104 protein-coding genes (2 of these 104 running past the window's edge) are annotated in these 115,343 nt (G+C 57.8%); 73 read left to right on the top strand and 31 right to left on the bottom strand.

The window, feature by feature from the left end; genetic code table 11:
- Window positions 1-573: the beginning of an L-aspartate oxidase gene (gene nadB / locus AC0TOY_RS14125; protein ID WP_473721968.1), read on the bottom strand. 1,047 nt of this gene lie to the left of the window's left edge; the window shows 573 of its 1,620 coding nt (coding positions 1-573); it begins with the start codon at window positions 571-573; its stop codon lies beyond the left edge, outside the window.
- A gap of 343 nt (window positions 574-916) precedes the next feature.
- Here nadB and rseD point away from each other — a divergent pair, with 343 nt between their 5' ends.
- From rseD to acpS, 12 genes are all read left to right on the top strand, one after another.
- The gene (gene rseD / locus AC0TOY_RS14120; RefSeq protein WP_223605340.1) at window positions 917-1,000 is read left to right on the top strand and encodes a rpoE leader peptide RseD; all 84 of its coding nucleotides are present in this window, start codon (window positions 917-919) and stop codon (window positions 998-1,000) included.
- Window positions 997-1,572, top strand: a complete 576-nt coding sequence (rpoE, locus tag AC0TOY_RS14115; RefSeq protein WP_006176728.1) for an RNA polymerase sigma factor RpoE — start codon at window positions 997-999, stop codon at window positions 1,570-1,572. The genes rseD and rpoE overlap by 4 nt, the downstream gene beginning before the upstream one ends.
- A 31-nt stretch (window positions 1,573-1,603) precedes the next feature.
- Entirely contained in the window at window positions 1,604-2,254 is a 651-nt protein-coding gene (gene rseA / locus AC0TOY_RS14110) for an anti-sigma-E factor RseA (RefSeq protein ID WP_008502186.1), read from the top strand.
- Entirely contained in the window at window positions 2,254-3,207 is a 954-nt protein-coding gene (rseB, locus tag AC0TOY_RS14105; protein ID WP_023308851.1) for a sigma-E factor regulatory protein RseB, read from the top strand. The genes rseA and rseB overlap by 1 nt, the downstream gene beginning before the upstream one ends.
- Window positions 3,204-3,680 carry a SoxR-reducing system protein RseC gene (gene rseC, locus AC0TOY_RS14100; protein ID WP_061714620.1) on the top strand — a complete coding sequence of 159 codons (477 nt, stop codon included), beginning with the start codon at window positions 3,204-3,206 and terminating at the stop codon, window positions 3,678-3,680. Before rseB ends, rseC begins: the two co-directional genes overlap by 4 nt.
- A gap of 185 nt (window positions 3,681-3,865) precedes the next feature.
- Window positions 3,866-5,665, top strand: coding sequence for a translation elongation factor 4 (gene lepA / locus AC0TOY_RS14095; protein WP_024908619.1), 1,800 nt, complete (start codon window positions 3,866-3,868; stop codon window positions 5,663-5,665).
- Between the two features lie 15 nt (window positions 5,666-5,680).
- A complete protein-coding gene (lepB, locus tag AC0TOY_RS14090) occupies window positions 5,681-6,655 on the top strand; it encodes a signal peptidase I (RefSeq protein ID WP_473721967.1) in 975 nt (324 codons plus the stop codon).
- A 222-nt stretch (window positions 6,656-6,877) separates the two neighbouring features.
- Window positions 6,878-7,558, top strand: a complete 681-nt coding sequence (gene rnc, locus AC0TOY_RS14085; protein ID WP_003860711.1) for a ribonuclease III — start codon at window positions 6,878-6,880, stop codon at window positions 7,556-7,558.
- Entirely contained in the window at window positions 7,555-8,460 is a 906-nt protein-coding gene (gene era / locus AC0TOY_RS14080; RefSeq protein ID WP_024908621.1) for a GTPase Era, read from the top strand. Before rnc ends, era begins: the two co-directional genes overlap by 4 nt.
- 17 nt (window positions 8,461-8,477) lie before the next feature.
- A complete protein-coding gene (recO, locus tag AC0TOY_RS14075) occupies window positions 8,478-9,185 on the top strand; it encodes a DNA repair protein RecO (protein ID WP_048991368.1) in 708 nt (235 codons plus the stop codon).
- Window positions 9,186-9,218: 33 nt separating this feature from the next.
- Entirely contained in the window at window positions 9,219-9,950 is a 732-nt protein-coding gene (gene pdxJ / locus AC0TOY_RS14070) for a pyridoxine 5'-phosphate synthase (RefSeq protein ID WP_473721966.1), read from the top strand.
- Window positions 9,950-10,330: a holo-ACP synthase gene (acpS, locus tag AC0TOY_RS14065; protein ID WP_008502178.1), complete on the top strand. Its 381-nt coding sequence runs from the start codon at window positions 9,950-9,952 to the stop codon at window positions 10,328-10,330. Before pdxJ ends, acpS begins: the two co-directional genes overlap by 1 nt.
- On the opposite strand, the gene AC0TOY_RS14060 is transcribed toward acpS, so the two are convergent.
- Complete coding sequence (locus tag AC0TOY_RS14060) at window positions 10,327-10,587, bottom strand: YfhL family 4Fe-4S dicluster ferredoxin (protein ID WP_008502177.1); 261 nt, start codon at window positions 10,585-10,587, stop codon at window positions 10,327-10,329. The two genes, acpS and AC0TOY_RS14060, sit on opposite strands and share 4 nt — an antisense overlap.
- Window positions 10,588-10,633: 46 nt before the next feature.
- Complete coding sequence (locus AC0TOY_RS14055; RefSeq protein WP_023333056.1) at window positions 10,634-11,482, bottom strand: MurR/RpiR family transcriptional regulator; 849 nt, start codon at window positions 11,480-11,482, stop codon at window positions 10,634-10,636.
- Window positions 11,483-11,599: 117 nt separating this feature from the next.
- On the opposite strand from AC0TOY_RS14055, the gene murQ reads away from it, so the two are divergent.
- The 4 genes from murQ to tadA are packed head-to-tail and all read left to right on the top strand — an operon-like array spanning window position 11,600 to window position 15,069.
- Entirely contained in the window at window positions 11,600-12,493 is an 894-nt protein-coding gene (gene murQ / locus AC0TOY_RS14050) for an N-acetylmuramic acid 6-phosphate etherase (RefSeq protein WP_090420236.1), read from the top strand.
- 11 nt (window positions 12,494-12,504) lie between these two features.
- Complete coding sequence (locus AC0TOY_RS14045) at window positions 12,505-13,866, top strand: PTS transporter subunit EIIC (protein ID WP_473721965.1); 1,362 nt, start codon at window positions 12,505-12,507, stop codon at window positions 13,864-13,866.
- A gap of 3 nt (window positions 13,867-13,869) precedes the next feature.
- Entirely contained in the window at window positions 13,870-14,505 is a 636-nt protein-coding gene (gene yfhb, locus AC0TOY_RS14040) for a phosphatidylglycerophosphatase C (RefSeq protein ID WP_248165405.1), read from the top strand.
- 24 nt (window positions 14,506-14,529) lie between these two features.
- Window positions 14,530-15,069: a tRNA adenosine(34) deaminase TadA gene (tadA, locus tag AC0TOY_RS14035; protein WP_032645359.1), complete on the top strand. Its 540-nt coding sequence runs from the start codon at window positions 14,530-14,532 to the stop codon at window positions 15,067-15,069.
- On the opposite strand, the gene mltF is transcribed toward tadA, so the two are convergent.
- The gene (mltF, locus tag AC0TOY_RS14030; RefSeq protein ID WP_032648672.1) at window positions 14,957-16,507 is read right to left on the bottom strand and encodes a membrane-bound lytic murein transglycosylase MltF; all 1,551 of its coding nucleotides are present in this window, start codon (window positions 16,505-16,507) and stop codon (window positions 14,957-14,959) included. The two genes, tadA and mltF, sit on opposite strands and share 113 nt — an antisense overlap.
- 267 nt (window positions 16,508-16,774) lie before the next feature.
- Here mltF and purL point away from each other — a divergent pair, with 267 nt between their 5' ends.
- From purL to glnB, 5 genes are all read left to right on the top strand, one after another.
- Window positions 16,775-20,662: a phosphoribosylformylglycinamidine synthase gene (gene purL, locus AC0TOY_RS14025; protein WP_473721964.1), complete on the top strand. Its 3,888-nt coding sequence runs from the start codon at window positions 16,775-16,777 to the stop codon at window positions 20,660-20,662.
- A 531-nt stretch (window positions 20,663-21,193) separates the two neighbouring features.
- Window positions 21,194-22,621 (top strand): two component system sensor histidine kinase QseE/GlrK, encoded by a 1,428-nt coding sequence (qseE, locus tag AC0TOY_RS14020; protein WP_024908630.1) that lies wholly within the window; start codon window positions 21,194-21,196, stop codon window positions 22,619-22,621.
- 1 nt (window position 22,622) lies between these two features.
- Window positions 22,623-23,360, top strand: coding sequence for a two-component system QseEF-associated lipoprotein QseG (gene qseG, locus AC0TOY_RS14015; RefSeq protein WP_024908631.1), 738 nt, complete (start codon window positions 22,623-22,625; stop codon window positions 23,358-23,360).
- A complete protein-coding gene (gene glrR / locus AC0TOY_RS14010) occupies window positions 23,347-24,684 on the top strand; it encodes a two-component system response regulator GlrR (RefSeq protein WP_267215171.1) in 1,338 nt (445 codons plus the stop codon). The genes qseG and glrR overlap by 14 nt, the downstream gene beginning before the upstream one ends.
- Before the next feature lie 65 nt (window positions 24,685-24,749).
- Window positions 24,750-25,088, top strand: a complete 339-nt coding sequence (gene glnB / locus AC0TOY_RS14005) for a nitrogen regulatory protein P-II (RefSeq protein WP_003860685.1) — start codon at window positions 24,750-24,752, stop codon at window positions 25,086-25,088.
- Between the two features lie 81 nt (window positions 25,089-25,169).
- Here the strand turns inward: glnB and hmpA are convergent, their stop codons facing one another.
- Window positions 25,170-26,360 carry an NO-inducible flavohemoprotein gene (hmpA, locus tag AC0TOY_RS14000; RefSeq protein ID WP_473721963.1) on the bottom strand — a complete coding sequence of 397 codons (1,191 nt, stop codon included), beginning with the start codon at window positions 26,358-26,360 and terminating at the stop codon, window positions 25,170-25,172.
- A gap of 304 nt (window positions 26,361-26,664) precedes the next feature.
- Here hmpA and glyA point away from each other — a divergent pair, with 304 nt between their 5' ends.
- The gene (gene glyA / locus AC0TOY_RS13995; protein ID WP_008502165.1) at window positions 26,665-27,918 is read left to right on the top strand and encodes a serine hydroxymethyltransferase; all 1,254 of its coding nucleotides are present in this window, start codon (window positions 26,665-26,667) and stop codon (window positions 27,916-27,918) included.
- 54 nt (window positions 27,919-27,972) lie between these two features.
- Here the strand turns inward: glyA and AC0TOY_RS13990 are convergent, their stop codons facing one another.
- A complete protein-coding gene (locus tag AC0TOY_RS13990) occupies window positions 27,973-28,395 on the bottom strand; it encodes a DoxX family protein (protein ID WP_024908634.1) in 423 nt (140 codons plus the stop codon).
- A gap of 172 nt (window positions 28,396-28,567) precedes the next feature.
- Here AC0TOY_RS13990 and AC0TOY_RS13985 point away from each other — a divergent pair, with 172 nt between their 5' ends.
- Window positions 28,568-29,713 carry a 3-phenylpropionate MFS transporter gene (locus AC0TOY_RS13985; protein WP_008502163.1) on the top strand — a complete coding sequence of 382 codons (1,146 nt, stop codon included), beginning with the start codon at window positions 28,568-28,570 and terminating at the stop codon, window positions 29,711-29,713.
- Here AC0TOY_RS13985 and csiE read toward each other — a convergent pair.
- Complete coding sequence (csiE, locus tag AC0TOY_RS13980) at window positions 29,708-30,985, bottom strand: stationary phase inducible protein CsiE (RefSeq protein WP_473721962.1); 1,278 nt, start codon at window positions 30,983-30,985, stop codon at window positions 29,708-29,710. The genes AC0TOY_RS13985 and csiE overlap by 6 nt on opposite strands.
- A gap of 125 nt (window positions 30,986-31,110) precedes the next feature.
- Between csiE and AC0TOY_RS13975 the strand changes: the two genes are divergently transcribed.
- On the top strand, window positions 31,111-31,749 hold the full coding sequence (locus AC0TOY_RS13975; RefSeq protein WP_148769408.1) for a DUF1007 family protein: 639 nt from the start codon (window positions 31,111-31,113) through the stop codon (window positions 31,747-31,749).
- Window positions 31,740-32,720: a nickel/cobalt transporter gene (locus tag AC0TOY_RS13970; protein WP_048991346.1), complete on the top strand. Its 981-nt coding sequence runs from the start codon at window positions 31,740-31,742 to the stop codon at window positions 32,718-32,720. The genes AC0TOY_RS13975 and AC0TOY_RS13970 overlap by 10 nt, the downstream gene beginning before the upstream one ends.
- 40 nt (window positions 32,721-32,760) lie before the next feature.
- On the opposite strand, the gene suhB is transcribed toward AC0TOY_RS13970, so the two are convergent.
- Window positions 32,761-33,564 (bottom strand): inositol-1-monophosphatase, encoded by an 804-nt coding sequence (suhB, locus tag AC0TOY_RS13965; RefSeq protein ID WP_024908639.1) that lies wholly within the window; start codon window positions 33,562-33,564, stop codon window positions 32,761-32,763.
- A gap of 131 nt (window positions 33,565-33,695) precedes the next feature.
- On the opposite strand from suhB, the gene trmJ reads away from it, so the two are divergent.
- The 11 genes from trmJ (at window position 33,696) to sseB (ending at window position 42,480) form a co-directional block, all read left to right on the top strand.
- Entirely contained in the window at window positions 33,696-34,421 is a 726-nt protein-coding gene (gene trmJ, locus AC0TOY_RS13960) for a tRNA (cytosine(32)/uridine(32)-2'-O)-methyltransferase TrmJ (protein WP_024908640.1), read from the top strand.
- Window positions 34,422-34,641: 220 nt separating this feature from the next.
- Entirely contained in the window at window positions 34,642-35,133 is a 492-nt protein-coding gene (gene iscR / locus AC0TOY_RS13955) for a Fe-S cluster assembly transcriptional regulator IscR (RefSeq protein WP_024908641.1), read from the top strand.
- Between the two features lie 119 nt (window positions 35,134-35,252).
- A complete protein-coding gene (gene iscS / locus AC0TOY_RS13950; RefSeq protein ID WP_008502157.1) occupies window positions 35,253-36,467 on the top strand; it encodes a cysteine desulfurase in 1,215 nt (404 codons plus the stop codon).
- Window positions 36,468-36,491: 24 nt separating this feature from the next.
- The gene (gene iscU, locus AC0TOY_RS13945; protein WP_003860661.1) at window positions 36,492-36,878 is read left to right on the top strand and encodes a Fe-S cluster assembly scaffold IscU; all 387 of its coding nucleotides are present in this window, start codon (window positions 36,492-36,494) and stop codon (window positions 36,876-36,878) included.
- Between the two features lie 13 nt (window positions 36,879-36,891).
- Window positions 36,892-37,215 (top strand): iron-sulfur cluster assembly protein IscA, encoded by a 324-nt coding sequence (gene iscA, locus AC0TOY_RS13940; protein ID WP_003860659.1) that lies wholly within the window; start codon window positions 36,892-36,894, stop codon window positions 37,213-37,215.
- 80 nt (window positions 37,216-37,295) lie between these two features.
- The gene (gene hscB, locus AC0TOY_RS13935; protein ID WP_024908642.1) at window positions 37,296-37,811 is read left to right on the top strand and encodes a co-chaperone HscB; all 516 of its coding nucleotides are present in this window, start codon (window positions 37,296-37,298) and stop codon (window positions 37,809-37,811) included.
- A gap of 14 nt (window positions 37,812-37,825) precedes the next feature.
- Window positions 37,826-39,676, top strand: coding sequence for a Fe-S protein assembly chaperone HscA (gene hscA, locus AC0TOY_RS13930; protein WP_024908643.1), 1,851 nt, complete (start codon window positions 37,826-37,828; stop codon window positions 39,674-39,676).
- Between the two features lies 1 nt (window position 39,677).
- Window positions 39,678-40,013, top strand: a complete 336-nt coding sequence (fdx, locus tag AC0TOY_RS13925; RefSeq protein ID WP_003860652.1) for an ISC system 2Fe-2S type ferredoxin — start codon at window positions 39,678-39,680, stop codon at window positions 40,011-40,013.
- Window position 40,014: 1 nt separating this feature from the next.
- Window positions 40,015-40,215, top strand: coding sequence for a Fe-S cluster assembly protein IscX (gene iscX / locus AC0TOY_RS13920; protein WP_003860650.1), 201 nt, complete (start codon window positions 40,015-40,017; stop codon window positions 40,213-40,215).
- Between the two features lie 60 nt (window positions 40,216-40,275).
- The gene (gene pepB, locus AC0TOY_RS13915) at window positions 40,276-41,562 is read left to right on the top strand and encodes an aminopeptidase PepB (protein ID WP_157189590.1); all 1,287 of its coding nucleotides are present in this window, start codon (window positions 40,276-40,278) and stop codon (window positions 41,560-41,562) included.
- Between the two features lie 141 nt (window positions 41,563-41,703).
- Entirely contained in the window at window positions 41,704-42,480 is a 777-nt protein-coding gene (gene sseB / locus AC0TOY_RS13910; protein ID WP_407821044.1) for an enhanced serine sensitivity protein SseB, read from the top strand.
- A gap of 17 nt (window positions 42,481-42,497) precedes the next feature.
- Here the strand turns inward: sseB and AC0TOY_RS13905 are convergent, their stop codons facing one another.
- The 4 genes from AC0TOY_RS13905 to AC0TOY_RS13890 all read right to left on the bottom strand — a co-directional run bounded on the left by AC0TOY_RS13905 (window position 42,498) and on the right by AC0TOY_RS13890 (window position 47,128).
- Window positions 42,498-43,268 (bottom strand): MurR/RpiR family transcriptional regulator, encoded by a 771-nt coding sequence (locus tag AC0TOY_RS13905; RefSeq protein ID WP_061714628.1) that lies wholly within the window; start codon window positions 43,266-43,268, stop codon window positions 42,498-42,500.
- A complete protein-coding gene (sseA, locus tag AC0TOY_RS13900; protein WP_473721961.1) occupies window positions 43,268-44,113 on the bottom strand; it encodes a 3-mercaptopyruvate sulfurtransferase in 846 nt (281 codons plus the stop codon). Before sseA ends, AC0TOY_RS13905 begins: the two co-directional genes overlap by 1 nt.
- A 90-nt stretch (window positions 44,114-44,203) precedes the next feature.
- The gene (locus AC0TOY_RS13895) at window positions 44,204-45,571 is read right to left on the bottom strand and encodes a 6-phospho-alpha-glucosidase (protein WP_473721960.1); all 1,368 of its coding nucleotides are present in this window, start codon (window positions 45,569-45,571) and stop codon (window positions 44,204-44,206) included.
- Between the two features lie 12 nt (window positions 45,572-45,583).
- Window positions 45,584-47,128 (bottom strand): PTS transporter subunit EIIC, encoded by a 1,545-nt coding sequence (locus AC0TOY_RS13890; RefSeq protein ID WP_473721959.1) that lies wholly within the window; start codon window positions 47,126-47,128, stop codon window positions 45,584-45,586.
- A gap of 286 nt (window positions 47,129-47,414) precedes the next feature.
- On the opposite strand from AC0TOY_RS13890, the gene AC0TOY_RS13885 reads away from it, so the two are divergent.
- From AC0TOY_RS13885 to AC0TOY_RS13825, 13 genes are all read left to right on the top strand, one after another.
- A complete protein-coding gene (locus AC0TOY_RS13885) occupies window positions 47,415-52,367 on the top strand; it encodes an alpha-2-macroglobulin family protein (RefSeq protein ID WP_473721958.1) in 4,953 nt (1,650 codons plus the stop codon).
- A 1-nt stretch (window position 52,368) separates the two neighbouring features.
- Window positions 52,369-54,693 carry a peptidoglycan glycosyltransferase PbpC gene (pbpC, locus tag AC0TOY_RS13880; protein ID WP_473721957.1) on the top strand — a complete coding sequence of 775 codons (2,325 nt, stop codon included), beginning with the start codon at window positions 52,369-52,371 and terminating at the stop codon, window positions 54,691-54,693.
- Between the two features lie 156 nt (window positions 54,694-54,849).
- The gene (ndk, locus tag AC0TOY_RS13875) at window positions 54,850-55,281 is read left to right on the top strand and encodes a nucleoside-diphosphate kinase (RefSeq protein WP_003860625.1); all 432 of its coding nucleotides are present in this window, start codon (window positions 54,850-54,852) and stop codon (window positions 55,279-55,281) included.
- 169 nt (window positions 55,282-55,450) lie between these two features.
- Window positions 55,451-56,617: a dual-specificity RNA methyltransferase RlmN gene (gene rlmN, locus AC0TOY_RS13870; protein WP_014171168.1), complete on the top strand. Its 1,167-nt coding sequence runs from the start codon at window positions 55,451-55,453 to the stop codon at window positions 56,615-56,617.
- 293 nt (window positions 56,618-56,910) lie between these two features.
- Window positions 56,911-57,924 (top strand): cytoskeleton protein RodZ, encoded by a 1,014-nt coding sequence (gene rodZ, locus AC0TOY_RS13865; RefSeq protein ID WP_370883384.1) that lies wholly within the window; start codon window positions 56,911-56,913, stop codon window positions 57,922-57,924.
- Window positions 57,925-57,950: 26 nt separating this feature from the next.
- Window positions 57,951-59,069: a flavodoxin-dependent (E)-4-hydroxy-3-methylbut-2-enyl-diphosphate synthase gene (gene ispG, locus AC0TOY_RS13860; RefSeq protein ID WP_023308814.1), complete on the top strand. Its 1,119-nt coding sequence runs from the start codon at window positions 57,951-57,953 to the stop codon at window positions 59,067-59,069.
- Window positions 59,070-59,149: 80 nt separating this feature from the next.
- Window positions 59,150-60,424 (top strand): histidine--tRNA ligase, encoded by a 1,275-nt coding sequence (gene hisS / locus AC0TOY_RS13855; protein WP_473721956.1) that lies wholly within the window; start codon window positions 59,150-59,152, stop codon window positions 60,422-60,424.
- Between the two features lie 13 nt (window positions 60,425-60,437).
- Window positions 60,438-61,058: a YfgM family protein gene (locus AC0TOY_RS13850; protein WP_024908653.1), complete on the top strand. Its 621-nt coding sequence runs from the start codon at window positions 60,438-60,440 to the stop codon at window positions 61,056-61,058.
- Between the two features lie 10 nt (window positions 61,059-61,068).
- On the top strand, window positions 61,069-62,247 hold the full coding sequence (bamB, locus tag AC0TOY_RS13845) for an outer membrane protein assembly factor BamB (RefSeq protein ID WP_024908654.1): 1,179 nt from the start codon (window positions 61,069-61,071) through the stop codon (window positions 62,245-62,247).
- A 112-nt stretch (window positions 62,248-62,359) separates the two neighbouring features.
- Window positions 62,360-63,835 (top strand): ribosome biogenesis GTPase Der, encoded by a 1,476-nt coding sequence (der, locus tag AC0TOY_RS13840; protein ID WP_024908655.1) that lies wholly within the window; start codon window positions 62,360-62,362, stop codon window positions 63,833-63,835.
- Window positions 63,836-64,136: 301 nt separating this feature from the next.
- Complete coding sequence (locus tag AC0TOY_RS13835; protein WP_024908656.1) at window positions 64,137-65,681, top strand: peptide MFS transporter; 1,545 nt, start codon at window positions 64,137-64,139, stop codon at window positions 65,679-65,681.
- 58 nt (window positions 65,682-65,739) lie between these two features.
- Window positions 65,740-66,774: a Gfo/Idh/MocA family oxidoreductase gene (locus AC0TOY_RS13830; RefSeq protein ID WP_473721955.1), complete on the top strand. Its 1,035-nt coding sequence runs from the start codon at window positions 65,740-65,742 to the stop codon at window positions 66,772-66,774.
- Window positions 66,775-66,824: 50 nt separating this feature from the next.
- Window positions 66,825-67,046 (top strand): zinc ribbon domain-containing protein, encoded by a 222-nt coding sequence (locus AC0TOY_RS13825; RefSeq protein ID WP_148768817.1) that lies wholly within the window; start codon window positions 66,825-66,827, stop codon window positions 67,044-67,046.
- Here the strand turns inward: AC0TOY_RS13825 and AC0TOY_RS13820 are convergent.
- From AC0TOY_RS13820 to xseA, 3 genes are read right to left on the bottom strand one after another with little or no spacing between them, the layout of a single operon-like run.
- Window positions 67,043-67,393, bottom strand: coding sequence for a protealysin inhibitor emfourin (locus tag AC0TOY_RS13820; RefSeq protein WP_473721954.1), 351 nt, complete (start codon window positions 67,391-67,393; stop codon window positions 67,043-67,045). The genes AC0TOY_RS13825 and AC0TOY_RS13820 overlap by 4 nt on opposite strands.
- Window positions 67,394-68,413 (bottom strand): M4 family metallopeptidase, encoded by a 1,020-nt coding sequence (locus tag AC0TOY_RS13815; RefSeq protein WP_370883386.1) that lies wholly within the window; start codon window positions 68,411-68,413, stop codon window positions 67,394-67,396.
- A gap of 58 nt (window positions 68,414-68,471) precedes the next feature.
- Complete coding sequence (xseA, locus tag AC0TOY_RS13810; protein ID WP_473721953.1) at window positions 68,472-69,845, bottom strand: exodeoxyribonuclease VII large subunit; 1,374 nt, start codon at window positions 69,843-69,845, stop codon at window positions 68,472-68,474.
- A gap of 159 nt (window positions 69,846-70,004) precedes the next feature.
- Between xseA and guaB the strand changes: the two genes are divergently transcribed.
- Window positions 70,005-71,471, top strand: coding sequence for an IMP dehydrogenase (gene guaB / locus AC0TOY_RS13805; RefSeq protein ID WP_008502128.1), 1,467 nt, complete (start codon window positions 70,005-70,007; stop codon window positions 71,469-71,471).
- Between the two features lie 67 nt (window positions 71,472-71,538).
- Window positions 71,539-73,116, top strand: coding sequence for a glutamine-hydrolyzing GMP synthase (gene guaA, locus AC0TOY_RS13800; RefSeq protein WP_045416207.1), 1,578 nt, complete (start codon window positions 71,539-71,541; stop codon window positions 73,114-73,116).
- A 146-nt stretch (window positions 73,117-73,262) separates the two neighbouring features.
- Here the strand turns inward: guaA and AC0TOY_RS13795 are convergent, their stop codons facing one another.
- Entirely contained in the window at window positions 73,263-73,481 is a 219-nt protein-coding gene (locus AC0TOY_RS13795) for a DUF7661 family protein (RefSeq protein WP_024908662.1), read from the bottom strand.
- A 234-nt stretch (window positions 73,482-73,715) separates the two neighbouring features.
- Here AC0TOY_RS13795 and AC0TOY_RS13790 point away from each other — a divergent pair, with 234 nt between their 5' ends.
- From AC0TOY_RS13790 to AC0TOY_RS13775, 4 genes are all read left to right on the top strand, one after another.
- Window positions 73,716-74,201, top strand: coding sequence for a GNAT family N-acetyltransferase (locus AC0TOY_RS13790; RefSeq protein ID WP_024908663.1), 486 nt, complete (start codon window positions 73,716-73,718; stop codon window positions 74,199-74,201).
- A 284-nt stretch (window positions 74,202-74,485) separates the two neighbouring features.
- Window positions 74,486-74,821 carry a YcgJ family protein gene (locus AC0TOY_RS13785; protein WP_323138570.1) on the top strand — a complete coding sequence of 112 codons (336 nt, stop codon included), beginning with the start codon at window positions 74,486-74,488 and terminating at the stop codon, window positions 74,819-74,821.
- Between the two features lie 204 nt (window positions 74,822-75,025).
- Entirely contained in the window at window positions 75,026-76,222 is a 1,197-nt protein-coding gene (locus tag AC0TOY_RS13780; RefSeq protein WP_090420171.1) for an NAD(P)/FAD-dependent oxidoreductase, read from the top strand.
- Window positions 76,222-76,602, top strand: coding sequence for a DUF1641 domain-containing protein (locus tag AC0TOY_RS13775; protein WP_061714647.1), 381 nt, complete (start codon window positions 76,222-76,224; stop codon window positions 76,600-76,602). The genes AC0TOY_RS13780 and AC0TOY_RS13775 overlap by 1 nt, the downstream gene beginning before the upstream one ends.
- A gap of 71 nt (window positions 76,603-76,673) precedes the next feature.
- Here the strand turns inward: AC0TOY_RS13775 and AC0TOY_RS13770 are convergent, their stop codons facing one another.
- Window positions 76,674-77,507 carry a MurR/RpiR family transcriptional regulator gene (locus AC0TOY_RS13770; protein ID WP_024908667.1) on the bottom strand — a complete coding sequence of 278 codons (834 nt, stop codon included), beginning with the start codon at window positions 77,505-77,507 and terminating at the stop codon, window positions 76,674-76,676.
- 292 nt (window positions 77,508-77,799) lie between these two features.
- On the opposite strand from AC0TOY_RS13770, the gene AC0TOY_RS13765 reads away from it, so the two are divergent.
- From AC0TOY_RS13765 to iolB, 10 genes are all read left to right on the top strand, one after another.
- The gene (locus AC0TOY_RS13765; protein WP_234084892.1) at window positions 77,800-79,305 is read left to right on the top strand and encodes a CoA-acylating methylmalonate-semialdehyde dehydrogenase; all 1,506 of its coding nucleotides are present in this window, start codon (window positions 77,800-77,802) and stop codon (window positions 79,303-79,305) included.
- Between the two features lie 11 nt (window positions 79,306-79,316).
- Window positions 79,317-81,242, top strand: coding sequence for a 3D-(3,5/4)-trihydroxycyclohexane-1,2-dione acylhydrolase (decyclizing) (gene iolD, locus AC0TOY_RS13760; protein ID WP_473721952.1), 1,926 nt, complete (start codon window positions 79,317-79,319; stop codon window positions 81,240-81,242).
- A 301-nt stretch (window positions 81,243-81,543) separates the two neighbouring features.
- A complete protein-coding gene (iolG, locus tag AC0TOY_RS13755; protein ID WP_047652665.1) occupies window positions 81,544-82,530 on the top strand; it encodes an inositol 2-dehydrogenase in 987 nt (328 codons plus the stop codon).
- A gap of 31 nt (window positions 82,531-82,561) precedes the next feature.
- Window positions 82,562-83,491, top strand: a complete 930-nt coding sequence (locus tag AC0TOY_RS13750) for a sugar ABC transporter substrate-binding protein (RefSeq protein ID WP_008502118.1) — start codon at window positions 82,562-82,564, stop codon at window positions 83,489-83,491.
- 48 nt (window positions 83,492-83,539) lie between these two features.
- Window positions 83,540-85,087 (top strand): sugar ABC transporter ATP-binding protein, encoded by a 1,548-nt coding sequence (locus AC0TOY_RS13745; protein WP_024907543.1) that lies wholly within the window; start codon window positions 83,540-83,542, stop codon window positions 85,085-85,087.
- 11 nt (window positions 85,088-85,098) lie between these two features.
- On the top strand, window positions 85,099-86,127 hold the full coding sequence (locus AC0TOY_RS13740) for an ABC transporter permease (protein WP_008502116.1): 1,029 nt from the start codon (window positions 85,099-85,101) through the stop codon (window positions 86,125-86,127).
- An 8-nt stretch (window positions 86,128-86,135) separates the two neighbouring features.
- Window positions 86,136-87,269: a Gfo/Idh/MocA family protein gene (locus AC0TOY_RS13735; RefSeq protein WP_032646810.1), complete on the top strand. Its 1,134-nt coding sequence runs from the start codon at window positions 86,136-86,138 to the stop codon at window positions 87,267-87,269.
- Between the two features lie 12 nt (window positions 87,270-87,281).
- On the top strand, window positions 87,282-89,186 hold the full coding sequence (locus tag AC0TOY_RS13730; RefSeq protein WP_048991301.1) for a bifunctional 5-dehydro-2-deoxygluconokinase/5-dehydro-2-deoxyphosphogluconate aldolase: 1,905 nt from the start codon (window positions 87,282-87,284) through the stop codon (window positions 89,184-89,186).
- Window positions 89,187-89,197: 11 nt separating this feature from the next.
- Entirely contained in the window at window positions 89,198-90,088 is an 891-nt protein-coding gene (gene iolE / locus AC0TOY_RS13725; protein ID WP_024907546.1) for a myo-inosose-2 dehydratase, read from the top strand.
- A 9-nt stretch (window positions 90,089-90,097) separates the two neighbouring features.
- Entirely contained in the window at window positions 90,098-90,922 is an 825-nt protein-coding gene (iolB, locus tag AC0TOY_RS13720; protein WP_473721951.1) for a 5-deoxy-glucuronate isomerase, read from the top strand.
- Here iolB and AC0TOY_RS13715 read toward each other — a convergent pair.
- Complete coding sequence (locus AC0TOY_RS13715) at window positions 90,888-92,102, bottom strand: MFS transporter (RefSeq protein WP_473721950.1); 1,215 nt, start codon at window positions 92,100-92,102, stop codon at window positions 90,888-90,890. The two genes, iolB and AC0TOY_RS13715, sit on opposite strands and share 35 nt — an antisense overlap.
- Before the next feature lie 116 nt (window positions 92,103-92,218).
- On the opposite strand from AC0TOY_RS13715, the gene AC0TOY_RS13710 reads away from it, so the two are divergent.
- Entirely contained in the window at window positions 92,219-92,662 is a 444-nt protein-coding gene (locus AC0TOY_RS13710) for a winged helix-turn-helix transcriptional regulator (RefSeq protein WP_032646804.1), read from the top strand.
- Between the two features lie 15 nt (window positions 92,663-92,677).
- Here the strand turns inward: AC0TOY_RS13710 and AC0TOY_RS13705 are convergent, their stop codons facing one another.
- The 3 genes from AC0TOY_RS13705 to AC0TOY_RS13695 are packed head-to-tail and all read right to left on the bottom strand — an operon-like array spanning window position 92,678 to window position 95,181.
- The gene (locus AC0TOY_RS13705; RefSeq protein ID WP_248165354.1) at window positions 92,678-93,421 is read right to left on the bottom strand and encodes an alpha/beta hydrolase; all 744 of its coding nucleotides are present in this window, start codon (window positions 93,419-93,421) and stop codon (window positions 92,678-92,680) included.
- Window positions 93,422-93,432: 11 nt separating this feature from the next.
- Window positions 93,433-93,900, bottom strand: a complete 468-nt coding sequence (locus AC0TOY_RS13700; RefSeq protein ID WP_337280919.1) for a DUF6130 family protein — start codon at window positions 93,898-93,900, stop codon at window positions 93,433-93,435.
- A gap of 51 nt (window positions 93,901-93,951) precedes the next feature.
- On the bottom strand, window positions 93,952-95,181 hold the full coding sequence (locus AC0TOY_RS13695) for an MFS transporter (RefSeq protein WP_473721949.1): 1,230 nt from the start codon (window positions 95,179-95,181) through the stop codon (window positions 93,952-93,954).
- A gap of 97 nt (window positions 95,182-95,278) precedes the next feature.
- On the opposite strand from AC0TOY_RS13695, the gene AC0TOY_RS13690 reads away from it, so the two are divergent.
- Window positions 95,279-96,169 carry a LysR family transcriptional regulator gene (locus AC0TOY_RS13690; protein WP_048991291.1) on the top strand — a complete coding sequence of 297 codons (891 nt, stop codon included), beginning with the start codon at window positions 95,279-95,281 and terminating at the stop codon, window positions 96,167-96,169.
- On the opposite strand, the gene AC0TOY_RS13685 is transcribed toward AC0TOY_RS13690, so the two are convergent.
- Window positions 96,166-96,354: a YfgG family protein gene (locus AC0TOY_RS13685; RefSeq protein ID WP_021241815.1), complete on the bottom strand. Its 189-nt coding sequence runs from the start codon at window positions 96,352-96,354 to the stop codon at window positions 96,166-96,168. The two genes, AC0TOY_RS13690 and AC0TOY_RS13685, sit on opposite strands and share 4 nt — an antisense overlap.
- A gap of 351 nt (window positions 96,355-96,705) precedes the next feature.
- Here AC0TOY_RS13685 and AC0TOY_RS13680 point away from each other — a divergent pair, with 351 nt between their 5' ends.
- Complete coding sequence (locus AC0TOY_RS13680; protein ID WP_048991289.1) at window positions 96,706-98,946, top strand: bifunctional diguanylate cyclase/phosphodiesterase; 2,241 nt, start codon at window positions 96,706-96,708, stop codon at window positions 98,944-98,946.
- A 4-nt stretch (window positions 98,947-98,950) separates the two neighbouring features.
- On the opposite strand, the gene ppx is transcribed toward AC0TOY_RS13680, so the two are convergent.
- From ppx to purM, 4 genes are all read right to left on the bottom strand, one after another.
- On the bottom strand, window positions 98,951-100,489 hold the full coding sequence (ppx, locus tag AC0TOY_RS13675; protein ID WP_024907553.1) for an exopolyphosphatase: 1,539 nt from the start codon (window positions 100,487-100,489) through the stop codon (window positions 98,951-98,953).
- A 3-nt stretch (window positions 100,490-100,492) separates the two neighbouring features.
- A complete protein-coding gene (gene ppk1 / locus AC0TOY_RS13670) occupies window positions 100,493-102,553 on the bottom strand; it encodes a polyphosphate kinase 1 (RefSeq protein ID WP_024907554.1) in 2,061 nt (686 codons plus the stop codon).
- A 220-nt stretch (window positions 102,554-102,773) separates the two neighbouring features.
- Window positions 102,774-103,415: a phosphoribosylglycinamide formyltransferase gene (gene purN / locus AC0TOY_RS13665; RefSeq protein WP_021241814.1), complete on the bottom strand. Its 642-nt coding sequence runs from the start codon at window positions 103,413-103,415 to the stop codon at window positions 102,774-102,776.
- The gene (gene purM / locus AC0TOY_RS13660) at window positions 103,412-104,449 is read right to left on the bottom strand and encodes a phosphoribosylformylglycinamidine cyclo-ligase (protein ID WP_024907556.1); all 1,038 of its coding nucleotides are present in this window, start codon (window positions 104,447-104,449) and stop codon (window positions 103,412-103,414) included. The genes purN and purM overlap by 4 nt, the downstream gene beginning before the upstream one ends.
- A 266-nt stretch (window positions 104,450-104,715) precedes the next feature.
- Here purM and AC0TOY_RS13655 point away from each other — a divergent pair, with 266 nt between their 5' ends.
- From AC0TOY_RS13655 to AC0TOY_RS13640, 4 genes are all read left to right on the top strand, one after another.
- Complete coding sequence (locus AC0TOY_RS13655) at window positions 104,716-106,146, top strand: 6-phospho-beta-glucosidase (RefSeq protein WP_370883401.1); 1,431 nt, start codon at window positions 104,716-104,718, stop codon at window positions 106,144-106,146.
- 215 nt (window positions 106,147-106,361) lie between these two features.
- Window positions 106,362-106,988 carry a uracil phosphoribosyltransferase gene (gene upp / locus AC0TOY_RS13650; protein WP_008501641.1) on the top strand — a complete coding sequence of 209 codons (627 nt, stop codon included), beginning with the start codon at window positions 106,362-106,364 and terminating at the stop codon, window positions 106,986-106,988.
- Window positions 106,989-107,074: 86 nt separating this feature from the next.
- Window positions 107,075-108,364 carry a uracil permease gene (gene uraA, locus AC0TOY_RS13645; RefSeq protein ID WP_024907558.1) on the top strand — a complete coding sequence of 430 codons (1,290 nt, stop codon included), beginning with the start codon at window positions 107,075-107,077 and terminating at the stop codon, window positions 108,362-108,364.
- Window positions 108,365-108,459: 95 nt separating this feature from the next.
- The gene (locus AC0TOY_RS13640) at window positions 108,460-109,161 is read left to right on the top strand and encodes a DnaA inactivator Hda (protein ID WP_166792068.1); all 702 of its coding nucleotides are present in this window, start codon (window positions 108,460-108,462) and stop codon (window positions 109,159-109,161) included.
- Window positions 109,162-109,238: 77 nt separating this feature from the next.
- Here AC0TOY_RS13640 and AC0TOY_RS13635 read toward each other — a convergent pair whose 3' ends face one another.
- Genes AC0TOY_RS13635 through celB form a run of 3 tightly spaced genes read right to left on the bottom strand, consistent with a single transcriptional unit; the run spans window position 109,239 to window position 112,936 of the window.
- Window positions 109,239-110,657: a leucyl aminopeptidase family protein gene (locus tag AC0TOY_RS13635; RefSeq protein ID WP_267215215.1), complete on the bottom strand. Its 1,419-nt coding sequence runs from the start codon at window positions 110,655-110,657 to the stop codon at window positions 109,239-109,241.
- On the bottom strand, window positions 110,657-111,613 hold the full coding sequence (locus AC0TOY_RS13630; RefSeq protein ID WP_024907561.1) for a glycosylasparaginase: 957 nt from the start codon (window positions 111,611-111,613) through the stop codon (window positions 110,657-110,659). Before AC0TOY_RS13630 ends, AC0TOY_RS13635 begins: the two co-directional genes overlap by 1 nt.
- A gap of 3 nt (window positions 111,614-111,616) precedes the next feature.
- The gene (celB, locus tag AC0TOY_RS13625) at window positions 111,617-112,936 is read right to left on the bottom strand and encodes a PTS cellobiose transporter subunit IIC (protein WP_208763151.1); all 1,320 of its coding nucleotides are present in this window, start codon (window positions 112,934-112,936) and stop codon (window positions 111,617-111,619) included.
- Between the two features lie 146 nt (window positions 112,937-113,082).
- Between celB and AC0TOY_RS13620 the strand changes: the two genes are divergently transcribed.
- Window positions 113,083-113,907, top strand: coding sequence for an XRE family transcriptional regulator (locus AC0TOY_RS13620; protein ID WP_208763150.1), 825 nt, complete (start codon window positions 113,083-113,085; stop codon window positions 113,905-113,907).
- Here AC0TOY_RS13620 and arsC read toward each other — a convergent pair.
- Both arsC and bepA read right to left on the bottom strand, forming a co-directional pair.
- Window positions 113,904-114,260 (bottom strand): arsenate reductase (glutaredoxin), encoded by a 357-nt coding sequence (gene arsC, locus AC0TOY_RS13615; protein ID WP_024907564.1) that lies wholly within the window; start codon window positions 114,258-114,260, stop codon window positions 113,904-113,906. The genes AC0TOY_RS13620 and arsC overlap by 4 nt on opposite strands.
- Before the next feature lie 18 nt (window positions 114,261-114,278).
- Window positions 114,279-115,343: the 3' portion of a beta-barrel assembly-enhancing protease gene (bepA, locus tag AC0TOY_RS13610; protein WP_048991275.1), read on the bottom strand. 399 nt of this gene lie beyond the right edge of the window; the window shows 1,065 of its 1,464 coding nt (coding positions 400-1,464); the start codon falls outside the window, past its right edge; it ends in the stop codon at window positions 114,279-114,281.

Here is a 115,343-nt window from a genome sequence, read left to right as displayed (position 1 = left end):
CTTCTCTTTATTGCGGTTCCAGACCCAGGCGCCCACCACGCGACGCGTGCCCGGCAGGCCAATCTTGTCGGAGATAATCAGGTCAACGGCGTTACTTCGTTCAAGTACCCGAATATTAGGATGGCTCAGCGCCTTGCCGACCAGCGTGGTCTCCACTTCTTTCCCGGTGGCATCCGCTGCGTGCAGGATGCGGCGGTGGCTATGGCCGCCTTCGCGCGTCAGGTGGTAGCTCTCTTCACCGTTGGGTTGAACCTGCGTATCGAATAAGACGCCCTGGTCGATGAGCCACTGCACGCAATGGCGGGCATTGCTGGCGACAAACTCTGCGGCGTGCGCATCCACGATCCCGGCCCCGGCAATCAGCGTATCGTCGACGTGGGAGGCAATGCTGTCTGTCTCATCAAACACGGCGGCAATTCCGCCCTGGGCATAAAACGTGGAACCCTCGCTTATCGGCCCTTTACTCAGAACGATAACGTTTTGATGCTCGGCCAGGCGTAGCGCCAGAGAGAGACCGGCAGCGCCGCTGCCGATGATCAGTACATCACAATGGAGTTCAGGTGTTGTGTTCATGATTGTTGTTTAATTTACTAAACAGTGTTAGGCCAGAATAGCACCTGAATGCGATTTATCGCACGTTTTTTTTGATGGCTGTTGCAATGACTAAACGCGTAAGCAGAGGTAAACGGAGGGTAAATGAGTGAAATTATTTTGCGAAGCAGATCGTTAGCGTCAGATTTTGTGATGAAATAAAGACTGGGTTGCGTTACTCTTCTGGCGGGAAAAAGATGTTTCTTGTCAGAAAGTGGTGCGTATCGTGAACAGACTTATAATGAGAGAAAATGAACAGTCTGCGGCGCGATGAACAAAAACAAAGGCGTTACGGAACTTATTGAAGATCAGACACTCTAATTCGGTGCTTGCTCAAAGTGCGGTATTTTTAGAGTGGCGTTTCGATAACGCGTGGAATTTAGGTTTGGGGAGACATTACCTCGGATGAGCGAGCAGTTAACGGACCAGGTCCTGGTTGAGCGGGTCCAGAAGGGAGATCAGAAAGCCTTTAACTTACTGGTGGTGCGCTACCAGCATAAGGTGGCGAGCCTGGTTTCCCGCTATGTACCGTCAGGCGATGTGCCTGATGTGGTGCAAGAGTCTTTTATTAAGGCCTATCGCGCGCTGGATTCGTTCCGGGGAGATAGTGCTTTTTATACCTGGCTGTACCGTATTGCGGTCAATACGGCAAAGAATTATCTGGTCGCTCAGGGCCGTCGTCCGCCTTCTAGTGATGTGGACGCAATCGACGCCGAAAACTTCGAAAGTGGCGGCGCATTGAAAGAAATTTCGAACCCTGAGAACTTAATGTTGTCAGAAGAACTGAGACAAATCGTTTTTCGCACGATCGAGTCGCTCCCGGAAGATTTACGCATGGCAATTACGTTACGGGAGCTTGATGGTCTGAGCTATGAAGAGATAGCCGCTATCATGGATTGTCCGGTCGGCACGGTACGTTCACGAATTTTCCGTGCGCGAGAAGCTATTGATAATAAAGTTCAACCGCTTATCAGGCGTTGACGATAGCGGGATACTGGAAAAGGTATTAGGCATGCAGAAAGAAAAACTTTCCGCTTTAATGGATGGTGAAACGGTTGATAGTGAGCTGCTCAACGAGCTGTCTCATTCTCCCGAAATGCAAGAGACCTGGGAGAGTTACCATCTCATCCGTGACACCCTTCGCGGTGACACCGGCGAGGTTCTCCATTTCGATATCTCAGCCCGCGTCATGGCGGCGATTGAGAATGAGCCTGTTCATCAGACCACTCCGCTGATTCCTGAAGCTCAACCCGCACCTCACCAGTGGCAGAAAATGCCGTTCTGGCAAAAGGTGCGTCCGTGGGCCAGCCAGCTTACCCAAATGGGTGTGGCTGCATGCGTATCGCTTGCAGTTATCGTTGGCGTCCAGCACTATAATACTCAGTCTGAAACTAATCAGCAGCCAGAAGCGCCAGTGTTTAACACACTGCCGATGATGGGCAAAGCCAGCCCGGTAAGCCTGGGCGTACCGGCTGATGCTTCCGCCAGCGGCGGTCAGCAGCAGCAGGTTCAGGAGCAGCGCCGTCGCATTAATGCGATGTTGCAGGATTACGAGTTGCAGCGTCGTCTGCACTCTGAACAGCTTCAGTTTGAGCAGGCCCAGACACAGCAAGCTGCTGTGCAGGTGCCCGGAAACCAAACTTTAGGAACGCAATCGCAGTAATGAAGCAACTTTGGTTCGCCATGTCTCTGATGGCGGGTAGCCTGTTCTTCTCTGCCAACGCCTCGGCTGATGTATCATCCGGGGCGTTGTTGCAGCAAATGAATCTGGCCAGCCAGTCACTCAATTACGAGTTGGCATTTATCAGCATCAATAAGCAGGGCGTCGAGTCGTTACGCTATCGTCATGCCCGTCTTGATAACCAGCCGCTCGCCCAGCTTTTACAGATGGATGGCCCGCGTCGGGAAGTTGTCCAGCGTGGTAATGAAATCAGCTATTTCGAGCCAGGCCTGGAACCTTTCACGCTGAATGGCGATTATATCGTTGATTCTCTGCCGTCACTCATTTACACCGATTTCAAACGGCTTGCCCCTTACTACGATTTTATTTCGGTAGGGCGTACCCGCATCGCGGACAGACTGTGCGAGGTGATTCGGGTTGTTGCCCGGGACGGAACGCGCTACAGCTATATTGTCTGGATTGATGCGGAAACCAAACTCCCCATGCGTGTTGACCTCCTCGACCGTGACGGTGAAACGCTGGAACAGTTCCGCGTTATCTCCTTCAGCGTGAACAATCAGGTTGGTAACAGCATGCAGAACCTGGCTAAGGCCAGCCTGCCGCCGCTGCTTTCTGTTCCGGCAGGAGACTCCGTTAATTTCAACTGGGTACCTGCCTGGATCCCGCAAGGGTTTAGCGAAGTGTCCAGCAGCCGTCGTCAGCTGCCAACGATTGAAACGCCGGTGGAATCGCGCCTCTATTCCGATGGTTTGTTCAGTTTCTCGGTGAATATTAATCGCGCAACGGCAAACAGCGCCGAACAAATGCTGCGTACCGGTCGTCGTACGGTAAGTACAACGGTACGCGATAACGCGGAGATCACCATTGTGGGTGAACTTCCTCCGCAAACGGCGAAGCGCATCTCCGACAGCATTAAATTCAGGGCCGCACAATGATCAAAGAGTGGGCGACGGTTGTCTCGTGGCAGAACGGCATTGCGCTGGTGAGCTGCGATGTAAAAGCCTCATGTAATAGCTGTGCATCCCGCGCCGGCTGCGGCAGCCGCGTGCTGAATAAGCTCGGGCCGCAAACATCGCACACGATTTCTGTGCCAAGCGAACAGCCTCTTATGGCGGGGCAAAAGGTAGAGCTGGGCATCGCGGAAGGCAGTCTGCTCAGCTCCGCCATGCTGGTGTATCTCTCTCCGCTGGTCGGTCTGTTTATTATGGGCGGCGTTTTCCAGATGCTGTTTGGCACCGACGGAGCCGCCATGTGCGGTGCCGCATTAGGTGGTCTGGGGGGATTCTGGCTCGCCAAAGGCCTCTCCCCGACGCTCGCCGCACGCGAGGAGTGGCAGCCTGTCATTCTCAGCGTTGGGCTGGCGCCAGACCAGCTTCGTGTTGAAACGCTCTCTTCTGAGGCCCGGTGATCCATCGGGCTTTATCATTTTTTACGTTCCAAAACAGAAAACGTCCTTTCTTCACGCTATAGCTGCCTCTAAGTGCATTTCCAGGTAGCGAGGATGTAGTGTAGAATGCTGCGTTTTCGCACTGAAAAACGTCAGGCTAAGAACAGCGGCCTCCAGGAATTCGTAAGGCATAATTATTTAACTATATGAAGAACATACGTAACTTTTCGATCATTGCTCACATTGACCACGGTAAGTCGACGCTGTCTGACCGTATTATCCAGATTTGCGGTGGCCTGTCTGATCGTGAAATGGAAGCCCAGGTTCTGGACTCCATGGACCTGGAACGCGAACGCGGTATCACCATTAAAGCGCAGAGCGTTACGCTTGATTACAAAGCGGCTGATGGTGAAACCTATCAACTGAACTTTATCGACACCCCAGGCCACGTTGACTTCTCCTATGAGGTTTCACGTTCGCTCGCGGCCTGTGAAGGCGCGCTGCTGGTGGTGGATGCCGGGCAGGGCGTAGAAGCCCAGACCCTGGCAAACTGCTACACCGCGATGGAAATGGATCTCGAAGTTGTGCCGGTTTTGAACAAGATCGACCTGCCAGCCGCCGATCCTGAGCGCGTTGCGGAAGAGATTGAAGATATTGTCGGCATTGATGCGACCGATGCCGTGCGCTGCTCCGCGAAAACCGGTGTGGGCGTGACCGACGTGCTGGAACGCCTGGTGCGTGACATTCCGGCCCCGGAAGGCGATCCGGATGCGCCGCTGCAGGCGTTGATTATCGACTCCTGGTTCGATAACTATCTGGGCGTTGTCTCCCTGGTGCGTATTAAAAACGGCACCATGCGCAAAGGCGACAAAATCAAGGTGATGAGCACCGGACAGGTCTACAACGCCGACCGTCTGGGCATCTTCACGCCAAAACAGGTTGACCGTACCGAGCTGACATGCGGCGAGGTAGGCTGGCTGGTATGCGCCATCAAAGACATCCTCGGTGCGCCAGTGGGCGATACCCTGACCGGTGCGCGTAACCCGGCAGATAAAGCGCTGCCAGGCTTTAAAAAGGTAAAACCGCAGGTTTACGCGGGTCTGTTCCCGGTTAGCTCTGACGACTACGAAAACTTCCGTGATGCGCTCGGTAAACTGAGCCTGAACGATGCGTCCCTGTTCTACGAGCCAGAAAGCTCAACGGCGCTGGGCTTCGGCTTCCGCTGTGGCTTCCTCGGTCTGCTGCACATGGAGATCATTCAGGAGCGTCTGGAGCGTGAATACGATCTGGACCTGATCACCACGGCACCGACCGTAGTCTATGAAGTTGAAACCACCTCGAAAGAAGTGATCTACGTCGATAGCCCGTCCAAGCTGCCGCCGCTGAACAACATTCAGGAACTGCGTGAGCCTATTGCAGAGTGTCACATGCTGCTGCCGCAGGAATTCCTGGGTAACGTTATTACACTGTGTATTGAGAAGCGTGGCGTGCAGACCAACATGGTTTACCACGGTAACCAGGTCGCATTGACCTACGAAATCCCGATGGCGGAAGTGGTACTCGACTTCTTCGACCGTCTGAAGTCCACCTCCCGTGGCTATGCGTCGCTGGATTACAACTTCAAACGCTTCCAGGCCTCCAACATGGTGCGTGTGGACGTGCTGATCAACGGCGAGCGTGTGGATGCGCTGGCGCTGATCACCCACAACGACAATGCGCCGTACCGTGGCCGCGAGCTGGTTGAGAAGATGAAAGATCTGATCCCGCGTCAGCAGTTCGATATCGCGATTCAGGCGGCCATTGGCAACCATATTATCGCACGTTCCACCGTGAAACAGCTGCGTAAAAACGTTCTGGCGAAGTGCTATGGCGGTGACGTCAGCCGTAAGAAAAAGCTGCTGCAGAAGCAGAAAGAAGGTAAGAAGCGTATGAAGCAGGTCGGTAACGTCGAGCTGCCGCAGGAAGCATTCCTTGCCATCCTTCATGTTGGTAAAGACGGCAAATAACCCTAAGGAGTTGGCATGGCGAACATGTTTGCCCTGATCCTGGTCATTGCTACCCTGGTGACAGGTCTGCTGTGGTGTCTGGATAAGTTTATCTTCGCCCCAAAACGTCGTGAACGTCAGGCTGCCGCACAGGCAGCCACTGGCGATGGGATTGACGCGAAAACCCTGAAGAAAGTCGGCCCGAAACCGGGCTGGCTGGAAACGGGTGCCTCGGTATTTCCGGTGCTGGCGATTGTGCTGGTGGTACGTTCGTTTATTTACGAGCCGTTCCAGATCCCATCAGGTTCAATGATGCCAACGCTGCTGATTGGTGATTTTATTCTGGTAGAGAAGTTTGCCTACGGCATTAAAGACCCGATCTACCAGAAAACGCTGATCGAAACCGGTCATCCGAAACGTGGCGACATCGTGGTGTTCAAATATCCGGAAGATCCGCGCCTGGTCTACATCAAGCGCGCGGTAGGTCTGCCGGGTGATAAAGTGACTTACGATCCGGTTGCGAAAGAAGTCACCGTTCAGCCGGGCTGCAGCTCCGGTACCGCATGTGAAAACGCGCTGCCAATCACCTACTCAAACGTTGAGCCAAGTGATTTTGTGCAGACCTTCGCCCGTCGTAACGGCGGTGAAGCGACCAGCGGATTCTTCCAGGTACCGAAAGGTGAAACCAAAGAGGACGGCATCCGTCTGGTTGAGCGCAAAGAGACGCTGGGCGATGTGACGCACCGGATCCTCACCGTGCCAATCGCGCAGGATCAGCTGGGTATGTACTATCGTCAGCCGGGCCAGCAGCTGGCGAGCTGGATTGTACCGCCAGGACATTACTTCATGATGGGTGACAACCGCGATAACTCTGCGGACAGCCGTTACTGGGGCTTTGTGCCGGAAGCGAATCTGGTCGGTAAAGCCACCGCCATCTGGATGAGTTTTGAGAAACAGGAAGGCGAATGGCCGACCGGTGTTCGCCTGAGTCGTATCGGCGGAATCCATTAATTCTCACTAAATGAACGTGTAGCCGCTAATTAAAGCGGCTACACGAATTATTTCACCGATAAATCTCTTCGAACTAACGACATCCCCTGTCGTTGTGTATAGAATATTCCCCCGAAGTTTAAGGTTGGCCCTGCAAGGGTGCCACGGCACACGAAACCGCGTTGGTTTTCTCAGGTCGGTTTCGTGTGCTGCATTTTTGACGCATTCATTTATTGGTATCGCATGAACCCCATCGTAATTAATCGGCTTCAACGGAAGCTGGGCTACACTTTTCATCATCAGGAGTTGTTGCAACAGGCATTAACCCACCGCAGTGCCAGCAGCAAACATAATGAGCGTCTCGAGTTTTTAGGCGACTCTATTTTAAGTTTCGTGATTGCGAATGCGCTTTATCATCGTTTCCCGCGCGTGGATGAAGGTGATATGAGCCGCATGCGTGCCACGCTGGTTCGGGGTAATACCCTTGCGGAAATCGCGCGCGAATTTGAACTGGGCGAATGTCTGCGTCTTGGACCGGGTGAACTGAAAAGCGGCGGCTTCCGTCGTGAATCTATTCTTGCCGATACGGTCGAAGCATTAATTGGTGGTGTGTTCCTGGACAGCGATATCCAGACCGTAGAAAAGCTGATCCTGAACTGGTATCAGACCCGTCTGGACGAAATCAGCCCGGGCGATAAACAAAAAGATCCGAAAACGCGTCTGCAGGAATATTTGCAGGGTCGTCATCTGCCGCTGCCATCTTATCTGGTGGTGCAGGTTCGTGGCGAAGCGCACGATCAGGAATTTACCATCCATTGCCAGGTCAGTGGCCTGAGTGAACCGGTGGTGGGCACAGGTTCAAGCCGTCGTAAGGCTGAACAGGCTGCCGCCGAACAGGCGTTAAAAATGCTGGAGCTGGAATGAGCGAAGAAAAGACCTATTGCGGATTTATTGCCATCGTCGGGCGCCCGAACGTCGGCAAATCCACCCTGCTGAATAATCTGCTTGGGCAGAAGATTTCTATCACCTCGCGTAAGGCGCAGACCACGCGTCACCGCATCGTTGGCATCCATACTGAAGGCGCGTATCAGGCGATCTACGTCGATACCCCGGGCCTGCACATGGAAGAGAAGCGTGCCATCAACCGCCTGATGAACAAGGCGGCGAGCAGCTCGATTGGCGACGTGGAGCTGGTGATTTTCGTTGTGGAAGGCACCCGCTGGACGCCGGACGACGAGATGGTGCTGAACAAGCTGCGTGACGGCAAAACGCCGGTCATCCTCGCCGTCAACAAAGTTGACAACGTGCAGGAAAAGGCCGATCTGCTGCCGCATCTGCAGTGGCTCGGTAGCCAGATGAACTTCCTTGATATCGTCCCGCTGTCTGCGGAGACGGGGCTGAACGTGGACACCATCGCGGGCATCGTGCGTAAGCATCTGCCGGAAGCGATTCATCACTTCCCGGAAGACTACATCACCGATCGCTCTCAGCGCTTTATGGCGTCTGAAATCATCCGTGAAAAGCTGATGCGTTTCCTGGGCGCTGAACTGCCGTACTCTGTGACGGTGGAGATCGAGCGTTTCCAGACCAACGAGCGCGGTGGCTACGACATCAACGGCCTGATCCTTGTTGAGCGCGAAGGGCAGAAGAAGATGGTGATCGGCAACAAAGGGGCCAAAATCAAAACCATCGGCATTGAAGCCCGTAAGGACATGCAGGAGATGTTTGAAGCGCCGGTTCACCTCGAACTGTGGGTGAAAGTGAAATCTGGCTGGGCCGATGATGAGCGTGCTCTGCGCAGCCTCGGTTACGGCGAAGACCAGTAACTTAAGACGACGAGCATATGGATGGATGGCAGCGCGCTTTCGTCCTGCATAGTCGCCCCTGGAGCGAAACCAGCCTGATGCTGGACGTCTTCACGGAAGAGTCGGGTCGCGTGCGCCTGGTTGCGAAAGGCGCACGTTCCAAACGTTCTAATCTGAAAGGTGCCCTACAGCCTTTCACGCCGCTGCTGGTTCGCTTTGGCGGGCGAGGGGAAGTCAAAACCCTGCGCAGCGCCGAAGCCGTCTCCCTGGCGCTTCCTCTTTCCGGCATCACGCTCTACAGCGGCCTGTATATCAACGAACTCATCTCACGGGTTCTTGAGCATGAGACTCGCTTCTCTGAACTTTTCTTCGATTATCTGCACTGTATCCAGTCGCTGGCTGGCGCAACCGGCACGCCCGAACCCGCCTTGCGTCGTTTTGAACTGGCGCTGCTGGGCCATCTTGGGTACGGGGTGGATTTTTTGCACTGTGCGGGCAGCGGTGACGAAGTGGAAGACACCATGACCTACCGCTACCGCGAAGAAAAGGGCTTCATTGCCAGTATCGTGATAGACAACAGCACCTTTACCGGGCGCCAGCTCCGGGCGCTGTATGAGCGCGAGTTTCCCGATCAGGATACCCTGCGCGCAGCAAAACGCTTTACCCGGATTGCCCTCAAGCCGTATCTTGGCGGCAAGCCCTTAAAGAGCCGCGAATTATTCAGGCAGTTTGTACCGAAACGTTAGACCACAGAATCGAAAAGAAAACCGAGGATTGTCATGGCTGAATTACTGTTAGGCGTCAATATCGATCACATCGCCACGCTGCGTAATGCGCGCGGCACGGCGTATCCCGATCCGGTTCAGGCGGCGTTCATCGCTGAACAGGCTGGCGCCGACGGCATTACCGTTCACCTGCGTGAAGACCGTCGCCACATCACTGACCGCGACGTGCGCATTCTGCGTCAGACGCTGGACACCCGTATGAATCTGGAGATGGCGGTCACCGAAGAGATGCTGACCATCGCCTGCGAGACCCAACCGCATTTCTGCTGCCTGGTGCCGGAAAAACGCCAGGAAGTCACCACCGAAGGCGGGCTGGATGTGGCCGGTCAGCTCGACAAAATGCGCGATGCCTGCAAGCGCCTGGCGGATGCCGGTATCCTGGTTTCTCTGTTTATCGACGCCGATTTCACCCAGATTAAAGCGGCAGCTGACGTGGGCGCGCCGTATATCGAAATTCACACCGGCTGCTATGCCGATGCCAAAAATGATGAAGAGCAGGCGAAAGAGCTGGAGCGTATTGCTAAAGCGGCCACCTACGCGGCGAGCCTGGGTCTGAAGGTCAATGCCGGTCACGGCCTGACCTACCATAACGTGAAGGCCATTGCCGCCATCCCGGAAATGCACGAGCTGAACATCGGCCACGCCATCATTGGCCGCGCGGTGATGAGCGGCCTGAAAGAGGCGGTTTCAGAAATGAAACGCCTGATGCAGGAAGCGCGTCAGTAATGGCCATTCTGGGCTTAGGCACCGATATCGTTGAAATAGCCCGCATAGAAGCGGTGATCGCCCGTAGCGGCGATCGCCTGGCGAGACGCGTGCTGAGCGATAACGAATGGGCCATCTGGGAAGCGCATCAGCAGCCGGTGCGCTTTCTGGCAAAGCGCTTTGCGGTAAAAGAGGCGGCCGCTAAAGCCTTCGGAACCGGCATTCGTAACGGTCTGGCGTTCAACCAGTTTGAAGTGTTTAACGATGAGCTGGGTAAGCCAAGCCTGCGCTTATGGGGCGAGGCGCAAAAGCTGGCCGAGAAGCTGGGCGTGAATCACGTGCACGTGACGATCGCCGATGAGCGCCACTATGCCAGCGCAACGGTGATTATCGAAAGTTAAAGTTTGTCCGCGTGATGCATCAGGACAAACTTATCCCACAGCTGCTCTTCGCTCTCGACGTGTGCCGGATCCTTCAGGATGGTATTCGGGATCGGGCACACTTTTTGACAGGTCGGCGTTTCATAGTGGCCGATGCATTCCGTGCAGCGGTCGCTGTTAATCTCATAAATGCTGTCGCCCATCGAAATCGCCTGGTTTGGGCATTCGGGCTCGCACATATCGCAATTAATGCATTTTTTGGTAATTAACAGCGCCATCAGGAAATTCTCAGAAACAACACAAACTGGGCGGGCATTATACGCGTCAAACCAGTTTCTTTACCAGTTCTTCGCTGTGGCGAATACGTTCTGGCGCACGCTCCAGATCCTGCTGCACCAGCGCCATAAACAGCAGGTCCGTCAGCATCATTTGTGCGCTGGTGGACGAGATAGCCGCGCTGCGCGTGGCCTGCTCCTCGGCAATGGTATATAAACAGCGCGTGGCCCGCTGCTGCAGGGCATTCGGCGTAAAACCGGTGATCGCCAGAATTTTACCGCCGACGCGCAGCGCTTCATCGGTGGCCATGTTGATCTCGCGGCGCTCGCCGGAGTAGGAGATCGCCAGCAGCAGATCGTCAGGATCCATCGCCTGTACGGTCGCCAGCAGGGCGTGCATATCCTGCTCGACGATGGCGTTAAGCCCAATTTTTGTCAGCTTCCAGCCAAAGTTACGCGCCACAAGCCCGGACGCGCCGATGCCGGTCAGAATGATCCGCCGCGCGCCGCGCAGCATCGCCACGCTCTCCAGCAGCTTCTCTTCCGTATTCACATCCAGCGTCGCATGCATGGCCGCCACGTTCTCTTTGATCAGCTTTTCGCCGACCAGCCGCATCGGATCGTCTCCGCGGATCTGATTATGCACCGGCATGGACTGCGGGTTGGGGTTACTGACCAGCGCTTCACTGATCGCCAGCTTGAGGGCGGGGAATCCCTTAAAGCCAATCTTCTGCGCAAATTTCACTACGCTGGACTGGCTCACGCCGGCCTCACTCGCCAACTGCTGCGAGCTGAGATGGCGCGCGCGATCGGGTTGAGAAAGCAGAAAATCCGCCAGCTTCTTGTCGCTTTGGGCAAAGCCTGCGTAGCGCTGGCGAATGCGAATTAAACAGTTCATACGGTCTCCTGGCGAAAATGTGATTATCTGCGCAAATACGGATTTTGCTCGCCTGAATGAATTTTATATTCCATTATAGTGTGATTATTATGAATTAAAAATTCTTGAGGTACAAAAATGAATCTTGGCTCACTTGTTTCTGAAACGCGTAACCCGCAAACCATGGATCTGGATGCGCTCTCCACCCTGGAGCTGGTTAACCGCTTTAATCAACAGGATACGCTGGTCGCGCAGGCTGTGAAAGAGACATTACCCGAGGTGGCGAAAGCGGTCGATGCGGCGGCGAAATCCCTCAAGGCCGGTGGACGCATTATTTACATGGGCGCGGGCACCAGCGGGCGTCTTGGGGTCCTGGACGCGTCAGAATGCCCGCCAACCTTTGGGGTGCCGCATGGTCTGGTAGTTGGGCTGATTGCCGGTGGACCCGGTGCGCTGCTGAAAGCCGTTGAAGGGGCGGAAGATAACAAACAGCTCGGTGAAGATGATCTCAAAGCGCTGAACCTGACCGCGCAGGATCTGGTGGTTGGGCTGGCAGCATCCGGGCGCACGCCGTACGTCATTGGCGGGCTGGAATACGCTAACCAGACCGGTTGCACGACGGTCGCCATCTCCTGTAACCCAGGATCACCGATTGCACAGGTGGCCGCTATCGCTATCTCTCCGGTGGTTGGGCCGGAAGCGCTCACCGGCTCCACGCGCCTGAAATCCGGGACCGCGCAAAAGCTGGTGCTCAATATGATCTCCACCGGCGCGATGGTGAAGTTTGGGAAGGTGTATCAGAACCTGATGGTGGATATGCAGGCCACCAACGTCAAGCTGGTGGACAGAGCCTGCCGCATGGTGATGGAGGCGACGGGCGCAGGCCGTGAAGAGGCAGAAGCAGTACTCAAACAAACCGATCACGATGTTAAGCCGGCCATTCTGATGATCTTAAGCGGGCTGGATGCGGCAAGCGCCAGAGCCAAACTCGATGCGCATAACGGCTTCTTACGGGCGGCATTAGAAAACTAACAGAGGCGTGTATGGACAAAACAGCAGCGCTCGCCAGCGGTATCCTGCAGGGGATCGGTGGGGAAAAAAATATTCAGCGTCTCGAAAACTGCATGACGCGCGTGCGCGTCGAGGTGCATAACGACGACCAGCTTGACGTGCCGCGCCTGAAGCAACTGTCCGGCGTCAGCGGCTACGTGAAACAGGGCCAGCAGCATCAGCTGATCGTCGGGCCGGGGAAAGCGGCGCAGGTTGTCGATGCCATGCGAGCGCTGATGGGCGTTAGCGCGAGCGTGTCGATTGACGATGCGGAGCGCACCAAAGCGCAGGCAAAGGCCAAATACAAAGCCCCGATGAGCGATGCGCTGCGTCAGCTGGCAAACGTCTTCATTCCGCTGATCCCGGCGTTTATTGCCTCAGGCCTAATCACCGGGATCATCAATATTCTCAAGCGGCCGGATATTGTGGGGGATTTCGCCACGCAGTATCCGAACCTGCTGGGGATTCTGGGGATCTTCGGCAGCGCTGTTTTCGCCATCATGAACATTCTGGTTGGGGTCAATACCGCGAAGGTGTTTGGCGGATCGCTGGCCATGGGCGGCGTGATGGCGGGCATCTTGTCCAGCCCGCAGCTGGCGCAGATCACGCTGTTTGGTGAGGCGCTCCAGCCGGGCCGCGGTGGGGTGATCGCCGTGCTGCTGGTGGTCATCCTGATGTGCTGGATCGAGAAAAGGCTGCGCGCGGTTCTGCCCGGCTCTATTGAGCTTATCCTCAACCCGCTGCTGACTACGCTGATTACCGGTAGCGTAGCGATTGTCGCCCTCCAGCCGTTAGGCGGGTGGATCTCTGAAGCCATCGCCCACGGTGCGTCGCTGGCGATTGATCGCGGCGGCCTGTTAGTGGGCGCGGTGCTGTCGGGTACCTTCCTGCCCCTGGTGCTGACGGGCCTGCACCAGGGGCTGGTGCCGATCCACGTTGAGCTGGTGCAGTCGCACGGCTATAACGCGCTGCTGCCTATCCTGTCGATGGCGGGCGTGGGGCAGGTCGGCGCGGCGATTGCCGTACTGATGAAAACCCGCAACGCGCGACTGAAGAAAGTGATTAAAGGCGCACTCCCGGTTGGACTGCTCGGCATTGGCGAGCCGCTGATTTTCGGCGTTACGCTGCCGCTGGGTAAACCGTTCCTCGCGGCGTGTCTGGGCGGTGCGGTAGGTGGGGCATTGATCAGCTACTGGAAGGTCGCCACCGTTATCACCTTTGGGCTTTCCGGTTTACCGCTGGCATTAACCATCGTGACCGGAAAAGTGATGTTCTATCTGTTAGGCTATTTAGTAGCGGTGATCGCCGGGTTCCTGTTTACCTGGCTGTTAGGTTTCAACGATCCAGAGGAGTAAGGTTTGGCAAATCACGCGCGTCGCGTTGTCTTTTTCGACCTGGATGGAACGCTGCATCAGCAGGATATGTTTGGTACGTTTATGCGTTACCTGCTGCGGCGTCAGCCCCTGAATGCGTTGCTCGTGCTACCGCTCTTACCGGTTATCGGTATCGCGCTGCTGGTGAAAGGTCGTGCGGCGCGATGGCCGATGAGTCTGCTGCTGTGGGGATGTACCTTTGGGCACAGCGAAGCGCGCCTCAAACAGCTCGAAAAGGATTTTGCGCACTGGTTCCGCGGCCACGTCGCCGCCTTTCCGGTGGTGCAGGCGCGCCTGACTGGCTACCTCGACGCGAACGATGCCGACATCTGGCTGATTACCGGCTCCCCGCAGACGCTGGTGGAGCAGGTCTATTTTGATACCCCCTGGCTTCCGCGCGTGAATCTTATTGCCACGCAAATTGCCCGCGGTTACGGCGGTTGGGTGCTGACACTGCGCTGCCTGGGGCATGAAAAAGTGGTCCAGCTGGAGAAACGCATCGGTACGCCGCTGCGCCTGTACAGCGGCTACAGCGACAGTAAACAGGACAACCCGCTGCTCTATTTTTGCCAGCATCGCTGGCGCGTCACGCCATCAGGTGAACTCCAGCAACTCGAATAGTCTTATCCATAATGGGCGTGTATAATGCCGCCCGCTTTTCGACTGGAGTATCAACCGTTGTCCAACCCTGAACTCGACCATGAATACTGGATGCGCCATGCGCTGACGCTGGCTCAGCGTGCCTGGGATGAGGGCGAAGTGCCCGTAGGCGCCGTGCTGGTCCACAATAACCAGGTGATTGGTGAAGGGTGGAACCGTCCGATTGGCCGCCATGATCCTACTGCACATGCCGAAATCATGGCGCTTCGCCAGGGCGGTCTGGTGCTGCAAAACTATCGCCTGCTTGATACCACGCTGTATGTGACGCTGGAGCCGTGCGTGATGTGCTCCGGCGCGATGGTGCACAGCCGGATCGGGACTCTGGTCTTCGGTGCGCGGGATGAAAAAACCGGTGCGGCCGGTTCGCTGATGGACGTGCTGGGTCACCCGGGGATGAACCACCAGGTGAAGACTATCGGCGGGGTGCTTGCACCAGAGTGTTCGGGGCTATTAAGCGATTTCTTTCGAATGCGCCGTCAGCAGAAAAAGCAGCAAAAGGCAGAATTGAAGCTGTCGGACGATTAAGCTCGTCCGGCGCCACGACCGGGTAACTTTGAGCCAGCTGTTTGGCCTCCGTTGCCTCTTTCTCTTTCTCCAGCAGATACCCGACCAGGCTAATCTGATATTTACGGATATTTTCCACGTAGGCGTAGGCTTCATGTCCGCGCGCGTAGCCGTATGTCAGCTTGTTATACCATGGCTTCTGGCTCAGCAGCGGCAGCCGCTGCTTTACGTCTGACCAGCTGTCCGGGTTGCCTTTCGTTTTGGCCGTCAGCGCTCGCGCATCCAGCATATGCGCATAGCCCATATTGTAGGCCGCCAGCGCAAACCAGATCCGCTCCTCTTCCGGCACCGTTTCCGGGACTTTGGCCATCATATCCTGCAGATAGCGCGCACCGCCGCTGATGCTCTGTTCGGCATCGGTACGGTCATTGACGCCCAGGCTCAGCGCGGTATTTTTAGTTAACATCATCAAACCACGTACGCCCGTGGGCGACGTGGCCTGGGTATCCCAGTGGGATTCCTGATACGAAATAGCCGCCAGCAGTTTCCAGTCAATCTCCTGGGCGTATTTTTCGAACAGCGGCTGCAGATCTGGCAGGACGCTGTCTACCGCGCGCAGGAAGCTGCGGGTGTCAACGTAGTCAAAGTCGTCACCGTGACCGAGGTACTTCTCCTCCAGGCGCGCCAGGGTACCGTCTTCATTGATGGTGTTGAAGAAATCAAGCATCGCGGCAGAGAAGGTCTGATCGTCATCAAGCTGGCTAAACCAGGTCACAGGCTGCTCGTCGGTGACGTCCAGCGCCACGGCGATTTCAGGATGCACCCGCTGGAACAGGCTGATCGCGACCGAATCGGCGATGGTGTAGGGCACTTTCTGGTCTTTTACCTGCTCCAGCAGCTCCGTCGTGCCGAGTTTCGGATCCACCGTCCAGCTCAGGTCGGGATATTTCTTCTCCTTGAGCTCACGCAGATCGTCAATCACCACGTGGCCAGGCGCAATCGTCAGCTGCCGATCGTCAATCGAGGCCAGCGAACGCGGGCGCAGGCCCCCGACGCGGTAAACCAGCTGCTGCGAAACGGAGTAGTAGGTCGGGCCTGGCTGGTAGTTTTTGCTGCGCTCGCTGTTATACACCAGCCCGGCGGCAAGCATATCGGCATCGTCGTTATCGAGGTCGTCAAACAGCTGGTTGATATTCTGGCGGACGGTGATTTTAAGCTTCACGCCAAGATAATCGGCGAACTGTTGTGCCAGCTCGTAATCCAGACCAATGATTTTACCGTTGATGTCGCTGTAAATCAGCGGAGAGTTGAGGGTACTGACGCGCAATTCCCCCCGCTCCTGAATGGCGGCGATACGGTTTTCGGCTTTGCCGAACCAGGGGATGGAAGGCCAGAGGGCCACTGCCAGCAGCAACGTTACAATGCCGATGAGCAGATAATTAATCTTTAATTTTTTCAATTAGTTAATTCTCTGCGACGCCGGTTGCCTCAGTCTGCTGTAGCCATGTTAATCATAAGGTTTGCCATTGAATGAGCGGCATTTTGCGTAAACTTGCGCCACTTGGCAACCAATTAGAGAGACTGGTCACATCTATTGTTAAATCTCTGTGCAAATTTTATTTCGACGCAAACGGTTTCGTCGGCGCTCAGGATTCTCTATAATGACGCCCGTTTTCCCCCCTTGCGCACACTGTAAGCGCCCCGGCGCTTCGAAGACGAGAGACTTATGATGGAAATTCTGCGTGGTTCGCCTGCACTGTCTGCCTTCCGTATCACTAAACTGCTGGCACGTTTTCAGGCGGCCGACCTTCCGGTAAGCAATATTTACGCTGAGTATGTCCATTTTGCTGACCTGAATGCCCCCCTGAATGCAGAGGAGCGCGTACAGCTGGAACGCCTGCTCAAGTATGGCCCAAGCCTGAGCAGCCATACGCCAACCGGCAAACTGATCCTTGCGACGCCTCGTCCGGGCACCATCTCCCCCTGGTCTTCCAAAGCCACCGACATCGCCCACAACTGTGGCCTGAGCCAGATTAACCGTCTGGAACGCGGCGTGGCGTACTACGTGGAAGCCTCTACCCTGAGCGAAGCACAGTGGCAGGCGGTTGCGGCTGAACTGCACGACCGCATGATGGAGAGCGTATTTGCCTCTCTCGATGACGCGCAGAAGCTTTTCTCTCACCATCAGCCTGCGCCGGTACAGAGCGTAGACCTGCTGGGGCAGGGCCGTCAGGCGCTGATTGACGCCAACCTGCGTCTCGGCCTGGCGCTGGCAGAAGACGAAATCGACTACCTGCAGGATGCGTTCGTTAAGCTCAACCGTAACCCGAACGACATCGAACTCTATATGTTCGCGCAGGCAAACTCTGAGCACTGCCGCCACAAGATTTTCAATGCCGACTGGATTATTGACGGCGAACAGCAGCCAAAGTCGCTGTTCAAAATGATCAAAAACACCATGGAGCAAACCCCTGACCACGTGCTGTCTGCCTATAAAGACAACGCCGCGGTGATGGAAGGTTCCGAGGTGGGCCGCTTCTTCGCCGATCGCGAAGCAGGGCGCTATGACTTCCATCAGGAGCCCGCGCATATCCTGATGAAAGTGGAAACCCACAACCATCCGACGGCGATCTCCCCGTGGCCGGGTGCGGCGACCGGCTCCGGCGGTGAAATCCGTGACGAAGGGGCGACCGGTCGTGGTGCAAAACCAAAAGCGGGTCTGGTCGGTTTCTCCGTTTCCAACCTGCGTATCCCGGGCTTTGAACAGCCGTGGGAAGAGGATTTCGGCAAGCCAGATCGCATTGTGACTGCGCTGGATATCATGACTGAAGGCCCGCTGGGCGGCGCGGCGTTTAACAACGAATTTGGTCGTCCGGCGCTGAACGGTTACTTCCGTACCTATGAAGAGAAAGTGGACAGCCACAACGGCGAAGAGCTGCGCGGCTACCACAAACCGATCATGCTGGCGGGCGGGATCGGCAACATCCGTGCCGATCACGTGCAGAAAGGCGAGATCGTCGTCGGCGCGAAGCTGATCGTGCTCGGCGGCCCGGCGATGAACATCGGTCTGGGCGGCGGTGCGGCCTCTTCTATGGCCTCCGGCCAGTCTGACGCGGATCTCGATTTCGCCTCCGTGCAGCGTGACAACCCTGAGATGGAGCGTCGCTGCCAGGAAGTGATCGACCGCTGCTGGCAGCTGGGCGACGCTAACCCGATCCTCTTCATCCACGACGTGGGCGCGGGCGGTCTGTCTAACGCCATGCCGGAGCTGGTGAGCGACGGCGGCCGCGGTGGTCGTTTCAACCTGCGCGATATCCTGAGCGATGAGCCGGGCATGAGCCCGCTGGAAATCTGGTGTAACGAATCCCAGGAGCGCTACGTGCTGGCGGTTGCCGCGGACCAGCTGCCGCTGTTTGACGAGCTGTGCCGCCGCGAGCGCGCGCCGTATGCCGTCATCGGTGAAGCGACCGAAGAGCAGCACCTGACTCTGAGCGACACCCATTTCGACAACCAGCCTATCGATCTGCCGCTCGACGTTCTGCTCGGTAAAACGCCGAAGATGACCCGCGACGTAACAACCCGTAAAGCGGCGGGCAAAGCGCTGGATCGCCAGGGCATTACCGTAGCTGAAGCAGTTAATCGCGTGCTGCACCTGCCGGCTGTTGCTGAGAAAACCTTCCTGGTGACCATCGGCGACCGTACCGTGACCGGTATGGTATCGCGCGATCAGATGGTTGGCCCGTGGCAGATCCCGGTGGCGAACTGCGCCGTGACCACCGCGAGCCTCGACAGCTACTACGGCGAAGCGATGGCGCTGGGCGAACGTACCCCGGTGGCGCTGCTGGACTTCGCGGCCTCTGCCCGTCTGGCGGTCGGTGAAGCGCTGACCAACATCGCCGCGACGCAGATTGGCGACATCAAACGTATCAAACTCTCCGCAAACTGGATGGCCGCTGCCGGTCACCCTGGCGAAGATGCAGGCCTGTATGAAGCCGTGAAGGCGGTGGGCGAGGAGCTGTGTCCTGCTCTCGGCCTGACCATTCCGGTGGGTAAAGACTCCATGTCGATGAAAACCCGCTGGCAGGAAGGCAGCGAGCAGCGCGAGATGACCTCTCCGCTGTCGCTGGTGATTACCGCGTTTGCCCGCGTGGAAGACGTGCGTCATACCGTTACGCCGCAGCTTTCCACCGAAGACAACGCCCTGCTGCTGATTGACCTGGGTAAAGGCAACAACGCGCTGGGTGCCACCGCTCTGGCGCAGGTTTACCGTCAGCTCGGCGACAAGCCAGCCGACGTGCGCGACGTGGCGCAGCTGAAAGGCTTCTACGACGCCATCCAGGCGCTGGTGGCGCAGCGTAAGCTGCTGGCCTACCATGACCGTTCCGACGGCGGCCTGCTGGTGACGCTGGCAGAGATGGCCTTCACCGGCCACTGTGGGGTTGAAGCCAACATTGCAACGCTGGGCGAAGACCGTCTGGCGGCGCTGTTTAACGAAGAGCTGGGCGCCGTGATTCAGGTGCGCGCGGCAGATCGCGACGCGGTTGAAGCGATTCTGGCGAAGCACGGTCTGGCAGACTGCGTGCACTATCTGGGTAAAGCCGTTCAGGGCGACCGCTTCGTCATTGAAGCAGACGGTCACGCCGTGTTCAGCGAAAGCCGCACCACGCTGCGCATGTGGTGGGCGGAAACCACCTGGCAGATGCAGCGCCTGCGTGATAACCCGGAATGTGCCGATCAGGAGCACAACGCGAAGGCCAATGACCAGGATCCAGGCCTGAACGTGAAGCTCTCCTTCGACATCAACGAAGACATTGCCGCGCCGTACATTGCGACCGGCGCGCGTCCGAAAGTGGCCGTGCTGCGCGAGCAGGGCGTTAATTCCCACGTTGAGATGGCGGCTGCCTTCCACCGCGCGGGCTTTGACGCTATCGACGTTCACATGAGCGACCTGCTGGCCGGACGTACCGGTCTGGAAGATTTCCAGGCGCTGGTGGCGTGCGGCGGCTTCTCCTACGGCGACGTGCTGGGCGCGGGCGAGGGCTGGGCGAAGTCCATCCTGTTCAACAGCCGCGTGCGTGACGAGTTCGAAACCTTCTTCCACCGTCCGCAGACCCTGGCGCTGGGCGTGTGTAACGGCTGTCAGATGATGTCCAACCTGCGTGAACTGATCCCGGGCAGCGAAGCCTGGCCGCGCTTTGTGCGTAACCAGTCTGACCGCTTCGAAGCGCGCTTCAGCCTGGTGGAAGTGACCCAAAGCCCGTCTCTGCTGCTGCAGGGAATGGTCGGTTCACAGATGCCAATCGCGGTCTCCCACGGCGAAGGTCAGGTAGAAGTGCGTGATGCCGCGCATCTGGCTCAGCTGGAGAGCAAAGGTCTGGTGGCGCTGCGCTTTGTCGATAACTTCGGCAAGGTCACGGAAACCTACCCGGCCAACCCGAACGGCTCCGCCAACGGTATTACGGCAGTGACCAGCGAAAGCGGTCGTGCGACCATCATGATGCCGCACCCGGAACGTGTGTTCCGCACCGTGAGCAACTCCTGGCACCCTGAAAACTGGGGCGAGGACAGCCCGTGGATGCGTATCTTCCGCAACGCGCGTAAACAGCTGGGTTAAGTTTTAGGCAACACCTGCAGGCCCGGTAAGCGTGAGCGCTACCGGGCTTTTTTGTCTCTGTCGCAAAATCGCGACAACCCTCTGGTTTGAGTGTCTCCAAAAGGAGACATTTAACTTATTGATTTATATATGGCAGTAAAGGTTCCCATTAAGGTGTTGCTTAATAGCGACACTTAGCCTGGAAATCATTCAACCGATAATTAACAGGTTTAACAAGTAAAAGTTATATATTTCAATGTGTTAATATTTTGTTTTGCGTTCTGGCACGGGTGTTGCATAATATTAACCAGTGGCTCATTCACCTTCTTATGTCAGCCCCTTCGGGACGCGCTACATAAACTTCGAATGACGCACAAAAAGGTGCCTGCCGTCCAACTACTGATCATAGCGATGCTTTATCAGGCCAGGGCGAAACGTCGAGTTAGGCACCGCCTCATTCCATGACAAAGCCGGGTTTTTACCCGGCTTTGTTGTATCTGAAGGGCAGACTCAGTTACGCTCTGCGTAAACCCCCATTAAGAGAGTAATGCGTTGAAACGCTGGCCCGTTTTTCCCCGCTCCCTGCGACAGCTTGTCATGATGGCCTTCCTGCTGATCCTGCTGCCGCTGCTGATCCTTGCCTGGCAGGCGTGGCAAAGTCTGAACGCGCTGAGCGCGCAGGCGGCTTTGACCAACCGCACGACGCTCATCGACGCCAGACGCAGTGAAGCGATGACCAACGCCGCGCTGGAGATGGAACGTAGCTATCGTCAGTATTGCGTGCTTGACGATCGGACGCTGGAAAAGGTGTATCAGAGTCAGCGCAAGCGCTATAGCGAAATGCTGGACGCCCACGCCGGCGTATTGCCTGACGACAAGCTCTATCAGGCGTTACGTCAGGATTTAAACGATCTTGCGCAGCTACAGTGCAGTAACAGCGGCCCGGATGCCGCCGCCGCCGCGCGTCTTGAAGCTTTTGCCAGCGCCAACACCGAGATGGTGCAGTCAACGCGCACGGTGATTTTCTCTCGCGGCCAGCAGCTCCAGCAGGAGATTGCCGAGCGCGGCCAGTTCTTCGGCTGGCAGGCGCTGGTGCTGTTCCTCGTGAGCCTCGGGCTGGTTCTGCTCTTTACCCGCATGATCATCGGCCCGGTGAAGGGCATTCAGCGGATGATCAACCGCCTGGGTGAAGGGAAATCGCTCGGAGATACGGTCGCCTTTAAAGGTCCGCGCGAGCTGCGATCCGTAGGCCAGCGCATTATCTGGCTGTCCGAGCGCCTGGCGTGGCTTGAATCACAGCGTCATCAGTTCCTGCGCCATATCTCCCATGAGCTTAAAACGCCGCTGGCCAGCATGCGCGAAGGGACGGAGCTGCTGGCGGACGAAGTGGCAGGACCCCTTACGCCAGAACAGAAAGAAATTGTCGAGATCCTGGATAACAGCAGCCGCAATCTGCAAAAGCTGATTGAGCAACTGCTGGATTACAACCGCAAGCTGGCTGACGGGGCGGTCGTACTGGAAAACGTTGAGATTGAGCCGCTGGTGGATATGGTGATATCCGCCCATAGCTTGCCAGCAAGAGCTAAAATGATGCATACCGGTGTAGAACTGAATGCGCCGACCTGTCTCGCTGAACCCATGCTCTTAATGAGCGTGCTGGATAATCTTTATTCCAATGCGGTGCACTATGGTACTGAATCCGGTAACATTTATATCCGAAGTTATACGAAGGGTTCCCGGGTGTTTATAGACGTCGCTAACACCGGCACCCCGATACCCGATGACGAAAAAACCATGATCTTCGAGCCCTTTTTCCAGGGGAGTCATCAGCGGAAAGGTGCGGTGAAAGGCAGTGGTCTGGGCTTGAGCATCGCCCGGGACTGCATACGACGCATGCAGGGTGAGCTAAACATTGCCACGGACGAACGTTCGGATGTTTGCTTCCGTATTGAACTGCCCCTGAGCCGGAAAAATCAATAAAATGAATCTATGTCTGGTGAGTATGTCACACGTCTTTTCCCGCGCCGTACGCGCGGTGTTTTCCCGCAACACGCTTCGCCTGAGCCTGCCCTGTTTATTTCTGGCAGGGTGTGTTTCCCATGCGCCACAAAGTGCAATTAGCGATAAACAAGAAGATAAATGGCCCGATAACCAGCTGGCCGATTTCCTCTCAACCCGCTGTGACGATATCTGGAACCTGTCAGGTCATGACGTTGAAAGCAACCCGCTGTTCTGGCTGCGTGGAATAGATTGCGCCCAGCGTCTGGCCCCGGTAGACGCTCGCTCGAAGGCGGCGATGCTGGATGACGACACCTGGCAGGACGCTTTCAAGCGCGGCATTTTGCTGGCTGATGCGAAAATCACCCCCGTCGAACGGCGCGCCAACGTGACCCGACTGGACACGTTCGTGGTCAATCTTCCCGTGCAGGTACGCCCGGTATACCAGCTCTGGCGCGATGGGCAGACATTACAGCTTCAGCTGTCTGAAGAGCGCTCCCGCTACAGCAAGCTGCAACAGTCAACCGACAGCGAGCTTGATACGCTGCGTCAGCAGCAGCAACATTTACGTACGCAGCTCGATACCACAACGCGTAAGCTGGAAAACCTGACCGATATCGAAAGGCAGCTCTCGTCGCGCAAATATCAGCCGGGGAGTTCATCTGCGGCACCGGACAGCGATACGCCGAAACAAGAGGATGTGAAGCATGACGAGCCGTAAACCTGCCCATCTGTTACTGGTGGATGACGATCCCGGGCTGTTAAAGCTGCTGGGCATGCGTCTGGTGAGTGAAGGCTACAGCGTCGTGACCGCGGAAAGCGGGATGGAGGGGCTTAAGATCCTCAGCCGCGAGAAAATCGATCTGGTGATAAGCGACCTGCGGATGGACGAAATGGATGGCCTGCAGCTGTTCGCGGAGATCCAGAAGCAGCAGCCGGGTATGCCCGTGATTATCCTGACGGCGCACGGGTCGATCCCGGATGCGGTTGCCGCGACGCAGCAGGGAGTATTCAGCTTCCTGACCAAGCCGGTAGATAAAGACGCGCTGTATAAGGCAATCGACAGCGCGCTGGAACACGCCGTCCCGGCGGGGGATGAAGCGTGGCGGGAGTCCATCGTCACCCGCAGCCCCGTGATGCTGCGTCTGCTTGAACAGGCCCGGATGGTGGCGCAGTCCGACGTCAGCGTGCTCATCAACGGCCAGAGCGGTACCGGGAAAGAGATCCTGGCCCAGGCGATCCATAACGCCAGCCCGCGCAGCAAGAACGCCTTTATTGCGATTAACTGCGGCGCGCTCCCGGAGCAGCTGCTTGAATCTGAACTGTTTGGTCACGCCCGCGGGGCATTCACCGGGGCGGTAAGCAGCCGGGAAGGGCTGTTCCAGGCCGCGGAAGGCGGCACGCTGTTCCTGGACGAGATTGGCGATATGCCCGCGCCGCTGCAGGTTAAGCTGCTGCGCGTGTTGCAGGAGCGCAAAGTTCGCCCGCTGGGCAGCAACCGCGACATTGATATTAACGTGCGAATTATTTCCGCCACCCACCGCGATCTGCCGAAAGTGATGGCCCGCAACGAGTTTCGTGAAGATCTCTACTACCGCCTGAACGTGGTGAACCTGAAGATCCCGGCGCTGGCGGAGCGTGCGGAAGACATTCCGCTGCTGGCGAACCACCTTTTACGCCAGGCGGCCGATCGCCATAAACCATTCGTGCGCGCGTTTTCCACCGATGCAATGAAGCGGCTGATGGCCGCAAGCTGGCCGGGCAACGTGCGTCAGTTGGTCAACGTGATTGAGCAGTGCGTGGCGCTGACCTCTTCACCGGTCATCAGCGACGCGCTGGTGGAGCAGGCGCTGGAAGGGGAAAACACGGCGCTGCCGACGTTTGCCGAAGCGCGGAATCAGTTTGAGCTCAACTATCTGCGCAAGCTATTGCAGATCACCAAAGGCAATGTGACCCACGCCGCGCGCATGGCCGGACGCAACCGCACCGAGTTCTACAAGCTGCTGTCGCGCCACGAGCTGGAAGCAAACGATTTTAAAGAGTAATGCCGTATGGTACTGTGAGCAATCGATTACGAGGCAGCTTACAGGCAAGAGTTTAAGGACCCACCATGAAAAAGATTGATGCGATTATTAAACCTTTCAAACTGGATGATGTGCGTGAAGCTCTGGCGGAAGTCGGCATCACCGGGATGACCGTGACGGAAGTGAAAGGTTTTGGTCGTCAGAAGGGCCACACCGAGCTTTACCGTGGCGCAGAGTACATGGTCGACTTTCTGCCGAAAGTGAAAATTGAAATCGTGGTCAGCGACGATATCGTTGATACCTGTGTGGATACCATTATCCGCACCGCGCAAACCGGCAAAATTGGCGACGGTAAAATCTTCGTCTTTGACGTGGCGCGCGTGATCCGTATCCGTACCGGCGAAGAAGACGACGCCGCGATTTAACATTGCCAACGGTTTTGTAGGCCGGGTAAGGCGCAGCCGCCACCCGGCGAAAAAAAGCCCCTCGAACGAGGGGCTTTTTCATTACAGCACCTTATGCGGCCCGAAACATTCGTAATGAATGCTGTCTTTGTTCACGCCCAGCTCAACCAGCTGCTGAGCGGCATACTGCATAAACGCCACCGGCCCACAGATGTAGAACTGCATGTCCGGCGCGCTAAACGCCCCTTCCATCTGGCTTAAATTCATCAGACCTTCGCTGTCAAAGCGGGCAGCTGCGCGGTCTTCCTCCGTCGGCAGGCGATACCAGGCGTGCGCGGTAAAGCGCGGCAGGGACGCCCCGAGCGTTTTCACCTCCTCCGCAAAGGCGTGTACATCGCCGTTCTCGGCGGCATGGAACCAGTTAACCTGCGCGCCGTGGCGAGATTTCGCCAGCGTATCGAGCATCGCCAGCATTGGCGTTTGGCCGACGCCCGCAGAGATCAGCGTAACCGGGGTGTTTGCTTCAACGGCCATAAAGAAATCACCCGCCGGCGCGGCCAGATGGACCACGTCGCCCACGTTCGCTTCGTTGTGCAGCCAGCTGGAAACCTGACCGCCGTCCTCACGCTTCACCGCAATGCGGTAGCCTTTACCGTTTGGCTTGCGGGTAAGAGAATACTGACGGATCTCCTGATGCGGGAAGCCTTCTGGCTTCAGCCACACGCCCAGATACCAGCCAGGCTGGTAATCGGCCACCGGTTGACCGTCCACCGGCTCAAACTCAAAGCTGGTAATCAATGCGCTGCGCGGGGTTTTCTCGACGATGCGGAACGCCCGCGTGCCTTCCCAGCCGCCGTTCTTACTGGCGTTTTCACTGTAGATCTGTGCTTCACGGTTGATAAACACGTTTGCCAGCACGCCGTAGGCTTTACCCCACGCGTCCAGCACCTCCTGGCCCGGGCTGAACATCTCGTCCAGCGTCGCCAGCAGGTGGCCGCCCACAATGTTGTACTGCTCGGGTTGGATCTGGAAGCTGGTGTGCTTCTGCGCGATTTTTTCCACCGCGGGCAGCAGTGCAGCCAGGTTTTCAATATTGCTGGCGTAGGCCGCGATGGCGTTGAACAGCGCTTCGCGCTGATCGCCGTTACGCTGGTTGCTCATGTTGAATATCTCTTTGAGCTCCGGGTTGTGCGTGAACATGCGATCGTAGAAATGGGCGGTGAGTTTAGGGCCGGTTTCCACCAACAGAGGAATGGTGGCTTTTACGGTAGCGATGGTTTGAGCGTCGAGCATGAGCGCGTCCTTCTGATGTTACTTTAATGATGTATTTTAAATGCATCTTATAAAAAATACCCCTGCGTTGTAAATGGTTCTTTGCAAGATGAAAAATATGCATCACAAACCTGAAAAGAAATCCGCTGGAAAGGGCGAGAGCTTTATTCCTCAAACCCTTGCGTGGCGGGTAGGAAAACGTTTGCGTAAAATCGTTTGTCAAGACCTGTTATCACAGAACTAATCAGTTATACTGTTGCCCGTCGTCCAACAGGACTGCCTTTTCAGGCCAAAATTTACTTGTTAGCTGAGTCAGGAGATGCGGATGTTAAAGCGTGAAATGAACATTGCCGATTATGATGCCGAACTGTGGCAGGCTATGGAGCAGGAAAAAGTACGTCAGGAAGAGCACATCGAACTGATCGCCTCCGAAAACTACACCAGCCCGCGCGTTATGCAGGCGCAGGGTTCTCAGCTGACCAACAAATATGCTGAAGGTTACCCTGGCAAACGCTATTACGGCGGTTGCGAGTACGTTGATATCGTTGAGCAACTGGCTATCGACCGTGCGAAAGAACTCTTTGGCGCTGACTACGCGAACGTGCAGCCGCACTCTGGCTCTCAGGCTAACTTCGCGGTCTATACCGCGCTGCTGCAGCCGGGCGATACCGTTCTGGGTATGAACCTGGCGCAGGGCGGCCACCTGACTCACGGCTCCCCGGTTAACTTCTCCGGCAAACTGTACAACATCATCCCTTACGGTATCGATGAGTCCGGTAAAATTGACTACGAAGACATGGCGAAGCAGGCTAAAGAGCACAAACCGAAGATGATCATCGGTGGCTTCTCTGCTTACTCCGGTATCGTTGACTGGGCAAAAATGCGTGAAATTGCAGACAGCATCGGTGCTTACCTGTTCGTTGACATGGCGCACGTTGCGGGTCTGATCGCCGCAGGCGTTTACCCGAACCCGGTTCCACACGCTCACGTTGTGACCACCACCACCCACAAAACCCTGGCGGGTCCACGCGGTGGCCTGATCCTGGCGAAAGGCGGTGACGAAGAGCTGTACAAAAAACTGAACTCCGCGGTGTTCCCAAGCGCGCAGGGCGGCCCACTGATGCACGTTATCGCGGCAAAAGCGGTAGCGCTGAAAGAAGCGATGGAGCCTGAGTTCAAGGTTTATCAGCAGCAGGTTGCCAAGAACGCCAAAGCGATGGTGGAAGTGTTCCTGAACCGTGGCTACAAAGTGGTATCCGGCGGTACTGAAAACCACCTGTTCCTGCTGGATCTGGTTGATAAGAACCTGACCGGTAAAGAAGCTGACGCTGCCCTGGGCCGCGCCAACATCACCGTGAACAAAAACAGCGTGCCAAACGATCCGAAGAGCCCGTTCGTGACCTCCGGTATCCGTATCGGTTCTCCGGCCGTGACTCGCCGCGGCTTCAAAGAAGCGGAAGTGAAAGAGCTGGCTGGCTGGATGTGTGACGTTCTGGACAACATCAATGACGAAGCGGTTATCGAGCGCGTCAAAGGTAAAGTTCTGGATATCTGCGCACGCTTCCCGGTATACGCATAATTCCTCTGCTTTGCAGAAATAAAAAAGGCCGCGCTTGCGGCCTTTTTTTATGGCTTAACGCCGGTCAAGGGAAATCGCGCCGGGACCAACAATCGCCAGCAAAATAAAGGCGCCAGCAATACTGATATTCTTGTAGAAGTTAATCATATTCGGTACGACCGCATCACCGGTCATATCCCAGTAGTGATGCCCAATCACCGCCGTTCCGAGGGTGTAGAACACAAACAGTACCGCGAGAGGACGGGTGAAAAAGCCCAGTACGATCAGAATGGCGGCAGGTACTTCCATCACCACCGCAATAATGGCCGCCAGCATGGGCATCGGCGTTCCCAGCGAGGTCATGTATTGTACGGTGCCGCTAAATCCCGTCAGTTTTGGATAACCAAAGATAATAAACAGCACGACAAGTGCGATGCGGCCGATCAACAGCAGCAGGTGACGCGACTGACCGAAATCGAGATAACGTAGTGAGTTCATGGCAGAAAACCTCTGCAAGTGGAGTAATTTAAACGTAATACATATTTCCATTCCCTGCCATAAGCCAGGCGACTGCACAAGATGTTAATTTTTCGTTAATTTATAGCAGGCTATCTACTTGCTTAATTTTTATATTCTCGCCAGACTATGGCCTCGATTTCGGGAGGGATTCATGGTCTTGCATTCCACGCGCTGGCTGGCGCTCAGTTATTTCACCTATTTCTTTAGCTACGGCATTTTTCTGCCCTTCTGGAGCGTCTGGCTCAAGGGTATCGGCCTGACGCCCGAGACCATCGGCGTCCTGCTGGGGGCCGGGCTGGTGGCGCGTTTCCTCGGCAGCCTGCTGATTGCCCCGCGCGTCAGCGATCCCTCCTTACTGATCAAGGCCGTGCGCATTCTTGCTCTGCTGACCCTGGTCTTTGTGGCCTGCTTCTGGGTCAGCCACCAGTTTGCCTGGCTGATGGTGGTGATGGTCGGCTTTAACCTGTTCTTCTCACCGCTGGTGCCGCTGACGGATGCCCTGGCGAACACCTGGCAAAAGCAGATCACCATGGACTATGGTCGCGTGCGCCTGTGGGGCTCTATCGCCTTTGTGATTGGCTCGGCGCTGGTGGGCAAACTGGTCAGCCTTTACGATTATCGCGCCATTCTTGCCCTGCTGAGCATCGGTATTGCCTCGATGCTGCTGGGCATGCTGCTGCGACCGTCGGTGATGCCACAAGGGGAAAGCCGCCATCAGGAGAGCGCCGGCTGGCCCGCATGGCGGAGCCTGGTCGCACAGAGCTGGCGTTTTCTGGCGTGCGTGTGCCTCCTTCAGGGGGCACATGCGGCGTACTATGGCTTCAGCGCTATCTACTGGCAGGGGGCAGGGTATTCCGCTTCCGCCGTGGGATATCTGTGGTCGCTGGGCGTGGTGGCCGAAGTCATTATCTTTGCCCTGAGCAAAAAACTGTTCCGCCGCTTTGGCGCGCGTGACCTGCTGCTGCTTTCCGCCGTGTGTGGGGTGGCGCGCTGGGGGATTATGGGCTGGACGACCGATCTGCCGTGGCTGATTGTGGCGCAAATTCTTCACTGCGGCACCTTTACCGTGTGCCATCTGGCAGCCATGCGCTATATCGCTGCGCGTGAGGGCGGGGACGTGATTCGCCTGCAGGCCGTCTACTCGGCAGTGGCAATGGGGGGCAGTATCGCGATCATGACGGTGTTTGCGGGGTTCCTCTATCAGCATCTGGGGCACGGCGTCTTCTGGGTGATGGCGCTGGTCGCCTTGCCCGCCATCGTTGTTCGCCCTAAAGTGGCCGCCCGCGCGTCGCTATGATTCCAGCATGGCGCGAATATGTTCTTGCTGCTGCGCGTTCAATGTCTCAACGGCATGGATCAGCGGCGGCGAGAACAGCGGCAGGGCTGTAGGGTAGGGGGTGATAACCAGCGCGGCCTCGCGCGGTGCCCCCTCTTTCTGAAAGGCCTGCAGCGTCAGGTAGCGAATGTTGAGCGGCAGCAGCGTCAGCTCGCGAAGCTGCTGTTCAATCCGCTCCTCGCTGGCTTTATCGTCTCCCGTCAGCAGGATCACCTGTTTTTCATGCAGGTCAGTCTCCTGCATCAGCCAGGCACCAAAAATCACCGCCACGAGGCTCATCTCTTCATCGGAAAAACGCAGGCCAAATTCCGCCTCCAGCTCAAACAGCGCCTCTTTCGTGGTGCGTAACAGTCGGGGATAAAGGCGGTGGATCTCCTCCGGCAGGTTATTGTCGATGCCGATCTCAAACAGCGAACGGTCCAGCGCCTGAGCCAGATGGATATACAGCTGATCGGTCAGCCCTTGTTCATCGCTGAAGTTCATCCCGGTCTGGGAACGAAAGCGGGCCACCATGCGCACGATGGCCCGACGTAGACGCTGATCCTGCTGGTGCTTATCAAGCACCGGATCGGGCATGCGGAGCATCATAAACAGCAGCGCCAGAAACAGCTGTTCATCCCCGTGGGCACCCTGCGGGACGCGCCGTCTCCAGTGGCGCACGATCTCCTGGGCCGTAAAATACTCCCCTCTCGACTGGGTCCAGCTGCGCTGAACGTGGGAAAACTTCGGCGTATTCCCGAGCTGGTGCTGAATAAGGCAGTATTGCAGATAAAGCTGTAAAAACTGGACGTCGCGGCATTCAAACTGGCGCTGGAGCTTGCGTGAGCAGAAGCCGATCAGCGCCCGCAGGTTCGCATCGTCGTAAAGCGGACGCGCAATGCCGTGTTGTTTAAGCGCGGTTTTTAATGCGGGGGTAAACTGGTGCGAGACGAACTGCGGGCAAAGCCGCAGCGCCCGGCGCAGCCAGTGCAGCAGGCATAAACGCTGATTCAGGGCTGTGCCTTCAATCCGGTAGCAGCCGTCGTGGTGCGTGACGATATCCAGCCGGTGATAGCGCTGGATTTCATCGCGCGTCTCGGCTATATCTTGCCGTGCCATCGCGTCGTCCACGCCGTTGGCAGCGATTATGCTCTGTGCGGTGACGGCAGCATCGGGCAGGTAAAGCATTAAAAGCACCTGGCAGCGGCGCTGCGAACTGGAAAGCACAGATGGAATTTCAAGCGTCGTCATCATCTGTCAGGTATCCAGTGTGAATGTTTGATAAGAATAGCTAAAGGATGAGCGCTGAAAAGCGCGCCGGCAGGCCTTTCACTCAGGATTGCTGGGGAACATCACAGAATTTTTGACGTGAGGAATTGATGCAAACAGTTAAACAATGTGCGATGGCGTTATTTTTGGCGGTTATCAGCTTAACCGCCAGCGCACACCCTCACAGCTTTATTGACATCAAAACCGAGCTGGTCACCGACGGCACGCAATTGAGCGGCCTGAAAATGCGCTGGACGATGGATGAAATCACCTCGGCCGATCTGCTCTACGATGCGGGAAATGCGAAGCCCGGCGATGAAATCTGGAAAAAGCTGGCGGCGGAAGTAATGGCCAACGTGCTCGGCCAGCACTACTTCACTGAATTCTGGCACAACGGGCAAAAGGTCAAATTTCTGAACCGACCCACGGAATACGGGATGACGCGTGAAGGGCACCAGGCGGTGCTGACGTTCGTGCTTCCGCTGGCGCATCCGCAGCCGCTGGCGGGGCAAACGTACCGCTTTTCCACCTTTGACCCTACCTACTATGTTGACATGCGCTATGACAAAGACAGCGACGTACGGCTGCCGGACGCGCTGCAAAAAAGCTGCAAAATTGGCGTGCACACCCCCAAACCCAGCGAAGAGACGCTGAACTTTGCGGTCTCGCTTGATAAAGAAGATGCACCGCCCGAGGATATGGAATTGGGTAAACAGTTTGCGCAGGAGGTGACGTTACAATGTCAGTGATCTCCTCTCCGGTTCGGAAACCGCGCCGCTGGCTGCACCTCTGGCCGCTGGCGCTCTTTTTACTGTTAGCAGCTGGCGGTGCGCTGTGGCTGTGGCAGGCCTGGCCGCAGGTCATGATGAAAAGCATTATCTGGCAGCGTGAGGTCAACCAGCAGATGAGCGGTCTGCTGAAGGCGGTGGCGGAGAACCCGACAAAAGCGGGTGGTTCCCTGCTGGCGTTCAGTTTTGTCTATGGCGTTCTGCACGCCCTGGGGCCGGGGCACGGCAAAATCGTCATCACGACCTGGCTCGCCACCCATCCGTCAAAGTTGAAATCGAGTATCGGCCTGACGCTGGCCTCCTCGCTGCTTCAGGGCGGCGTGGCGATTGCGCTCGTGGTGGTCGTGCTTTCGCTGTTACAGCTTCCCGCGCGCCAGTTGCACTTGAGCAGCTTCTGGCTTGAAAAAGGGAGCTACGCGCTGGTGGGTTTGCTGGGGCTGATCCTCTGCTGGCGGGCGCTGAAAAAGCTGCGCGTGCTGCTGCAAAAGCCGAAATTCAAAACCTTTACGCCGCACCACGTTCATGATGAAAACTGCGGCTGCGGACATCAGCATTTGCCCACGCAGGAACAATTACAGAACGGTGACGACTGGCGCGCGCGGTTGGTGATTGTTCTCTCTATGGGCATGCGCCCGTGTTCGGGTGCCATCATGGTGCTGCTGTTCAGTAAGGTGATCGGCGTGTTCGGCTGGGGCATGCTGTCCGCGCTGGCGATGGCGGCAGGAACCTCTCTCACCATTTCGTCTTTAGCGCTGCTGGTACACAGCTTCCGTCAGCTGGCGGTCAAACTCAGCGGCAATAAAACGCCGGTGCTGTGGCGACAGGTAGGATGGACAACGCTTGCGCTGGCGGGCGGGGTGATTCTGCTGGTAGCGGCGGTAACGATGTGGATGAGTGCGGTGCCGGTGGGAAGGGGATTGCGGCCGTTTTAGTTTTAATTCCCTCTCCCACAGGGAGAGGGAATTACCGGGATTAACGCTTCAGCGCATCGCTCAGTTCATCACGCATGTTTGCCAGCATGGCTTTAACAACGCGTGGGTTACCCGCAACGATGTTGCCGGTAGACAGATAGTTATGGCCGCCGGTGAAGTCGCAAACAATGGCGCCTGCTTCACGCGCGATCAGCTCGCCCGCTGCAAAATCCCATGGCTTCAGTGAGAGTTCGAAGTAACCGTCAACGCGGCCGGTGGCAACATAGGCCAGATCCAGCGCAGCAGAACCGGTGCGACGGAAGTCCGCGCATTCGGTGAACAGTTTGCCCAGGATATTCATATAGGTGGTCGCGTGCTGTTTTGCCTTGAACGGGAAACCGGTCGCCAGGATGGTGCCGTCCAGATCGCGTGCGTTGCTGCAGCGCAGACGGTAGCCGTTCAGCTGTGCGCCCTGACCGCGGGTCGCGGTGAACAGTTCGTTACGCATTGGATCGTACACAACGGCGACTTCAGTACGGCCTTTAATGCGTACTGCGATAGACACAGAGAAGTGTGGCAGGCGTTTGACGAAGTTGGTGGTGCCATCCAGTGGATCGATAACCCATTGAACATCCTGATCGGTACCTTCATGTTCACCGCTTTCTTCGGTGATGATGGTGTGCTGTGGGTAAGATTTGCGGATCGTTTCGATAATAATCGCTTCTGCGGCTTTATCGACGTTCGTCACGAAATCATTGCTGCCTTTCTGGCTGGTTTCTACGGAGTCTGGCGTTTCGTAGTGTTTGGCAATTACATTACCCGCCTTGCGCGCTGCGCGTACGGCGATGGTCAGCATCGGATGCATCGGTCTCTCTCACTGGATGTTAAAGAACAGGAAAATCGGCGCAGAGTATAGCAGCGGGATCGGATTATGTCTCCCGTTTATGATAATATGCCCGAATATTCTTCAGACGCTGAATTCAGACATTAAAAATTATGCTGCAAAACATTCGAATCGTGCTGGTCGAAACATCGCACACCGGCAACATGGGCTCCGTTGCCCGCGCTATGAAAACCATGGGCTTAACGAACCTGTGGCTGGTTAACCCGCTGGTGAAACCCGACTCGCAGGCTATCGCGCTGGCGGCCGGGGCCAGCGACGTGATCGGCAATGCCCAGATCGTCGACACCCTTGACGAAGCGCTGGCCGGCTGCAGCCTCGTTGTGGGTACCAGCGCGCGTTCGCGCACGCTGCCGTGGCCAATGCTCGATCCGCGTGAATGCGGCCTGAAAAGTGTCTCGGAGGCAGAACAGGCGCCGGTTGCGCTGGTGTTTGGCCGCGAGCGCGTTGGCCTGACCAACGACGAGCTGCAGAAGTGTCATTATCACGTCGCGATTGCGGCAAACCCGGAGTACAGCTCGCTGAACCTGGCGATGGCGGTGCAGGTTATCGCTTACGAAGTCCGTATGGCGTGGCTGGCAACGCAGGAAAAAGAGGTCGAGCCGAAAGAAGAGACTGCTTACCCGCTGGTGGACGACCTTGAGCGTTTCTACGGTCACCTGGAGCAGACGCTGCTCTCAACCGGCTTTATCCGTGAAGGCCACCCGGGCCAGGTAATGAACAAGCTGCGCCGCATGTTTACCCGCGCGCGTCCGGAAAGCCAGGAACTGAACATCCTGCGCGGGATCCTGGCGTCGATTGAGCAGAAGAATAAAGAGTAGTGCCGGTTTGTTTTCTCCCTCTCCCGGTGGGAGAGGGGCGGGGTGAGGGCATCAGGCCGCACCTGTATTATGAAGGCACAGAAGGTTAAATACCTGACTAAAACAGTCAAGTAAATAGTTGACCATTTTAGTCAGGAATGTCAGACTTGGCCCTGCTATGCAATACCCCATTTTACTATAAAAAACCCCGGGCAGGGGCGAGTTTGAGGTTAAGTAAGACATGAGACTGACATCTAAAGGGCGTTATGCCGTGACCGCGATGCTGGACGTTGCGCTCAACTCCGAAGCGGGCCCGGTTCCGTTGGCTGATATTTCTGAACGACAAGGGATCTCCCTCTCTTATCTGGAACAGCTGTTCTCCAGACTGCGTAAAAATGGACTGGTTTCCAGCGTTCGTGGCCCAGGCGGCGGTTATCTGCTGGGTAAAGACGCGGGCAGTATTGCAGTTGGTGAAGTGATTAGCGCAGTTGACGAATCCGTTGACGCGACCCGTTGCCAGGGTAAAGGCGGCTGCCAGGGCGGCGATAAGTGCCTGACCCACGCGCTGTGGCGCGATCTGAGCGACCGTCTCACCGGCTTCCTGAACAACATCACCCTGGGTGAACTGGTCAATAACCAGGAAGTTCTGGATGTCTCTGGTCGTCAGCACAGTCAGGATTCCCAACGCAGCACCCGCGCGCAGGACGCTATCGACGTCAAACTGCGCGCGTAATAAAACGATAAGTATTTCAGAATCAGGCCGGGGCGAAGACTCGCCCCGTGTACTCGGTCGTACATCCAGCCGGTTGCCTGATTCCTTGCATTGAAGCGATGTACGGAGTTTAAAGAGCAATGAAATTACCGATTTATCTCGATTACTCCGCAACCACGCCGGTGGACCCGCGTGTTGCCGAGAAAATGATGCAGTGTCTGACCCTGGACGGAAACTTTGGTAACCCAGCTTCCCGTTCACACCGTTTTGGCTGGCATGCTGAAGAGGCGGTTGATATCGCCCGTAATCAGATTGCTGACCTGGTGGGTGCCGACCCGCGTGAGATTGTTTTCACCTCTGGTGCGACCGAATCCGACAACCTGGCGATCAAAGGTGCAGCCAACTTTTATCAGAAAAAAGGCAAGCACATCATCACCAGCAAAACCGAACACAAAGCCGTGCTGGACACCTGCCGTCAGCTGGAGCGTGAAGGGTATGAAGTCACCTATCTGGCGCCACAGAGCAACGGCATCATCGATCTGAAAGAGCTCGAAGCGGCTATGCGTGATGACACCATTCTGGTCTCCATCATGCACGTCAACAACGAAATCGGCGTGGTACAAGACATCGCGACCATCGGCGAAATGTGCCGCGCGCGCGGTATCATCTACCACGTGGACGCGACCCAGAGCGTGGGCAAACTGCCTATCGACCTGAGCCAGCTGAAAGTTGACCTGATGTCCTTCTCCGGCCACAAAATCTATGGCCCGAAAGGGATTGGCGCGCTGTACGTGCGTCGTAAACCACGTATCCGCATCGAAGCACAGATGCACGGTGGCGGTCACGAGCGCGGCATGCGTTCCGGTACGCTGCCTGTTCACCAGATCGTGGGCATGGGCGAAGCCTACCGCATTGCAAAAGAAGAGATGGAAACCGAGATGGCACGCCTGCGCACGCTGCGTAACCGTCTGTGGGACGGCGTGAAAGATATGGAAGAAGTGTATCTGAACGGCGATCTCGAGCAGGGCGCACCGAACATCCTCAACGTCAGCTTCAACTATGTTGAAGGCGAGTCGCTGATCATGGCGCTGAAAGACCTGGCGGTTTCTTCCGGTTCTGCCTGTACCTCTGCAAGCCTTGAGCCATCCTACGTGCTGCGCGCGCTGGGTATGACTGACGAGCTGGCACACAGCTCTATCCGTTTCTCTTTAGGTCGTTTCACTACCGAAGAAGAGATTGACTACACCATCAAGCTGGTTCGCAACTCCATTGGCCGTCTGCGCGACCTTTCTCCACTGTGGGAAATGTTCAAGCAGGGCGTGGATCTTAACAGCATTGAATGGTCACATCACTAATCGGTACACAAGGAGAATTCAATCATGGCATACAGCGAAAAAGTCATCGATCATTACGAAAACCCACGCAACGTTGGCTCTTTTGACAACAGTGACGAATCTGTTGGTAGCGGCATGGTCGGTGCGCCGGCGTGTGGCGACGTGATGAAGTTGCAGATTAAAGTCAACAATGAAGGTATCATTGAAGACGCGCGCTTCAAGACCTACGGCTGCGGTTCTGCTATCGCGTCCAGCTCCCTGGTCACCGAATGGGTGAAGGGCAAGTCTCTGGACGAAGCACAGGCAATCAAGAACACGGATATTGCTGAAGAACTCGAACTGCCACCGGTGAAAATTCACTGCTCAATTCTGGCAGAAGACGCGATCAAAGCCGCCATTGCGGATTACAAAAGCAAACGTGAAGCAAAATAATTGAGGTTTGAGTATGTCGATTACCCTTAGCGACAGCGCTGCCGCGCGAGTAAGCTCTTTTCTGGCGAACCGTGGTAAAGGCTTTGGCCTGCGACTGGGCGTACGTACCTCCGGCTGTTCTGGTATGGCTTACGTACTGGAGTTTGTTGACGAACCGGCGTCTGACGACACCGTGTTTGAAGACAAGGGCGTGAAGGTGGTGGTCGATGGCAAAAGCCTGCAATTCCTCAACGGCACTCAGCTGGACTTCGTTAAAGAAGGCCTGAACGAAGGGTTCAAATTCACGAACCCGAACGTCAAAGACGAGTGTGGTTGCGGCGAAAGCTTCCACGTTTAACCGCGCGTCATCCGAAACCCCACCGTGGCGTTACCCGCTACGCGTGGGGTTTGTTTTAACAGGCTACCCCTGAGATTGTTATGGATTACTTCACTCTCTTCGGACTACCCGCTCAATACCCGATTGATCTCCAGGCGTTGACGATCCGTTTTCAGGATCTGCAGCGTCAGTACCATCCGGACAAATTCGCGAGCGGTACTCAGGCAGAGCAGCTGGCTGCGGTTTCTCACTCTGCCACCATCAACCAGGCCTGGCAGACGCTGCGCCATCCGCTGGCGCGCGCTGAATATCTGCTCTCGCTCCACGGTTTTGATCTGGCGAGCGAACAGCACACCGTGCGTGACACGGCGTTTCTGATGGAGCAGCTGGAGCTTCGCGAAGAGCTCGATGAGATTGAACAGGCCAAAGACGAAGCGCGTCTGGAAAGCTTTATCACGCGCGTGAAGGGCATGTTCGATACCCGCCATCAGCAGATGGTGGAGCAACTGAACAACGAGACCTGGGACGTGGCGGCAGATACTGTGCGCAAACTCCGTTTTCTCGATAAACTGCGAAGCAGTGCTGAACAACTCGAAGAAAAGCTGCTCGATTTTTAATTTCGGAAGCAATTATGGCCTTATTACAAATTAGTGAGCCTGGCTTAAGTGCCGCACCGCACCAGCGTCGTCTGGCGGTGGGTATCGATCTGGGCACCACCAATTCCCTCGTGGCGACCGTGCGCAGCGGCCAGGCGGAAACGCTGGCTGACGAGCAGGGCCGCCATCTGCTGCCTTCCGTGGTCCACTACCAGCAGCAGGGTCACGCGGTCGGCTATGACGCCCGCGCCAACGCCGCGCGCGATCCGGCCAACACCATCAGCTCCGTCAAGCGCATGATGGGCCGCTCGCTGGCCGATATTCAGACCCGCTACCCGCATCTGCCGTATCAGCTGCAGGCCAGTGAAAACGGCCTGCCGATGATTGCGACTGCGGCCGGTCTGCTGAACCCGATTCGTGTTTCTGCTGACATTCTCAAAGCGCTGGCTGAGCGCGCTACGGCAACGCTCGGTGGCGATCTGGACGGCGTGGTGATCACCGTTCCTGCCTACTTTGACGATGCACAGCGTCAGGGCACCAAAGACGCCGCGCGTCTGGCGGGCCTGCACGTGCTGCGTCTGCTGAACGAACCGACGGCGGCGGCGATTGCCTACGGCCTCGACTCCGGTCAGGAAGGGGTCATTGCGGTTTACGATCTCGGCGGCGGTACCTTTGATATTTCAATCCTGCGCCTGAGCCGCGGGGTATTTGAAGTGCTGGCGACCGGCGGGGATTCCGCGCTGGGCGGTGATGACTTCGACCATCTGCTGGCGGACTACATTCGCGAGCAGGCGGGCATCAGCGATCGCAGCGATGCCCGCGTACAGCGCGAGCTGCTGGATGCGGCTATTGACGCCAAAATCGCCCTGAGCGATGCGCAGACGGTTACCGTAAACGTTGCGGGCTGGCAGGGTGACATCACCCGCGACCAGTTCAGCGATCTGATTGCCCCGCTGGTGAAACGCACCCTGCTGGCCTGCCGTCGCGCATTGAAAGATGCGGGCGTTGAGGCGAACGAGGTGCTGGAAGTGGTCATGGTAGGCGGTTCGACCCGCGTGCCGCTGGTGCGCGAGCGCGTGGGCGAATTCTTTGGCCGCACGCCGCTGACTTCCATCGACCCGGACAAAGTGGTTGCCGTGGGCGCCGCAATCCAGGCCGATATTCTGGTCGGCAACAAGCCGGACAGCGAAATGCTGCTGCTGGACGTCATCCCGCTGTCGCTGGGGTTAGAAACCATGGGCGGCCTGGTGGAGAAAGTGATCCCGCGTAACACCACCATTCCGGTGGCGCGCGCACAGGAGTTCACCACCTTCAAAGACGGCCAGACCGCGATGTCCATCCACGTAATGCAGGGCGAACGCGAGCTGGTGCAGGACTGCCGCTCTCTGGCGCGCTTTGCGCTGCGCGGTATCCCGGCGCTGCCTGCGGGCGGGGCGCATATTCGCGTCACCTTCCAGGTGGATGCCGACGGCCTGCTGAGCGTCACGGCGATGGAAAAATCCACCGGCGTGGAATCGTCCATTCAGGTGAAGCCGTCCTACGGCCTGACCGATGGCGAAATCGCCTCCATGATTCAGGACTCAATGAGCTACGCCGAGCAGGATGTGAAGGCGCGTATGCTGGCGGAACAAAAAGTGGAAGCCGCACGCGTGCTGGAAAGCCTGACCGGCGCGCTCGCTGCCGACGCCGCGCTGCTCAGCGCCGCTGAGCGTCAGGTGATTGACGAAGCGGCCGCGCGCTTAAGCGTGGTCGCTGAAGGCAATGACGCTGACGCAATAGAAGAAGCCATTAAAAACGTTGATAAACAAACCCAGGACTTTGCTGCTCGCCGCATGGACAAATCTGTCCGCGTCGCGCTGAAAGGCCAGTCCGTGGACGAGGTTTAATATGCCAAAGATTGTAATTTTGCCTCATGCGGACCTCTGTCCGGATGGCGCTGTTCTGGAAGCGAAGACCGGTGAAACCATTCTCGATGTTGCCCTGCGTGCAGGTATCGAAGTGGAACACGCCTGTGAGAAATCCTGTGCCTGCACCACCTGCCACTGCATCGTGCGTGAAGGTTTTGACTCTCTTGCCGAGAGCACCGAAGACGAAGACGACATGCTGGATAAAGCATGGGGTCTGGAGCCAGACAGCCGCCTGAGCTGCCAGGCTGCGGTGACCGATGAAGATCTGGTCGTGGAATTCCCACGTTACACCATCAACCACGCACGCGAGCATTGATATGGGACTGAAGTGGACAGACAGCCGTGAAATCGGCGAAGCGCTCTACGACGCGAACCCGGATCTCGATCCGAAGACCGTACGATTCACCGACATGCACCAGTGGATCTGCGATTTAGAGGATTTCGACGACGATCCAAACGCATCCAATGAAAAAATTCTGGAGGCGATTCTGTTAGTCTGGTTAGATGAAGCAGAATAAATAACAAAACGGGCTGCCTTCAGGCGGCCCGTTTGCTAGTTGCTAATAAGGAAAAATAAAATGACCGAAGCGATGAAGATTACGCTCTCTACGCAGCCCGCCGACGCGCGCTGGGGCGAGAAAGCCAGCTACAGCATCAACAACGACGGTATTACCCTGCACCTGACGGGCAACGATGATTTGGGCCTGATCCAGCGCGCCGCGCGTAAAATTGACGGTCTGGGCATTAAGCATGTCTCGCTGGAAGGCGAAGGCTGGGACACCGACCGCAGCTGGGCGTTCTGGGCGGGTTACAAAGGGCCGAAAGGCACCCGCAAAATTGAGTGGGCGAACCTTGATGCCGCTGGTCAGAAAGAGCTTGAAAGCCGCCTGCAAATTATCGACTGGGTGCGCGACACCATCAACGCCCCGGCGGAAGAGTTAGGCCCTGAGCAGCTGGCGCAGCGCGCGGTTGACCTGCTGTGCGGCGTGGCGGGCGACAAGATGTCCTACCGCATCACCAAGGGTGAAGACCTGCGCGAGCAGAACTACATGGGTATCCACACCGTGGGCCGTGGTTCTGAGCGTCCACCAGTGCTGCTGGCGCTGGACTACAACCCAACCGGCGATAAAGACGCTCCTGTCTTTGCCTGCCTGGTAGGTAAAGGCATCACTTTCGACACCGGCGGCTACAGCCTGAAGCAGAGCGCGTTCATGGACTCCATGAAGTCCGACATGGGCGGCGCGGCCACCATCACCGGCGCGCTGGCGTTTGCCATCACCCGCGGTCTGAACAAGCGGGTGAAGCTGTACCTGTGCTGCGCGGACAACATGGTGAGCGGTAATGCCTTCAAGCTGGGCGACATCATTCGCTATCGCAACGGCAAAAACGTCGAAGTGATGAACACCGACGCCGAAGGCCGTCTGGTGCTGGCCGATGGCCTGATCGACGCGTCTGCCCAGAAGCCAGAGCTGATTATCGATATGGCGACCCTGACCGGCGCGGCGAAAACCGCGCTGGGTAACGACTACCATGCGCTGTTCAGCTTCGACGACAAGCTGGCCGCTCGCCTGCTGGCAAGCGCCGCTGCTGAAAATGAACCGTTCTGGCGTCTGCCGCTGGCCGAGTTCCACCGCAGCCAGCTGCCGTCCAACTTTGCCGAGCTGAACAATACCGCCAGCGCGGCGTACCCGGCGGGCGCAAGCACCGCGGCAGGCTTCCTGTCTCACTTCGTTGAGAATTATCATGAAGGCTGGCTGCACATCGACTGCTCCGCAACGTACCGTAAAGCCGCGGTTGAGCAGTGGTCTGCGGGCGCAACCGGACTGGGCGTGCGTACCGTGGCGAACCTGCTGACGGCTGAGTAATCTTTTTAGCCGGGTGGCGCTACGCTTACGCGCGCCTTCGGAGTCATCATATTGCCCGGCGGCGCTGCGCTTGCACGGACCTACGGTTTTGTAGGCCGGGTAAGCGAAGCGCCACCCGGCGTTTTTTGAAGTAGCCAAACTATGTCAGATACCAAAAACGAATTAGAAACCCTGCTGGAGCAGGCTGCGACCGAGCCCGCCCACCGTCCGGCTTTTTTCCGCACGCTGCTGGAATCCACCGTCTGGGTGCCGGGCACCGCGGCGGAAGGTGAGCAGGTTGTCGAAGACAGCGCGCTGGATCTGCTGCACTGGGAGAAAGATGACGGCACGTCGGTGATCCCGTTCTTTACTTCGCTGGAAGCCCTGCAGGAAGCGGTAGAAGACGAACAGGCGTTCGTGGTAATGCCGGTGCGTACCCTGTTTGAAATGACGCTGGGCCAGACGCTGTTCCTCAACGCTAAATTGCCGACCGGGAAAGAGTTCACGCCGCGTGAAATCAGCCACCTGATAGGTGAAGAGGGCAACCCGCTCAGCACCCAGGAAGTGCTGGAAGGGGGTGAAACGCTGCTGCTGTCTGAGGTGGCCGAGCCGCCCGCGCAGATGATTGATTCCCTGACGACGCTGTTCAAAACGCTCAAGCCCGTCAGGCGCGCGTTTCTCTGCTCCATCAAAGAGCGCGTGGACGAAAAGCCGGTACTGTTGATCGGTATTGAGGCCGATGGCGATTTCGACGAGATCGTTCAGGCTGCGGGCAGCGTGGCGACCGACACGCTACCGGGCGATGAGCCGATTGATATTTGTCAGGTGAAAAACGGTGAGAAGGGTATCAGCCACTTTATTACCGAGCACATCACCCCGTTCTACGAGCGTCGCTGGGGCGGCTTCCTGCGCGATCTCAAAACCAACCGCATCATCTGATTTCAGCGGGGTGAATGTCACCCCGTTGCTTCCAGCAGCAGTAAATCCATCAGCAGCACCAGATTCGACTCAAACGACGTCACCCCCGCGGCTTCGGCGGCGTAGTGTACCGCTTCGTCATAGAGCGCAAAATGCACGTCCGCCATCCCCGCCAGCGTATTGGCCGAGGCGCGGGTAAACGCGACGATGGTCATGCCGACGTTTTTGGCAATCCGCGCTTTATCCAGCACCTGCTCCGTTTCGCCGCTGCGCGAGACGGCAATAAACACCTGATAGCGCGCGGCGTTGCTGAGGAAAATATTCCTGCTGTCCCCCGGCCCGGAGATAAACGCCGTTTTGCCCAACACCTGCAGCTTCTTGGTCAGGTACTCCGCAAAGAGATAGGAAAACCCGGCGCCGTAGAGAAAGAAGCTCTCTTTCTGGCGCAGCAGGTCGGCAAACTGCTGTCGCTTCTCCTGCGTGACCCACTGAAAGGTGTGCTGATAGTTGGCGATAAACTGATTAAACAGCGCCGGGAGCTCAGGACGCGATTGCCCCTGAACGGCAATATGCGGCGTGTCGGAGAGCAGCTGCTTGCAGTGCCAGATAAACTCGCTAAAGCCGCTGAACCCCAGCTTCTGGCACAGCCGCATAATGGTGGCGGTAGAAACGAACGTCGCCTGTGCCAGCTCGCGAACCGTAATATTGCCCACCAGCAGCGGATGCTCCGTGAGGTGGGCGAGGACGCGATACTCCGCGCGGGTCAATGACGCTCCGCGCGTTAACAGCGTGGCCAGGCGGTTATCCATTATTTCGCGGGTTCGACAGGCAGATCGTCTCGCGCACCCCATTCGCTCCAGGCGCCGTCGTAGAGCGTGACGTCGCTTACGCCGAGCGTGGCGAGCGCCAGAATGACCACGCAGGCCGTTACGCCGGAACCGCAGCTGGCAATCACTGGACGATGTAAATCAACCCCTGCCCGGTCAAAAATGGCGCGCAGTTCGTCGGTAGTTTTCAGCTCGCCCTCAAATACCAGATCGCCCCATGGCACGTTCAGCGCGCCCGGAATATGTCCGCGCTTCAGCCCCGGACGCGGTTCATCCGCTTCGGCATTGAAGCGAGGAGCTGGGCGGGCATCGACGATTTGCGCCGTTTTTTCATGGCTCACAACCAGCACGTCGGTCAGGCGTTTTACCACGTGGGTGTCAAAGGTCGCGTCGAATTCACCTTCCGGCAGCGTGACGTCACCCTGCTGAAGCGGCAGCTCGTCGCGCTTCCAGCCCGCCAGCCCACCGGCAAGAATCGAGATTTTTTCCACGCCGAAGTTTTTCAGCATCCACCACGCGCGCGGCGCGGAGAAGAGGTTACCTTCATCATAGACAACGAGGTGTTTGTCTTTGCTGATGCCCAGCTCGCGCATCGCCACGGAAAACGCTTCCGGGCGCGGCAGCATGTGCGGCAGGGGAGAGGTGTGATCGGAGAGGGCTTCAATATCAAAAAATACCGCACCCGGCAGATGCCCGGCACGGTATTCACCGGGCACGTCACGATGCTCTTGTCCCGGAGGGGCCATACGCGCGTCGATAATCTGAACTTCCGGATCGTCGCCGTGCTCAATCAGCCAGTCGGCGGCGACAAAATATGAGGTGGACATGGGTTGCCTCCATTCTTTTCCGTAAAAAAGGATTGTCGGTGTTTTTTCTGACACCGACAAGCAAACCACGTTCAACTCGCGAGCAAGCCCCTATTTTTTCACCGGTTCGCCGTCCTGCCAGGCTTTTTGCAGCGCTGGCCAGTAGTCGCGGTTGGCCTCAATCATCTCATCCAGAATGGCTTTTGCATGTTCCATGGTCGGCACGGTGCGGTTGAGGGTAAACGCCTGCAAGGCTTTCTCATAGCTGCCTTCGATAGTCGCCTCCACCAGCAGCTGTTCAGAGGCGAGCTGCTGTTGCAAAAGGGTCTGATGGAATAGCGGCACCTGACCGATGCGGATCGGTTCCGGGCCCTCGGAGGTGATATAAGCGGGAACTTCCACCACCGCATCGTACGGCAGGTTGGTAATCGCCCCGCGGTTTTCCACCATCACCAGATGGCGGCTTCGCAGGTTAAAGGCCAGCGAGCAGGCCACATCGACGATAAACTCGCCGTGGACGCCCACATGGAAGGCATCCGGTAAAATTCCGGTGCGTTGATATTCTTCGGCGGCGGCGAACAGCTTTTTCTCGCGCCCGTCCATCACTTCATTGGCGCGGGTATAGTCCGGGTTCTGGTGCGCCACAATCTGGTTCGGCATCAGGTAATACTGCAGATACGGGTTCGGCAGATACTCCGGGAAGTTGTCCATAATCGGCTTAATGTTGCGCCAGGTTTTTACCCACGAAGGATCCGAGTGCTGCGGGTCGGTTTTAGCTGCATCTTCCGTCAGCAGGCCAAACTTCGCGATATGCTTACGCAGCGCCGGGAGCTTGTCCTCGCCGTCCACCAGAACGCGGGTAAACCAGCCGAAGTGGTTCAGGCCGAAGTAGTCGACTTCGAGCTTGTGGCGATCGACGCCCAGAATCGCCCCCATATTGCGCATCGCGGCTACCGGCATATCGCAGATGTTCAGCACCCGCGCGTTCGGGCGCAGGCGGCGTACGCCCTCCGCGACGATCGCCGCCGGGTTGGAGTAGTTCACGATCCAGGCCTTCTCGTGCGCATAGCGATCGACCAGATCGATAAGCTCCACCATCGGCAGGATCGTGCGCAGTCCGTACGCCAGACCCCCGGGTCCGCACGTTTCCTGGCCGACCACGCCGTGACGCAGCGGGATCTTCTCATCCTGCTCGCGCATTTTATACTGGCCGACGCGCATCTGGGCGAAGACGAAATGCGCGCCGCTGAAGGCGACTTCCGGGTCACTGGTGACGGTAAATTTGATGCTCTGACTGTGGTCGCGAATGACCTTCTCTACGACGGGCGCAATAATGTTCTGACGCGCCTCGTCGATGTCATAAAGGCGAATTTCGGCCAGCGGGAAATCCTGCAGGCGCACCATCAGACTTTTCACAATACCCGGCGTGTAGGTGCTGCCGCCGCCGGCAATCGACAGGATAAATGGGGGTGTAAACATCTTTAGCTCCTTTCAGAGAAACGTCTCAACGGCTTCTCGCATTTTTTTGACGTGCAGCCCGTAGACCACCTGAACGTTGTTACCTTGTTTGATAATCCCTTTCGCGCCGGTCGCCTTCAGCCGCGGCTCGTCGATGATGGCGACGTCCTTCACCGTGACGCGTAAGCGGGTGTAGCAGTTATCCACCACTTCAATGTTTTCCCGACCGCCCAGACCCACCACGATGGACTCGCCCAGCCCGTCGTTATTGCCTTTAGCCTGGTACTCCTGCTTGCTGTAGAGGCGCGTCTCCTGGTCCTCATCTTCACGGCCCGGCGTTTTCATGTTGAAGCGCAGGATCAGGAAGCGGAACACCACGAAGTAGAGAGCAAACATGATCAGCCCGACCACGATGTACATCGGCCAGTTGGACTTCTCCGTGCCGAGCGGCAGGTTGTAGAGGATGAAGTCGATAATCCCGTTGGCACCGATGGCGTGAACGCCCAGCAGCGAGAAAAGCATCATGCCGATGCCGGTCAGCACCGCGTGCACCACGAACAGCAGCGGGGCGACGAACAGGAAGGAGAACTCAATCGGCTCGGTCACGCCGACCAGCAGCGAGGTCAGCGCCGCCGGGATCAGAATGGCTTTCGCAACGGCTTTACGCTCCGGCTTTGCGGTCATATACATCGCCAGCGCGGCGGCAGGCAGGCCGAACATCTTGCTGATGCCGCGCGCGTCCCACACCACGGTGCTGCTGAGCTGCTTCACGTCCGGACAGGCCATCTCGGCGAAGTAGATATTGCGCGCGCCCTGATAGGTTGCGCCGCATACCTCCTGCGTGCCGCCCAGCTCGGTATAGAGGAACGGCGTATAAACCAGATGGTGCAGTCCGGTGGGGACCAGAATGCGTTCCAGGAAACCGTAGATTGCCACGCCAAGCGGCCCGGAGCCTTTGATGGCCAGCGCCAGGGCGCTAATGCCGTGCTGGGCAAACGGCCACAGTTCGCTCATCACCACACCGAGCAGCATGGAGACGGGGAGCATGACGATAGCGACAAAACAGTGGCCGGAGTAAATCGCCATCGCGCCGTTAAACTGTACGCCGGAGTATTTGTTGTACAGATAGCCGGAGAGCGCACCGGTCAGGATCCCGGCAAAAACGCCCATCTCCAGCACCTGCACGCCCAGCACCATGGTTTGTCCGGCCGCTTTCATCTGGGCTGCTGGCGCCAGCGCGCCCTGCAGCTGTAGCGTGACGTTCATGGCGTTGATGAATACGACAAAGGTCACCAGACCAATCAGCGCGGCATAGCCTTTATCACGCGTCGCCAGACCAATCGGGATCCCTACCGCAAACACCAGCGCCAGGTTCACCAGCACCGACACGGCAGATTTCGCGATAAGCTGACCAATATGCTGAATCAGGGGATGGCCAAGAAACGGCAGATACTCCGCGAGATTACCGTTACCCAGCACGTTACCAAAGGCAATGAACAGACCGACGATCGGTAAGATAAGTACCGGTCCGTACAATGATTTTCCGAAATTTTGTAGGGCGTTCACGGCTCGTTTCATGGCTTTCTCTCTTATTGAACCGCGCACTCGGGGTGCGTCATGGTCATAAAACTAGCAGTCTTCAGGCGCACTTATCCAGCTATCTTATTGTTTTAAAAACAAATGACGCGAAAGGTTACATGTGACGTTATGTGCTGTGATCGCGGTTCCATCACGGCGTAGCGGCGTGATGTCATTCTGCGAGGCGCTTTCCAGATTCTAAAATTGGACTTTTTGAATTAATGAAACTTGCGGATAATACTTATCCGGACGACGACCAACAGGCTCCATGGGCCAGGGACAAAGGATGAAACCGTTTCGCTTAGCCGCGCTCTCTCTTGCGCTGCTTACCACGTTTACGCTTGTCGGCTGTGATAACAGCGACGATAAATCTCAGGCTGCGGCTCCCGCGGCATCCACCGCATCCACACCGAAAGCCGCGGAAAAGCCAAATGCTGAAACGCTGGCTAAGCTCGCCGCCCAGAGCCAGGGAAAAGCGCTGACCCTGCTGGATGCCTCTGAAGTTCAGCTCGACGGTGCCGCCACGCTGGTACTGACATTCTCGGTTCCGCTGAATCCCGATCAGGATTTCGCGAAAACGGTGCATGTCGTGGACAAAAAAAGCGGCAAAGTTGACGGGGCGTGGGAGCTGGCGCCTAACCTGAAAGAGCTTCGCCTGCGTCATCTGGAGCCCAACCGCAACCTGGTCGTCACCGTTGAACGGGGCCTGCAGGCGTTGAACAAGGCGACGTTCGGCATTGATTATGAGAAAGCCCTGACCACCCGCGACGTTGAACCCACCGTTGGTTTTGCCAGCCGCGGCTCGCTGCTGCCGGGTAAGGTGGTGGAAGGTCTGCCGGTGATGGCGCTCAACGTCAACAATGTTGACGTCAACTTTTACCGCGTGAAGCCTGAATCGCTGGCCTCTCTTGTCAGCCAGTGGGAGTACCGCAACTCGCTGACCAACTGGGAGTCCGATAACCTGCTGAAGATGGCGGAGCTGGTTTACACCGGTCGATTCGATCTTAATCCGGCGCGCAATACGCGCGAAAAATTGCTGCTGCCCCTGAAGGATATTAAACCGCTCCAGCAGTCTGGCGTTTATATTGCGGTCATGAACCAGGCCGGGCACTACAACTACAGCAACGCCGCGACGCTCTTTACCTTAAGCGATATTGGACTGTCCGCTCACCGTTATCATAATCGCCTGGACATCTTCACCCAGAGCCTGGAAAACGGTGCGGCGCAGTCCGGCGTCACCGTCACCCTGTTGAACGACAAAGGGCAGACGCTTGCCGAAGCGAAAAGCGACGGCGATGGCCACGCAAAGCTTGAGACCGACAAAGAGGCCGCGCTGATCCTGGCCAGTAAAGATGGTCAGACCACGCTGCTCGATCTCAAGCTGCCGGCTCTTGATCTGGCGGAGTTTGATATCGCAGGGAGCCCGGGCTATAGCAAGCAGTTCTTCATGTTTGGCCCACGCGATCTCTACCGCCCGGGTGAAACGGTGATCCTCAACGGTCTGCTGCGCGACAGTGACGGTAAGCCACTTCCGGATCAGCCCGTGAAGCTCGACGTGCTGCGTCCGGATGGACAGATCGCGCGTACGATTGTCGTCAAGCCAGAGAACGGTCTCTATCGCTTCAACTATCCGCTGGACAGCGGGGCGCAGACCGGTATGTGGCATATCCGCGCCAACACCGGCGATAACCTGCAGCGCCTGTGGGACTTCCACGTCGAAGACTTCATGCCAGAGCGCATGGCGCTCAACCTGAGCGGACAAAAAACGCCGGTTTCACCGCAGGATAACGTGGACTTTAACGTGGTGGGCTATTACCTGTATGGCGCTCCGGCCAACGGTAATTCTCTGCAGGGCCAGCTCTTCCTGCGTCCGCTGCGTGACGCGGTGGCAGCGCTGCCGGGCTTCCAGTTTGGCGATATCGCCGAGGAGAACCTGAGCCGCAGCCTGGATGAGGTGCAGCTTACGCTGGATGAGCAGGGGCGTGGACAGGTTTCTACCGAAAGCCAGTGGAAAGAAGTGCACTCTCCGCTGCAGCTGATCCTGCAGGCCAGCCTGCTGGAGTCCGGCGGCCGTCCGGTAACGCGTCGCGCTGAGCAGGCCATCTGGCCGGCGGCTGAGCTGCCGGGTATTCGCCCTCAGTTCGCCAGCAAGGCCGTTTACGACTACCGCACCGATACCACCGTCAACCAGCCGATTGTTGACGAGAACGGCAACGCCAGCTTCGATATCGTTTTTGCCGATGCCAGCGGCGCGAAAAAAGCGGTGTCCGGTTTACAGGTTCGCCTGATCCGCGAGCGCCGTGACTACTTCTGGAACTGGTCTGAGAGCGAAGGCTGGCAGTCTCAGTTCGATCAGAAAGACCTGGTTGAAGGCGAGCAGGAGCTGACGCTCAAGGCCGACGAAACGGGTAAAGTCACCTTCCCGGTGGAGTGGGGTTCATACCGTCTGGAGGTGAAAGCGCCTGATGAGATGGTCAGCAGCGTGCGCTTTTGGGCAGGGTATAGCTGGCAGGATAACAGCGACGGCACCGGGGCTGCGCGCCCTGACCGCGTGACGCTGAAGCTGGATAAGCCAGCCTATCAGCCGGGTGACACCATCAACCTGCACATTGCCGCGCCAGCCGCAGGCAAGGGCTATGCGATGATCGAGTCCAGCGAAGGGCCGCTGTGGTGGAAAGAGATCGACGTACCGGCAAACGGGCTTGATCTTGCTATCCCGGTCGACAAAGCCTGGAAACGTCACGATCTCTACCTGAGTACGCTGGTGGTACGGCCTGGGGATAAATCCAAATCCGCCACGCCGAAGCGCGCGGTTGGCCTGCTTCATCTGCCGATGGGCGACGAAAATCGCCGCCTGAATATTGCGCTTGATAACCCGCAGAAGATGCGTCCAAACCAGACGCTCTCGGTGAAGGTGAAAGCCAGCGTGAAAGAGGGGGCCGTGCCGCAGAAGGTGAACGTTCTGGTCTCGGCGGTGGACAGCGGCGTGCTGAACATTACCGATTACGTCACGCCGGATCCGTGGCAGGCTTTCTTTGGTCAGAAGCGCTACGGCGCGGATATTTATGATATCTACGGCCAGGTCATTGAAGGGCAGGGCCGTCTGGCCGCGCTGCGCTTTGGTGGCGATGGGGATGAACTGAAGCGTGGCGGCAAACCGCCGGTGAACCACGTCACCATCATTGCCCAGCAGGCACAGCCGGTCACGCTGGATGCCAACGGGGAAGGTACAATTACGCTGCCGATTGGTGATTTCAACGGCGAGCTGCGTCTGATGGCGCAGGCCTGGACGGAAGACGATTTCGGCAGCAGTGAAAGCAAGATTATTGTGGCCGCGCCGGTCATTACCGAGCTGAATACCCCACGCTTCCTGGCAAGCGGAGACACCTCGAGGCTGACGCTGGATATCACCAACCTGACCGACAAGCCGCAAACGCTGAACGTTGCCCTGACCTCTACCGGCAAACTGGTGCTGGAAGGCGCGCAGCCGCAGCCGGTTCAGTTGCCGCCAGGGGCGCGCAGCACGCTGTTTATTCCCGTGCGCGCACTGGACGGTTATGGTGACGGTGAAGTGACCGCGCAGGTGACCGGCCTGCAGCTTCCGGGCGAGACTTTCGCACCGCAGCAAAAGAGCTGGAAAATCGGCGTGCGTCCGGCGTTCCCGGCGCAGACGGTGAATACCGGTGCCATGCTGAACCCCGGTGAGTCCTGGACCGCACCGGCGCAGCATAGCAACGGTTTCTCTCCTGCCACCCTGCAGGGGCAACTGTTGCTGAGCGGCAAACCACCGCTCAACCTGGCGCGCTATATTCGTGAACTGCAGGCCTACCCGTACGGATGCCTGGAGCAAACCACCAGCGGACTGTTCCCGTCGCTCTACACCAACGCGGCGCAGCTTACTGCACTTGGCATCAAGGGCGACACCGATGACAAGCGCCGTGCAGCGATTGATATTGGCATCTCCCGTCTGCTGCAGATGCAGCGTGAAGACGGTGGTTTCGCGCTGTGGGATAAAAACGGTCCGGAAGAGTACTGGCTGACGGCCTACGTGACCGACTTCCTGGTCCGTGCGGGCGAGCAGGGTTACAGCGTGCCTGCCGATGCAGTGAATAACGCCAATAGCCGCCTGCTGCGCTATCTGCAGGACCCGGGCATGATGTCTATTCGCTACAGCGACGATACTCAGGCCAGCAAGTTCGCTGTGCAGGCCTATGCCGCACTGGTACTGGCACGTCAGCAAAAAGCGCCGCTGGGCGCGCTGCGTGAAATCTGGGATCGTCACGGTCAGGTGGCTTCCGGTCTGCCGCTGATGCAGCTGGGCATGGCGCTCAAACTGATGGGCGATGCGCCGCGCAGCCAGCAGGCGCTGGACCTGGCACTTAAAACGCCGCGTAACGACAGCAAAAACTGGATGGCCGATTATGGCAGCCAGCTTCGCGATAACGCGCTGATGCTCTCTCTACTCGAGGAGTACAAGCTACTGCCGGATGCGCAAAATACGCTGCTGAATGCCCTGTCTGAACAGGCCTTCAGCCAGCGCTGGCTGTCAACGCAGGAGAGCAATGCGCTGTTCCTGGCAGGACGTTCGTTGCAAACCTTGTCCGGTACATGGCAGGCGAAAACCTCTCTGTCTGAGACCGCATCAGGCGGCGATAAGTCACTGGTGCAAAACGTGAACGGCGACCAGCTTGGCGCGCTGCAGGTTACCAATACCGGAACGACACCGCTGTGGGTGCGTCTGGACAGCACCGGTTACCCTGACTATGCCCCTCAACCGAGCTCGAACGTGCTGCAGGTTGAACGTCATATCCTGGCAACCGATGGCAGCAGTAAATCGCTCTCTTCCCTGAAGAGCGGCGAACTGGTGCTGGTGTGGCTGGAAGTTAAAGCCAGCCAGAACGTGCCGGATGCGCTGGTGGTGGATCTCCTCCCTGCGGGTCTGGAGCTGGAAAACCAGAACCTGGCAAGCAGCAGCGCCAGCCTGCAGGACAGCGGTAGCGAAGTGCAGAACCTGCTCAGCCAGATGCAGCAGGCGGATATTCAGCATATGGAATTCCGCGATGACCGCTTTGTGGCTGCCGTGCCGGTAAACGAAGGTCAGCCGGTCACGCTGGTCTATCTGGCCCGTGCCGTGACGCCGGGAACCTACCAGGTACCGGTGCCGATGGTAGAGTCTATGTATGTGCCGCAGTGGCGGGCAACGGGGGCGGCCAGTGGCCCGCTGATTGTTGTTCCGTAATATGCGAATGGCACGTTTGACACGCTCCCGCTGGCTGTGGCTGGCGGGAGCGCTTATCGTTTTATGGGGGCTGATTGTCGCCGCCGACCGCCTGTGGCCGTTACCGCTGAAAGAGGTTAACCCCGCCCGGGTGGTGGTGGATGAGAAGGGCACGCCGCTCTGGCGCTTTGCGGACAGCGACGGGATCTGGCGCTATCCGGTGACGATCGAAGAGGTCTCTCCCCGTTATCTTGAGGCGCTGATCCAGTACGAAGATCGCTGGTTCTGGGATCACCCCGGCGTAAACCCGCTCTCTGTCCTGCGCGCCGCCTGGCAGGATCTCAGTTCTGGCAAAGTCGTTTCTGGCGGCAGTACGCTGACCATGCAGGTGGCACGCCTGCTGGACCCGCATCCGCGCACCTTTGGCGGCAAAATTCGTCAGCTCTGGCGGGCGATGCAGCTGGAGTGGCACCTCTCTAAACGCGACATCCTGACGCTCTATCTCAACCGCGCGCCGTTTGGCGGTACGCTGCAGGGCGTCGGGGCGGCAAGCTGGACGTATCTTGGCAAGCCGCCGTCGCAGCTCAGCTATTCCGACGCGGCGCTGCTGGCGGTGCTGCCGCAGGCACCCAGTCGTTTACGCCCGGATCGCTGGCCTGAACGGGCCGAAGCGGCGCGCAATAAAGTGCTCGACCGCATGGCGGCGCAGGGCGTCTGGTCCGCGAAGCAGGTCAAAGAATCACGGGAAGAATCGGTATGGCTGGCACCCCGGCAGATGCCGCAGCTGGCGCCGCTCTTTGCGCGCATGATGCTCGGCAAAAGTCGCGACACGAAAATTGTCACCACGCTGGATGCCGGGCTACAGCGGCAGCTGGAAGAGCTGGCGATGAACTGGAAATCCCGCCTGCCGGCACGCAGCTCGCTGGCGATGATCGTGGTCGATCATACCGATATGAAAGTGCGCGGCTGGGTCGGATCGGTGGATATTAACGATGACAGTCGTTTTAGCCACGTGGATATGGTCAATGCGATCCGCTCCCCGGGATCGGTGTTGAAGCCCTTTATCTACGGTATGGCGCTGGACGATGGCCTGATCCATCCCGCCTCGCTGCTTCAGGACGTTCCCAGAAAAACCAGTGATTATCGCCCAGGGAATTTTGACAGCGGGTTCCACGGGCCGGTCAGCATGAGTGAAGCGCTGGTGCGCTCCCTCAACCTGCCCGCGGTACAGGTGCTGGAAGCCTACGGACCAAAACGATTTGCCGGTATGCTCAGTAACGCAGGTTTGCCGCTGATCCTGCCCGCGGGGGCGCAGCCGAATCTTTCTCTGATCCTCGGCGGGGCAGGCGCGCGGCTGGCAGATATCGCCGCTGCCTACAGTGCCTTTGCCCGACACGGTAAGGCGGGACGGCTGCGCCTGCAGCCGGGCGATCCGCTGACTGAACGTCCGCTGTTATCATCAGGCTCGGCGTGGATTATTCGCCGTATTCTGGCCAATGAAGCGCAGCCGCTACCGGATAATGCGCTACCGCAGGTTGCGCCCCTGGCGTGGAAAACCGGCACCAGCTACGGCTACCGTGATGCCTGGGCCATTGGTCTGAATGCCCGCTACGTGATTGGCATCTGGACCGGACGACCGGACGGCACGCCGGTGGCGGGGCAGTTTGGTTTCGCCAGCGCGGTTCCGCTATTAAACCAGGTCAATAACCAGCTTCAGTCGCGCTCAACGGTAGACGAAGCCCGCCTGCCTCGCGATCCGCGTCCGGAGAGTGTCGGGCGGGGCGTGATCTGCTGGCCGGGTGGCCAACCGCTGCCGGAAGGCAGTGAAAACTGTCGACGTCGCCTGTCGACCTGGCTGCTGGAAGGCAGTGAACCGCCCACGCTGCTGTTGCCGGAGCAGGAAGGCATACGCGGCATTCGTTTCCCGGTCTGGCTGGATAAAACGGGTAAACGTGTGGCGGCAGATTGCCCTGATGCAACTGAAAAAGTCCTGGATGTCTGGCCGCTACCGCTGGAACCGTGGCTGCCCGCAACCGAGCGTCGCGCGGTACGGATCCCGCCTTCATCAACAACCTGTCCTCCGCTGTCGCAGGACTCACCTGCGCCACTCATCCTGACAGGCGTACGCGAAGGGGCCGTTATCAAACGTCTGCCGGGTGAATCCCGCGTTTCGCTGCCGCTTCAGGCGACCGGCAACAGCGGTGAGCGCTGGTGGTTTTTGAACGGTGAACCGCTGAGTGTGAAGGGAAGGGTTTACACATTACAGCTTGATAAGTCGGGTGATTATCAGTTACTCGTTATGGATGAGACCGGGCAGGTCGCGACGGTGAATTTTACGTTGCAGTGATCTGAAAACAGCTTTCAGATGTGAGCTGTTGCTAAAACTCGTCTTATTTTAAAAAAATGTTACCTGAATCCATAGGCAATGGCGCTATTGCTCATTATAATCCGCGCCACACCATACTCAGGTATGCAAAACAACAGAACATTGACAGAGGTTATCATGGCTATTGAACGTACTTTTTCCATCATCAAACCAAACGCGGTGGCAAAAAACGTTATTGGCAGCATCTTCGCTCGCTTTGAATCTGCAGGGTTCAAAATTGTTGGCACCAAAATGCTGCACCTGACCGTTGAGCAGGCTCGCGGCTTCTACGCTGAGCACGAAGGTCGCCCATTCTTTGACGGCCTGGTGGAGTTCATGACCTCCGGTCCAATCGTGGTATCCGTGCTGGAAGGCGAAAACGCAGTACAGCGTCACCGCGACCTGCTGGGTGCAACCAACCCGGACAACGCGCTGGCCGGTACTCTGCGCGCTGACTATGCGGACAGCTTCACCGAGAACGGCACCCACGGTTCTGACTCTGTTGAATCTGCTGCACGCGAAATCGCTTTCTTCTTCGCAGAAGGCGAAGTGTGTCCACGTACCCGTTAATTTAACGGTTTCGTTTACACATTATTTTCGTAAATGCCGCGTCCAGACGTGGCATCCCTGCGCCAGACTTTGTACAATGCAACGCCCCGGACGAGCAGACCGCTTTCCGGGGCGTTTCTATTCAACCCTCCATGGGCCATAACGTGTAACAACGAGGCCGGAAAATATTATGTCTGAACTAGTGAATACCTCCGAAGTCGCCATTCCTGCGGTTCCCAATAAAAATGGAAAAATCAACCTGCTGGATCTGAACCGTCAGCAGATGCGCGAGTTCTTTAAAGAGATGGGCGAAAAGCCGTTTCGTGCCGATCAGGTCATGAAGTGGATGTACCATTACTGCAGCGACAATTTTGATGACATGACTGACATCAACAAGGTCCTGCGTAACAAGCTCAAAGAAGTGGCTGAAATCCGCGCACCGGAAGTGGTGGAAGAGCAGCGCTCCGCAGATGGCACCATCAAATGGGCGATTGCGGTCGGCGATCAGCGCGTTGAAACTGTCTACATCCCGGAAGAAGACCGCGCCACGCTGTGCGTCTCCTCTCAGGTTGGCTGTGCGCTGGAGTGCAAATTCTGCTCAACCGCGCAGCAAGGCTTTAACCGTAACCTGCGCGTGTCAGAAATTATCGGTCAGGTCTGGCGTGCCGCGAAAATCGTGGGCGCGGCAAAAGTGACCGGCACGCGTCCTATCACCAACGTGGTGATGATGGGGATGGGTGAGCCGCTGCTGAACCTGACCAACGTCGTTCCGGCGATGGAAATTATGCTGGATGACTTTGGCTTTGGTCTGTCCAAGCGTCGCGTCACGCTGTCTACCTCAGGCGTTGTGCCTGCGCTGGACAAGCTTGGCGACATGATTGACGTTGCGCTGGCGATCTCCCTGCACGCGCCAAACGATGAAATTCGTGACGAAATTGTGCCGATCAACAAAAAGTACAATATCGAAACCTTCCTCGCTGCCGTACGTCGCTACCTGGAGAAATCCAACGCCAACCAGGGCCGCGTGACCATCGAGTACGTGATGCTGGATCACGTCAACGACGGCACCGAACATGCGCATCAGCTGGCTGAACTGCTGAAAGATACGCCGTGCAAAATCAACCTGATCCCATGGAACCCGTTCCCGGGCGCGCCGTATGGCCGTAGCTCGAACAGCCGTATCGACCGTTTCTCCAAGGTGCTGATGGAGTATGGTTTCACCACCATCGTGCGTAAAACCCGTGGTGATGACATTGATGCCGCATGCGGACAGCTGGCAGGTGATGTCATTGACCGTACTAAACGTACCCTGCGTAAACGCATGCAGGGCGAGACGATCGCGGTTAAAGCTGTTTGATTATTATGCACTCGCGGCGCATTATCTGCGCCGTGAAGCATAACCTTACTGAATAATCAGTCAGATTCGTGATGACTGATCAATAATTACGGTGCGTTTCATTCGACTTTCGGGCAGTATGTAACGACGTAACAACAGTTTAGCCGTACGGGCAGGGCTGTACTGTCATCTCCGGGCTGACAGTCTTATACTCTCTGTTCAAGGTTAACTGACCAGAAGTTTCGCGGTGCGGGTGGCATTGTGACTCACCGGCGCCTGAACCCTTATTTTTCACGTACCAGTAGTTGTAGCGAATGAATACTGAAGCCACTCACGACCAACATGAAGCACTCTCCACTGGCGTTCGTCTTCGCAACGCCCGTGAACAACTCGGACTCAGCCAGCAAGCCGTTGCGGAACGCTTGTGCCTGAAGGTTTCCACGGTTCGCGATATTGAAGAAGATAAGGCGCCTGCCGATCTGGCTTCAACGTTCTTGCGCGGTTATATCCGCTCTTACGCAAAACTGGTGCACATCCCCGAAAACGAATTACTGCCAATGATGGAGAAGCAGGCGCCGGTCCGTGCAGCAAAAGTTGCGCCGATGCAGACCTTCTCCCTGGGGAAACGTCGTAAAAAACGTGATGGCTGGCTGATGAGCTTTACCTGGCTGGTGCTGTTTGTGGTCATCGGTCTGACCGGTGCATGGTGGTGGCAAAACCACAAGGCGCAGCAGGAAGAGATCACCACCATGGCCGATCAATCCTCCGCCGAACTCAACCAGGCCGGAAGTGAGAACGGCCAGAACGTGCCGCTGAATACCGACGGCGCAGCGTCCTCCAGCGAGCCACAGACCGCAGTGCCAGACGCGTCGGCGACCGGTGCAGCACAGACCCCGGCAGCAACGGCTAACACCGCTGCGCCGCAGGCTCAGGATCAAAACGCGGTTGTTGCCCCTTCTCAGGCGAATGTTGATACGGCGGCGAACGCGCCTGCGGCTACCCAGCCTGCAGACAATAGCGCAGCGACTCTGCCAACCAGCCCGGCGGGTACGGCGACAGCAGCCGATCCCAACGCGCTGGTGATGAACTTCAGCGCCGACTGCTGGCTGGAAGTAACTGACGCGACAGGTAAAAAACTGTTCAGCGGCCTGCAGCGCAAAGATGGCACGTTAAACCTAACCGGCCAGGCTCCTTATAAACTTAAAATCGGCGCTCCGGCAGCGGTACAGATCCAGTATCAAGGAAAACCTGTCGACCTGAGCCGCTTTATCAGAACTAACCAGGTTGCACGTCTTACCGTTAATGCCGAACAATCAGCAGCACAGTAACAGACGGGCAACGCGGGAGATTTTTCATGCATAACCAGGCTCCGATTCAACGTAGAAAATCGAAACGGATTTACGTTGGGAATGTGCCAATCGGCGATGGGGCACCTATCGCCGTTCAGTCGATGACCAACACGCGCACCACCGATGTGGAAGCGACGGTCAATCAAATCAAAGCATTAGAACGTGTAGGCGCGGACATTGTTCGCGTCTCCGTCCCAACCATGGATGCCGCTGAGGCGTTCAAACTGATCAAACAGCAGGTCAGCGTTCCGCTGGTGGCTGATATCCACTTCGACTACCGCATCGCACTGAAAGTGGCCGAATACGGCGTCGATTGCCTGCGTATTAACCCGGGCAACATCGGTAACGAAGAGCGTATCCGCATGGTCGTGGACTGCGCCCGGGATAAAAATATTCCTATCCGTATTGGCGTTAACGCCGGTTCACTGGAAAAAGATCTGCAGGAAAAATACGGTGAGCCTACGCCGCAGGCGCTGCTCGAATCCGCGATGCGCCACGTTGATCATCTCGATCGTCTCAACTTCGATCAGTTCAAAGTCAGCGTAAAAGCGTCCGATGTGTTCCTTGCCGTAGAATCTTACCGCCTGCTGGCAAAGCAGATCGACCAGCCTCTGCACCTCGGGATCACCGAAGCGGGTGGCCTGCGCAGCGGTTCGGTAAAATCCGCGATCGGTCTGGGGCTGCTGCTCTCTGAAGGGATCGGTGACACCCTGCGCGTCTCGCTGGCGGCCGATCCGGTCGAAGAGATCAAGGTCGGTTTCGATATTCTGAAGTCACTGCGTATTCGCGCGCGTGGGATCAACTTCATTGCCTGCCCAACCTGTTCACGCCAGGAGTTCGATGTGATCGGGACGGTGAATGCCCTTGAGCAACGTCTGGAGGACATTATCACCCCGATGGACGTTTCTATCATCGGCTGTGTGGTAAACGGTCCGGGTGAAGCACTGGTGTCAACCCTGGGCGTAACCGGCGGTAACAAGAAAAGTGGTCTCTATGAAGATGGCGTTCGTAAAGATCGTCTGGATAATAGCGACATGATCGACCAGCTTGAAGCCCGCATCCGCGCCAAAGCCGCCATGATGGACGAAACACAGCGTATCAGCGTTCAGCAGGTTGAAAAATAACGTGATGGGAAGCGTGCCGCTTCCCATGTATGATTGAACCCATTCTTTGGGTTTTTTTTGTATATAGAAAGAGAATAAACGTGGCAAAAAACATTCAAGCCATCCGCGGCATGAACGATTATCTGCCTGGCGAAACCGCCATCTGGCAGCGCATTGAAGGCACACTGAAGCAGGTGCTCGGCAGCTACGGTTACAGCGAAATCCGTTTGCCGATTGTAGAGCAGACCCCGTTATTCAAACGCGCGATTGGTGAAGTCACCGACGTGGTTGAAAAAGAGATGTACACCTTTGAGGACCGCAACGGCGACAGCCTGACCCTGCGTCCGGAAGGTACGGCGGGCTGCGTACGCGCCGGCATCGAACATGGTCTTCTGTACAATCAGGAGCAGCGCCTGTGGTATATCGGCCCGATGTTCCGCCACGAACGTCCTCAGAAAGGTCGTTATCGCCAGTTCAATCAGCTGGGTGTGGAAGTCTTTGGTCTGCAGGGCCCGGACATCGACGCCGAACTGATTATGCTGACCGCCCGCTGGTGGCGTGCGCTCGGTATCGCCGATCACGTTTCCCTTGAGCTGAACTCTATTGGTTCTCTGGAAGCTCGCGCTAACTACCGCGATGCGCTGGTTGCGTTCCTGGAACAGCATAAAGAGAAGCTGGACGAAGACTGCAAACGTCGCATGTACAGCAACCCGCTGCGCGTTCTGGATTCCAAAAACGCGGATGTTCAGGCACTGCTGAACGATGCACCTGCGCTTGGCGACTACCTGGATGAAGAATCTCGCGAACACTTCGCGGGCCTGTGCAAGCTGCTTGAAGCGGCAGGCATCGCCTATACCGTGAATCAGCGCCTGGTGCGCGGTCTGGACTACTACAACCGTACCGTGTTTGAGTGGGTGACCAGCAGCCTCGGCTCTCAGGGCACCGTATGCGCGGGCGGCCGTTATGACGGTCTGGTTGAGCAACTTGGTGGTCGCGCAGCGCCTGCTGTGGGCTTTGCGATGGGCCTTGAACGACTTGTTTTGCTGGTTCAGGCAGTTAATCCGGAATTTAAAGCAGAATCCGTTGTCGATATATACCTGGTGGCCTCAGGCGTGGAAACGCAGTCTGCGGCGATGCAGCTTGCCGAACGCGTGCGCGATGCGCTGCCGGGCGTTAAGCTGATGACCAACCATGGCGGCGGCAACTTCAAAAAACAGTTTGCTCGTGCCGATAAGTGGGGCGCAAGTATTGCACTGGTGCTGGGCGAGTCCGAAGTGGCTAACGGCGAAGTGGTGGTGAAGGACCTGCGCTCTGGTGAGCAGACAACGGTAACGCAGGACGGCGTTGCGGCGCACTTGCGCACTCTATTGGGCTAAGGAGAAGGACTGCGTGGAAATTTACGAGAACGAACACGATCAGGTCGACGCGATTAAACGCTTCTTTGTTGAAAACGGCAAAGCGCTGGTTGTTGGGGTTATTTTAGGTGTCGGTGCGCTGGTGGGCTGGCGTTACTGGAACAATCATCAGGCAGATTCTGCGCGCGGCGCGTCCCTGTCCTATGAAAATACCGTGAGCGCAATTCGTGCCGATCAGCCGCAAACGCTGACGGCGGCAGAGAAATTTGCGGCTGACAACAAAAACACCTACGGTGCACTGGCTGCGCTGGAAGTGGCTCAGCAGTACGTTGATAAGAACGAACTGGATAAAGCCGCTGCTCAGCTCTCTCAGAGCCTTGCTGCGGCCAGCGATGATAACCTGAAAGCGGTGATCAATCTGCGCCTGGCACGTATTCAGGTTCAGCAGAAGAAAGCTGACGATGCGCTGAAAACGCTCGATACCATCAAAGGCGAAGGTTTTGCTGCCATCGTTGCCGATCTGCGCGGTGAAGCACTGCTGAGCAAAGGTGACAAAGCGGGCGCGCGTAAAGCGTGGCAAGCTGGCGTAGAGAGCAACGCTTCACCTGCGCTGAGCGAAATGATGCAGATGAAAATAAATAATTTGTCCGTCTGAGAGGGACCCGATGCAATTGCGTAAATTACTTCTGCCAGGACTGCTTTCTGTTACGTTATTGAGTGGTTGTTCACTGTTCAGTGGCGAAGAAGACGTTGTGAAAATGTCCCCACTGCCGACGGTTGAAAACCAGTTTACCCCATCCACCGCGTGGGATGTCTCCGTGGGCAGTGGGATTGGTGATTTCTATTCCAACCTTCATCCGGCCTATGCAGACAGCGTTGTCTATGCCGCTGACCGCAAAGGTACCGTGAAAGCGGTGAACGCCGATGACGGAAAAGAAGTGTGGTCCGTTAACCTGGCGGAAAAAGACGGCTGGTTCTCCCGTAAGCCTGCACTGCTGTCTGGCGGCCTGACCGTTGCCGGTGGCCACGTCTACGTGGGCAGCGAAAAAGCGCAGGTTTATGCCCTGAACAGCAGCGACGGCTCCATTGCCTGGCAAACAACCGTAGCGGGTGAATCCCTGTCTCGCCCGGTGGTGAGCGACGGCCTGGTGCTGATTCATACCAGCAACGGCCAGCTGCAGGCGCTGAACGAAGCGGACGGTCTGGTGAAATGGACCGTTAACCTGGATATGCCTGCACTCTCTCTGCGCGGCGAATCCGCTCCGGCTACCGCATTTGGCGCTGCCATTGTGGGCGGTGACAACGGTCGCGTGAGCGCAGTGCTGATGCAGCAGGGCCAGATGATCTGGCAGCAGCGTATCTCTCAGGCCACTGGCTCAACGGAAATTGACCGTCTGAGCGACGTAGACACAACGCCGGTCATCGTTAACGGTGTGGTTTACGCGCTGGCCTATAACGGCAACCTGACCGCGCTGGATCTGCGCAGCGGCCAGATCATGTGGAAACGTGAGCTGGGCTCTGTGAACGATTTCATCGTTGAGGGTAACCGTATCTATATGGTTGACCAGAACGACCGTCTGCTGGCTCTGAGCACCGAAGGCGGCGTAACGCTGTGGACGCAAAGCGACCTGCTGCACCGTCTGCTGACCTCGCCAGCGCTGTACAACGGTAGCCTGGTTGTGGGCGACAGCGAAGGGTATATGCACTGGATCGATCCGGATAACGGCCGCTTTGTTGCACAGCAAAAAGTCGACAGCTCTGGTTTCCTGACCGATCCGGTTGTGGCCGATGGCAAGCTGCTGATTCAGGCAAAAGACGGCACGCTGTACGCGATCACGCGTTAATTACCCGGCGGTTGTAGTATACTAAACGGCTCCTGTTCACTCAGGAGCCGTTTTGACATTTTTAAAAACGCCGCGAAAGCGACGTTATTTTGAATTTTATGAGGCTTCAAACATGGTACCTGTGGTCGCGCTTGTCGGGCGCCCTAACGTTGGAAAATCCACTCTTTTTAACCGTTTAACACGCACCCGTGATGCGCTGGTTGCGGATTTCCCGGGGCTGACGCGTGACCGTAAGTACGGTCGTGCAGAGGTGGAAGGACGCGAGTTCATCTGTATTGATACCGGTGGTATTGACGGCACAGAAGACGGCGTTGAAACCCGCATGGCGGAACAGTCGCTGCTGGCGATTGAAGAAGCGGATGTGGTGCTGTTTATGGTGGATGCTCGCGCTGGCCTGATGCCGGCGGATTCCGCTATCGCTAAGCACCTGCGTTCACGCGAAAAACCGACCTTCCTGGTGGCGAACAAAACCGACGGCATCGATGCCGATCAGGCCATCGCGGATTTCTGGTCTCTGGGCCTGGGTGAAATCTACCCGATTGCGGCATCGCATGGCCGTGGCGTCACCAGCCTGCTGGAAACCGTTCTGCTGCCGTGGGTTGACGAAGTGAACCCGCCGGAAGAAGTAGACGAAGACGCTGAATACTGGGCGCAGTTCGAAGACGGAGAAGAGGGCGAAGAAGAAGAGCCTGAAGACGACTTCAACCCGCAGGATCTGCCGATCAAGCTGGCAATCGTGGGTCGTCCAAACGTAGGTAAGTCTACACTTACTAACCGTATTCTGGGTGAAGAGCGCGTGGTCGTTTACGATATGCCGGGCACCACCCGCGACAGTATCTACATCCCTATGCAGCGCGATGAGCGTGAATATGTCCTCATCGACACCGCCGGGGTGCGTAAGCGCGGGAAAATCACCGATGTGGTGGAAAAATTCTCCGTTATCAAAACCCTGCAGGCTATTGAAGATGCCAACGTCGTGCTGCTCGTCATCGACGCACGCGAAGGGATCTCCGATCAGGACCTCTCTCTGCTCGGCTTTATCCTCAATAGTGGGCGCTCACTGGTTATCGTGGTCAACAAATGGGATGGCCTGAGCAACGAGGTTCGTGAGCAGGTGAAAGAGACCCTAGACTTCCGTCTGGGCTTTATCGACTTTGCCCGCGTGCACTTCATCTCTGCGCTGCACGGCAGCGGCGTCGGTAACCTGTTCGAATCCGTGCGTGAAGCGTATGACAGCTCCACCCGTCGTCAGAGCACCGCGATGCTGACGCGCATCATGAACATGGCTGCAGAAGACCATCAGCCGCCGCTGGTGCGCGGCCGTCGCGTGAAGCTGAAATATGCCCACGCCGGTGGTTATAACCCGCCAATCGTGGTGATCCACGGCAACCAGGTGAAAGACCTGCCGGATTCCTACAAGCGCTACCTGATGAACTACTTCCGTAAATCGCTGGACGTGATGGGCACGCCTATCCGTATCCAGTTCAAGGAAGGGGAAAACCCGTTCGCCAACAAGCGCAACACCCTGACGCCAAATCAGATGCGTAAGCGTAAACGCCTGATTAAGCACATTAAGAAAAGCAAATAAGCTTTGCCGCTCTCATGAAAGCCCGCGATTATCGCGGGCTTTTTTTTTGCCGAATCATACCGCCGGTTTTCTCAGTGTGAAGTCAATCACTATTCACTTTTAACCATGTTTAAATCTAAGAAAGTAGACAATCGTCGAATTTTCATCTTAAAGTCCAGGGTCCGGTACTAGACAAAACTAGCGCCTGGTTATCAAATGGTTAACTAACCTTTCGCCGCATGTAAAAAATCGGCCAGATACGTAACTGGCCGGCGTACCTGCTGGTGTTTACAAGCACGACGACATACCTTTCGGGAGAATTATGCAATCCACTGTTAATCAAAAAGAGAGCCGAACGTTCTTCGGCCACCCGTATCCGCTCGGTTCGCTGTTCTTCACCGAGATGTGGGAGCGTTTCTCGTTTTACGGCATTCGTCCGTTACTGATCCTGTTTATGGCCGCCACCGTCTATGACGGCGGGATGGGCCTGGCGCGTGAAAACGCCTCGGCGATTGTCGGCATCTTTGCCGGTACCATGTACCTGGCCGCGCTGCCGGGCGGCTGGCTGGCGGATAACTGGCTCGGTCAGCAGAGAGCCGTCTGGTACGGTTCGATCCTTATTGCGCTCGGTCACCTGTCGATTGCGCTCTCGGCGGTGATGGGCAACAACCTGTTCTTTATCGGCCTGATGTTCATCGTGCTCGGCTCCGGGCTGTTCAAGACCTGTATTTCAGTGATGGTCGGTACCCTGTATAAAAAAGGCGACGCGCGTCGCGACGGCGGCTTCTCGCTGTTCTATATGGGTATCAACATGGGCTCGTTCATCGCGCCGCTGATTTCCGGCTGGCTGATTAAAACCCACGGCTGGCACTGGGGCTTTGGCATTGGCGGTATCGGGATGCTGGTGGCGCTGATTATCTTCCGCGTGTTTGCCGTTCCGGCCATGAAACGCTATGACGGCGAAGTTGGCCTCGACTCAACCTGGAACAGCCCGGTGGTGAAGCGTAACGGCGTGGGCGTTTGGCTGCTGGCGCTGGCGGCTGGCGTGGCAACGATCGTAACGCTGATTGCGCAGGGCGTGATTGTGATTAACCCGGTCGCGGTGGCCAGCGTGCTGGTCTACGTGATCGCGGCGTCCGTTGCCCTCTACTTCATTTATCTGTTTGTTTTTGCGGGTCTGAACCGTAAAGAGCGCGCCAGGCTGCTGGTCTGCTTTATTCTGCTGATCTCTGCGGCGTTCTTCTGGTCCGCGTTTGAACAGAAGCCAACCTCATTCAACCTGTTTGCCAACGACTACACTAACCGCATGATCGGCGATTTTGAAATCCCGGCGGTGTGGTTCCAGTCAATCAACGCCCTGTTCATCATCCTGCTGGCACCGGTGTTCAGCTGGGCGTGGCCGAAGCTGGCGAGCATGAACATTCGCCCGAGCAGCATCACCAAGTTTGTTATCGGTATTTTGTGTGCCGCAGCAGGCTTTGGCCTGATGATGCTGGCGGCACAAAACGTGCTGAGCAACGGTGGGGCGGGCGTGTCGCCGTTCTGGCTGGTGGGCAGCATCCTGATGCTGACGCTCGGCGAACTGTGTCTGAGCCCGATTGGTCTGGCGACCATGACGCTGCTGGCGCCGGAGAGAATGCGCGGCCAAATGATGGGGCTGTGGTTCTGTGCGAGCGCGCTGGGTAACCTGGCGGCGGGCCTGATTGGCGGCCACGTGAAGGCCGACCAGCTGGATATGCTGCCGGATCTCTTTGCGCGCTGCTCCGTCGCGCTGCTGATTTGTGCCGCGGTACTGATCGTCCTCATTGTTCCGGTACGCCGCATGCTGGAAAATGCGCAGACTAAACCGGCAGCTAACGCCTCATAAACCTCGAGCTTGCCGGGGCGGCGTTATGCCCCGGCAATTTACTCAACGAGGTAAGAATATGCTGTTAGGGTTTGTGGGTCTTGGCGCAGTCGTTGAAACAGCTTACCTGCCCGCAATACGAAAATGCTTTGATAATCCCCCTCACTGTTTAGGCTTTGATATCCAGCCCGTAAAACAGCCGGAGGGGGTAACGCGTTGTGCCACACTGGCTGAACTTCTCTCCCAGCCGCTTGATACCCTGTTTATTACCACGGCATCGCTGCACCATCTTGAGGTGCTTGAACACGCTCTCGCCTCATCAGTTTCCCGCATCGTGGTTGAAAAACCGATTGTCGCCACGCTGTCCCAAATCGAAAAGCTCAACGCGCTGCTGGCAAACCCTGACCTCGCCTCCCGCGTGCTGGCGCTCGATCACTGGATGGCGCGCATCGAAACGGTGAAGCGGTCGCTGGTTGGCAATGTCTCTGACATCGTCAAAATCGACGGCTTTTTGCAGGAGCCGAGCGGAGTTAACGCCGCTGGGCAACCCATCGCGCTTAACTTTGCCACCGGCGAGCCGGACACCCGTACGCTTCGCCACCCGGACGGCGTGATTCTGGATATCGGTACGCACGTGCTGGCGATGCTGCGCGAAACGGTGCGTTATCTGGGCGGGAATGATGAGATGACGTTGCAGGTGGTGACGGCTAAAGACCGCCTGGGCCGCGATATCGCAAAAGGCGACCTGACCACGGCGGAGGGCGAGGCGCATCTGCAGGGCCGCATCAGCGGCGTGCCGGTGGATATCTGGCTTAATAAATATGCGGGACCCGCTGGCGGGCAAAAAGGCTTACGGCTCTGGTTGCGTGACGGGCGGACCATCAGTTACGACCGGCGCGGCGCTGAAGATGTACTGGAGATGATCGATGGCGACACGCGGCAATGCTGGACAATTCCCGGCACAATCTACGAGCACTGTCTTGCAGAGCAGATCCTGGGCGCCAACAGCCTGTTTGAACGGGATCCGCACGAGGTGAGCCGCACGACGCGCCGCCGAATCGAGGAAGTTGAGCTGCTGCTGACCTTGCAGCAACAGCTGCGTGGCCCGCACTGAACGCAACGTGGTAAAATTATCGCAGACCTCAACGCTTTGAAGGAGTCACCATGACGATTACCTGCCCGGATTGCCAGGCACCGCTTGAGCCCGTGAACGGGGTGGCACATTGCGAGAGCTGTAATAAGGATATTGCGCTTGAAGCCCGCTGCCCGGAGTGTCATCAGCCACTCCAGGTCTTAAAAGCCTGCGGGGCGGTGGACTACTTCTGCCAGAACGGCCACGGTCTTATCTCTAAAAAACGCGTGGAGTTTGTTCGGGCCGAAGGTTAATCGCACACGCAGCCTTCGCCTTTCTTCCACAGCTCGACCAGCGACTCGGGCGCTTCATGCTCCGGTACCAGCACGATGATATCGGCGTAGTGCGCCTGATTTTGCCCGGTCCAGATAATCTGGATGCGGAAATAGCGCTGGTCGCCGCTGCCGGGTGACGAGGCCTGTCCCGGCGGCTGACCGCGCGGAAAGGCCTGCTCGAGGATGCTTACCAGACGCTGGCGCTGGGCCTCATTGAGCGAGGAGAGCGCGATGGTGCGCTGGCCGCTCAGCTTAGGAATATAAGCGACGCCGCCTTCCCGGGCCAGCTCAACCACGGCGTCATCCGTCAGTTCCGGAACCTGCATTTACAACACTCCCACCTGTTCCCAGGCTTGTTTAATGGCCGCACCAGCGTCGCCGCCGGAGCGTTTCTCTCCGTGCGCGATCGTCAGTTTTGCGAAGGCCTCAAAATCTGCATCCTGCGCCAGATTGCGATCGCAAACCGTGTCGTACCAGGCATAACCCGCTTTTTCCCAGGCGTAGCCGCCGATCGCCGTCGCGGCCAGATAAAATGCCCGGTTGGGGATGCCGGAGTTGAGATGAACGCCGCCGTTATCCTCGCGCGTTTTAATGAAATCTTTCATGTGCGCGGGCTGCGGGTCTTTGCCGAGCAGCGGATCGTTGTAGGCGGTGCCCGGTTCAGACATTGAGCGCAGCCCTTTGCCGTTGATCCCTTTCGCCAGCAGCCCTTCACCAATCAGCCAGTCCGCTTTATCGGCGGTTTGCTTCAGATGGTACTGCTTCACCAGCGAGCCAAACACGTCCGACAGCGACTCATTCAGCGCGCCCGACTGCTCAAAGTAGATAAGCCCGGCTTCGGTCTCGGTCACGCCGTGGCTCAGCTCGTGTGCCACCACGTCGATGGCGATGGTAAAGCGGTTAAATATTTCCCCGTCGCCGTCGCCAAATACCATCTGCTGACCGTTCCAGAAGGCGTTCTGATATTCCCGTCCATAGTGAACGGTGCCGGTTAAAATAAGCCCTTTGTTATCGAGCGAATTGCGCTGATATTCTTTCCAGAAGAAATCATGGGTAATACCCAAATAATCGTAGGCTTCATCCACCGCTACATCGCCGTTCGACGGCTGGCCTTCGTAACGCACCTGCGTACCCGGCAGCTCCTGGGTTTGTTTCGCATCGTAAATATCGCGCTCCAGCTGTCCGGCTTTATTCACGTGCGGCGCGGCGGGTTTGCCCGGCATATGGGCCATCAGCGTCTGGACGTGGGTTAAGGTCTGGCGGGCACAGCGCTGCTGCGGCTCGGAACCGCTTTCGATAATACGACGAAGAATATAAGGGGGAATCACGCTATAAAGATGGGGCATGCTGCTCTCCTTATTAAAAAAGGGAATAGCAGCAGTATAGTAAGTAACTGGCGAAGAATTATCCGGTTTTACGCTGACGCGTCTTTTTCGCCGGTTTAATTGATTTAACTTCGCTTTCTACCCAGCCGTCTGAAAGACGCGTCGTCAGCACATCGCCGGTATTTACCTGTTTGGTCTGCTTGAGCACTTTGCCGTCCGTCGCCGTCGTCACGCTATAGCCGCGCGCCAGCGTGGAGAGGGGGCTGACCGCTTCAAGGTGGGTCACCGCATTGCCAAAACGTTCGCGGGTGGTGCTCAGTCGGGCGCGGAGAGTCTCTGCCAGACGATACTCCAGCTGCTGGATCCGCGTTTGCACGCGATAAATTCTCGGCTGCGGGTTCTGCTGGTTCAGGCGCTGCGTCACGCGCTGCTGGCGCGATACCGCGCGCTTAAGCTGCGCGTCCACCGCAACGTTCATGCGCTGACGCAGGCGCTCCAGCACGGTCTGCTGACGCGCCAGACGCAGCTGCGGGTGCTGCTGCTGAAGACGATGATGAAGCTGGGTAAAGCGGCGGGTACGGTTGGCAAGGAAGTAGTCCATCGCCATCTCAAGACGCTGCTGGCCGTTCTGAATCTGACGCAGCAGCTCCAGCTGGTTTCGGCTGACCACTTCCGCCGCCGCGGACGGCGTAGGCGCGCGCAGATCCGCGACAAAATCGGCTATCGTTACGTCCGTTTCGTGGCCGACGGCGCTCACCACGGGGATAAGGCTGGCAAAGATTGCCCGCGCCACGCGCTCGTCGTTAAAGCTCCACAGATCTTCCAGCGAGCCACCGCCGCGCCCGACGATGAGCACGTCGCACTCCTGACGGGCGTTTGCCAGCTCAATGGCGCGCACAATCTGGCCCGGCGCATCGTCACCCTGCACGGCGGTCGGGTAAATGATGACGGGCAGGGAAGGATCGCGACGCTTCAGCACGTGCAAAATATCGTGAAGCGCTGCACCGGTTTTCGAAGTAATGACCCCAACACAGTGGGCAGGTGAGGGCAGCGGTTTTTTGAACTGCTGGTCGAACAAACCTTCCTGAGAGAGTTTGGCTTTAAGCTGTTCGTACTTCTGCTGCAGCAGGCCTTCACCCGCAGGCTGCATGCTCTCGACGATAATTTGATAATCACCGCGCGGCTCATACAGGGTGATATTGGCGCGCACCAGAACCTGCTGGCCGTGCTGAGGACGGAACGTCACGCGGCGGTTACTGTTGCGGAACATTGCGCAGCGCACCTGGGCGGTATCGTCTTTTAGCGTAAAGTACCAGTGGCCGGAGGAGGGCTGAGTGAAGTTAGAGATCTCACCGCTGATCCAGACCTGCCCCATTTCCTGCTCAAGCAGCAAACGCACCGTCTGATTCAGGCGGCTGACGGTATAAATTGAGGGGGATTGAGAGGATAACATGTGAGCGGGATCAAATTCTAAATCAGCAAGTTATTCAGTCGATAGTAACCTGCTGAGAGGTGAGCGCAAGCATTTTTTTTAAAAAAGTGTGGATGCAATCGGTTACGCTCTGTATAATGCCACGGCAATATTTAACCACCCAGGTCAGAGATATTGCCCATGCTACGTATCGCTAAAGAAGCACTGACGTTTGACGACGTCCTCCTCGTTCCCGCTCACTCCACCGTTCTGCCGAATACTGCCGATCTCAGCACGCAGTTGACGAAAACCATTCGCCTGAACATTCCTATGCTCTCTGCGGCAATGGACACCGTGACTGAAGCGCGCCTGGCTATTGCCCTGGCACAGGAAGGTGGCATTGGCTTTATTCACAAAAACATGTCTATCGAACGTCAGGCGGAAGAAGTTCGCCGCGTGAAGAAACATGAATCCGGTATCGTGTCCGATCCTCAGACCGTTCTGCCAACCACCACCCTGCACGAAGTGAAGGCCCTGACCGAGCGTAACGGCTTCGCCGGTTACCCGGTGGTGACCGAAGAGAACGAGCTGGTCGGTATCATCACCGGTCGTGACGTGCGTTTCGTGACTGACCTGAACCAGCCTGTCAGCGTGTACATGACGCCAAAAGAGCGTCTGGTCACCGTTCGCGAAGGTGAAACCCGCGACGTGGTGCTGGCAAAAATGCACGAAAAACGCGTTGAAAAAGCGCTGGTTGTTGACAGCAACTTCCACCTGCGCGGCATGATCACCGTTAAAGATTTCCAGAAAGCAGAACGTAAACCGAACGCCTGTAAAGACGAGCATGGCCGTCTGCGCGTCGGTGCTGCGGTTGGCGCAGGTGCCGGTAACGAAGAGCGCGTTGACGCGCTGGTTGCTGCGGGCGTTGACGTCCTGCTGATTGACTCCTCTCACGGCCACTCCGAAGGCGTTCTGCAACGTATTCGTGATACCCGTGCCAAATACCCGGACCTGCAGATCATCGGCGGTAACGTGGCCACTGGCGCAGGCGCTCGCGCGCTGGCTGACGCCGGCTGCAGCGCGGTGAAAGTGGGTATCGGCCCAGGCTCTATCTGTACCACGCGTATCGTGACCGGCGTGGGCGTTCCACAGATCACCGCCGTGTCTGACGCGGTTGAAGCGCTGGAAGGCACAGGTATTCCGGTTATCGCTGACGGCGGTATCCGCTTCTCTGGCGACATCGCTAAAGCCATCGCCGCTGGCGCAGCTGCCGTGATGGTAGGCTCCATGCTGGCCGGTACCGAAGAATCCCCGGGTGAAATCGAACTCTACCAGGGCCGTTCTTACAAATCCTACCGCGGCATGGGCTCCCTGGGCGCGATGTCCAAAGGTTCATCTGACCGTTACTTCCAGACCGATAACGCCGCTGACAAACTGGTACCGGAAGGTATCGAAGGTCGCGTTGCCTATAAAGGCCGTCTGAAAGAGATCATTCACCAGCAGATGGGCGGCCTGCGCTCCTGTATGGGTCTGACCGGCTGTGGTACCATTGACCTGCTGCGTACTAAAGCGGAATTCGTACGCATCAGCGGTGCGGGTATCCAGGAGAGCCACGTTCACGACGTGACGATCACCAAAGAGTCCCCGAACTACCGTCTGGGCTCCTGATAAGTTTCCGCGCCCGGCTTCTGCCGGGCGCTCTGTTTTTGTTTCACTTGCCTCGGAATTAGCGTCAATGACGGAAAACATTCATAAACATCGCATTCTCATCCTGGACTTCGGTTCTCAGTACACTCAGCTGGTGGCGCGTCGCGTACGTGAACTGGGCGTTTACTGTGAGCTGTGGGCGTGGGATGTCACGGAAGCACAGATTCGCGAATTCAATCCAAGCGGCATCATCCTGTCCGGCGGCCCGGAAAGCACCACCGAAGAGAACAGCCCGCGCGCGCCGCAGTACGTATTCGAAGCTGGCGTGCCGGTATTCGGCGTCTGCTACGGCATGCAGACAATGGCCATGCAGCTGGGCGGCCACGTAGAAGGCTCTAACGAGCGCGAGTTCGGCTATGCGCAGGTAGAAGTGGTTAACGACAGCGCGCTGGTGCGCGGTATCGAAGACTCCCTGACCGCAGACGGCAAACCGCTGCTGGACGTGTGGATGAGCCACGGCGATAAAGTCACCGCCATCCCGTCTGACTTCGTCACCGTTGCCAGCACCGAGAGCTGCCCGTTTGCCATCATGGCGAACGAAGAAAAACGCTTCTACGGCGTGCAGTTCCACCCGGAAGTAACCCACACCCGTCAGGGTATGCGCATGCTGGAGCGCTTCGTGCGCGACATCTGCCAGTGTGAAGCCCTGTGGACCCCGGCAAAAATTATCGACGACGCCGTTGAGCGTATCCGCCAGCAGGTTGGCGATGACAAAGTGATCCTCGGTCTCTCCGGCGGCGTGGACTCCTCCGTGACCGCGATGCTGCTGCACCGCGCCATCGGCAAAAACCTGACCTGCGTCTTCGTGGACAACGGCCTGCTGCGCCTGAACGAAGCCCAGCAGGTTATGGACATGTTCGGCGACCACTTTGGTCTGAACATCGTTCACGTGGAAGGCGAGCAGCGCTTCCTGGACGCGCTGAAAGGCGAGAACGATCCGGAAGCGAAACGTAAGATCATCGGCCGCGTGTTCGTGGAAGTGTTCGACGAAGAAGCGCTGAAGCTGGACGACGTGAAGTGGCTGGCGCAGGGGACCATCTACCCTGACGTGATTGAATCTGCCGCATCCGCTACCGGTAAAGCACACGTCATCAAATCTCACCACAACGTGGGCGGCCTGCCGAAAGAGATGAAGATGGGTCTGGTTGAACCGCTGCGCGAGCTGTTCAAAGACGAAGTGCGTAAGATCGGTCTGGAACTGGGCCTGCCGTACGACATGCTCTACCGTCACCCGTTCCCGGGCCCAGGTCTGGGCGTGCGCGTGCTGGGTGAAGTGAAGAAAGAGTACTGCGACCTGCTGCGTCGCGCGGACGCGATCTTCATCGAAGAGCTGCACAAAGCTGACCTGTACAACAAGGTAAGCCAGGCGTTCACCGTGTTCCTGCCGGTTCGCTCCGTCGGCGTGATGGGCGATGGCCGTAAGTACGACTGGGTTGTTTCCCTGCGTGCGGTGGAAACCATCGACTTCATGACCGCGCACTGGGCGCACCTGCCGTATGACTTCTTAGGCCGCGTGTCTAACCGCATCATCAACGAAGTGAACGGTATTTCCCGCGTGGTGTATGACATCAGTGGTAAGCCACCGGCTACGATTGAGTGGGAATGATTTCCTAACAGGAAATGTCTGGTACTAACAGGTTCTAAATTATCTCTAAGCCCGCGGATTGCGGGCTTTTTTTTGGGCGGTGGCTGACAACACCATCTCAGGTGAGTGCCTGGAGCGGGCGCAACGTAATGCTATCCATTCAATCCTTATTCGATGCGTACCACATTTGGATGACGATCGGTTGCGGCTTCATGGAAAATGTCACCCAGCCAGTCGGCAATCTCGCCTTCAGTCATATCGTCTGGAATAGCGATGTCATAGAGTCGAGAAAACTTTCTCTCCGTCAGGTCAGCACGAAATACCAGCCACCGATCATGCTTACGTTGAACGCCAATATGCCGTCCAAAAACGTTATATATCAGCATATGCAATCTCCGATCATGCTAGTGAGTTCCTGTAGTTAAGATACCTACGTTAGATCAGGCCAGAGAGTAAATCGTACAAACATGAAAGGTCAGCGTCGCTCCTCGCTAAAAATGCTTTAATCAACTATGGAACAACTGCGTTATTTTAACAATTTGCGATAGAAACTTTATAGATATAGCTTTATTTCTTTTATATTAATTTTAAATTGATATATTTTGCTTAAGGAGGCATGCGTGAACATTACCATCTGCAAACCACACGAATATCCTGATTTAGTTGATATTTTTCTCGAGATGGAAAACTACTATAATCAGGAGCTTTGCTTGTCCAGGAATGACATGACCGCATATCTGAGGGATAAGGTCTTTGCCGTCGACTCTAATACCGAAGTTCACAAAGTGGTTTTTGATGGAGTAATAGCTGCGTTTTCATGTGTATCAGTGATGTACCCTTCACCACGTTTCAGCGGGCAAATGTTTATCAAAGAGCTTTTTGTTTCTGCACCTTTCAGAAGGACTGGAGTTGGTAGAAAGCTGATGAGTTTTATAGCCTGTCGAGCACAAGAGCGGGGGTGTTTACAACTCGATTGGTTATCTGTTGCAGCAGACCCATTGGCGCAGAAGTTTTATGAGTCTCTCGGTGCTCAAGTTATCAAGAGTGTTAACTATCATCGGGTTTTTGGCACCAAAATAGATGAGCTTGCCCGTAGTGCCGGCTGAAGTACTGTGGGAAAGACATGCACTGTTGATAAAAATAGCATAACTGTAGATCCGCTCCTTGCTCACACTGGACCTAACCAGGATAGGGCCCTTACAATTGCCTCCGAGCCGAACTTTCGACAACTGTTAGGTCAACAAAAAGCCATACGGGGCATTTCCTGCTGAAACTCAGAACCCTCCAGGGTTTTTCACCCTCATGATGGTTCCACCGCGCCCGGCGTAAAGCCGACACTCATTAACCAACGGAGATTATCATCTTGAACAAATCAATACTCGCATGCTCTGTGGCCGCACTGCTGGCCGTGTCCGCCATGTCCGCCCAGGCCAGGACCCCCGCCAGGCTCAAGTCGCCAGTATCGGGCGTGCTCTGCGACCGATATGTATGCGCCAATGACAAGGGATTATCCCGCGCGTTGACAGAGACGTATCTCGGTAAGAAGGCTGCTGCAAACGAGGTGTTCACGTCGAGCAATGTCGATCTGACCGAATTCACCTTTGCCAACGGTATTTTCTGCGATGTGAAGGAGCGACTGTGCCGTGAAGATCGCTATTATGGCGCGAACGGACAGCGCTCCGGTGCGGTATCTAAAAAGTACACAAAGCTGCTCTTTGGCGAATAATGGTAATGAAAAGAGACTGCGTTATAGGGATATAAATTATATTTTGCAGTATATTTTATAAATAATAATGTGGTTATCAAAATTAAATTTCTCGTGAAAGGTTATGTTGCGGAATATTACTCTATTACTACCCTTTAGCTGAGCGTAACAGTGAAGCGGTCTGGTTACGTGAATTCCCATTCACTACCATGAGCGAATAAAGGAATGAAAAACCGCATAATGATTGTCGGCGGCGGCACGGGAGGAACAATTGTCGCCAACCTTCTGACCAGGAAATTACGACGTGAAATTGCTGCCGGTCAGGTAGAGCTGGTACTGATTTCCGAATCACCGGTGCACTACTACAAACCCGCTTTTATGTACGTCGCCTTTAACCTCTTCCATCACCATGAACTGGCCCGGCCTGAACGGCAATTACTGAGTCCGGAAATTCAATTTATTACCGACAGGATTGAATCTTTCGATTTTAAGCAGCGGCGACTGTACGGTGCCAGTAAACGATATTACGACTGGGACCTGCTGGTTATCGCAACGGGCTGCACGCCTTTCCCCCAAAAAATCCCTGGCCTTGCCGACGCGGGCGACCATTTTTATCAATATGCGGCGGCAAGACAGCTAGCGCATAAGCTCGCCACCATCAAAAAGGGGCGAATATTTATTACCGTCTCTTTCCCGGAAACGCCGAATGTTCCCCACCAGTGCGGCATTGCCCCTATTGAAACCACGCTGATGGTTGACGACTATCTGCGCCAGCGTGGGGTGCGTAATCAGGTTGAGATTGTTTATACCTATCCGACCGTCGCGCAGTTGCTGCGAAACTGTCTGTTCCTGCAGCGTCCGGTGGGGGAGGCGCTGGGCGATATTTTTGCCGCCAAAGGAATACAGCATCAGCGCGGTTTTACCCTAAGCCATGTCGATCCTGACAGCAAAATTGCCTATTCCGCCGAGGGCGATTCACAGAACTTCGACATCCTGATGGCAACGCCTCCCATCAGGGCGGTCGACGCGGTGCGTGATACGGGACTGAGTGAGGTTCAGAACGGTGAAGGCTGGTTGCCGACGGATCACCAGACGCTCGGCGTCTACGGCTTAGAAGGCGTGTATGTGATCGGCGATACCGTTGACCTCCCGATCAGTAAAGCGGGAGGGTCGTGCCACAACCAGGCGCCCATCATTGCTGACAACATTGTGGCGGAGCTGTACGGCAGACCGCCCGGAAGCGGTAACCATTATGATGGACGGGTTCAGGCCGTCGCGCAGATGGGGCTCTGGGCCGGCATGCCGTTGGTATATGACTATCGCAATGACGTGACCCCCACGCCGGCGACTAAACTCGGCGGCATGCTGCGAAACGGTTTTAACCGTGGACTGTATTGGGGCGTCGTGAGGGGGATGTTCTGATGAGTGACCAGGAACAGTTACTAAAAAGCCTTGCCCCGCTTATGGCGGGCAATCGCCTGAATAATCTCGTTGATCTGCTTGCCGTCGTCGCAGACCTGCTGGAAATGGCCGATAGCGCGATGGTCGAAAAACTGGCTGGCGTTTTTGAAGATGTCGTGACCGTCGGCTGGGAAGGGGGAACCGCGCTACGCATGGCGTGGGGAGAGCAAATTAACCGGGAAGGGGATATCTCGCTTCGGCAGGTGTTCACCATGCTTAACGATCCTGATACCCGCCGCGGCATTATGCTTTTACTGCGGGTGTTACAGATTACGGGGCAACGTCTGAATTCCCTCTCTTCCGTCAGTTATTCTGATTGCCCCGAGATAAGGAGCCGTTAATGTCTGGCTGATGCTCTTCAGGTGGTCGGGTATCGGCTATGCCTTACCCGGCCCACCAAACTGCATTGGGGCTATTTCTCCCCGCTCCCCAGTCGATATGCCAGCGCCACCACCAGCGACTGCACCAGGCACAGCGTCGCCGACTGAGACCGAAACGCGTCCACCTGCGCCTCTTTCACCACAAAGCAGAGATCGCTGAACGTCGCCAGGGGGCTTATCTGGCTGTCCGTAATCACGATCTGCCGCGCGCCGACGCTGGCGGCGGTTTCGCTGACCATCACCGTCTCTTCCGCGTACGGCGAGAAGCTGATCGACACCACGATGTCGCGCGCCTTAATGCGGCTGATCTGCTCGCGCAGCATGCCGCCCATCCCGTCGAGTAGGATAGGGCGACACTCCAGGTGGCTCAGGGCGTAGGTCAGATACGCGGCAACGCTAAAGGAGCGACGCAGTCCGGCGATGTAGATGGTGTCGGCATCGGCCAGCAGCTGTACCGCGCGCTCCAGCATCTCCGGCTCGGCGCGGGCGGCCAGCTGCTGTAGCGCCTGCGCGTTTGAACGGGCGAACTCCTGCAGGATATCGAGCGGCGTTTCCGGCACGGCCTCGCTCTCCATCTCGCGGAACAGTCGGGCGCGGTCGCTGTAGCTGGCGGTCTCCTCCACCAGGTTCATGCGAAACAGCTGTTTCATTTCGTTGAAGCCGGTGAAGTCAAAGGCGTTGGCAAAGCGGATCAGCGTCGAGGGCGGCACGTCGGCGCGCTCGGCAATGACGGCAACCGTATCAAAGGCCACGCTGTTGGTGTTATCCAGCACGTAGCGGGAGACCTGCTGCAGCCTCTTGCTCAGGCTATCGTAGCGATCGCGGATTTGCTGCTGCAGTTCGTTCAGGCTGGTTGCTGTCGTCATCTTATCCCCCAAGTACAGTCTTATGATTCTAAACGCAAAACCGCGTCTTTTAAATGTCGGCCATCCATCTGGCAGCAAAAATGAAACAGAAGCTTCAGTCATTTCCTCGCCCGAAATTCCTTAATAGCGCACGCGGCGTCAGTGGTGCTGGCTGTTAACATAAAAATCCATCCTTGATCACAATAATCATCATTTATTTTATTTCAACTTAAAATGGAATATTTGTTTCATATATAGTGTTCAGTACACGGTGTTCAGGTCACAGTCACGTATCAACAGCGAGAGGTTAAGGATGGAGACGGTAGCGAATTTTATTCACGGCGAATGTGTCACCGGTTCAGGCCAGCGCGTTCAGGCGATCTTCAACCCGGCCACCGGCGAGCAGATCCGGCAGGTGGTGATGAGTACGGCGCAGGAAACGGAGCAGGCGATTGCCGCCGCGCAGCAGGCGTTTCCTGCGTGGGCGCGTCATGCTCCGCTTAAGCGCGCGCGCGTGATGTTCCGCTTCAAGGCGCTGCTGGAAGAGAACATGGATCGCCTGGCCCGCCTCATCAGCGAAGAGCACGGCAAGGTCTTCTCCGACGCGGTGGGCGAACTGACCCGCGGCCTGGAAGTGGTGGAGTTTGCCTGTGGTATTCCGCATCTGCAAAAGGGCGAACACTCGGCGAACGTCGGTACCGGCGTTGACAGCCACTCGCTGATGCAGCCGCTCGGGGTCTGCGCCGGGATCACGCCGTTTAACTTCCCGGCGATGGTGCCGATGTGGATGTTCCCGATTGCGCTGGCGACCGGGAACACCTTCGTGCTGAAGCCGTCGGAAAAAGACCCTTCTCTGGCGCTCGCGCTGGCGCAGCTGCTGAAAGAGGCCGGCCTGCCGGACGGCGTCTTCAACGTGGTGCAGGGCGATAAAGAGTCCGTTGACGTGCTCCTGACCGACCCGCGCGTGCAGGCGGTGAGCTTTGTCGGCTCCACGCCGATTGCGGAATACATTTACCAGACCGCCTCCGCCCACGGTAAACGCTGTCAGGCGCTGGGCGGGGCGAAAAACCACTGCATCCTGATGCCGGATGCCGACATGGAGATGGCGACCAACGCCATCATGGGCGCGGCCTACGGCGCGGCGGGGGAACGCTGCATGGCGCTCTCGGTGGTGCTGGCGGTGGGGGATAACACCGCCGATGACCTCTGCGCCCGGCTGGAAAAACAGATTGCCGCGCTGCGCGTCGGACCGGGGCTCGACCAGACGCCGGAAAACGAAATGGGGCCGCTCATCTCCTCCGCACACCGCAGCAAGGTGCTGGGCTACATCGACAGCGGGGAAGCGCAGGGAGCGAAACTGCGCGTGGACGGTCGCGGCTTCAGCGTGAAGGGCCACGAGCAGGGCTACTTCGTCGGGCCGACGCTGTTCGATAACGTCACCCCGGAGATGACCATCTATAAAGAAGAAATTTTCGGCCCGGTGCTTTCTGTGGTGCGCGTAGCAGATTACGCCAGCGCGGTGGACCTGATTAACCGCCATGAATATGGTAATGGCTCGGCAATCTTCACCCGTGACGGCGGCTGCGCGCGTCGCTTCTGCGAAGAGGTGCAGGCGGGCATGGTGGGGGTCAACGTGCCAATCCCGGTGCCGATGGCATTCCACAGTTTCGGCGGCTGGAAGCGCTCTATCTTCGGGGCGCTCAACGTCCACGGCAACGACGGCGTGCGTTTCTACACCCGAATGAAAACCATCACCGCGCGCTGGCCGGAAATGCAGCAGGAGACAGGCGCTGCGTTCTCCATGCCGACGCTGGGCTGACAGGAGGCGTTATGCAAACCGAACGTATGACCATGGCCCAGGCGCTGGTCCGGTTCCTTAATCAACAGTACGTTAGCGTGGACGGCAACGAAACGCCCTTCGTGGAGGGCGTCGCCACCATCTTTGGGCACGGCAACGTGCTGGGTATCGGCCAGGCGCTGGAGCAGGACCCCGGTCATCTGCAGGTGATGCAGGGCTGCAACGAGCAGGGCATTGCCCATATGGCGACGGGATTCGCCAAACAGCACCGTCGTCAGCGCATCTTTGCCGTCACCTCCTCCGTCGGGCCGGGCGCCGCCAATATGGTCACGGCGGCGGCAACCGCCACGGCGAACCGCATCCCGCTGCTGCTGCTCCCGGGCGATATTTACGCCAGCCGCCAGCCGGACCCGGTGCTGCAGCAGATCGAGCAGTATCACGACCTCAGCGTCAGCACCAACGACTGCTTCCGTCCGGTCTCCCGCTACTGGGACCGCATTAACCGTCCCGAGCAGCTCATGAGCGCGATGCTCAGCGCGATGCGAACGCTTACTGACCCGGCAGATACCGGTGCGGTAACGATTTGCCTGCCGCAGGACGTGCAGGGGGAAGCGTGGGATTACCCGCTGAGCTTCTTCGCGCGTCGCGTGCACCACATCGAGCGTCGTCCGCCCGATCCGCAGCGTCTGGCGCAGGCGCGGGCGCTGATCGCCCGCAAGCGGCGTCCGCTGGTGGTATGCGGCGGCGGCGTGCGCTATTCCGGCGCGCATGAGGCGTTTCGCGGCTTTGTCGAGACGCTGCGGCTGCCGTTTGCCGAAACCCAGGCCGGAAAGGGGGCGCTGGTGAGTGACCACCCACTTAACCTCGGTGGCGTAGGGGTGACGGGCGGGATGGCGGCCAACCAGCTCGCGCCGCAGGCTGACCTGGTGATTGGTATCGGCACGCGCCTGACCGACTTTACCACCGGCTCCAAGGCGCTCTTTTCCCATCCGGACGTCGAATTTCTGCTGCTGAACGTGGCCGAGTTTGACGCCCTGAAGCTGGACGCCACGGCGCTGATTGCCGATGCCCAAACCGGGCTCCAGGCATTGACCCACGCGCTCGGTGATTACCGCAGCGGCTGGGGAGAGGCGATCGCTGAGGCGAAATCCGCCTGGCGCGACGAGTGCCGTCGCCTGTGGGATCGCCAGTGGCGTCCGGACGACGCGCCCGAAGTGGCGGGGCATCTGGACGCGCAGCTGGCGGAGTACGGCGAGACGCTCAACACCCGTCTGACCCAGACGCGGGTGCTGGGGCTAATCAACCAGCATATTGAAGATAACGCCATCGTGGTGGGCGCGGCCGGTTCGCTGCCGGGCGATTTACAGCGCCTCTGGCAGGTCAAAACGCCGGACAGCTATCACCTGGAGTACGGCTACTCCTGCATGGGCTACGAGATTGCGGCAGCCATCGGCGCGAAGCTTGCCCGACCCGAGCAGCCGGTTTATGCCATGGTGGGGGATGGCTCCTACATGATGCTGCACTCCGAGCTGCAAACCGCTGTGCAGGAGGGGATAAAGATCACCGTTCTGCTGTTTGATAACGCCAGCTTCGGCTGCATTAACAACCTGCAGATGGGGCACGGCATGGGCAGCTTTGGCACGGAAAACCGCCATCGCAACCCGGAAACCGGACGGCTTGACGGGCCGCTGGTGAAGGTCGATTTTGCGCAAAACGCGGAGAGCTACGGCTGCCGCGCCTGGCGGGTGCACGACGAGCAAACCCTGCTGGCGGCGCTAGAAGCGTCACGCGCCCATCCGGGCCCGACGCTGCTGGACATCAAGGTGCTGCCGAAGACCATGACCCACGACTACGCCTCCTGGTGGCGAACCGGTGATGCGCAGGTGGCGGAATCGTCTGCCGTGCGTGAAGCCGCGGAGCAAACGCAGGCGCAGGTGAAAAAAGCCCGTCAGTATTAAGATTTTCCGTCGTAACGAAATTTTCATTTCATTTTCCCCTCACCCTAACCCTCTCCCCAAAGGGGAGAGGGGATGGTGTGGTGCACTCTTTTCTCCCTCGCCCCTTTGGGGAGAGGGCCGGGGTGAGGGGCGCTGCTGTATGTCCTCCCGTGTTGTGAGATTGATAACAAAATTTATCTCATTCATCTCAAAAGTGTTAACCCACACTCAAAAACATAATTTTCACTATTTATAAAAATGAAATAAATGTTTTATTTATAGGGTCGTTAGTTCACAGCATTCACCAACACCGGGAGCCGTTATGTTTAACATTGCTTTACTGGGCGCTGGCCGAATTGGCCAGGTACATGCAGCTAACATCGCCAGCCACGGCGCGACCACGCTCTGGTCCGTGGTTGACCCGAATCAGGAATTTGCCACCCGTCTCGCCACGCAGTATCAGGCCCGCCAGCAGAGCCTGGAGGAGGCGATGACCGACCCTAACGTTCACGCCGTGCTGATCGCCTCCGCGACCGATACCCACGCGGACCTGATTGAAATGGCCGCCCGCCACGGCAAGGCCATCTTCTGTGAAAAGCCGGTACACCTCGACCTTGCCCGCGTGCGCGACTGCCTGAAGGTGGTCAAAGAGTACGACGTGCCGCTGTTTATCGGCTTTAACCGCCGCTTTGACCCGCAGTTCCGCCGCGTGAAAACCGACGCGCAGGCCGGGCGCATCGGCAAGCCGGAATCGCTGCTGATCATCTCCCGCGACCCGTCTCCGCCGCCTGCGGAGTACGTGCGCGTTTCCGGCGGCATGTTCCGCGATATGACCATTCACGACTTTGACATGGCCCGCTTCATCATGGGCGAAGAGCCGGTGTCGGTGTATGCCCAGGGCAGCAACCTGGTCGATCCGGCGATTGGCGAGGCGGGGGACATCGATACCGCGTTTATCGTTCTGAAATACGCTTCCGGCGCGATGGCGACCATCGTTAACAGCCGCCGTTCATCTTACGGCTACGACCAGCGCCTGGAGCTGCACGGCTCCGAAGGGCTGCTGTGCGCGGGCAACATTCTGGAAAACCAGGTGCAGCACTACGGCAAACAGGGCTGCACCAGCGCGCTGCCGGAACACTTCTTCCTGCAGCGCTACAAATCCGCTTACGCCGCGGAATGGGAACACTTTGTTGCGGTCCTGCGCGGCGAAGCGGTACCTGACTGCAGCGGCGATGATGGTGAACGTGCGCTGTACCTTGCGGATAAAGCGCTGGAGTCACTGCGCAGCCAGCGCGAGATCGTCCTCTAAACACAACAACCCTACACAGAGAGACATAATAATGAAAAAACTGATCGTAGCCGCCCTCATCGCCATGACGTCCGGGGCCGCCCTCGCCGAAAACGAGCAAATTGTTTTCAGTACGCCAAACCTGGCCATGCCGTTTGAAGTTCACATGCAGCGCACGGCGGTGAAAGCCGCAAAAGAGATGGGCGTGAAGCTTCAGGTGCTGGACGGGCAGGGCAGCTCGCCGAAGCAGGTGGCTGACCTGGAAAACGCCATCACCCGCGGGGCGCAGGGCTTTATCGTCTCCCCGAACGACGTGAACGCGGTCTCCAGCGCGGTGGATGAAATTCAGGATGCGAAGCTGCCGGTCGTCACTCTTGACCGCTCCGTCGACAGCCAGAAAAAAGTGCCGCACTTCGGCGCCAACAACTACAAAGGCGGCCAGGCGATTGGCGACTTCGTCAAAACCAAATTCCCCGACGGGGCGGAGATCATTCTGCTGACCGGCCAGCCGGGCTCCTCCTCCAACATCGAACGCACCAAAGGGATCCGCGACAGCCTGAAGGCGGGCGGGGATAAGTACAAGATCGTCGCCGATCAGACCGGCAACTGGATGCGTTCTGAAGGGATGCGCATCGTGGAAAGCGTGCTGCCCTCGCTGCCGAAACGCCCGCAGGTAATCCTCTCCGCCAACGACGACATGGCGCTGGGGGCGATTGAAGCGCTGCAGAGCCAGGGCGTGAAGCCGGGCGAAATTCTGGTCACCGGCTTTGATGCGGTGCCGGAAGCGCTTGCCCGCGTGCGCGACGGCTGGCTGGCGGTGACGGCGGACCAGCGTCCGGGCTTTGCGGTGCAGACGGCGATGAGCCAGCTGGTGGCCAACGTGCGCGAGAAGAAAGCCATCACCGGTGCCGACTACCCGCCGACTCTGATCACCAAAGAGAACCTGCAGCAGGCTGAGCGTATCGGTGAGGCCGGTAACTAATATGTCCCGAGCCGCCTCTGGCGGCTCATCATGAGGAGGAGCAGACTGATGTCGCAACCCTTACTGAAAGTGACCGACCTGGCAAAAAGCTTTTCCGGCGTCTGGGCGTTAAGCAGCGCCCAGCTGACCGTCGGTGCGGGCGAGATCCACGCCCTGCTGGGGGAAAACGGGGCGGGTAAATCCACGCTGCTGAAGGCGCTCGCGGGGGCGCAGCCGCAAACCCGCGGGGATATCTGGTTCAACGGCGAAACGCTGCCGGTGGACGACTCCCCGGTGGAACGGCAGAACAAGGGCATTATTACCATCTATCAGGAATTCAACCTGCTGCCCAACATGACCGTCGCGGAAAACATGTTTCTCGGGCGCGAGCCGCGTAAACGTAACCTGATCGTCGACGAAAAGGCGGTCAATCAGGAGGCGCAGGTCATTCTCGACTATCTGCAGTTGAACGTTGCACCGACCACCCCGGTCGCCCGCCTGAGCGTTGCCCAGCAGCAGATGGTGGAGATCGCCCGGGCGCTGACCCTCAACGCCAGGCTCATCATTATGGACGAACCTTCCGCCGCGCTGAGCGACAGCGAGGTGGAAAGCCTGCACCGCGTGGTGCGCGAGCTCAAAAACCGCGGCGTGAGCATTATTTACGTTACCCACCGTCTGCACGAAGTTTTCCAGCTCTGCGATCGCTTCACCGTTTTCCAGGACGGCCGTTTCACCGGCACCGGCGCGGTGGCGGAGACCAACGTCGAACAGCTCATCCGCCTGATGGTCGGACGCGACGTGGCCTTTAACCGTCGTCCCGCCAGCGAAACGCATCATGAGGACAAACCCGTCCGCCTGGCGGTGAAGGGGCTGAGCCGCGAAAAGCCGCCGCTGGATCCGCACGGCATCGCCCTGCACGACATCAGCTTCCACGTTCACGCCGGGGAGGTCTTAGGCATTGCCGGACTGGTGGGCGCCGGGCGCACCGAAGTGGCGCGCTGCCTGTTTGGCGCGGACGCGTTTACCGCCGGGAGCTTTGAGCTGGACGGCGTACCGTACCAGCCGCGCGACCCGCTCTATGCCCTCGACCAGGGTGTGGCGCTGGTACCGGAAGACCGCAAAAAAGAGGGGGCGGTGCTGGGACTGTCGATTCGCGACAACCTGTCGCTCTCCTGCCTCTCCTCGCTGCTGCAGTGGCGCTGGTTCGTGAACACCCGCAAAGAGGACGATCTGATCGAGTCCTACCGCAAAGCGCTGCAGATCAAAATGGTCAACAGCGCGCAGGAGGTGCGCAAGCTCTCCGGCGGTAACCAGCAAAAGGTGATCCTCGCGCGCTGCATGGCGCTCAACCCGCGGGTGCTGATCGTCGATGAGCCGACGCGCGGCATCGACGTGGGGACCAAATCGGAAGTGCACCAGGTGCTGTTTGACATGGCGAAAAAGGGCGTGGCGGTGATCGTGATCTCCTCCGATCTGCCTGAAGTGATGGCGGTGTCAGACCGGATCATCACCCTCAGCGAAGGCCGGGTGACCGGCGAGATCCACGGTGACGACGCTAACGAAGAACGGCTGATGACGATGATGGCCATCAACCACAACGCCCTGAACGCGGCATAACGGAGTTTCTCATGACGCAGATGATTTCTAAAACGCAGGCCCCGGTCAAACGCGCCGGACGCATCGATCCCATCGCCTTCTTCGAGCGCTTCGGGGTGCTGATTTTCATGATCCTGCTGCTGATCTTCTTCCAGTCGCAGAACAGCAACTTTTTCTCTGAACGCAATATTTTCAACATTCTGACCGAAGTTTCCATCTACGGGATCATGGCCGTGGGGATGACCTTTGTCATCCTGACCGCCGGGATTGACCTCTCCGTGGGCTCCATTCTGGCGGTCTGCGCCATGACCGCGGCGTACGTGATTAAGGGCGACAACTTCACCACCGTCGATCCGAACGCCTGGGGCGGCATGAGCTGGCTGATTGGGCTGGGGATTTGCCTGGCGATGGGCACGGCGATTGGCTTCCTGCACGGCCTGGGCGTCACCCGCCTGCGCCTGCCACCCTTCATCGTGACCCTCGGCGGGATGACCATCTGGCGCGGCCTGACGCTGGTGATCAACGACGGCGCGCCGATCGCCGGTTTCGATCAGGGCTACCGCTGGTGGGGGCGCGGGGAGCTGCTCGGCATCTCCATTCCGATCTGGATCTTCGCCATCGTCGCCCTCGGCGGCTATCTGGCGCTGCATAAAACCCGCTGGGGCCGCTTCGTCTACGCCATCGGCGGTAACCCGGAGGCAGCGCGCCTGGCGGGGGTGAACGTCAAGCGCGTGCTGGTTAGCGTCTACGTGCTGATTGGCTGCCTGGCGGGGCTGGCGGGCTTCATTCTGAGCGCGCGTCTGGGGAGCGCCGAGGCGGTGGCCGGGATCTCCTTTGAACTGCGCGTCATTGCCTCGGTGGTGATTGGCGGCACCTCGCTGATGGGCGGCTACGGGCGCATCGGCGGCACCATTATCGGCTCCATCATCATGGGGATTCTGATTAACGGCCTGGTGCTGATGAACGTCTCGGCCTACTACCAGCAGATTATCACCGGATTAATTATCGTTCTGGCGGTGGCGTTTGATACCTACGCCAAGAGCCGTCGCGGCGCACTGTGAGGATCACGATGAAAGAGGTTCGTATTGGATTGATTGGTACCGGGTATATCGGCAAGGCGCACGCTATCGCCTATGCCCAGGCCCCGACGGTGTTCAACCTGCGCGGCAGGCTGGTGCGCGAGATGGTGGCGGAAGTCACGCCGGAGCTGGCGGCAGCGCGTGCGCAGGCGTTTGGCTTCAACCGCTCCACCGGCGACTGGCGGGCGCTGGTGGCCGACCCGGCGATTGACGTGGTGGATATTTGCTCACCCAACCATCTGCATAAGGAGATGGCGCTGGAGGCGATCCGCCACGGCAAGCACGTCTACTCGGAGAAGCCGCTGGCGCTTAACGCCCACGACGCCCGCGAGATGGTCGACGCCGCGAAGCGGGCCGGGGTGAAAACGCTGGTGGGCTTCAACTACATGAAAAACCCGACGGCGCAGCTGGCGAAGGAGATTATCGCCCGCGGCGAGATTGGCGAGGTGATCCACTTCTACGGCACCCACAACGAAGACTATATGGCCGACCCGCGCTCGCCCATTCACTGGCACTGCTTTAAAGAGACCGCCGGGCTGGGGGCGCTGGGCGACCTCGCGGCGCATATCGTCAATATGGCCCAGTACCTGGTCGGGGAGATTGAGCAGGTCTGCGGCGACCTGAAGATCGTGGTCCCGGAGCGCCCGGCGAAGGCCGGCTCGTCGGACATGGTTGCCGTCGAAAACGAGGATCAGGCCCACGCGATGGTGCGCTTCGCGGGCGGGGCGCAGGGCGTGATTGAAACCTCCCGCGTTGCCTGCGGCCGCAAGATGGGGCTGTCGTACGTCATTACCGGCACGAAAGGCGCCATCAGCTTCACCCAGGAGCGCATGGCGGAGCTGAAGCTCTATCTGCATGACGATCCGGTAAACCGTCAGGGGTTCCGCACCTTACTCGTCGGCCCGGCGCACCCCGACTACGCCGCGTTCTGCATGGGCGCAGGCCACGGGATTGGCTTTAACGATCAAAAAACGGTGGAGGTGCGCGACCTGGTGGACGGGATTGCCGCCGACGCGCCGATGTGGCCGGACTTCGAAGAGGGCTGGAAGGTGTCGCGCGTGCTGGACGCGATTGCGCTCTCGCACCGGGAAGGCCGCTGGCTGAACGTGAACGACATTGTCTGATGAGGTATCAACGTGGAAAAGCAGTTTGATGTGATATGCATGGGCCGCGTGGCGGTAGACCTCTACAGCCAGCAGATTGGTGCCCGTCTGGAGGACGCGTCGAGCTTCGCCAAATATCTCGGCGGGTCGTCGGGCAACGTGGCGTACGGCACCGCGCGTCAGGGTTTACGTTCGTCGATGCTGGCGCGCGTCGGCGATGAACATATGGGCCGCTTCCTGCGCGAAGAGCTCAACCAGGTGGGCTGCGATACCAGCCATCTGATCACCGATAAAGACCGCCTCACGGCGCTGGTGCTACTCGGCATTAAAGACCGGGACACCTTTCCTCTTATTTTTTATCGCGATAACTGCGCGGATATGGCCATTACCGCCAGCGATGTGGACGAAAGCTACATTGCCTCCGCACGTTGTCTTGCCATCACCGGGACTCACCTTTCTCATCCTCAGACCCGCGAGGCGGTGCTGACGGCGCTGGGCTATGCTCGCCGTCACGGCGTGCGCACGGTGCTGGACATCGACTACCGTCCGGTGCTGTGGGGGCTGACCTCCTTAGGCGACGGTGAAACGCGCTTTATCGCCGCCGATAAGGTCACCCGCGAGCTGCAGGAGGTGCTGCACCTCTTCGACGTCATTGTCGGCACCGAAGAGGAGTTTCACATTGCGGGCGGCAGCACGGAGACCCTGCAGGCGCTGGGGCAGGTGCGCTCAGTCAGTGAAGCTACGCTGGTCTGCAAACGCGGTGCGCTCGGCTGCTCGGTCTACACCGACGCCATTCCGCCCCGGCTGGACGACGGCCTGACGGTGACCGGCGTGCGCGTGGAGGTGCTGAACGTCCTCGGGGCGGGGGACGCGTTTATGTCCGGCCTGCTGCGCGGCTACCTGAACGACGAGGGCTGGGAGCAGGCGTGCCGCTACGCCAACGCCTGCGGCGCGCTGGTGGTCTCGCGCCACGGCTGCGCCCCGGCCATGCCGAGCAAAATCGAGCTGGATGACTATCTCTCCCGCGCTGCGAACGTGCCGCGCCCGGATCTCGACCCGCGTCTTAACCACCTCCACCGGGTGACCACCCGCCGCCGCGAGTGGCCGGAGCTGTGCGTGATGGCCTTCGACCACCGCAGCCAGCTTGAGGATATGGCGCTGCAGTGCGGCGCGTCGCTTAAGCGCATTCCGGCGCTGAAGCAGCTGATCCTGCAGGCCAGCCGCGAGGCGGCGAGCCGTGCCGGGCTGGAGGGTAAAGCCGGTCTGCTGTGCGACGGCACCTTTGGTCAGGACGCGCTGAACGCGATCACCGGGGAAGGGTGGTGGATTGGCCGCCCCATCGAGCTGCCGGGCTCGCGTCCGCTGGAGATGGAGCACGGCAACATCGGCACCCAGCTCATCAGCTGGCCGCAGGAGCATGTGGTGAAGTGCCTGGTCTTTTTCCATCCGGAAGACGCCCACGGCCTGCGCCTGGAGCAGGAGCAGAAAATTGCCGAGGTGTATCACGCCTGCTGCCAGTCCGGGCACGAGCTGCTGCTGGAGGTGATCCTGCCCGCAAGCATGCCGCGCAGCGACGAGCTCTACCTGCGCGCCATCTCCCGCTTTTACAACCTCGGCATTTACCCGGACTGGTGGAAGCTACCGCCGCTCTCCGCCGACGGCTGGACGGCGCTGAGCGAGATTATCGAACGCCGGGACCCGCACTGCCGCGGGGTGGTGATCCTCGGTCTGGACGCCCCGGCGGAACAGCTGCGCGCCGACTTTAAAGCGGCAGCGGGGCAGACGCTGGTGAAAGGCTTCGCCGTGGGGCGCACGCTGTTTGGCGATGCCTCTCGCGCGTGGCTGAAGCACGATATTGACGATGCGCAGCTGGTGGCGCGCATCCGGGACAACTACCTGCAGCTTATCGCCTGGTGGCGCGAGCGCGGACACGCATAATGGAGACGACAATGAGTGTACAACTGGGCATTAACCCGCTGACGTGGACGAATGACGATCTGCCTTCTCTCGGCGCGGAAACGTCGCTGGAGACCTGCCTGAGCGAAGGGAAAGAGGCCGGTTTCGCCGGTTTCGAGCTGGGCAATAAGTTCCCGCGCGAAGCGCGCCTGCTTGGCCCCATCCTGCAGCGCCACGACCTGCAGCTGGTCTCCGGCTGGTACTCCGGCCGCCTGCTGGAGCGCAGCGTGGAGGAGGAGATTGCCGCCGTGCAGTCTCACCTGACGCTGCTGCGCGAGCTGGGGGCGAAGGTGCTGGTCTTTGCGGAAGTGAGCGGCTGCATTCACGGCGAGCAGCAGACCCCGGTGCACCTGCGCCCGCGCTTCCCGCAGGCTCGCTGGAAAGAGTACGGCGAGAAGCTCACCGAATTTGCCCGCTATACGCAGCAGCAGGGCGTCCAGATTGCCTACCATCACCATATGGGCACGGTGATTGAGTCCGCCGACGACGTGGACAACCTGATGACCCACACCGGCGATGCGGTGGGGCTACTGCTGGATACCGGCCATCTGACCTTTGCCGGGGCCGATCCGCTGGCGGTGGCGCAGCGCTGGGCGTCGCGCATCAACCACGTTCACTGCAAAGACGTGCGTGCCGACGTGCTTGCGGACGTGAAAAACCGCAAAACCAGCTTCCTCGACGCGGTGCTGAGCGGCGTCTTTACCGTGCCGGGCGACGGCTGCGTCGATTACCCGCCGATTATGCGGCTGCTGAAGGCGCAGGACTATCACGGCTGGCTGGTGGTCGAGGCCGAGCAGGATCCGGCCATTGCCCATCCGCTGACCTACGCCCGTCTGGGATATAACAACCTGAACCGCCTGGCGCGCGACGCCGGACTGATTTGAGGAGGTGACATGTCACGTCTGTTATCACGCTGGCAACAGCCGAACGCGGAGGGGCGCACCCAGTCCGTCACGCCGGAGAGCGCAGGGTGGGGATACGTCGGTTTTGAGGCGTATGAGCTGCAGGAGGGGCAGACGCTGACGCTGCCCGCCGTCCGCGAAGAGCGCTGTCTGGTGCTGGTCGCCGGACGCGCCTCCATCAGCACGCCTTCCGCGCAGTTTAACGACATCGGCGAGCGGATGAGCCCGTTCGAGCGCATCAAGCCGTGGGCGGTGTACGTCACCCCGCAGGAGACGGTGCAGGTGAAGGCGCTGACGACGCTGGAGCTGGCGGTCTGCGCCGCGCCGGGCAAGGGCACGCATCCGACACGGCTGATTGCCCCGCAGGATATCGCCGGCGAAGCGCGCGGTAAGGGGCACAACCAGCGCTATGTGCATAACATTTTGCCGGAAGACAAGCCTGCTGACAGCCTGCTGGTGGTGGAGGTGTGGACCAACGAGGGCTGTACCAGCTCGTATCCGAGCCACAAACACGACACGGATAACCCGCCTCAGGAGACGTATCTGGAGGAGACCTACTACCATCGCCACAACCCAGAGCAGGGGTTCTGCATGCAGCGCGTCTACACCGACGACAGAGCGCTGGATGAGTGTATGGCGGTCTATAACCGTGACGTGGTCATGGTGCCGAAGGGCTACCATCCGGTGGCGACGATGGCCGGGTATGACAGCTACTACCTCAACGTGATGGCGGGACCGGTGCGCAAATGGATGTTCACCTGGGAGAAGGACCACGCGTGGATTAATCGGGATTATCCCGCGGATGGCGGTAGCTAACGCGGGTTAGCCACCAGAACACCAGCGCCAGCAGGCTGACCGAGGCGCCAAGCAGGCAGACGCCCGGCCAGCCGGCAAAGGCATACGTCATCGTCGTGCCGAGTGCGCCGAGCCCGCTGCCGACGGCATAAAACAGCATGTAAAGCCCGACCAGCCGGCTGTGCGCCTCGGGACGGGTGCGAAAGATCATGCTCTGGTTGGTGACGTGCAGCGCCTGTCCCCCCAAATCGAGCAGTATGATGCCGATAAGCATGATCCCGAGTGAACGGTCCATCAGCGACAACGGCCACCATGCCAACAGCAGCATCACCAGCGCCGCGGCGCTGGTGCGTTGGGCATATCCCCGATCGGCCCAGCGTCCTGCCCGGCCAGCCGCCAGCGCCCCCATCGCGCCTGCCAGTCCAAACGCGCCAATCGCGGTATGCGAGAAGCTATAGGGTGGGGCGCTCAGCGGCAGCACCAGCGCGCTCCAGAAAATGTTGAACGATGCAAACATCAGCAGCGCCAGCACGCCGCGTATCTGCAGCACTTTTTCCTGCCGCAACAGTGTAAGCATTGAGCCAATCAGCCGCGGGTAGCTCATCGTGGCAGTGACGGCTGGCAGAGTGGGGAGCCTCCACCACAGCGGTAACGCAATGATGAGCATCAGCGCGGCGGCACACAGATAAACCCCGCGCCAGCCCGCGATATCGCTGATGCCGCCAGCAAAGACGCGCGCGAGCAGCAGACCCATGAACACGCCGCCCTGCGCTGCGCCGACAACGCGGCCTTGTTCATGCGGCGACGCGGCGCTGGCGGCGTAGGCAATCAGCCCCTGTGTCATGGCCGTACCCAGCATACCGGTCGCAAGCATACCGAAAAGCAGCGCCGAGGGGGACTGTGCCAGGCTGACGGAAATCAGCGCAACCACCAGAGCAATCAGCTGTATTGCCATCAGCCCTCGACGATCCACTTTGTCACCCAGAGGAACCACAAGCAAAAGAGCCAGCGCGCAGCCAATTTGTGTCGCGGTCACCACGCCACCCACGGCCGCATGGCTGATGCCGAAATCGTTCGCCAGCGCGTCAAGCAAAGGCTGGGCGTAATAGACATTTGCCACGCTTAAGCCGCTGGCAGTGGCGAACAGCCAGACCATGCTGCGTGGCATGTCGGCTGAAAGAGGGGCTGATGTCACTGACATGTTTAACATTCCTCGCCTGAGATAATCTGGTTTTAAAATGAAACTAGTTGAATGCTAGGCTATGTGGTTTTAAAATGCAACTGGTTGCGGGGTGGCCTTTGCGAGGAAAATACGAGATGTCCCAAAAGACGGTTAAAGCGGAATATTGTCCCGTTGCCCGCAGCGTCGAGGCGATCGGGGATCGCTGGTCGCTGCTTATCGTGCGCAATGCGTTTGACGGCATGACGCGCTTCGGGGATTTTCAGCGTAGCCTCGGGGTGGCGCGCAACATCCTTTCTGACCGGCTTCGCAAGCTTGTAGATGCGGACATCCTGACGTTACAGGGGGCATCAGACGGTACGGCGTATCAGGAATATGTCCTGACCGACAAAGGTGAGAGCCTTTTCCCCGTGGTCGTGGCGCTGCGTCAGTGGGGAGAACAGCATCTGTTTGCGCAGGGCGAGCGCCACTCGCTGTTGGTCGACAGGCGGACGGGCAAGCCGGTTCCCTTTATGGCGCCAGCAGCGCAGGACGGCACTGCGCTGCTGCCGGGGGATACGGAAGTGCAGAAAGTTGAATAAGCCGCCGCTGTTGTGTTAATTGCTCCTGATCGCCTGCTCAATCGTGCGGGCAACGATCTGCGGCTGGCTGACCATCGACACGTGGCTCGCGGCCACCTCTGCGGTTTTCGCATGGATCGTCTTTGCCATCGCACGCTCAAGATCGGGGTTGATCATTCGGTCATTCTTGCTGACCACAAACCAGCTCGGTTTATCATGCCACGCCGCATGGGCGACCTTTTCACCAAACGCCTCGGCCTTAATCGGCCCCTGCGTCGCTGCAATCGTGTTTTGAATGTCTGGCGTCACATCCGGCGCGAAATCCTTCCTGACGGCGTCCGTTGGCAGATATAAATAGCCGTCCGCCGTTTTGGCAATGCCCGCGCTGCCCGGCGGCGCAGGGAATCTTTCTGCCAGATCCGCCGTCGACTGACCGGAATCCGGCGCGAACGCCGCCACATACACCAGTGATTTTACTCGCGCATTGTTGCCTGCTTCGCTAATCACGGTGCCGCCCCAGGAGTGACCCACCAGTACGACATCGCCCTGGGCGCGCTCGATGGCTCGTCGCGTGGCGGCAACGTCATCTTTTAGCGACGTGAGCGGTAGCTGGACGGCAATGACCTCTGCGTGCTGTTTCTGCAACAGGGTAATGACCTTATTCCAGCTGCTGCCGTCGGCAAACGCGCCGTGGACCAGCACGACGCTGGTTTTACTCTGCGCAAAGGCGCTGGCGGAAAGCGCCAGCAGGCCTGCCGTGACTACAGACAGTGCTTTCATCTTCAGACTCCTTAAAAATGGTGGACCGCCGCGTGGGGCGGGACGGTGAATTCAACGGTTTTGTGGTCGAGCGGCTTGTGCGTCGGGTCGGCCAGAATTATCGTCACCTTGTGTTTACCGGCGGGCAGCCCCACCAGGATCACCGGCTCTCCGCTGGCGTCAGCCCAGTGCCACGGCGCGTCATCCACCACCACGTGAATGTGCCCGATGCGCGGGGTGACCTTGAGCGCGTCGGGGCCGAATACCGGCTCGATGCGCAGGTTTTCGGCACGGTACTGGATAAACACCGCGCCTTTGCTCAGCGGCCCGGCAAGCGGCGGATCGACGATCAGTTTTGCAGGCGGTTGCGGCTGCGCCAGCGGGGCAACGGCGGCGGGGCCGTTAACGTCCGCGGCGCTCAGGTTGTCCAGCGGTGTGGCCTGGGCATGGGCTACAGATGCCAGGACAAGCAGGGGGATAAGTGCATAACGACGGATCATCGGTCTCTCTCCTCATCGGTTCTGAATGGCGACAGGGAAAGAAAACCATTTTTATGTATCGGAGATATTTGCCGGAGGGGGCGTTTTGTACCCGTTTGTCACCGTGGCCCGCGGGATACAGTGCGATACACTTTGCCTTCCGGGACGGCGCACAATGGCTATCGCCAGCCCGGCAATCACCAGCGTCAGCCCCGTTGAAACCCACATTGCACCCGCGATCCCCAGGGTTTTATTCAGCCACGCATAGGCAAACGGCGAGGCTGCCGCCATCAGCTGGCCGGGGATAAGCAGCGTGCCGGTGCGACGGGCATAGCTTTCCGCGCTGAACAGTTCCAGCGGCAGGGTAGCTTTCACGATGGTGACCAGCCCGTTCATGGCGCCATAGCCCAGCACAAACCCGGCCGCACACCACACAAACAGAGCGCTGCTCAACCCCAGAAGAAAGCAGAGCGGCATGGCGAGCGCGGTAAAAAGCGTGAGTTTGAAGGGGGTTAAACGGGCACCCGCCAGCACTTCCAGCGAGCGAGCAGCCGTCTGGCCGATCCCCCACAGCATGCCGATGGCGACCGGCAGGCCGAAGTGGGCAATAAACTCCGGCAGATGGGTGGAGGTGCCGTTAGAGACAAAGGTGATGAGGGCAATGAAGGCGGCATAAAGCCAGCCGTTGCGCCGCTCGTTGTTCAGGGGCGGCGCGGCGACCTGTGTCGTTACCGTCAGCCGCTGATGGGGGAGCGTTCTTATCAGCGCTGCGCTCAGCAGGCCGAAGAGAGCATAGACGCGCAGCGCCTCCTGCCAGCTCATCACCTGAAGCAGAGCATCGCCCAGCGGCCAGAAGACGGCGGAGGCCAGCCCGCCCGCCAGCGTGACGCGGGAGATTGTTCTGCGCGCCTGCTGCCCGTAAAGATTCACCAGCGCGGCGAATAGCGCATCGTACAGCGACAGGCGCATCCCTACACCGATGACCAGCCAGGCGCAGTACCAGCCAAATAGCGTCTGGGTATACGCCATACAGGCGCAGCTTGCGGCGATCAGCAGCGTGCCGCTCATCACCACCGTCTGACCGCCAAAGCGTGCCAGCAGGTGGGCCACAAAGGGCGAAACCGCCGCCATCACCAGCATCGCCAGCGTCAGGCCGAGGTAAATCTGCGGTGACGACCATCCCCGGTCGGCTGCAATGGCCAGCGCAAAGGTGCCGGGCATATAAAACGAGATCCCCCAGTTGATGAGTTGATTACATCCCGCCATGAGGGCGAGGCGGCGTGGCAGGGCAGGTGTTTCCATTATTTTTCATTCCGCTATGCAGTTGTCCTGAGCATAACGGGCGCGGTATTGTGCTGGCAGGGCCGTAACCTTATGCGCGGTATAAGAGAAACTTTGAATGACGACGCTTAATCTGGGCTATCTCACCACCTTCCGTCTGGTGATCCAGCGCGGCAGCTTTTCAGCGGCAGCGGACGTGCTGGGCATTTCACAGCCCGCCGTCAGCCTGCAAATACGCCAGCTGGAGCAGTTTCTGCAAACGCGGCTGGTAGAGCGTACCGGGCGGGGAATTAAGGCGACGGCCGCCGGGCAGGCTTTGCTGATGCATGGGGAGCGTATTCAGCAGGCGGTGGATGACGCCATCCGGTCCGTGAGTGCGTTCAGTCACGACGTGAGCGGCACCATTACGCTTGGCACGGGGGCAACGGCCTGCATCCATCTTCTCCCGCCCCTGCTGGAGCAGCTGCGCCGCGACTATCCGCTCCTGAGCGTGGGGGTGACAACGGGCAACACCCTCGACATCGTCAGGGCCATCGAAGAGAACCGTCTCGATGTGGGTCTGGTCACGCTGCCGGTGAGCGGCAGAGCGCTGGACGTTATGCCGGTGATGGACGAAGAGTTTGTGTTTATCGCCTCGCGGGAGCAGCAGGATGTTTTCCGGGATTTCACGCCGGAGGCGCTGCACGCTCATCCGCTGATTGCCTTTGAATCAGGCAGCGGGACCCGGGCGCTGATCGACGGCTGGTTTGCAGCCAGTGGATTAGCAATCGCGCCGGTGATGCAGCTTGGCAGCATCGAGGCGATCAAACGCATGGTTCGCGCGGGGCTGGGCTACAGTATTGTGCCGCGCATGGCGGTCGAACAGGATGTCGATCGTGAAGGGCTATGCGTGATGTCGCTGACGCCCATGCTGCAGCGGCAGTTGGCCGTTGTGATGCGACAGGACAAAATCCTCAGCAAAGGGATCGCGGCCCTTATTCGGCTCGTGCAATATCCTTCGGCGGTTTAGCGGTCAGCGGTGTCGACGGTCAGGCTGGATTGCTGTGACTGGGTTTTATCCTGATGGTGGTACCAGGCGCCAATCGAAGAGTAAACGAAGCGGCCAAAGAAAAACAGGAAGCTGATGAGCAGTATGATGCGGGTCATTCGGGTGTTAAATCGATGTCGTTTGCGCATACGCGTGACCTGACTCACTCTGTTTTTCCTGGGTAAGCCCTTTTGGGCGATAAGGATATTAAGGCACAGCGGGAAGATGGGGTCAATTCTGTGATGTGTAAATAACCGTCAATGTTTACATTAATTAATGTTATTGAGATTAATTAATACATTTACCATATTGATAATATGAAGAAAATAATTGTAGAAAAACGTCGCAAAACGTTATTTGCGTAAAGTAGTTTGATTTATGTCAACGGATTCCTGGCCCTGATATTTAAAATCCTTCCTCCACACTGTTCGCCCGGCACGCTGCCGGGCGGGACGTACGTCAGGTCGGATGCCTGTCTTTATTTCCCTCTGGAGCGATAGGGGTTTAACCGGGCATCTATGAACATTCTCGCTTTCCTGAAAAAAAATGAAAACCGCTGGTGGGCATTGCCGCTTATTTTACCGGTGGTTTTACTTCCCGTGCTGAGCATTGCGAATACGCTCACGCAGCTGGGCGACGGCATTGTGGCACTCTATTATTTACCCCTCTCATTTTTGCTTTCGCTGATGATGTTCTTTGGCCTGGAAGCGCTGCCCGGGATCGTATTGTCACTGTTTATCCGCTATTACCCCTCGGTCGGGATGTTTGAAACCGTCGCCGGCGTGCTCCATTTTATCGTCCCTTTAGTGCTCAGCTGGGGCGGCTACCGGGTGTTTGCGCCCAGACGGAATATGACCGCGTACGGCGACATCCGGCTGATGGCGCAGCGCATCTTCTGGCAGGCCTTCTGCCCCGCGACGCTGTTTCTGTTGCTGTTTCAGTTTGCGGTGTATTTAGGCGTGTATGAGAGCCGCCAGAGCCTGGCGGGATTAAACCCTCTTAATATTCGCACGCTCATCAACTACCAGGCGCTGCTAGTCAGCGGACTGACGGGCGTGCCGCTGAGCTATCTGCTGATCCGCCTGATTCGTCATCCGCGCTATCTTAAAAGCCTTATCTCGCAGGTCCGTTCCCAGATAGACAAAAAGGTGACGATCGTTGAGTTTCTGGTGTGGGCAATCGCGCTTGGCGGGCTGCTTTCGCTGCTGCTGCTCCCGATGAATGAAAACAGCTCCATTTTTACCACTAACTACACCCTGTCGCTGCTGATGCCGGTGATGCTCTGGGGCGCGATGCGTTTTGGCTATAAGCTGGTGTCGCTGATCTGGATACCGGTGCTGCTGGTGTCTATTCACTATTTTTACCACTATATCCCGGTGAACCAGGGGTATGACATTCAGTTGGCGATCACCTCTTCCAGTTACCTGGTCTTCTCGTTTGTGGTGATTTATATGTCGATGCTGGCGACCCGGCAGCGCGCGGTGAACAAACGCTCCCGCAGGCTGGCGCTACTCGACCCGGTCGTCCATATGCCTAACCTGCGAGCGCTGTCGCGCGATCTGGCGAAAAATCCGTGGTCGGCTCTCTGCCTGCTGCGCATTCCGGAGCTGGAAATTCTGGGCCGAAATTACGGCGTGTTGCTGCGCATTCAGTACAAACAGCAGCTGGCGCAGTGGGTGAATGGCACGCTCCAGCCCAACGAGCAGGTGTATCACCTCACCGGGTATGACATGGCGGTACGGCTCAATGCGGAATCACACCAGCAGCGGATTGAAGCCCTGGACGAGCATATCAAACAGTTTCGCTTTGTCTGGGACGGGATGCCGCTGCAGCCGCAGGTGGGCGTGAGCTATTGCTATGTCCGGTCCCCGGTTAACCACCTTTATCTGGTGCTGGGCGAACTGGGCGTGGTTGCCGATCTGTCGCTCTCCTCCAACCATCCGGAAAATCTTCAGCAGCGTGGGGCCATCCATTTGCAGCGCAGCCTGAAGGATAAAGTCGCGATGATGAGCCGCCTGCAAAAGGCACTCGATAACGACGAATTCGCCCTGCTGGTTCAACCCGTTCGCGGCCTGCGTGGCGATCGCTATCACGAAGTTCTGCTGCGGATGCCGGATATCAACGGGCTATTGATCTCCCCCGACCAATTCCTGCCCGTCGCGCAGGAGTTTGGTCTCTCCTCGCGGGTGGATTTGTGGGTGCTGGAGCATACCCTGCGCTTCCTTGCAGCGCATCGTGAAACACTTCCCGGCCAGCGCTTTGCCATTAATCTGGCCCCGTCGACCGTGTGTCGGGTGCAGTTCCCGCTTGAGGTAAGTCGCCTGCTGGCAAAATACGCCATTGAGCCGTGGCAGCTGATTTTTGAGGTGACGGAGTGCAGTACCTTCGGCAGCGGGGAGCAGGCGCTACATATTCTCCAGCAGCTGCAGAAAATGGGGGTGCGCATTGCGATTGATGATTTTGGTACCGGGTATGCGAGCTATGCGCGGCTGAAAAGCGTGGATGCCGACATTCTCAAGATTGACGGCAGCTTTATCCGCAATATCGTCAATAACAGCCTGGATTATCAGATCGTGGCGTCTATCTGCCATCTGGCGCGCATGAAGAAGATGCTGGTGGTGGCTGAGTATGTCGAGACGGAAGAGATACGTAGCGCGGTTCACGCGCTAGGTATCGATTATGTGCAGGGCTATCTGATTGGCAGGCCGGCACCGCTTGAGTCACTCCTGGAAGCTGAGGCGTCCTGCGCGGACGCCTGAGTCGTTACGCGGCGACGTCGGCGCTCTCTTCTTCAATTTTGAGCAGCCAGCCGGTGACCGCTTCCCAGTATTGCTGCTCTTTTTCCAGGTCCAGCAGGACCAGCGCATTCTGGCTGAACCAGTCGTGCGGGAAGCTCAGCGTCCAGTGATGATCGTCAGTTTTAAGCTTCAGCGTGGGCGGCGTGGTGGTGGCCTGGCGCTGGTTATTGAGCAGCACGCCCAGGCGCAGCAGCTGAATAAGCGGCAGGAACTGCTTCTTCTTGAACAGCGTGAAGCGCGGCAGATCGTCGAGCTTGATGGCTTTGCGGTGATAACGCACCAGGGTCGCCATCATGGTTTGCTGTTCCTGGTTGAAGCCAGGCAGATCGCTGTTTTGCAGAATGTAGGCCGAATGGCGATGCATCCCGCTGTGGTTGATGTTCAGCCCCACCTCGTGCAGCATCGCGGCCCATTTTAACAGCGCAGCAAGCTGCGGGTGTGCGAGCTTCGGATTCTGTTCTTCCCACTGTTCGTACATCTGCACCGTGGTGTCCAGCACGCGCTTCGCCTGTTCGCGGTCGATGTTGTACTGGTTGGCCAGGCTTTGCGCGGTGCGGCTGCGAATATCCTGATGGCGGAAGCGGCCTTCCATTTCGTACAGCACGCCTTCGCGCAGCGCGCCGTCGGAAAGGCGCAGCTCTTTAATGGCGAGGGCATCAAACACGCCGCAGAGAATAGCCAGCCCCGGCACGAAGACCGCCTTACGCTCATCTGAAAGACCCGGCAGGCTTAAGGCGTCAAAACTTTTATGCTTCAGCACTTCTTCGGTCAGCAATGTCAGGCGTTCAGGCGTGATAAACCCGTCTTTTTCACCCATCGCCAGCAGCACTTCATGCGCCGCTTTAATGGTGCCTGACGCGCCCAGCGCCACGTTCCAGCCCTGAATTCGGTACTGCCAGGCCAGGTTTTCCAGTTTCTGGACGGCCGCCATACGCGCACGCTGGAAGTTCTCGCGGGTGATGGTGCCGCCCGGGAAATACATCTGCGCGAAGCTGACGCAGCCCATACGGCGGCTTTCCACCAGGCGTGGCTCAAAGTCTTCGCCGATCACCAGCTCCGTTGAGCCGCCGCCGATATCGATAACCAGCTTGCGCCCTTTTTCCGGCTGGGTGTGCTCAACGCCCATGAAAATCAGACGCGCTTCCTCGTTGCCGGAGATGATCTCAATCGGGTAGGGGATCACTTTTTCAGCTCGCTTGAGGAACTCCGGCGCGTTCAGCGCCTGGCGCAGGGTGTGGGTGCCCACGATGCACACGCTGGAGGGCGAGAAGCCCTGCAGGCGTTCAGCAAACAGCGACAGGCAGTTTAACCCACGCTCCATTGCCTCTTCGCTGAGCATGCTGCGTTCATCAAGGCCATCCGCCAGGTGTACCCGCTGCTTCAGACGACCGATGATCTGCAGTGCGCCATCCACCTCACGGGCGATGACCATGTGGAAACTGTTAGAGCCAAGATCGACCGCGGCGAATTCCTGCGGGCGTGGGGTCTTATCATTTATCGGCATAGGTTAATCGGGTTGCTCGAGTGATTTGATATAGTCGTAAATCGCCAGTTGCGACCGCACTTTGCGGCGGTTGCCGCGCGGTACATAGCGGTTACTGAGTTCTTTGTCGATATAGCGTGCTTTCACGGTATCGCTGAACAGAATCTCGATGATGTCGAGGATCTGCTGCTTCAGGCGCGGATCCAGCAGCGGTGCCGCGACTTCAATTCGGTAGTCAATATTGCGCGTCATCCAGTCTGCCGAAGAGAGATAGACCTGTTTATCACCCGCATTATCGAAAATATAGACGCGATCGTGTTCCAGGTAGCGGTCAACAATGCTGATCACGCGAATATTGTCGCTGATGCCTTCCAGTTCCGGGATCAGCGAGCACATGCCGCGGATCAGCAGATTAACCGGCACGCCGGAGCTGGACGCCGCGTACAGCCTGTCCACCAGCCCTTTATCAACCAGGTTGTTAAGCTTCAGCGTGATGCCGGACGACAGCCCTTTCTGGGCATTGGCGATCTCTTTATCGATCATATCGTACAGCAGACGGCGCGAGTTCTGCGGCGAGACCAGCAGATAGTCAAAGTTCACCGGACGGTACGGGTTCTCAATAAAGTTAAAGACCCGGCGCACTTCGTTAGTGATGCGGGCATCGGCAGTCAGCAGCGAGTAGTCGGTATAGATTCGCGCCGTTTTCTCGTTAAAGTTCCCGGTACCGATGTGGGCATAACGCACCACCTCGTCGCCCTCTTTACGGGAGATGAGGAACAGCTTGGCGTGAATTTTTAGCCCTGGCGCAGAGAAGATGACGTGCACACCGGCTTCCGTCAGACGACGCGCCCAGTGAATGTTCGCCTCTTCGTCGAAGCGCGCCTGCAGCTCAACCACCACGGTGACTTTTTTGGCGTTGTGCGCCGCATGGATCATCGCGTCGATGATGCGGGAATCTTTTGCCACGCGGTAGATGTTGATTTTGATCGCCAGCACGCTCGGGTCGAACGAGGCCTGACGCAGCAGCTCAAGCACGTGCTCGAAGGTGTGGTACGGATAGTAGAGCAGGACATCGCGTTCGCGGATGGCGTCGAATCCGTTGCGGAATTTATCGAACCACAGATGGCGCAGGCGCGGCAGCGGCTTGTTCACCAGATTGGCTTTGCCGACGTTCGGGAAACCAATAAAATCTTTAAAGTTGTGGTAACGACCACCCGGTACGATGGAGTCATAGCGCGAAATGGTCAGTTTCTCGCGCAGCATTTCCACCATGGCGTCCGGCATATCGCGCTGATAGACAAAGCGTACCGGCTCGGCCGTCAGGCGCTGTTTCAGGCTGGACGACATCAGCTCCATCAGGCTGGCTTCCATCTCGTGCACCAGGTCATATTCGGCGTCACGGGTCATCTTCATCGAGTAGGCGTTTAACGCATCGTAATCGAAGAAGCCTTTGAAGATATCGTCCAGACAGTAGCGCAGGATGTTATCGAGCAGGATCATCGGCTTGCGTCTGCGCGGGGTTTCCGGCGGCAGGTTCACAAAGCGCGGCACTTTGTCGGACGGGATCTCCAGCAGCGCGTAGCGGATGGATTCACCGCGAATAATTTCCACAGCCAGATAGGTGTAGTCATCTTTCAGGAACTGCACCAGATCGGTTTCGCGGTTGATGAGAATCGGGGTAATGTGCTGGCGCAGGTACTGTTTAAAATAGTGGCGCAGCCAGTTTTGTTGGTTAACGGAAAGCTGACGTTCGTTAATCAGGAAGATTTGATTACGCGCCATCTCCAGCAGCAGTTCGTTATACAGGCCGTCAAATTCCTGATCGGCTTTCAACACGCGGGACTGGATTTTGCCCAGCAGGTGCCGCGAGTGCGAGTTTAGGCCCTGTTCTTCGCTGATGATGATGCGTCTTTTCAGCTCGGCAAAGCGAACCTTGTAGAACTCATCCAGGTTGTTGGAATAGATGCCCAAAAAACGCATGCGCTCGATCAGCGGGTTACTTTTGTCTGCCGCTTCCTGGAGTACACGTTCGTTAAATGCTAACCAGCTTAGCTCTTTCTCGATATATAACTTTTCCTGACCCATTACAGCTCACACTCCAGTTCAATCACAGGACGTGGTAAATCCGTCTCGTCCTTATTATGGCGAGCATTTCCACGATATGTCCAACAGTGCCAGAAAAGTATGACAGTTATTTTTTTTGTTGGGGATTTTAGAGGGTTGGGGGAGGGGGGCGCTGCGCTTATCACGACCTACGGGATCGTAGGCCCGTGCAAGCGAAGCGCCGCCGGGCAATTCAAAGAGACTACTCTTCTGCAGCATGACCCTGCGGGGGTAACTTCACGCCATCCAGCCAGGCTGCGCCGTCGCGCATTTCGAGACGCCCGTCGACAAACCAGCTTACCACCAGCGGGTAGATGGCATGCTCCTGGGTCTGCACGCGTTCGGTCACGTCTTCTTCGCTGTCGCCGTCAAAGACCGGGACTTTGGCCTGCAGGATCACCGGACCGCCGTCCAGCTCGTCGGTCACGAAATGCACGGAGGTGCCATGCTCCTCATCGCCGTTTTCCAGAACCTGACGATGGGTGTGCAGGCCGGGATATTTCGGCAGAAGAGAAGGGTGAATATTCAGCAAACGTCCGGCGTAGTGCGCGACAAAGGCCGGGCTCAGAATGCGCATATAGCCCGCCAGCACCACGACGTCCGGCGCGTAGGCATCAATCTCCTGAACCAGCTCGCGGTCAAAGGCTTCACGCCCGGCGAACTGGCTGGCTTCCAGCGCGTGCGCGGGTATGTTCGCTTCCCGCGCGCGCTCAAGGCCGAACGCGTCGGCCTTGTTGCTGAATACTGCCCGAATGGTGCCGTTGATTTTCTTCTGCTTGCAGGCGTCTATGATGGCCTGCAAATTACTTCCGTTGCCGGAAATGAGCACCACGATGTTTTTCATTCAATGACCACACGCTGTTCGGAATCGGAAGCTTTAATCGTACCGATTTTCCACGCGTTTTCACCTTTCTCTGTCAGCAGCTTGACCGCTTTATCCGCTTCGCTTGCCGGCAGGGCGATAACCATGCCCACGCCGCAGTTAAAGGTGCGGTACATTTCGTGGGAGCTCACGTTGCCTGCGGTCTGCAGCCAGTTAAACACGGCTGGCCACTGCCATGAGGATTCGTCGATCACCGCCTGGGTGTTGTCCGGCAGGACGCGCGGGATGTTTTCCCAGAAGCCGCCGCCGGTCAGGTGAGCGATAGCGTGAACGTCGACGTTCTCGATAAGCTCAAGCACGTTTTTCACGTAGATGCGGGTCGGGGCCAGCAGATGGTCAGCCAGCGGTTTACCGTCAAGCTCGGTCGTCAGCGGGTCACAGCCGCTCACTTCGATGATTTTACGCACCAGGGAGTAGCCATTGGAGTGCGGGCCGCTGGAGGCCAGCGCGATCAGCACATCGCCATCGGCCACTTTGCTGCCGTCGATAATTTCTGATTTTTCTACTACACCGACGCAGAAGCCCGCGACGTCATAATCTTCGCCGTGATACATGCCCGGCATTTCCGCGGTTTCACCGCCAACCAGCGCACAGCCAGACTGCAGGCACCCTTCGGCGATACCGTTGATCACGCTTGCCGCGGTATCTACGTCCAGTTTGCCGGTCGCGTAGTAATCGAGGAAGAACAGCGGCTCTGCGCCCTGAACCACCAGGTCGTTCACGCACATCGCGACCAGATCGATACCGATCGTGTCGTGACGCTTTAAATCCATCGCCAGGCGCAGTTTAGTGCCTACACCGTCAGTTCCCGAGACCAGAACAGGTTCACGATATTTTTGCGGCAGCGCGCACAGTGCGCCGAATCCACCCAGACCACCCATCACTTCCGGGCGGCGGGTTTTTTTCACCACACCTTTGATTCGGTCAACCAGCGCATTACCTGCGTCAATATCAACACCGGCATCTTTGTAGCTGAGAGAAGTTTTGTTGGTCACGGCTTAAATCCCCACGCGATTGCATAGCTAGTAAGAAAAATCGGCGCAATTCTAACAGTCCAGGCAAACGTTTGCGAGCCTATTCTGGACGTAGGGATCTTTTTTTACGCGCAGCCTGCCAGTGCGCCCAAACTTGCGTCTGTTCACGAAAATGAAACCGGTTTCGGTATTCTCCTTGCAACGCGAAACGGCTTTGCACATCATTCAACTGAAACCGGTTTCTGTAATTGTTTTTGCAGAAAATAACGCAGAATGAGGGAAAGTGAATGTCAGGATTTAAAGCAGATTTTCTGTGGGGCGGTGCGGTTGCGGCGCACCAGCTCGAAGGCGGCTGGAAAGAGGGCGGCAAGGGGGTGAGTGTGGCCGATGTGATGACCGCAGGCGCGCACGGCGTGCCGCGTGAAATCACCAACGGCGTGCTGGACGGGAAAAACTACCCTAACCATGAAGCCATCGATTTCTACCACCGCTATAAAGAAGACATCAAACTCTTTGCCGAGATGGGGTTCAAATGCTTCCGCACCTCTATTGCCTGGACGCGGATCTTCCCGAAAGGTGACGAGCTTGAGCCGAACGAGGCAGGCCTGAAATTCTATGACGACCTGTTCGACGAGTGCCTGAAGCACGGCATCGAACCGGTTATCACCCTGTCTCACTTCGAGATGCCGTTCCATCTGGTCACGGAATACGGCGGCTGGCGCAACCGTAAGCTGATCGACTTCTTCGTTCGTTTTGCAAAAGTGGTTTTCCAGCGCTATCAGCACAAGGTGAAGTACTGGATGACCTTTAACGAGATCAACAACCAGGCCAACTTCCACGAAGACTTTGCCCCATTCACCAACTCGGGGCTGAAGTACGCGCCGGGCGAAGATCGCGAGCCGGTAATGTTCCAGGCCGCGCACTATGAGCTGGTGGCCAGCGCGCTGGCGGTGAAGGCGGGGCGCGAGATTAACCCGTCCCTGCAGATCGGCTGCATGATTGCCATGTGTCCTATCTATCCACTGACCTGCGCGCCGGACGATATGATGATGGCGATGAACGCCATGCACCGCCGCTACTGGTTCACCGACGTGCACGTGCGCGGCAAGTACCCGCAGCATCTGCTTAACTACTTCGAACGTCGCGGCTTCGCGCTGGATATTACCGAAGAAGATAAAGCGGCGCTGACGCAGGGCTGCGTGGACTACATCGGGTTTAGCTATTATATGTCCTTCGCCACCAAGGCGACTACGGACAACCCGCAGCTGGATTACGACGAGAGCAAGAGCCTGGTCTCTAACCCGTACGTGCAGAAATCCGACTGGGGCTGGCAGATTGACCCGGTGGGGCTGCGCTACTCCCTCAACTGGTTCTGGGATCACTACCAGCTGCCGCTGTTTATCGTTGAGAACGGCTTTGGCGCAATCGACGTGCAGGAGAGCGACGGCACGGTGAACGACCAGTACCGCATTGACTACCTGGCTGCCCACATTCGCGAGATGAAAAAAGCGGTGGTGGAAGATGGCGTAGACCTGATGGGCTATACCCCGTGGGGCTGTATCGACCTGGTGTCTGCCGGTACCGGTGAAATGAAAAAACGCTACGGCTTTATCTTTGTCGATAAAGATAATGAAGGCAACGGCACGCTGAACCGCAGCAAGAAGAAGTCGTTCGACTGGTATAAGCAGGTGATTGCGAGCAACGGGGATAACCTGTAATTGTCGGGTGGCGCTAACGCTTACCCGACCTACAATACACGTAGGCCCGCATAAGCGCAGCGCCACCGGGCAGAACCCGCACCCAAGCCGGAACTCAGCCTCCGGCTTTTTTGTCTTTGCTTGATCCCTGTCAAGCAACATGGGTATGGCCTAATCCGAAAAAAGCGGTATAATCCCGCGATTTTTTTGCGGATGCCATTCAGAGGAGAAAGAGAATGAAGATTGTGGAAGTGAAACACCCACTCGTTAAACACAAGTTGGGCCTGATGCGTGAGCATGACATCAGCACGAAGCGTTTTCGCGAACTGGCCTCTGAAGTCGGCAGCCTGCTGACCTACGAAGCGACCTCCGATCTGGAAACGGAAAAAGTCACCATCGAAGGCTGGAACGGCCCGGTGCAGGTTGAGCAGATCAAAGGTAAGAAAATTACCGTTGTGCCAATCCTGCGTGCCGGTCTCGGCATGATGGAAGGCGTGCTGGAGCACGTGCCAAGCGCGCGCATCAGCGTAGTGGGGATCTACCGTAACGAAGAAACCCTCGAGCCGGTTCCTTACTTCCAGAAGCTGGTGTCCAACATCGACGAGCGTATGGCGCTGGTGGTTGACCCGATGCTGGCAACCGGCGGTTCAATGATTGCCACCATCGACCTGCTGAAAAAAGCGGGCTGCAGCAGCATTAAAGTGCTGGTGCTGGTTGCGGCACCGGAAGGGATCGCGGCGCTGGAAAAAGCACACCCGGACGTTGAGCTGTATACCGCCTCTATCGACCAGGGCCTGAACGAGCACGGGTACATCATCCCGGGGCTCGGCGATGCCGGCGATAAGATTTTTGGTACGAAATAATCGAATAACGATAAATAAGCCGACTTTGATAGTCGGCTTTTTTTTGAATAAAACACCAACAACGATACTACTCAGAGGAAAACACTATGACGCGCCGTGCTATCGGGGTGAGTGAAAGACCGCCGCTTTTACAGACTATCCCGCTTAGTTTGCAGCACCTGTTCGCCATGTTTGGCGCAACCGTGCTGGTGCCAATCCTGTTCCACATTAACCCGGCTACCGTGCTGCTGTTCAACGGCATCGGTACGCTGCTGTACCTCTTCATCTGTAAAGGCAAAATTCCGGCGTATCTCGGGTCGAGCTTCGCCTTTATCTCGCCGGTGTTGCTGTTGCTGCCGCTGGGTTATGAGGTCGCGCTGGGCGGCTTCATCATGTGTGGCGTGCTGTTCTGCCTGGTCTCCTTCATTGTGAAGAAAGCCGGTACCGGCTGGCTGGACGTGATGTTCCCCCCTGCGGCGATGGGCGCCATCGTTGCCGTCATCGGTCTTGAGCTGGCGGGCGTCGCGGCGAATATGGCCGGTCTGCTGCCTGCTGACGGCCAGTCACCGGATTCCAAAACCATTATCATCTCGCTGGTGACCCTGGGCGTAACGGTGTTTGGTTCCGTGCTGTTCCGCGGCTTTATGGCGATTATCCCGATCCTTATCGGCGTGCTGGCAGGCTATGCGCTCTCCTTTGTAATGGGCGTGGTGGACACCACTCCGATTGCCGAGGCGCACTGGTTTGCCCTGCCAACCTTCTATACGCCACGCTTCGAATGGTTTGCGATTTTCACCATTCTGCCTGCGGCGCTGGTGGTGATTGCGGAGCACGTCGGCCACCTGGTGGTAACGGCGAACATCGTTAAGCGCGATTTAATCCGCGACCCGGGTCTGCACCGCTCCATGTTTGCGAACGGTTTCTCCACCATCATCTCCGGTTTCTTTGGTTCTACGCCAAACACCACCTACGGTGAAAACATCGGCGTGATGGCGATTACCCGCGTCTACAGCACCTGGGTTATCGGCGGCGCGGCGATCATCGCCATTCTGCTCTCCTGCGTCGGCAAGCTGGCGGCAGCGATTCAGATCATCCCGGTTCCGGTGATGGGCGGCGTTTCTCTGCTGCTGTACGGCGTGATCGGTGCCTCCGGTATTCGCGTGCTGATTGAATCCAAAGTGGATTACAGCAAGGCGCAGAACCTGATCCTGACCTCGGTGATCCTGATTATCGGCGTGAGCGGCGCGAAGGTGCACATTGGTGCGGCCGAGCTGAAAGGCATGGCGCTGGCGACCATCGTCGGCGTGGGCCTGAGCCTGATTTTCAAGCTGATCTCGGTAATTCGCCCGGAAGAACAAATTCTGGACGCGGACGACAGCGAAAAAGCACCACATTGATCCTTTAACCGGGTGGACGATCCGCCCGGTTCTCTCCTTGCAGGTTCCGTGCTAAACTCCGTTCCGATTTTATGTAAGATCTGGTTGAGGTACTTCTGAACGGACCGGCACAGCTCTCTCTGCCACTCTATCTCCCTGACGACGAAACTTTCGCGAGTTTCTGGCCGGGTGATAACCCCTCTTTACTGGCTGCACTGCAAAACGTGCTGCGCCAGGAACACAGCGGATACATCTATATCTGGTCACGCGAAGGCGCGGGGCGCAGCCACCTGCTGCATGCCGCCTGCGCGGAGCTTTCGGCGCGCGGCGATGCGGTAGGCTACGTGCCGCTGGATAAACGTACCTGGTTCGTGCCTGAGGTGCTTGAGGGAATGGAACATCTTTCGCTGGTGTGCATTGATAATATCGAATGCGTGGCGGGGGATGAGCCGTGGGAAATGGCGATCTTTAACCTCTACAACCGCATTCTGGAATCGGGGAAAACCCGGCTGCTGATTACCGGCGATCGTCCGCCTCGCCAGCTGAATCTGGGACTGCCGGATCTGGCGTCTCGCCTGGACTGGGGGCAAATCTACAAGCTTCAGCCACTGTCGGATGAAGATAAGCTTCAGGCGTTACAGCTGCGTGCAAAGCAGCGCGGGTTTGAGCTGCCGGAGGACGTAGGGCGCTTCCTGCTGAAGCGTCTGGATCGCGAAATGCGCACCCTGTTTGATACGCTCGATCAGCTCGATCGCGCCTCCATTACTGCCCAGCGCAAGCTGACCATTCCGTTTGTGAAAGATATTCTCAAGCTTTGAGTTTGTTCGCCCGGTGTACCGCGCCTACGAAAACCTGCCGCACTTTGTAGGCCGGGTAAGGCGCAGCCGCCACCCGGCTAAAGATCCCCCATTAGATGCTCAACCAGCAGTGGAATCGGTCTTCCCGACGCCACGCTTCGTCCGTTTTCGCGCCACAGCGCCGTACCGCTGATGTCCAGATGCGCCCACGGAATTGTCGGCGGGCAGAAGTAATGGAGCAGCCACGCAGCCGAGGCGCTGATCGCCGCATTGTTGGTCGGCGTGTTGCACAGATCGGCAATCGCGCTGTCGGTCTGCTTTTTCAGCCGCGCATCCAGCGGCAGGGACCACACTTCATCGCCGCTCTGCTTACCCGCCAGCGTCAGCGCCGCGCGCAGCGGTTCATCCTGCGTCATCAGCCCGCTCAGCTCATACCCCAGCGCCTTCACGACCGCACCGGTTAAGGTGGCCATATCAATGATATAGCGCGCCTGCGGATGCCGCTGGCTGGCCCAGGCGATGGCGTCCGCCAGCACCAGTCGGCCTTCGGCATCGGTGTTGTTGATTTCAACGGTGATCCCGTTGCAGGCCGTTGCTACCGTGCCGGGCTGCATGGCGTCCGGGCCGATGGCGTTTTCTGCCAGCGCCAGCACGCCCATAATGCGTACGGGCAGCGCCAGCTCTGCGACGGTCAGCATCAGGCCCAGCACGTTAGCCGCACCGCACATGTCGTATTTCATGGTGTACATGCCCGCGCCTTCCTTCAGCCACAGGCCGCCGGTATCAAAGGTAATGCCTTTACCCACATAGCAGCGCACCGGGCCGTCGTTGACACCGTCATAATGAATCGCCAGCAGGCGCGGCGGACAGGTCGCCCCTTTGCCGACGGCGTGCAGCAGCCCCAGACCGTCCTCAACGATTTGCTTTTCATTCAGCACTTCGCACCGCAGTGCAGGGAAGGCGGCACACAGTTTTTGCGCCTCTTCCACCACAAACTGCGGCGTGCATTGGTCGGACGGGGTATCCGCCAGACGTCGCGCCGCGACCATGCCGTGGGCGATGGCCTGCTGCTGGCGGAAAATAACCGCCAGTCGCTCCTGCTGTTTGGGTAAGCAGAGCGCGGTGATGCGCTCAAGACGGACGCTGTCACTGGTTTTCTTCAACTGCAAATCGCTTAGCCTGTGCGCCTGATTAAAGAGAAAACGCAGCACCTGCGCCAGCACCACATCGTCAATATCAGTCACGTCCAGTATCAGCTCGGGACTGACGGGCGAGGCCAGCAGCGGGCGCAGCGCCGTCAGTAATTCTTCGGTTAGGCTATCCTGCCAGAGCGCATCGGGCAGCAGGGTGATCCGGGCAAACGGGGCGCAGCCAAATCGGGTGTCAGCGACGCTGGCAGACTCGCGCATTTCCGCGACAAGCGCCGTTTCGGGCAAATGCGTACAGGAGGCGGAGGCAATCAAATGGCTCTGCGGCTTCGCGTCGGAAAGCGCGGTGATAAACTGATACGTAATCATCATGACTCCTCAATCGGCGCGCGGATCCGCGCGGCATAGGCCTGCATCCACTCATCGTCTACCGCGTGATAATGCGTTTTCTCCCGCAGGCGTTCGGTACGAAAAACGGTGAGGGGCTGGCGAGCCGTCGCCACCACGAACGAAAAGGTTTTGATGTTGGTAGCGGCACCAAATTCGCCCCTGTTGTTCATGCACACCACGGAGAGATCGCCCACGCGGCCAAAGCGCGACATCAGCTTGTCCTCCAGTTCGAACACCACCGAATCCGCCGCCTGCTGCGGCGTCATACCCTGCGCCATGCGGCGAACGATTTCGTAACTGGTGCAGCCTTTCATCAGATCTTCACCGACGCCCGTGGCGGTGGCGGCGCCGGTTTCGCTGTCACAGTAAAAGCCGGAGCCGATAATGGGCGAATCCCCGAGTCGACCGCGTTTTTTCATGAACAGGCCGCTGGTGGAGGTGGCGACGCTCATTGAGCCCTGTTTATCGAGGCCGATAATGCCGACGGTGTCATGTCCGTCGTAAGGGCTTAAGCCCTTATCCAGCGTTTCGCGGCAGCGTTTGCGGTAGTGCTGCATGGCGCGGTCAGTGAGCATGGTTTTGTCGGCAAAGCCCTGGCTCAGCGCCCATTCCCTCGCGCCCTGGCCGACCAGCAGGCTGTTGTAGCGCTGGCGGCTTAACGCATGCGCCACGCGCACCGGGTTGGCGATATCCACCAGGTTGCCCACGGCACCAAACGCCAGCGTGTCGCCGTCCATATAGGCGGCGTCCAGCTCCACCTCGCCATTTTCGGTGGGCAGCCCGCCGTAGCCGACGGATTTATAAAACGGAAAGTCTTCGACGGCGGCGACGGCATCCACCACCGCTGCCGAGACCGGTTTCCCCGCAGCCAGCGCAGATGCAGACTCGGTGACGCCTTCAAGCGCCATTCGCCAGGTCGCGATAATTCCCCACATGCGTTACTCCTGTTTTGCAAGGGTGGTGTCGGTTTGCGTAACGGTGGCCATTTCCGCCGCGCGGTACTGTTTGTCCACGATACGCATAAAAGGCAGATACAGCATGGCGCCAATCAGCAGGTTGATAAGCTGCATCACGCTGCCGCTCAGGTGACCGGTGACGATAAAACCGCTGATGACCGGCGGCAGCGTCCAGGGAATAAACACCCCGGTGGTGACGGCAACCGCGCCAATCTTCATCGCCGCATACTGCACGGTGACCAGCACCAGCGGCACCAGGTTGAACGGGATAAGCATGATCGGGTTCATGATCACCGGCAGGCCAAACAGGATCGGTTCGTTGATGTTAAACACCGATGCCCCGGCGCCGAGGCGCGCCACTTCACGCATGTTTTTGCTGCGGGCGAAAATCAGCATTGCAATCACCAGCGACAGCGTGGCCCCCGCGCCGCCCATCCAGATCATGTCAAAAAACTGTTCGGTGATAATGTGCGGCGGCGTCGTGCCTGCCTGAATCGCGGCGATGTTGTCGGTCTGGTTCTCCATCCACAGCGGTCGAATGATGCCGTTGATCATCGAGCCGGAGTTAATGCCCACGGACCACAGAATGGTGATGCTGAACACCGTCATCAGCGCGCCAAAGTATGAGGTGCCATAGTGGCGCACCGGCGTGGCAACCACTTCGTAAATAAACTGGTGGATGGTGTTGTAGTGGGTGTTTTCAAACACGATGCGGATACCCAGCACCAGAATCATCACCAGCAGGGCCGGGATCAGCGCGGCGAACGACTCCTGCACCGCCGGAGGCACGCCGTCCGGCATTTTGATCACCATTTTTTTGCGCTTGAGCCAGCAGAACAGCTCCGTCCAGAGCAGAGAACCAATCATCGCCACGAACAGCCCTTTGCTGCCAATCCACTCCACTGGAATGACGGTGATACCGCCGTTCTCCGCCACTTTGATAAAGGGCGTCAGGATGAGAAAGGCGACCAGCGCCAGGATGCCGCAGGAGATGCGATCCTCGCCATAGTGTTCCGCCAGGCGGAAGGCGACCAGGAAGCTGATGAACAGCGACATGGTGGAGAACACCGCGTTGAACGGGATTTCGATAATGGCGCTCCAGCTCTCACCAAAGGCCTGAGACATAAACTGCTGATAGGCTTGATTCGGGAACGACGAGATCACCAGCAGAATAGAGCCGACGATGATAAACGGCATGAAGGAGACGTAGGCGCCGCGAATGGCCCCGAGATGCCGCTGCTGGGCCGTTTTGGCCGCCAGCGGCATCAGTTTTGCTTCAAGAAATCCCAGAACATTGTTCATTGTGAACTCCGTACAAGATTGAGGGGTGTTGTTTGTGTTATGTCTGAGGATTATCAGTGAAGCGTGGCGAGCGAAAGGTGAAATCGGTCACAAAGCAATCGCTGGTATAGTATAAATCTCACAAGATTGGTTCTGAGGATCCTGCGATGGAAATTAAACTGCATGCTAATGCCACCACGACGCCGCGCATCCGTCGCTATCTTCAGCAATCAGATAAAAGCGACAGGGAGCTGGCCGTTGAGCTGGGGATCTCGGTCACTACAGTCAGGCGCTGGCGTAACCGCGATCAGGTTTCGGATAACCACACGACGCCAAAAGTGATACACAAAGCATTGAGACAGGAGCAGGTTGCGCTGGTCAATGCCCTGCGGGATATCACGGGTGCCCCGCTGGACGAACTGCTGCAGATGGTCAATAACGGACTCGGGATCGCCGTATCCCGCGCGACCCTCAATCGCTACCTCAAACCGGCTTCGGTAAAGCAGAAGGGCGCGACGTTGCAGGGGAAAAAGGCGCTGAGGGCAGGTATCGTGCCGCAAAAACTCCTGTTACATCATCAGCCTCTGTCTCTGCATATGGACGATGGCGGTGAACAGCATCTGCTCTGGGCGCGTGAACCCGTGAGCGGCTGGTGCTCCGTTCGGCTGTACGCGGGCATTTCTCCACAGCTGCTGGTCCACTGGGTGAACGACGTGCTGGAAGCCTGTCCGGCTGATATTCAATCTATTGAGACTTTTGGTTTCGAGGTGAAGCTTGAGAAACGCAATACCGCCGTGACAGTACATCCACAGCAATACCCCGCCGTTCAGGTTGCTCTGCCGCTATGCGACATCATTCCACGTCTGAACAGTGAACCGGCAGGCGAGCTGCTGATCCAGCTGTGCGAATTTTACAACCGGGAGAAAGCCCAGAAAAAGTTGGGAGAGAGTACGCCGCAGGCCTTTCTGGAAGCGCTGCGGCATAAGGACTAGAGGATCTCGAGCACGTCTTCCGGCGGGCGTCCAATGCGCGCCTGGCCGTTCGCCACCACAATCGGGCGCTCAATCAGCTTTGGATTTTCAACCATCGCCTGGACCAGTTCAGCCTCGGTGAGACGGTTGTCATCCAGGTTAAGCGACTTATACAGATCTTCTTTCTGGCGCATCAGTTCTCTTGCACTGCCCATTCCCAGCATGTGCAGCAGCTGGCGGAGGGTTTGCGCGTCAGGTGGGGTGTCAAGGTACAGCACCACCTCCGGCTCCACGCCGTTAGACTTCAGCAGGCTCAGGGTATCGCGGCTCTTGGAGCAGCGAGGGTTATGATAGATTTTTACGGCGTCTGTCATGACGTGAATTCTCCTTTATTACATCTTCTCGTACGGCTTAAAGCGCTGCTGCAGGCCGCGTAGCTGATCGATACGCGCGTCGTAGCGAGCCTGCTGGAGGCTGCCGAGTTTGACCTGCGAGCTGGCGCTGCTGAGCGCGGAAATCGCCTGATCGAGACGGCCCACCAGGGCAAAACCTTCGGCACGCGCTGCCAGCTCCTGATCGCGGTTGCCGAGCTGGGCTTCCGCCTGAGCGAGCAGATCCCAGCCGTTTTGATCGTCTTTATTATTAAAGGTGTAGCGGTTGAGGATGGTCGCCGCCTCGCCGGGCTGGCCGCCCTGCAGGTAAGCGTTCGCCAGGTTAAGCTGCAGCACCGGGTTGGTACGGACGTCTTTCGCCCCTTTCAGGCGGTTAATCGCATCGGCAGGCTTCTTCTGCCCCAGATCGATATCCGTCGACAGATCGAGGTACCACGGGTTGTTCGGATCGGCTGCCAGAAGCGGCTGCAGCGCCTTACGCGCCTCGTCGTATTTGCTGGCCTCCATCGCCTGGAGCGCCTGACCATACTGCGCGGCGTTCTTCTCGCGCACGTTGCCTTTCGCCAGGGTATCCAGCAGGTCGCTGGTGAGCTGGTTACGCCCGGAATTGTACATCCCCAGGGTTCTCACCTTCGCCATGTAGAAATCCTGTGAAGACTGGACCACGACCGGGCGCATCTGGTTGGCACGGTTACGCGCGTCCGACAGACGGCTTTCCGGCAGCGGGTGGGTCAACAGAATTTCCGGCGGACGGGAAGAGTAACGCGCCTGATCGAGCAGTTTTTCGAGGAAGCTCGGCATGGCCTGCGGGTCAAAGCCCGAACGCTGCAGCACCTGAATCCCGATGCGGTCCGCTTCCTGCTCGTTTTGTTGGGTGAAGCTGATCATCCCCTGGCGTGTTCCCGCCAGCGTACCGGTCAGTGCTGCCATCCCGGCCTGCGGGCTGGCCATCGCCAGCAGAATAGAGCCCAGTGCACCCACCCAGGTGAGGGGGGCGTTACGTTTCTGGTCTTCCATCGCACGTGCGAGATGACGCTGGGTGACGTGCGAAATTTCGTGCGCCAT

The sequence above is a fragment of the Enterobacter sp. PL_is379 genome (assembly GCF_055817355.1).
Note: the sequence above shows the minus strand (reverse complement) of the source record. Positions and strands in the feature narration are given on the sequence as shown.

What these genes read in the sequence shown, in the direction of transcription:
- rpoE (WP_006176728.1), top strand. Translation starts at nt 997, where the DNA reads ATGAGCGAGCAGTTAACGGACCAGGTCCTGGTTGAGCGGGTCCAGAAG.
- rseA (WP_008502186.1), top strand. Translation starts at nt 1,604, where the DNA reads ATGCAGAAAGAAAAACTTTCCGCTTTAATGGATGGTGAAACGGTTGAT.
- rseB (WP_023308851.1), top strand. Translation starts at nt 2,254, where the DNA reads ATGAAGCAACTTTGGTTCGCCATGTCTCTGATGGCGGGTAGCCTGTTC.
- rseC (WP_061714620.1), top strand. Translation starts at nt 3,204, where the DNA reads ATGATCAAAGAGTGGGCGACGGTTGTCTCGTGGCAGAACGGCATTGCG.
- lepA (WP_024908619.1), top strand. Translation starts at nt 3,866, where the DNA reads ATGAAGAACATACGTAACTTTTCGATCATTGCTCACATTGACCACGGT.
- lepB (WP_473721967.1), top strand. Translation starts at nt 5,681, where the DNA reads ATGGCGAACATGTTTGCCCTGATCCTGGTCATTGCTACCCTGGTGACA.
- rnc (WP_003860711.1), top strand. Translation starts at nt 6,878, where the DNA reads ATGAACCCCATCGTAATTAATCGGCTTCAACGGAAGCTGGGCTACACT.
- era (WP_024908621.1), top strand. Translation starts at nt 7,555, where the DNA reads ATGAGCGAAGAAAAGACCTATTGCGGATTTATTGCCATCGTCGGGCGC.
- recO (WP_048991368.1), top strand. Translation starts at nt 8,478, where the DNA reads ATGGATGGATGGCAGCGCGCTTTCGTCCTGCATAGTCGCCCCTGGAGC.
- pdxJ (WP_473721966.1), top strand. Translation starts at nt 9,219, where the DNA reads ATGGCTGAATTACTGTTAGGCGTCAATATCGATCACATCGCCACGCTG.
- acpS (WP_008502178.1), top strand. Translation starts at nt 9,950, where the DNA reads ATGGCCATTCTGGGCTTAGGCACCGATATCGTTGAAATAGCCCGCATA.
- AC0TOY_RS14060 (WP_008502177.1), bottom strand. Translation starts at nt 10,587, where the DNA reads ATGGCGCTGTTAATTACCAAAAAATGCATTAATTGCGATATGTGCGAG.
- AC0TOY_RS14055 (WP_023333056.1), bottom strand. Translation starts at nt 11,482, where the DNA reads ATGAACTGTTTAATTCGCATTCGCCAGCGCTACGCAGGCTTTGCCCAA.
- murQ (WP_090420236.1), top strand. Translation starts at nt 11,600, where the DNA reads ATGAATCTTGGCTCACTTGTTTCTGAAACGCGTAACCCGCAAACCATG.
- AC0TOY_RS14045 (WP_473721965.1), top strand. Translation starts at nt 12,505, where the DNA reads ATGGACAAAACAGCAGCGCTCGCCAGCGGTATCCTGCAGGGGATCGGT.
- tadA (WP_032645359.1), top strand. Translation starts at nt 14,530, where the DNA reads ATGCCGCCCGCTTTTCGACTGGAGTATCAACCGTTGTCCAACCCTGAA.
- purL (WP_473721964.1), top strand. Translation starts at nt 16,775, where the DNA reads ATGATGGAAATTCTGCGTGGTTCGCCTGCACTGTCTGCCTTCCGTATC.
- qseG (WP_024908631.1), top strand. Translation starts at nt 22,623, where the DNA reads ATGAATCTATGTCTGGTGAGTATGTCACACGTCTTTTCCCGCGCCGTA.
- glrR (WP_267215171.1), top strand. Translation starts at nt 23,347, where the DNA reads ATGACGAGCCGTAAACCTGCCCATCTGTTACTGGTGGATGACGATCCC.
- glnB (WP_003860685.1), top strand. Translation starts at nt 24,750, where the DNA reads ATGAAAAAGATTGATGCGATTATTAAACCTTTCAAACTGGATGATGTG.
- hmpA (WP_473721963.1), bottom strand. Translation starts at nt 26,360, where the DNA reads ATGCTCGACGCTCAAACCATCGCTACCGTAAAAGCCACCATTCCTCTG.
- glyA (WP_008502165.1), top strand. Translation starts at nt 26,665, where the DNA reads ATGTTAAAGCGTGAAATGAACATTGCCGATTATGATGCCGAACTGTGG.
- AC0TOY_RS13990 (WP_024908634.1), bottom strand. Translation starts at nt 28,395, where the DNA reads ATGAACTCACTACGTTATCTCGATTTCGGTCAGTCGCGTCACCTGCTG.
- AC0TOY_RS13985 (WP_008502163.1), top strand. Translation starts at nt 28,568, where the DNA reads ATGGTCTTGCATTCCACGCGCTGGCTGGCGCTCAGTTATTTCACCTAT.
- csiE (WP_473721962.1), bottom strand. Translation starts at nt 30,985, where the DNA reads ATGATGACGACGCTTGAAATTCCATCTGTGCTTTCCAGTTCGCAGCGC.
- AC0TOY_RS13975 (WP_148769408.1), top strand. Translation starts at nt 31,111, where the DNA reads ATGCAAACAGTTAAACAATGTGCGATGGCGTTATTTTTGGCGGTTATC.
- AC0TOY_RS13970 (WP_048991346.1), top strand. Translation starts at nt 31,740, where the DNA reads ATGTCAGTGATCTCCTCTCCGGTTCGGAAACCGCGCCGCTGGCTGCAC.
- suhB (WP_024908639.1), bottom strand. Translation starts at nt 33,564, where the DNA reads ATGCATCCGATGCTGACCATCGCCGTACGCGCAGCGCGCAAGGCGGGT.
- trmJ (WP_024908640.1), top strand. Translation starts at nt 33,696, where the DNA reads ATGCTGCAAAACATTCGAATCGTGCTGGTCGAAACATCGCACACCGGC.
- iscR (WP_024908641.1), top strand. Translation starts at nt 34,642, where the DNA reads ATGAGACTGACATCTAAAGGGCGTTATGCCGTGACCGCGATGCTGGAC.
- iscS (WP_008502157.1), top strand. Translation starts at nt 35,253, where the DNA reads ATGAAATTACCGATTTATCTCGATTACTCCGCAACCACGCCGGTGGAC.
- iscU (WP_003860661.1), top strand. Translation starts at nt 36,492, where the DNA reads ATGGCATACAGCGAAAAAGTCATCGATCATTACGAAAACCCACGCAAC.
- iscA (WP_003860659.1), top strand. Translation starts at nt 36,892, where the DNA reads ATGTCGATTACCCTTAGCGACAGCGCTGCCGCGCGAGTAAGCTCTTTT.
- hscB (WP_024908642.1), top strand. Translation starts at nt 37,296, where the DNA reads ATGGATTACTTCACTCTCTTCGGACTACCCGCTCAATACCCGATTGAT.
- hscA (WP_024908643.1), top strand. Translation starts at nt 37,826, where the DNA reads ATGGCCTTATTACAAATTAGTGAGCCTGGCTTAAGTGCCGCACCGCAC.
- fdx (WP_003860652.1), top strand. Translation starts at nt 39,678, where the DNA reads ATGCCAAAGATTGTAATTTTGCCTCATGCGGACCTCTGTCCGGATGGC.
- iscX (WP_003860650.1), top strand. Translation starts at nt 40,015, where the DNA reads ATGGGACTGAAGTGGACAGACAGCCGTGAAATCGGCGAAGCGCTCTAC.
- pepB (WP_157189590.1), top strand. Translation starts at nt 40,276, where the DNA reads ATGACCGAAGCGATGAAGATTACGCTCTCTACGCAGCCCGCCGACGCG.
- sseB (WP_407821044.1), top strand. Translation starts at nt 41,704, where the DNA reads ATGTCAGATACCAAAAACGAATTAGAAACCCTGCTGGAGCAGGCTGCG.
- AC0TOY_RS13905 (WP_061714628.1), bottom strand. Translation starts at nt 43,268, where the DNA reads ATGGATAACCGCCTGGCCACGCTGTTAACGCGCGGAGCGTCATTGACC.
- sseA (WP_473721961.1), bottom strand. Translation starts at nt 44,113, where the DNA reads ATGTCCACCTCATATTTTGTCGCCGCCGACTGGCTGATTGAGCACGGC.
- AC0TOY_RS13895 (WP_473721960.1), bottom strand. Translation starts at nt 45,571, where the DNA reads ATGTTTACACCCCCATTTATCCTGTCGATTGCCGGCGGCGGCAGCACC.
- AC0TOY_RS13890 (WP_473721959.1), bottom strand. Translation starts at nt 47,128, where the DNA reads ATGAAACGAGCCGTGAACGCCCTACAAAATTTCGGAAAATCATTGTAC.
- AC0TOY_RS13885 (WP_473721958.1), top strand. Translation starts at nt 47,415, where the DNA reads ATGAAACCGTTTCGCTTAGCCGCGCTCTCTCTTGCGCTGCTTACCACG.
- pbpC (WP_473721957.1), top strand. Translation starts at nt 52,369, where the DNA reads ATGCGAATGGCACGTTTGACACGCTCCCGCTGGCTGTGGCTGGCGGGA.
- ndk (WP_003860625.1), top strand. Translation starts at nt 54,850, where the DNA reads ATGGCTATTGAACGTACTTTTTCCATCATCAAACCAAACGCGGTGGCA.
- rlmN (WP_014171168.1), top strand. Translation starts at nt 55,451, where the DNA reads ATGTCTGAACTAGTGAATACCTCCGAAGTCGCCATTCCTGCGGTTCCC.
- rodZ (WP_370883384.1), top strand. Translation starts at nt 56,911, where the DNA reads ATGAATACTGAAGCCACTCACGACCAACATGAAGCACTCTCCACTGGC.
- ispG (WP_023308814.1), top strand. Translation starts at nt 57,951, where the DNA reads ATGCATAACCAGGCTCCGATTCAACGTAGAAAATCGAAACGGATTTAC.
- bamB (WP_024908654.1), top strand. Translation starts at nt 61,069, where the DNA reads ATGCAATTGCGTAAATTACTTCTGCCAGGACTGCTTTCTGTTACGTTA.
- der (WP_024908655.1), top strand. Translation starts at nt 62,360, where the DNA reads ATGGTACCTGTGGTCGCGCTTGTCGGGCGCCCTAACGTTGGAAAATCC.
- AC0TOY_RS13835 (WP_024908656.1), top strand. Translation starts at nt 64,137, where the DNA reads ATGCAATCCACTGTTAATCAAAAAGAGAGCCGAACGTTCTTCGGCCAC.
- AC0TOY_RS13830 (WP_473721955.1), top strand. Translation starts at nt 65,740, where the DNA reads ATGCTGTTAGGGTTTGTGGGTCTTGGCGCAGTCGTTGAAACAGCTTAC.
- AC0TOY_RS13825 (WP_148768817.1), top strand. Translation starts at nt 66,825, where the DNA reads ATGACGATTACCTGCCCGGATTGCCAGGCACCGCTTGAGCCCGTGAAC.
- AC0TOY_RS13820 (WP_473721954.1), bottom strand. Translation starts at nt 67,393, where the DNA reads ATGCAGGTTCCGGAACTGACGGATGACGCCGTGGTTGAGCTGGCCCGG.
- AC0TOY_RS13815 (WP_370883386.1), bottom strand. Translation starts at nt 68,413, where the DNA reads ATGCCCCATCTTTATAGCGTGATTCCCCCTTATATTCTTCGTCGTATT.
- xseA (WP_473721953.1), bottom strand. Translation starts at nt 69,845, where the DNA reads ATGTTATCCTCTCAATCCCCCTCAATTTATACCGTCAGCCGCCTGAAT.
- guaB (WP_008502128.1), top strand. Translation starts at nt 70,005, where the DNA reads ATGCTACGTATCGCTAAAGAAGCACTGACGTTTGACGACGTCCTCCTC.
- guaA (WP_045416207.1), top strand. Translation starts at nt 71,539, where the DNA reads ATGACGGAAAACATTCATAAACATCGCATTCTCATCCTGGACTTCGGT.
- AC0TOY_RS13795 (WP_024908662.1), bottom strand. Translation starts at nt 73,481, where the DNA reads ATGCTGATATATAACGTTTTTGGACGGCATATTGGCGTTCAACGTAAG.
- AC0TOY_RS13780 (WP_090420171.1), top strand. Translation starts at nt 75,026, where the DNA reads ATGAAAAACCGCATAATGATTGTCGGCGGCGGCACGGGAGGAACAATT.
- AC0TOY_RS13775 (WP_061714647.1), top strand. Translation starts at nt 76,222, where the DNA reads ATGAGTGACCAGGAACAGTTACTAAAAAGCCTTGCCCCGCTTATGGCG.
- AC0TOY_RS13770 (WP_024908667.1), bottom strand. Translation starts at nt 77,507, where the DNA reads ATGACGACAGCAACCAGCCTGAACGAACTGCAGCAGCAAATCCGCGAT.
- AC0TOY_RS13765 (WP_234084892.1), top strand. Translation starts at nt 77,800, where the DNA reads ATGGAGACGGTAGCGAATTTTATTCACGGCGAATGTGTCACCGGTTCA.
- iolD (WP_473721952.1), top strand. Translation starts at nt 79,317, where the DNA reads ATGCAAACCGAACGTATGACCATGGCCCAGGCGCTGGTCCGGTTCCTT.
- iolG (WP_047652665.1), top strand. Translation starts at nt 81,544, where the DNA reads ATGTTTAACATTGCTTTACTGGGCGCTGGCCGAATTGGCCAGGTACAT.
- AC0TOY_RS13750 (WP_008502118.1), top strand. Translation starts at nt 82,562, where the DNA reads ATGAAAAAACTGATCGTAGCCGCCCTCATCGCCATGACGTCCGGGGCC.
- AC0TOY_RS13745 (WP_024907543.1), top strand. Translation starts at nt 83,540, where the DNA reads ATGTCGCAACCCTTACTGAAAGTGACCGACCTGGCAAAAAGCTTTTCC.
- AC0TOY_RS13740 (WP_008502116.1), top strand. Translation starts at nt 85,099, where the DNA reads ATGACGCAGATGATTTCTAAAACGCAGGCCCCGGTCAAACGCGCCGGA.
- AC0TOY_RS13735 (WP_032646810.1), top strand. Translation starts at nt 86,136, where the DNA reads ATGAAAGAGGTTCGTATTGGATTGATTGGTACCGGGTATATCGGCAAG.
- iolE (WP_024907546.1), top strand. Translation starts at nt 89,198, where the DNA reads ATGAGTGTACAACTGGGCATTAACCCGCTGACGTGGACGAATGACGAT.
- iolB (WP_473721951.1), top strand. Translation starts at nt 90,098, where the DNA reads ATGTCACGTCTGTTATCACGCTGGCAACAGCCGAACGCGGAGGGGCGC.
- AC0TOY_RS13715 (WP_473721950.1), bottom strand. Translation starts at nt 92,102, where the DNA reads ATGTCAGTGACATCAGCCCCTCTTTCAGCCGACATGCCACGCAGCATG.
- AC0TOY_RS13710 (WP_032646804.1), top strand. Translation starts at nt 92,219, where the DNA reads ATGTCCCAAAAGACGGTTAAAGCGGAATATTGTCCCGTTGCCCGCAGC.
- AC0TOY_RS13705 (WP_248165354.1), bottom strand. Translation starts at nt 93,421, where the DNA reads ATGAAAGCACTGTCTGTAGTCACGGCAGGCCTGCTGGCGCTTTCCGCC.
- AC0TOY_RS13700 (WP_337280919.1), bottom strand. Translation starts at nt 93,900, where the DNA reads ATGATCCGTCGTTATGCACTTATCCCCCTGCTTGTCCTGGCATCTGTA.
- AC0TOY_RS13695 (WP_473721949.1), bottom strand. Translation starts at nt 95,181, where the DNA reads ATGGAAACACCTGCCCTGCCACGCCGCCTCGCCCTCATGGCGGGATGT.
- AC0TOY_RS13690 (WP_048991291.1), top strand. Translation starts at nt 95,279, where the DNA reads ATGACGACGCTTAATCTGGGCTATCTCACCACCTTCCGTCTGGTGATC.
- AC0TOY_RS13680 (WP_048991289.1), top strand. Translation starts at nt 96,706, where the DNA reads ATGAACATTCTCGCTTTCCTGAAAAAAAATGAAAACCGCTGGTGGGCA.
- ppx (WP_024907553.1), bottom strand. Translation starts at nt 100,489, where the DNA reads ATGCCGATAAATGATAAGACCCCACGCCCGCAGGAATTCGCCGCGGTC.
- ppk1 (WP_024907554.1), bottom strand. Translation starts at nt 102,553, where the DNA reads ATGGGTCAGGAAAAGTTATATATCGAGAAAGAGCTAAGCTGGTTAGCA.
- purN (WP_021241814.1), bottom strand. Translation starts at nt 103,415, where the DNA reads ATGAAAAACATCGTGGTGCTCATTTCCGGCAACGGAAGTAATTTGCAG.
- AC0TOY_RS13655 (WP_370883401.1), top strand. Translation starts at nt 104,716, where the DNA reads ATGTCAGGATTTAAAGCAGATTTTCTGTGGGGCGGTGCGGTTGCGGCG.
- upp (WP_008501641.1), top strand. Translation starts at nt 106,362, where the DNA reads ATGAAGATTGTGGAAGTGAAACACCCACTCGTTAAACACAAGTTGGGC.
- uraA (WP_024907558.1), top strand. Translation starts at nt 107,075, where the DNA reads ATGACGCGCCGTGCTATCGGGGTGAGTGAAAGACCGCCGCTTTTACAG.
- AC0TOY_RS13635 (WP_267215215.1), bottom strand. Translation starts at nt 110,657, where the DNA reads ATGATTACGTATCAGTTTATCACCGCGCTTTCCGACGCGAAGCCGCAG.
- AC0TOY_RS13630 (WP_024907561.1), bottom strand. Translation starts at nt 111,613, where the DNA reads ATGTGGGGAATTATCGCGACCTGGCGAATGGCGCTTGAAGGCGTCACC.
- celB (WP_208763151.1), bottom strand. Translation starts at nt 112,936, where the DNA reads ATGAACAATGTTCTGGGATTTCTTGAAGCAAAACTGATGCCGCTGGCG.
- AC0TOY_RS13620 (WP_208763150.1), top strand. Translation starts at nt 113,083, where the DNA reads ATGGAAATTAAACTGCATGCTAATGCCACCACGACGCCGCGCATCCGT.
- arsC (WP_024907564.1), bottom strand. Translation starts at nt 114,260, where the DNA reads ATGACAGACGCCGTAAAAATCTATCATAACCCTCGCTGCTCCAAGAGC.